The sequence below is a fragment of the Paenibacillus sp. V4I3 genome (genome assembly GCF_030817215.1).
In the GTDB taxonomy this organism is placed as follows: Bacteria; Bacillota; Bacilli; order Paenibacillales; family NBRC-103111; genus Paenibacillus_E.
Window position 1 is genome coordinate 4456338 of the sequence record NZ_JAUSZA010000001.1, and the last position, 112446, is coordinate 4568783.

Annotated in this window: 120 protein-coding genes and 1 pseudogene (2 of these 121 running past the window's edge); 89 read left to right on the forward strand and 32 right to left on the reverse strand. The window is 44.1% G+C overall.

What is annotated here, in order from left to right; all coding sequences use genetic code 11:
- The 3 genes in view from QFZ77_RS20360 to cysT are tightly spaced (at most 14 nt apart) and all read right to left on the reverse strand, a layout consistent with a single transcriptional unit that may run on beyond the window.
- Positions 1 to 830: the 5' portion of an ABC transporter ATP-binding protein gene (locus QFZ77_RS20360; protein WP_307442196.1), read on the reverse strand. Its footprint begins 256 nt before the window's first position; the window shows 830 of its 1086 coding nt (coding positions 1–830); it begins with the start codon at positions 828 to 830; its stop codon lies beyond the left edge, outside the window.
- 14 nt (positions 831 to 844) lie between these two features.
- Complete coding sequence (locus QFZ77_RS20365) at positions 845 to 1651, reverse strand: sulfate ABC transporter permease subunit (protein WP_307442198.1); 807 nt, start codon at positions 1649 to 1651, stop codon at positions 845 to 847.
- Complete coding sequence (gene cysT / locus QFZ77_RS20370; protein ID WP_307442200.1) at positions 1648 to 2454, reverse strand: sulfate ABC transporter permease subunit CysT; 807 nt, start codon at positions 2452 to 2454, stop codon at positions 1648 to 1650. Before cysT ends, QFZ77_RS20365 begins: the two co-directional genes overlap by 4 nt.
- Before the next feature lie 506 nt (positions 2455 to 2960).
- Here cysT and QFZ77_RS20375 point away from each other — a divergent pair.
- The 9 genes from QFZ77_RS20375 to QFZ77_RS20415 all read left to right on the forward strand — a co-directional run bounded on the left by QFZ77_RS20375 (position 2961) and on the right by QFZ77_RS20415 (position 10404).
- The gene (locus tag QFZ77_RS20375; protein ID WP_307442201.1) at positions 2961 to 3752 is read left to right on the forward strand and encodes an ABC transporter permease subunit; all 792 of its coding nucleotides are present in this window, start codon (positions 2961 to 2963) and stop codon (positions 3750 to 3752) included.
- Positions 3753 to 3768: 16 nt separating this feature from the next.
- A complete protein-coding gene (locus QFZ77_RS20380) occupies positions 3769 to 4539 on the forward strand; it encodes an ATP-binding cassette domain-containing protein (protein WP_307442202.1) in 771 nt (256 codons plus the stop codon).
- A gap of 35 nt (positions 4540 to 4574) precedes the next feature.
- Positions 4575 to 6185, forward strand: coding sequence for an FAD-dependent oxidoreductase (locus tag QFZ77_RS20385; RefSeq protein ID WP_307442203.1), 1611 nt, complete (start codon positions 4575 to 4577; stop codon positions 6183 to 6185).
- Entirely contained in the window at positions 6185 to 6523 is a 339-nt protein-coding gene (locus QFZ77_RS20390) for a 4Fe-4S binding protein (RefSeq protein WP_307442205.1), read from the forward strand. Before QFZ77_RS20385 ends, QFZ77_RS20390 begins: the two co-directional genes overlap by 1 nt.
- 47 nt (positions 6524 to 6570) lie before the next feature.
- The gene (locus QFZ77_RS20395; protein WP_307442207.1) at positions 6571 to 7593 is read left to right on the forward strand and encodes an ABC transporter substrate-binding protein; all 1023 of its coding nucleotides are present in this window, start codon (positions 6571 to 6573) and stop codon (positions 7591 to 7593) included.
- A gap of 22 nt (positions 7594 to 7615) precedes the next feature.
- Positions 7616 to 8035 (forward strand): DUF4395 domain-containing protein, encoded by a 420-nt coding sequence (locus QFZ77_RS20400; RefSeq protein ID WP_373462627.1) that lies wholly within the window; start codon positions 7616 to 7618, stop codon positions 8033 to 8035.
- Positions 8036 to 8252: 217 nt separating this feature from the next.
- Positions 8253 to 9083, forward strand: a complete 831-nt coding sequence (locus QFZ77_RS20405; protein WP_307442211.1) for an alpha/beta hydrolase family protein — start codon at positions 8253 to 8255, stop codon at positions 9081 to 9083.
- Between the two features lie 19 nt (positions 9084 to 9102).
- The gene (locus QFZ77_RS20410) at positions 9103 to 9312 is read left to right on the forward strand and encodes a YezD family protein (protein ID WP_057302418.1); all 210 of its coding nucleotides are present in this window, start codon (positions 9103 to 9105) and stop codon (positions 9310 to 9312) included.
- A gap of 141 nt (positions 9313 to 9453) precedes the next feature.
- On the forward strand, positions 9454 to 10404 hold the full coding sequence (locus QFZ77_RS20415) for an alpha/beta fold hydrolase (protein ID WP_307442212.1): 951 nt from the start codon (positions 9454 to 9456) through the stop codon (positions 10402 to 10404).
- A gap of 98 nt (positions 10405 to 10502) precedes the next feature.
- On the opposite strand, the gene QFZ77_RS20420 is transcribed toward QFZ77_RS20415, so the two are convergent.
- The 4 genes from QFZ77_RS20420 to QFZ77_RS20435 all read right to left on the reverse strand — a co-directional run bounded on the left by QFZ77_RS20420 (position 10503) and on the right by QFZ77_RS20435 (position 13574).
- On the reverse strand, positions 10503 to 10925 hold the full coding sequence (locus QFZ77_RS20420) for an ester cyclase (RefSeq protein WP_307442214.1): 423 nt from the start codon (positions 10923 to 10925) through the stop codon (positions 10503 to 10505).
- A 251-nt stretch (positions 10926 to 11176) separates the two neighbouring features.
- Positions 11177 to 12163, reverse strand: a complete 987-nt coding sequence (locus QFZ77_RS20425) for an electron transfer flavoprotein subunit alpha/FixB family protein (protein WP_307442216.1) — start codon at positions 12161 to 12163, stop codon at positions 11177 to 11179.
- Between the two features lie 20 nt (positions 12164 to 12183).
- A complete protein-coding gene (locus tag QFZ77_RS20430) occupies positions 12184 to 12948 on the reverse strand; it encodes an electron transfer flavoprotein subunit beta/FixA family protein (RefSeq protein ID WP_307442218.1) in 765 nt (254 codons plus the stop codon).
- A gap of 38 nt (positions 12949 to 12986) precedes the next feature.
- Positions 12987 to 13574, reverse strand: coding sequence for a fatty acid metabolism transcriptional regulator FadR (locus QFZ77_RS20435; RefSeq protein ID WP_307442220.1), 588 nt, complete (start codon positions 13572 to 13574; stop codon positions 12987 to 12989).
- 840 nt (positions 13575 to 14414) lie between these two features.
- Between QFZ77_RS20435 and QFZ77_RS20440 the strand changes: the two genes are divergently transcribed.
- The 7 genes from QFZ77_RS20440 to QFZ77_RS20470 all read left to right on the forward strand — a co-directional run bounded on the left by QFZ77_RS20440 (position 14415) and on the right by QFZ77_RS20470 (position 26069).
- A complete protein-coding gene (locus QFZ77_RS20440) occupies positions 14415 to 16448 on the forward strand; it encodes a (Fe-S)-binding protein (protein WP_307442221.1) in 2034 nt (677 codons plus the stop codon).
- An 86-nt stretch (positions 16449 to 16534) separates the two neighbouring features.
- The gene (locus QFZ77_RS20445) at positions 16535 to 18928 is read left to right on the forward strand and encodes a 3-hydroxyacyl-CoA dehydrogenase/enoyl-CoA hydratase family protein (protein WP_307442222.1); all 2394 of its coding nucleotides are present in this window, start codon (positions 16535 to 16537) and stop codon (positions 18926 to 18928) included.
- A gap of 73 nt (positions 18929 to 19001) precedes the next feature.
- Positions 19002 to 20186: an acetyl-CoA C-acyltransferase gene (locus tag QFZ77_RS20450; protein WP_307442224.1), complete on the forward strand. Its 1185-nt coding sequence runs from the start codon at positions 19002 to 19004 to the stop codon at positions 20184 to 20186.
- Positions 20187 to 20291: 105 nt separating this feature from the next.
- A complete protein-coding gene (locus tag QFZ77_RS20455; RefSeq protein ID WP_307442225.1) occupies positions 20292 to 22064 on the forward strand; it encodes an acyl-CoA dehydrogenase family protein in 1773 nt (590 codons plus the stop codon).
- Between the two features lie 36 nt (positions 22065 to 22100).
- Entirely contained in the window at positions 22101 to 23771 is a 1671-nt protein-coding gene (locus QFZ77_RS20460; protein WP_307442226.1) for a long-chain-fatty-acid--CoA ligase, read from the forward strand.
- Positions 23772 to 23832: 61 nt separating this feature from the next.
- Positions 23833 to 24249 carry a PaaI family thioesterase gene (locus QFZ77_RS20465; protein WP_307442228.1) on the forward strand — a complete coding sequence of 139 codons (417 nt, stop codon included), beginning with the start codon at positions 23833 to 23835 and terminating at the stop codon, positions 24247 to 24249.
- Positions 24250 to 24470: 221 nt separating this feature from the next.
- Complete coding sequence (locus QFZ77_RS20470) at positions 24471 to 26069, forward strand: PucR family transcriptional regulator (protein WP_307442229.1); 1599 nt, start codon at positions 24471 to 24473, stop codon at positions 26067 to 26069.
- A gap of 30 nt (positions 26070 to 26099) precedes the next feature.
- On the opposite strand, the gene QFZ77_RS20475 is transcribed toward QFZ77_RS20470, so the two are convergent.
- Positions 26100 to 26969 carry a metallophosphoesterase gene (locus tag QFZ77_RS20475; RefSeq protein WP_307442231.1) on the reverse strand — a complete coding sequence of 290 codons (870 nt, stop codon included), beginning with the start codon at positions 26967 to 26969 and terminating at the stop codon, positions 26100 to 26102.
- Positions 26970 to 27110: 141 nt separating this feature from the next.
- Between QFZ77_RS20475 and ytxJ the strand changes: the two genes are divergently transcribed.
- From ytxJ to QFZ77_RS20490, 3 genes are all read left to right on the forward strand, one after another.
- Positions 27111 to 27452, forward strand: coding sequence for a bacillithiol system redox-active protein YtxJ (gene ytxJ / locus QFZ77_RS20480; RefSeq protein WP_029194256.1), 342 nt, complete (start codon positions 27111 to 27113; stop codon positions 27450 to 27452).
- Positions 27453 to 27651: 199 nt separating this feature from the next.
- Positions 27652 to 28533, forward strand: a complete 882-nt coding sequence (locus QFZ77_RS20485; RefSeq protein ID WP_307442232.1) for a DMT family transporter — start codon at positions 27652 to 27654, stop codon at positions 28531 to 28533.
- A 71-nt stretch (positions 28534 to 28604) separates the two neighbouring features.
- Positions 28605 to 29894 carry an MDR family MFS transporter gene (locus QFZ77_RS20490; protein ID WP_307442233.1) on the forward strand — a complete coding sequence of 430 codons (1290 nt, stop codon included), beginning with the start codon at positions 28605 to 28607 and terminating at the stop codon, positions 29892 to 29894.
- Positions 29895 to 29985: 91 nt separating this feature from the next.
- On the opposite strand, the gene QFZ77_RS20495 is transcribed toward QFZ77_RS20490, so the two are convergent.
- Entirely contained in the window at positions 29986 to 31152 is a 1167-nt protein-coding gene (locus QFZ77_RS20495) for a M20 family metallopeptidase (protein WP_307442235.1), read from the reverse strand.
- Positions 31153 to 31319: 167 nt separating this feature from the next.
- Here QFZ77_RS20495 and QFZ77_RS20500 point away from each other — a divergent pair, with 167 nt between their 5' ends.
- Together QFZ77_RS20500 and QFZ77_RS20505 are read left to right on the forward strand one after the other, a co-directional pair.
- On the forward strand, positions 31320 to 31604 hold the full coding sequence (locus QFZ77_RS20500; protein WP_307442237.1) for a hypothetical protein: 285 nt from the start codon (positions 31320 to 31322) through the stop codon (positions 31602 to 31604).
- Between the two features lie 93 nt (positions 31605 to 31697).
- Positions 31698 to 32351: a GDSL-type esterase/lipase family protein gene (locus QFZ77_RS20505; RefSeq protein WP_307442239.1), complete on the forward strand. Its 654-nt coding sequence runs from the start codon at positions 31698 to 31700 to the stop codon at positions 32349 to 32351.
- Here QFZ77_RS20505 and trhA read toward each other — a convergent pair whose 3' ends face one another.
- Entirely contained in the window at positions 32352 to 32984 is a 633-nt protein-coding gene (trhA, locus tag QFZ77_RS20510; RefSeq protein ID WP_307442240.1) for a PAQR family membrane homeostasis protein TrhA, read from the reverse strand.
- A gap of 59 nt (positions 32985 to 33043) precedes the next feature.
- Between trhA and QFZ77_RS20515 the strand changes: the two genes are divergently transcribed.
- From QFZ77_RS20515 to QFZ77_RS20525, 3 genes are all read left to right on the forward strand, one after another.
- A complete protein-coding gene (locus tag QFZ77_RS20515) occupies positions 33044 to 33814 on the forward strand; it encodes an SDR family NAD(P)-dependent oxidoreductase (RefSeq protein ID WP_307442242.1) in 771 nt (256 codons plus the stop codon).
- Between the two features lie 150 nt (positions 33815 to 33964).
- Entirely contained in the window at positions 33965 to 34813 is an 849-nt protein-coding gene (locus tag QFZ77_RS20520; protein WP_307442243.1) for a DegV family protein, read from the forward strand.
- A 16-nt stretch (positions 34814 to 34829) separates the two neighbouring features.
- Entirely contained in the window at positions 34830 to 35672 is an 843-nt protein-coding gene (locus tag QFZ77_RS20525) for a DegV family protein (protein WP_307442244.1), read from the forward strand.
- Between the two features lie 99 nt (positions 35673 to 35771).
- Here QFZ77_RS20525 and QFZ77_RS20530 read toward each other — a convergent pair whose 3' ends face one another.
- Positions 35772 to 37934 (reverse strand): HelD family protein, encoded by a 2163-nt coding sequence (locus QFZ77_RS20530; RefSeq protein WP_307442245.1) that lies wholly within the window; start codon positions 37932 to 37934, stop codon positions 35772 to 35774.
- Positions 37935 to 38110: 176 nt separating this feature from the next.
- On the opposite strand from QFZ77_RS20530, the gene QFZ77_RS20535 reads away from it, so the two are divergent.
- From QFZ77_RS20535 to QFZ77_RS20550, 4 genes are all read left to right on the forward strand, one after another.
- Entirely contained in the window at positions 38111 to 38590 is a 480-nt protein-coding gene (locus QFZ77_RS20535) for a glutathione peroxidase (protein WP_307442246.1), read from the forward strand.
- 258 nt (positions 38591 to 38848) lie between these two features.
- Positions 38849 to 39214, forward strand: a complete 366-nt coding sequence (locus QFZ77_RS20540; RefSeq protein WP_307442247.1) for a His/Gly/Thr/Pro-type tRNA ligase C-terminal domain-containing protein — start codon at positions 38849 to 38851, stop codon at positions 39212 to 39214.
- A gap of 19 nt (positions 39215 to 39233) precedes the next feature.
- Positions 39234 to 39923: a PIG-L deacetylase family protein gene (locus tag QFZ77_RS20545; protein WP_307442249.1), complete on the forward strand. Its 690-nt coding sequence runs from the start codon at positions 39234 to 39236 to the stop codon at positions 39921 to 39923.
- A gap of 44 nt (positions 39924 to 39967) precedes the next feature.
- Positions 39968 to 40504 (forward strand): MOSC domain-containing protein, encoded by a 537-nt coding sequence (locus QFZ77_RS20550; protein WP_307442250.1) that lies wholly within the window; start codon positions 39968 to 39970, stop codon positions 40502 to 40504.
- A gap of 657 nt (positions 40505 to 41161) precedes the next feature.
- Here QFZ77_RS20550 and QFZ77_RS20555 read toward each other — a convergent pair.
- Both QFZ77_RS20555 and QFZ77_RS20560 read right to left on the reverse strand, forming a co-directional pair.
- Complete coding sequence (locus tag QFZ77_RS20555) at positions 41162 to 42874, reverse strand: vWA domain-containing protein (RefSeq protein WP_307442251.1); 1713 nt, start codon at positions 42872 to 42874, stop codon at positions 41162 to 41164.
- Between the two features lie 12 nt (positions 42875 to 42886).
- Positions 42887 to 44188 carry an AAA family ATPase gene (locus tag QFZ77_RS20560; RefSeq protein ID WP_307442252.1) on the reverse strand — a complete coding sequence of 434 codons (1302 nt, stop codon included), beginning with the start codon at positions 44186 to 44188 and terminating at the stop codon, positions 42887 to 42889.
- Positions 44189 to 44349: 161 nt separating this feature from the next.
- Here QFZ77_RS20560 and QFZ77_RS20565 point away from each other — a divergent pair, with 161 nt between their 5' ends.
- Together QFZ77_RS20565 and QFZ77_RS20570 are read left to right on the forward strand one after the other, a co-directional pair.
- Positions 44350 to 44676: a DUF1904 family protein gene (locus tag QFZ77_RS20565; protein WP_307442253.1), complete on the forward strand. Its 327-nt coding sequence runs from the start codon at positions 44350 to 44352 to the stop codon at positions 44674 to 44676.
- 41 nt (positions 44677 to 44717) lie between these two features.
- The gene (locus QFZ77_RS20570) at positions 44718 to 45215 is read left to right on the forward strand and encodes a metallophosphoesterase family protein (protein ID WP_307442254.1); all 498 of its coding nucleotides are present in this window, start codon (positions 44718 to 44720) and stop codon (positions 45213 to 45215) included.
- 24 nt (positions 45216 to 45239) lie between these two features.
- Here the strand turns inward: QFZ77_RS20570 and QFZ77_RS20575 are convergent, their stop codons facing one another.
- The gene (locus tag QFZ77_RS20575) at positions 45240 to 45515 is read right to left on the reverse strand and encodes a MoaD/ThiS family protein (protein ID WP_307442255.1); all 276 of its coding nucleotides are present in this window, start codon (positions 45513 to 45515) and stop codon (positions 45240 to 45242) included.
- A gap of 1 nt (position 45516) precedes the next feature.
- Positions 45517 to 46617 carry a WD40/YVTN/BNR-like repeat-containing protein gene (locus QFZ77_RS20580; RefSeq protein WP_307442257.1) on the reverse strand — a complete coding sequence of 367 codons (1101 nt, stop codon included), beginning with the start codon at positions 46615 to 46617 and terminating at the stop codon, positions 45517 to 45519.
- A gap of 166 nt (positions 46618 to 46783) precedes the next feature.
- On the opposite strand from QFZ77_RS20580, the gene QFZ77_RS20585 reads away from it, so the two are divergent.
- The gene (locus QFZ77_RS20585) at positions 46784 to 47851 is read left to right on the forward strand and encodes a YheC/YheD family endospore coat-associated protein (RefSeq protein WP_307442259.1); all 1068 of its coding nucleotides are present in this window, start codon (positions 46784 to 46786) and stop codon (positions 47849 to 47851) included.
- A 547-nt stretch (positions 47852 to 48398) separates the two neighbouring features.
- Here the strand turns inward: QFZ77_RS20585 and QFZ77_RS20590 are convergent.
- Positions 48399 to 48569 carry an NlpC/P60 family protein gene (locus QFZ77_RS20590; protein WP_307442261.1) on the reverse strand — a complete coding sequence of 57 codons (171 nt, stop codon included), beginning with the start codon at positions 48567 to 48569 and terminating at the stop codon, positions 48399 to 48401.
- A gap of 113 nt (positions 48570 to 48682) precedes the next feature.
- On the opposite strand from QFZ77_RS20590, the gene QFZ77_RS20595 reads away from it, so the two are divergent.
- On the forward strand, positions 48683 to 48808 hold the full coding sequence (locus QFZ77_RS20595) for a hypothetical protein (protein WP_307442262.1): 126 nt from the start codon (positions 48683 to 48685) through the stop codon (positions 48806 to 48808).
- A 21-nt stretch (positions 48809 to 48829) separates the two neighbouring features.
- Positions 48830 to 49144: pseudogene (locus QFZ77_RS20600) on the forward strand (DedA family protein); the annotation flags it as partial.
- 68 nt (positions 49145 to 49212) lie between these two features.
- Here QFZ77_RS20600 and QFZ77_RS20605 read toward each other — a convergent pair.
- Together QFZ77_RS20605 and QFZ77_RS20610 are read right to left on the reverse strand one after the other, a co-directional pair.
- Positions 49213 to 49980, reverse strand: coding sequence for a YheC/YheD family protein (locus QFZ77_RS20605; RefSeq protein WP_307442263.1), 768 nt, complete (start codon positions 49978 to 49980; stop codon positions 49213 to 49215).
- A 10-nt stretch (positions 49981 to 49990) separates the two neighbouring features.
- Positions 49991 to 51100 carry a glycosyltransferase family 4 protein gene (locus QFZ77_RS20610; RefSeq protein ID WP_307442264.1) on the reverse strand — a complete coding sequence of 370 codons (1110 nt, stop codon included), beginning with the start codon at positions 51098 to 51100 and terminating at the stop codon, positions 49991 to 49993.
- 200 nt (positions 51101 to 51300) lie between these two features.
- Here QFZ77_RS20610 and QFZ77_RS20615 point away from each other — a divergent pair, with 200 nt between their 5' ends.
- The 4 genes from QFZ77_RS20615 to QFZ77_RS20630 are packed head-to-tail and all read left to right on the forward strand — an operon-like array spanning position 51301 to position 56309.
- Positions 51301 to 53556, forward strand: coding sequence for a type IA DNA topoisomerase (locus QFZ77_RS20615; protein WP_307442265.1), 2256 nt, complete (start codon positions 51301 to 51303; stop codon positions 53554 to 53556).
- A 15-nt stretch (positions 53557 to 53571) separates the two neighbouring features.
- A complete protein-coding gene (locus QFZ77_RS20620; protein ID WP_307449684.1) occupies positions 53572 to 54264 on the forward strand; it encodes a uracil-DNA glycosylase in 693 nt (230 codons plus the stop codon).
- Positions 54264 to 54569, forward strand: a complete 306-nt coding sequence (locus tag QFZ77_RS20625; protein WP_029194218.1) for a YciI family protein — start codon at positions 54264 to 54266, stop codon at positions 54567 to 54569. Before QFZ77_RS20620 ends, QFZ77_RS20625 begins: the two co-directional genes overlap by 1 nt.
- A gap of 45 nt (positions 54570 to 54614) precedes the next feature.
- Positions 54615 to 56309 (forward strand): M3 family oligoendopeptidase, encoded by a 1695-nt coding sequence (locus tag QFZ77_RS20630; protein ID WP_307442267.1) that lies wholly within the window; start codon positions 54615 to 54617, stop codon positions 56307 to 56309.
- Here QFZ77_RS20630 and QFZ77_RS20635 read toward each other — a convergent pair.
- Positions 56306 to 57238 carry a zinc dependent phospholipase C family protein gene (locus QFZ77_RS20635; RefSeq protein WP_307442269.1) on the reverse strand — a complete coding sequence of 311 codons (933 nt, stop codon included), beginning with the start codon at positions 57236 to 57238 and terminating at the stop codon, positions 56306 to 56308. The genes QFZ77_RS20630 and QFZ77_RS20635 overlap by 4 nt on opposite strands.
- A 203-nt stretch (positions 57239 to 57441) precedes the next feature.
- Here QFZ77_RS20635 and QFZ77_RS20640 point away from each other — a divergent pair, with 203 nt between their 5' ends.
- Complete coding sequence (locus tag QFZ77_RS20640) at positions 57442 to 59640, forward strand: PAS domain S-box protein (RefSeq protein WP_307442270.1); 2199 nt, start codon at positions 57442 to 57444, stop codon at positions 59638 to 59640.
- Positions 59641 to 59697: 57 nt separating this feature from the next.
- Here QFZ77_RS20640 and QFZ77_RS20645 read toward each other — a convergent pair whose 3' ends face one another.
- Entirely contained in the window at positions 59698 to 59928 is a 231-nt protein-coding gene (locus tag QFZ77_RS20645) for a hypothetical protein (protein WP_307442272.1), read from the reverse strand.
- 168 nt (positions 59929 to 60096) lie between these two features.
- Here QFZ77_RS20645 and QFZ77_RS20650 point away from each other — a divergent pair, with 168 nt between their 5' ends.
- From QFZ77_RS20650 to QFZ77_RS20670, 5 genes are all read left to right on the forward strand, one after another.
- A complete protein-coding gene (locus tag QFZ77_RS20650) occupies positions 60097 to 61170 on the forward strand; it encodes a DUF3900 domain-containing protein (RefSeq protein ID WP_307442273.1) in 1074 nt (357 codons plus the stop codon).
- Positions 61171 to 61277: 107 nt separating this feature from the next.
- Positions 61278 to 61934 (forward strand): deoxynucleoside kinase, encoded by a 657-nt coding sequence (locus QFZ77_RS20655; protein WP_307442275.1) that lies wholly within the window; start codon positions 61278 to 61280, stop codon positions 61932 to 61934.
- Positions 61935 to 62407: 473 nt separating this feature from the next.
- Positions 62408 to 63592, forward strand: coding sequence for an FAD-dependent oxidoreductase (locus QFZ77_RS20660; protein WP_307442276.1), 1185 nt, complete (start codon positions 62408 to 62410; stop codon positions 63590 to 63592).
- 49 nt (positions 63593 to 63641) lie between these two features.
- Positions 63642 to 64628, forward strand: coding sequence for an NAD-dependent epimerase/dehydratase family protein (locus tag QFZ77_RS20665; protein WP_307442277.1), 987 nt, complete (start codon positions 63642 to 63644; stop codon positions 64626 to 64628).
- 116 nt (positions 64629 to 64744) lie between these two features.
- A complete protein-coding gene (locus tag QFZ77_RS20670) occupies positions 64745 to 65053 on the forward strand; it encodes a DUF4870 domain-containing protein (RefSeq protein WP_307442278.1) in 309 nt (102 codons plus the stop codon).
- Positions 65054 to 65128: 75 nt separating this feature from the next.
- Here QFZ77_RS20670 and QFZ77_RS20675 read toward each other — a convergent pair whose 3' ends face one another.
- Positions 65129 to 65884, reverse strand: coding sequence for an MBL fold metallo-hydrolase (locus QFZ77_RS20675; protein WP_307442280.1), 756 nt, complete (start codon positions 65882 to 65884; stop codon positions 65129 to 65131).
- A 250-nt stretch (positions 65885 to 66134) separates the two neighbouring features.
- On the opposite strand from QFZ77_RS20675, the gene QFZ77_RS20680 reads away from it, so the two are divergent.
- The 5 genes from QFZ77_RS20680 to cyoD all read left to right on the forward strand — a co-directional run bounded on the left by QFZ77_RS20680 (position 66135) and on the right by cyoD (position 70560).
- The gene (locus tag QFZ77_RS20680; protein ID WP_307442282.1) at positions 66135 to 66395 is read left to right on the forward strand and encodes a hypothetical protein; all 261 of its coding nucleotides are present in this window, start codon (positions 66135 to 66137) and stop codon (positions 66393 to 66395) included.
- Positions 66396 to 66635: 240 nt separating this feature from the next.
- Complete coding sequence (gene cyoA, locus QFZ77_RS20685; RefSeq protein WP_373462628.1) at positions 66636 to 67610, forward strand: ubiquinol oxidase subunit II; 975 nt, start codon at positions 66636 to 66638, stop codon at positions 67608 to 67610.
- A 34-nt stretch (positions 67611 to 67644) separates the two neighbouring features.
- Positions 67645 to 69618, forward strand: a complete 1974-nt coding sequence (locus tag QFZ77_RS20690) for a cbb3-type cytochrome c oxidase subunit I (RefSeq protein ID WP_307442284.1) — start codon at positions 67645 to 67647, stop codon at positions 69616 to 69618.
- Positions 69618 to 70229 carry a cytochrome o ubiquinol oxidase subunit III gene (cyoC, locus tag QFZ77_RS20695; protein ID WP_307442285.1) on the forward strand — a complete coding sequence of 204 codons (612 nt, stop codon included), beginning with the start codon at positions 69618 to 69620 and terminating at the stop codon, positions 70227 to 70229. Before QFZ77_RS20690 ends, cyoC begins: the two co-directional genes overlap by 1 nt.
- A gap of 1 nt (position 70230) precedes the next feature.
- Entirely contained in the window at positions 70231 to 70560 is a 330-nt protein-coding gene (gene cyoD / locus QFZ77_RS20700) for a cytochrome o ubiquinol oxidase subunit IV (protein WP_047677705.1), read from the forward strand.
- 112 nt (positions 70561 to 70672) lie between these two features.
- On the opposite strand, the gene QFZ77_RS20705 is transcribed toward cyoD, so the two are convergent.
- On the reverse strand, positions 70673 to 70804 hold the full coding sequence (locus QFZ77_RS20705; protein ID WP_307442286.1) for a hypothetical protein: 132 nt from the start codon (positions 70802 to 70804) through the stop codon (positions 70673 to 70675).
- Positions 70805 to 70980: 176 nt separating this feature from the next.
- On the opposite strand from QFZ77_RS20705, the gene QFZ77_RS20710 reads away from it, so the two are divergent.
- Positions 70981 to 72459, forward strand: a complete 1479-nt coding sequence (locus tag QFZ77_RS20710; protein ID WP_307442288.1) for a L,D-transpeptidase family protein — start codon at positions 70981 to 70983, stop codon at positions 72457 to 72459.
- 106 nt (positions 72460 to 72565) lie between these two features.
- Here QFZ77_RS20710 and QFZ77_RS20715 read toward each other — a convergent pair whose 3' ends face one another.
- Entirely contained in the window at positions 72566 to 73681 is a 1116-nt protein-coding gene (locus QFZ77_RS20715) for an aminopeptidase (RefSeq protein ID WP_307442290.1), read from the reverse strand.
- 160 nt (positions 73682 to 73841) lie between these two features.
- On the opposite strand from QFZ77_RS20715, the gene QFZ77_RS20720 reads away from it, so the two are divergent.
- From QFZ77_RS20720 to QFZ77_RS20730, 3 genes are read left to right on the forward strand one after another with little or no spacing between them, the layout of a single operon-like run.
- Complete coding sequence (locus tag QFZ77_RS20720; RefSeq protein WP_307442291.1) at positions 73842 to 74384, forward strand: hypothetical protein; 543 nt, start codon at positions 73842 to 73844, stop codon at positions 74382 to 74384.
- Positions 74368 to 75168 carry an MFS transporter gene (locus tag QFZ77_RS20725; protein ID WP_307442293.1) on the forward strand — a complete coding sequence of 267 codons (801 nt, stop codon included), beginning with the start codon at positions 74368 to 74370 and terminating at the stop codon, positions 75166 to 75168. The genes QFZ77_RS20720 and QFZ77_RS20725 overlap by 17 nt, the downstream gene beginning before the upstream one ends.
- Positions 75140 to 75532, forward strand: coding sequence for an MFS transporter (locus QFZ77_RS20730; protein WP_307442294.1), 393 nt, complete (start codon positions 75140 to 75142; stop codon positions 75530 to 75532). Before QFZ77_RS20725 ends, QFZ77_RS20730 begins: the two co-directional genes overlap by 29 nt.
- A gap of 59 nt (positions 75533 to 75591) precedes the next feature.
- On the opposite strand, the gene udk is transcribed toward QFZ77_RS20730, so the two are convergent.
- A complete protein-coding gene (gene udk / locus QFZ77_RS20735) occupies positions 75592 to 76227 on the reverse strand; it encodes a uridine kinase (protein WP_307442296.1) in 636 nt (211 codons plus the stop codon).
- A gap of 112 nt (positions 76228 to 76339) precedes the next feature.
- The gene (locus QFZ77_RS20740) at positions 76340 to 76657 is read right to left on the reverse strand and encodes a hypothetical protein (RefSeq protein ID WP_307442298.1); all 318 of its coding nucleotides are present in this window, start codon (positions 76655 to 76657) and stop codon (positions 76340 to 76342) included.
- 308 nt (positions 76658 to 76965) lie between these two features.
- On the opposite strand from QFZ77_RS20740, the gene QFZ77_RS20745 reads away from it, so the two are divergent.
- The 17 genes from QFZ77_RS20745 to QFZ77_RS20825 all read left to right on the forward strand — a co-directional run bounded on the left by QFZ77_RS20745 (position 76966) and on the right by QFZ77_RS20825 (position 92129).
- A complete protein-coding gene (locus QFZ77_RS20745) occupies positions 76966 to 77349 on the forward strand; it encodes a hypothetical protein (protein ID WP_307442299.1) in 384 nt (127 codons plus the stop codon).
- A 9-nt stretch (positions 77350 to 77358) separates the two neighbouring features.
- Positions 77359 to 78894, forward strand: coding sequence for a sensor histidine kinase (locus tag QFZ77_RS20750; RefSeq protein ID WP_307442301.1), 1536 nt, complete (start codon positions 77359 to 77361; stop codon positions 78892 to 78894).
- Positions 78891 to 80456, forward strand: coding sequence for a DUF3369 domain-containing protein (locus QFZ77_RS20755; protein WP_307442302.1), 1566 nt, complete (start codon positions 78891 to 78893; stop codon positions 80454 to 80456). Before QFZ77_RS20750 ends, QFZ77_RS20755 begins: the two co-directional genes overlap by 4 nt.
- Before the next feature lie 315 nt (positions 80457 to 80771).
- The gene (locus QFZ77_RS20760) at positions 80772 to 81737 is read left to right on the forward strand and encodes a metal ABC transporter solute-binding protein, Zn/Mn family (protein WP_307442304.1); all 966 of its coding nucleotides are present in this window, start codon (positions 80772 to 80774) and stop codon (positions 81735 to 81737) included.
- Positions 81738 to 81788: 51 nt separating this feature from the next.
- Complete coding sequence (locus QFZ77_RS20765) at positions 81789 to 82550, forward strand: metal ABC transporter ATP-binding protein (RefSeq protein ID WP_307442306.1); 762 nt, start codon at positions 81789 to 81791, stop codon at positions 82548 to 82550.
- 13 nt (positions 82551 to 82563) lie between these two features.
- Complete coding sequence (locus QFZ77_RS20770; protein WP_307442308.1) at positions 82564 to 83511, forward strand: metal ABC transporter permease; 948 nt, start codon at positions 82564 to 82566, stop codon at positions 83509 to 83511.
- Positions 83504 to 84397: a metal ABC transporter permease gene (locus QFZ77_RS20775; protein ID WP_307442309.1), complete on the forward strand. Its 894-nt coding sequence runs from the start codon at positions 83504 to 83506 to the stop codon at positions 84395 to 84397. Before QFZ77_RS20770 ends, QFZ77_RS20775 begins: the two co-directional genes overlap by 8 nt.
- A gap of 125 nt (positions 84398 to 84522) precedes the next feature.
- Positions 84523 to 85374 (forward strand): patatin-like phospholipase family protein, encoded by an 852-nt coding sequence (locus tag QFZ77_RS20780; RefSeq protein WP_307449690.1) that lies wholly within the window; start codon positions 84523 to 84525, stop codon positions 85372 to 85374.
- Positions 85375 to 85392: 18 nt separating this feature from the next.
- Entirely contained in the window at positions 85393 to 85803 is a 411-nt protein-coding gene (locus QFZ77_RS20785; protein WP_307442311.1) for a VOC family protein, read from the forward strand.
- A 537-nt stretch (positions 85804 to 86340) separates the two neighbouring features.
- Positions 86341 to 87354 carry an ABC transporter substrate-binding protein gene (locus tag QFZ77_RS20790; protein ID WP_307442312.1) on the forward strand — a complete coding sequence of 338 codons (1014 nt, stop codon included), beginning with the start codon at positions 86341 to 86343 and terminating at the stop codon, positions 87352 to 87354.
- A gap of 27 nt (positions 87355 to 87381) precedes the next feature.
- Positions 87382 to 87672 carry a thiamine-binding protein gene (locus QFZ77_RS20795; protein WP_029194191.1) on the forward strand — a complete coding sequence of 97 codons (291 nt, stop codon included), beginning with the start codon at positions 87382 to 87384 and terminating at the stop codon, positions 87670 to 87672.
- Positions 87672 to 88439, forward strand: a complete 768-nt coding sequence (locus QFZ77_RS20800; protein ID WP_307442317.1) for an ABC transporter permease — start codon at positions 87672 to 87674, stop codon at positions 88437 to 88439. Before QFZ77_RS20795 ends, QFZ77_RS20800 begins: the two co-directional genes overlap by 1 nt.
- Positions 88440 to 88457: 18 nt before the next feature.
- Positions 88458 to 89234 carry an ABC transporter ATP-binding protein gene (locus QFZ77_RS20805; RefSeq protein ID WP_307442318.1) on the forward strand — a complete coding sequence of 259 codons (777 nt, stop codon included), beginning with the start codon at positions 88458 to 88460 and terminating at the stop codon, positions 89232 to 89234.
- On the forward strand, positions 89218 to 90024 hold the full coding sequence (locus QFZ77_RS20810) for a TatD family hydrolase (RefSeq protein WP_307442319.1): 807 nt from the start codon (positions 89218 to 89220) through the stop codon (positions 90022 to 90024). Before QFZ77_RS20805 ends, QFZ77_RS20810 begins: the two co-directional genes overlap by 17 nt.
- 86 nt (positions 90025 to 90110) lie before the next feature.
- Entirely contained in the window at positions 90111 to 90665 is a 555-nt protein-coding gene (locus QFZ77_RS20815) for a DNA-3-methyladenine glycosylase I (RefSeq protein WP_307442320.1), read from the forward strand.
- 181 nt (positions 90666 to 90846) lie between these two features.
- The gene (locus QFZ77_RS20820; protein ID WP_307442322.1) at positions 90847 to 91371 is read left to right on the forward strand and encodes a hypothetical protein; all 525 of its coding nucleotides are present in this window, start codon (positions 90847 to 90849) and stop codon (positions 91369 to 91371) included.
- 77 nt (positions 91372 to 91448) lie between these two features.
- Complete coding sequence (locus QFZ77_RS20825) at positions 91449 to 92129, forward strand: class I SAM-dependent methyltransferase (protein ID WP_307442325.1); 681 nt, start codon at positions 91449 to 91451, stop codon at positions 92127 to 92129.
- Positions 92130 to 92401: 272 nt separating this feature from the next.
- Here QFZ77_RS20825 and QFZ77_RS20830 read toward each other — a convergent pair whose 3' ends face one another.
- The 3 genes from QFZ77_RS20830 to QFZ77_RS20840 all read right to left on the reverse strand — a co-directional run bounded on the left by QFZ77_RS20830 (position 92402) and on the right by QFZ77_RS20840 (position 94137).
- Positions 92402 to 92704 (reverse strand): hypothetical protein, encoded by a 303-nt coding sequence (locus QFZ77_RS20830; protein ID WP_235550974.1) that lies wholly within the window; start codon positions 92702 to 92704, stop codon positions 92402 to 92404.
- 122 nt (positions 92705 to 92826) lie between these two features.
- Positions 92827 to 93816, reverse strand: coding sequence for a YpdA family putative bacillithiol disulfide reductase (locus tag QFZ77_RS20835; RefSeq protein ID WP_307442328.1), 990 nt, complete (start codon positions 93814 to 93816; stop codon positions 92827 to 92829).
- Positions 93817 to 93960: 144 nt separating this feature from the next.
- Complete coding sequence (locus QFZ77_RS20840; protein WP_156389925.1) at positions 93961 to 94137, reverse strand: hypothetical protein; 177 nt, start codon at positions 94135 to 94137, stop codon at positions 93961 to 93963.
- Between the two features lie 142 nt (positions 94138 to 94279).
- On the opposite strand from QFZ77_RS20840, the gene QFZ77_RS20845 reads away from it, so the two are divergent.
- Genes QFZ77_RS20845 through QFZ77_RS20865 form a run of 5 tightly spaced genes read left to right on the forward strand, consistent with a single transcriptional unit; the run spans position 94280 to position 96517 of the window.
- Complete coding sequence (locus QFZ77_RS20845) at positions 94280 to 94546, forward strand: hypothetical protein (protein ID WP_307442330.1); 267 nt, start codon at positions 94280 to 94282, stop codon at positions 94544 to 94546.
- Between the two features lie 59 nt (positions 94547 to 94605).
- On the forward strand, positions 94606 to 95226 hold the full coding sequence (locus QFZ77_RS20850) for a hypothetical protein (protein WP_307442331.1): 621 nt from the start codon (positions 94606 to 94608) through the stop codon (positions 95224 to 95226).
- Positions 95227 to 95264: 38 nt separating this feature from the next.
- The gene (locus tag QFZ77_RS20855; RefSeq protein ID WP_307442333.1) at positions 95265 to 95573 is read left to right on the forward strand and encodes a Dabb family protein; all 309 of its coding nucleotides are present in this window, start codon (positions 95265 to 95267) and stop codon (positions 95571 to 95573) included.
- A 9-nt stretch (positions 95574 to 95582) separates the two neighbouring features.
- Positions 95583 to 95840 (forward strand): DUF2164 domain-containing protein, encoded by a 258-nt coding sequence (locus QFZ77_RS20860; protein WP_307442334.1) that lies wholly within the window; start codon positions 95583 to 95585, stop codon positions 95838 to 95840.
- A gap of 38 nt (positions 95841 to 95878) precedes the next feature.
- Positions 95879 to 96517, forward strand: a complete 639-nt coding sequence (locus QFZ77_RS20865; RefSeq protein ID WP_307442336.1) for an NUDIX hydrolase — start codon at positions 95879 to 95881, stop codon at positions 96515 to 96517.
- Between the two features lie 232 nt (positions 96518 to 96749).
- Here the strand turns inward: QFZ77_RS20865 and QFZ77_RS20870 are convergent, their stop codons facing one another.
- Positions 96750 to 97004 (reverse strand): YpbS family protein, encoded by a 255-nt coding sequence (locus tag QFZ77_RS20870; RefSeq protein WP_307442337.1) that lies wholly within the window; start codon positions 97002 to 97004, stop codon positions 96750 to 96752.
- A 215-nt stretch (positions 97005 to 97219) separates the two neighbouring features.
- On the opposite strand from QFZ77_RS20870, the gene hrpB reads away from it, so the two are divergent.
- Genes hrpB through QFZ77_RS20890 form a run of 4 tightly spaced genes read left to right on the forward strand, consistent with a single transcriptional unit; the run spans position 97220 to position 101411 of the window.
- Complete coding sequence (gene hrpB, locus QFZ77_RS20875) at positions 97220 to 99706, forward strand: ATP-dependent helicase HrpB (protein WP_307442338.1); 2487 nt, start codon at positions 97220 to 97222, stop codon at positions 99704 to 99706.
- Between the two features lie 33 nt (positions 99707 to 99739).
- Positions 99740 to 100459, forward strand: coding sequence for an alpha/beta hydrolase family protein (locus QFZ77_RS20880; RefSeq protein WP_307442340.1), 720 nt, complete (start codon positions 99740 to 99742; stop codon positions 100457 to 100459).
- Entirely contained in the window at positions 100452 to 100715 is a 264-nt protein-coding gene (locus QFZ77_RS20885) for a hypothetical protein (RefSeq protein WP_307442341.1), read from the forward strand. The genes QFZ77_RS20880 and QFZ77_RS20885 overlap by 8 nt, the downstream gene beginning before the upstream one ends.
- A gap of 45 nt (positions 100716 to 100760) precedes the next feature.
- Positions 100761 to 101411, forward strand: a complete 651-nt coding sequence (locus QFZ77_RS20890) for a class I SAM-dependent methyltransferase (RefSeq protein ID WP_307442343.1) — start codon at positions 100761 to 100763, stop codon at positions 101409 to 101411.
- Between the two features lie 128 nt (positions 101412 to 101539).
- Here QFZ77_RS20890 and QFZ77_RS20895 read toward each other — a convergent pair whose 3' ends face one another.
- Positions 101540 to 102577, reverse strand: coding sequence for a stalk domain-containing protein (locus QFZ77_RS20895; RefSeq protein ID WP_307442345.1), 1038 nt, complete (start codon positions 102575 to 102577; stop codon positions 101540 to 101542).
- Between the two features lie 197 nt (positions 102578 to 102774).
- On the opposite strand from QFZ77_RS20895, the gene QFZ77_RS20900 reads away from it, so the two are divergent.
- The 3 genes from QFZ77_RS20900 (at position 102775) to QFZ77_RS20910 (ending at position 105360) form a co-directional block, all read left to right on the forward strand.
- Complete coding sequence (locus QFZ77_RS20900) at positions 102775 to 103902, forward strand: low temperature requirement protein A (RefSeq protein WP_307449693.1); 1128 nt, start codon at positions 102775 to 102777, stop codon at positions 103900 to 103902.
- Between the two features lie 103 nt (positions 103903 to 104005).
- Complete coding sequence (locus QFZ77_RS20905; RefSeq protein WP_307442346.1) at positions 104006 to 104914, forward strand: hypothetical protein; 909 nt, start codon at positions 104006 to 104008, stop codon at positions 104912 to 104914.
- Between the two features lie 116 nt (positions 104915 to 105030).
- Positions 105031 to 105360: a DHCW motif cupin fold protein gene (locus tag QFZ77_RS20910; protein WP_307442347.1), complete on the forward strand. Its 330-nt coding sequence runs from the start codon at positions 105031 to 105033 to the stop codon at positions 105358 to 105360.
- 34 nt (positions 105361 to 105394) lie between these two features.
- Here QFZ77_RS20910 and QFZ77_RS20915 read toward each other — a convergent pair whose 3' ends face one another.
- Entirely contained in the window at positions 105395 to 105814 is a 420-nt protein-coding gene (locus QFZ77_RS20915) for a cupin domain-containing protein (protein ID WP_307442348.1), read from the reverse strand.
- Positions 105815 to 105880: 66 nt separating this feature from the next.
- Here QFZ77_RS20915 and QFZ77_RS20920 point away from each other — a divergent pair, with 66 nt between their 5' ends.
- Positions 105881 to 106456: a histidine phosphatase family protein gene (locus QFZ77_RS20920; RefSeq protein ID WP_307442349.1), complete on the forward strand. Its 576-nt coding sequence runs from the start codon at positions 105881 to 105883 to the stop codon at positions 106454 to 106456.
- Positions 106456 to 106854, forward strand: coding sequence for a DUF1801 domain-containing protein (locus tag QFZ77_RS20925; RefSeq protein ID WP_307442350.1), 399 nt, complete (start codon positions 106456 to 106458; stop codon positions 106852 to 106854). The genes QFZ77_RS20920 and QFZ77_RS20925 overlap by 1 nt, the downstream gene beginning before the upstream one ends.
- 22 nt (positions 106855 to 106876) lie before the next feature.
- Here QFZ77_RS20925 and QFZ77_RS20930 read toward each other — a convergent pair whose 3' ends face one another.
- Positions 106877 to 107548, reverse strand: a complete 672-nt coding sequence (locus tag QFZ77_RS20930; RefSeq protein WP_307442351.1) for an SIMPL domain-containing protein — start codon at positions 107546 to 107548, stop codon at positions 106877 to 106879.
- 351 nt (positions 107549 to 107899) lie between these two features.
- Here QFZ77_RS20930 and QFZ77_RS37865 point away from each other — a divergent pair, with 351 nt between their 5' ends.
- From QFZ77_RS37865 to QFZ77_RS20955, 6 genes are all read left to right on the forward strand, one after another.
- A complete protein-coding gene (locus QFZ77_RS37865) occupies positions 107900 to 108151 on the forward strand; it encodes a molybdopterin-dependent oxidoreductase (protein ID WP_373462755.1) in 252 nt (83 codons plus the stop codon).
- On the forward strand, positions 108081 to 108812 hold the full coding sequence (locus QFZ77_RS20935; protein ID WP_307442353.1) for a molybdopterin-dependent oxidoreductase: 732 nt from the start codon (positions 108081 to 108083) through the stop codon (positions 108810 to 108812). The genes QFZ77_RS37865 and QFZ77_RS20935 overlap by 71 nt, the downstream gene beginning before the upstream one ends.
- Before the next feature lie 98 nt (positions 108813 to 108910).
- The gene (locus tag QFZ77_RS20940; RefSeq protein ID WP_307442354.1) at positions 108911 to 110005 is read left to right on the forward strand and encodes a GntR family transcriptional regulator; all 1095 of its coding nucleotides are present in this window, start codon (positions 108911 to 108913) and stop codon (positions 110003 to 110005) included.
- A 194-nt stretch (positions 110006 to 110199) separates the two neighbouring features.
- Positions 110200 to 111201, forward strand: coding sequence for an aldose 1-epimerase (locus QFZ77_RS20945; protein ID WP_307442356.1), 1002 nt, complete (start codon positions 110200 to 110202; stop codon positions 111199 to 111201).
- Positions 111202 to 111330: 129 nt separating this feature from the next.
- Positions 111331 to 111504, forward strand: a complete 174-nt coding sequence (locus QFZ77_RS20950; RefSeq protein WP_307442358.1) for a hypothetical protein — start codon at positions 111331 to 111333, stop codon at positions 111502 to 111504.
- Between the two features lie 236 nt (positions 111505 to 111740).
- Positions 111741 to 112446, forward strand: partial view of a response regulator gene (locus QFZ77_RS20955; protein ID WP_307442361.1) — the beginning only. Its footprint extends 893 nt past the window's final position; 706 of the gene's 1599 nt are visible here — the first part of the coding sequence; the start codon lies at positions 111741 to 111743; its stop codon lies beyond the right edge, outside the window.

The window sequence follows — 112446 nt, forward strand, 5'->3', positions numbered from 1 at the left end:
TTGCGAACTTCAATGGATTCTGGTCGAATCATCACGTTAACGTCTGGAAGCCATTGACCATCCTTCTGTAACTCTTCTAAGTAAGGAAACCCGATTAGTGGGGTATATTGCGAAATGATGTTGGATTCTCCAATAAACGAGGCCACAAAAGAGGAAGCAGGCTTCGTGTAAATCTCCCAAGGACTTCCTTGCTGCTCAATTTTTCCGCCTTGAACAAGAATGATTTCGTCCGCAACCTCGATGGCTTCATCTTGATCATGAGTGACGAATAGGGTTGTTACTTTAAACTCATCGATGAGGTTTCTGAGCCAAACACGCAGCTCTTTACGAATTTTAGCATCAATGGCTGCAAAAGGTTCATCAAGCAAGAGCAGTTGAGGTTCGGGTGCTAATGCTCTTGCGAAGGCAACCCGTTGGCGTTGACCGCCAGAGAGCTGATGCGGGTACTTACGCTCACTACCGGCAAGCCCCATCAAACCTAGAAGGTAAGTAACCCGATCTTGAATGAAATCCTTTGGCTTTTTCAGAACCTTTAAGCCATAAGCTACATTTTCAAACACGGTCATATGCTTAAAAAGGGCATAGCTTTGAAACACGAAGCCAATTCCTCTTTCTTGAACCGGAAGATGAGTTGCTAGTTTCCCGTCGAAGTAAATATCGCCAGAAGTTGGGCTTTCTAATCCCGACAACATTCGAAGAATGGACGTTTTACCACCTCCGCTTGGTCCGATCAAACCTACCAGATGACCTTTTGTAATGCTGAAATTAACGTCCTTGATGGCATGAAACTGCCCGAAATGTTTATTTAGGTTTTTGACTTCGATATGCATGCTGAGGCTCCTCCTTAATGGCTTCTCAATTTTTCGCTTCTTCTTTTCAACCACTCAAGTGCTAATAATATAGAAATCGATACGAGACCTAGGACGAAAGCAACGCTGTTCGCTGCCACGAGGTGGAATTGTTCGGCATCTTGATAAACAAGGGTTGTAGCTGTTTGCGTTTGATTAATGATATTGCCGGATACGACTAGGATTGATCCAAACTCACCAAGTGCTCTTGCGATCGTTAGGATGAGACCGTATAGCACGCCCCAACGAATACCTGGCCATGTAATTTGAATGAATGTACGCCAGGCGCCAGCCCCTAAAGTAGCAGAAGCTTCTTCTGACTGTGTACCAATCTCTTCAAGTAAAGGCACCACTTCACGTACCATCAAAGGGAACGTAATGAACATCGTTGCTAAGACCATACCGGGTACAGCATAGACAATTTTCATATTATGATCTTCCATGAAGGTGCCAAACGCTGTATTTGGACCAAAAATCAAAATAACCATTAGACCAACAATAATAGGAGATACCGCAAATGGTAGATCAATAAGTGCATTGATAACAGGTTTCAACCAGCGAGAGATCCAAGAACCTCTGACAATTTCTAAGGAAACATAAATGCCGACTATGGCATTAAGAATGGTTACAATCACTACGATAATTAAAGAAATTTTCATGGCATGCAAGGCTTCAGGTCGTACAAGAGCGTCGAAAAAAGCTTGCGGACCTTCTTCAAAAGCACCAAAGGTAATACCAAGAAAAGGTAACATAATAAGTAAGAAAATAACGAGAAACGAAATACTGATCAATACTTTTCTCATGCTAGGCGCCCCTTTCCACGTGTCAGTACATTGATGATCCAGAGAATAAGGACGGACAATGTAAGGAGCACGAGAGAGATAGCTGCTGCGCCTTCAGGATTAAAGTTCTGTGTTTCACCATATATATAGACCGACGCCACCATCGTTTTACCGGGCAAATTGCCTGATATAAGGGAGATGGCTCCAAATTCGGCAAGTGATCGAGAAAAGGCGAGCATGCTGCCGGCAATGATACCTGGGAAGATGGCTGGGAAAACGATTCTACAGAAAGTGTAAAATCTACCCGCGCCAAGCGTAAAGCTGGCTTGTTCTTCGGCTGGATCGATTTGTTCAAGCAAGGGTTGAACCGTTCGAATAACAAAAGGAAAGGTAACAAATACAAGGCCGATCACGATAGCAGTTTGATTATAAAGCAGCTTAATTCCCAAATGGTCGAGCCAGACACCTAGTGGACTTGAAGGTCCTAATAGGGTTAGGAACATTAAACCAGCTACTGAAGTCGGAAGCGAGAAGGGAAGATCAACCATGCTGTTTAAAATGCTTTTGCCGCGGAAGGTATAGCGGACGAGGACATATGCAATGATGGTACCTACAATCGCTTGAATGACGGTTGAGACAACGCTGAGCTTAATAGTTAGCAGAATGGACTTCCAGGCTAAAGGTCCTGTAACCTCTTTCCAAAATGGATCCCATCCTAAGGAAAATCCTTTCAAATAGATGGAACCTATTGGGATGACAAGAAGTACAATCAAATAGCCAATAAGCACAGATCGAACCGTAGCTTTAAACACTTTATTCCCCACATTACACCACCTAATTTTATTAATCATAGTTATTTACTCGGAATAATAAATTGACTATACCAACGATCGTTCTAATTTGTCAATACGCCTAACCTCATTTTTTATGCAAGAAAGATGAAATTTTTTTTAGTTAAATACATTCACAACAGATATTGCTTGATTTGCAAGACTATAATACGACTTTAGCACATGATTTTCCGATGTTAAAAGACTAGCTTATTAATGAAGGAATATTTCAGAATGAATAATCGTTGTCTGAAAGCAACCTATTTCTTAATGGAATAGTCTTTTAGTATGCAGAAAAAGTCATTGACGCAGTCTAAAACTGGTGATAGTATAGTAAACATATTAAAACCAAGTAAACAGGTATGAATTATAAAATTAAATAAAAGAGTCGACCAGATGAGTGGAGACTCCCATTCTTGCTTCGTATTTTGAGGCATGAATCGGGAGTCATTTCCGTTTTCTAACGCCACTTTACTTTATGAGAAGAAAGAGGGATTCGCATGGTAGCTAATCGCACTTCATCATTAACTGAATCTAAGTTTTGGCAGCCTTGGGTCATACCGATCCTCATTTTGTTTCTCTGGCAAGTTCTTGGATTATCCGGGTGGTTATCTGAGCGCATTCTGCCTACGCCTTGGGAGGTTTTAATTGCCTTATACGGTGTAATTAAGGATGGATCTATTTTTGAATACGTAGCAGTGAGCACGAAGCGGGCTTTTCTTGGGTTCCTGATTGGCGGGAGCATTGCATTCGTCATTGGTTTGCTAAATGGGGTATTCCCAATAGCCGAACGATATATTGATTCTTCTGTCCAAATGGTTCGTACCATTCCCCACCTAGCGATGATTCCTCTTGTTATTATGTGGTTTGGTATCGGTGAGACATCAAAGCTGTTCCTCGTTTCATTGGGAGTTGCTTTCCCCATATACCTTAATACGTTTCACGGGATTCGATCCGTCGATCCAGGTTTAGTAGAAATGGGTAAAGTGTACGGCCTTAAAGGATTCGCGTTATTTGCGAAAGTGATTTTACCAGGGGCATTAGCGAACATTTTACTTGGCATCCGATTTTCTTTAGGCATCATGTGGCTTAGTTTAATTGTAGCCGAAACGATTGCTGCGGATTCCGGAATTGGGTATATGGCAACGCATGCCAGAGAGTTTATGCAAATGGATGTTGTCGTGTTATGTGTGATCTTGTACGCCTTATTGGGGAAATTATCTGATTTAATTGCAAAGTATTTTGAAAATCGTTGGCTGAAATGGCATCACAACTACTTGAATAAAGCATAGAGAAGGAGGAAAAGTCATGAGCATTAAAAGCGGAGGCACTCAGCTGCACATCCGGAATGTAAACAAAGCATTTGGTCAAACACATGTGTTATCTGGAATTGATTTATCGATTAAACAGGGAGAATTTGTAGCAATAGTGGGTCGCAGTGGTTGTGGAAAAAGTACATTGCTTCGTTTAATTGCAGGACTCGATGAAGCTTCAAGCGGTGCCATCTTATTAGATGCTCAGGCGATCAATGGTATTCACGAAGATACGAGGGTACTGTTTCAGGAGCACCGTCTGCTGCCGTGGAAAAAGAATATCGATAACGTGCGGATCGGCGTTAAATCCGGCGACAAAGAAGTCGCGTTTAAAGCACTCCAGCAAGTTGGGCTTGAACATAAGCGAGATGATTGGCCTGCTGTTCTCTCCGGTGGTCAAAGGCAGCGAGTTGCTTTGGCAAGAGCGCTGGCCGGTAATCCGCGTCTGCTGCTTTTAGATGAACCGTTAGGTGCTTTGGATGCTTTAACTCGGATTGAAATGCAGCAGCTTATTGAGCAGCTATGGTTGGAGAAGCAATTCACGGTCCTGTTGGTCACGCATGATGTTAGTGAAGCTGTAGCGTTAGCTGACAGGGTCATCATTATCGAAGATGGGAAAATTGGGCTGGATTTAAAGATCTCACTTTCTCGACCTAGAGAACATGATAGTGGATTTGCTTACTATGAGAAGACCATTTTGGATAGGCTTCTTGTGAAGCAATCGTATGAGCAGGTAAGAATTGCGGCAGATGCATTCTCGATTTAACGAAAAGAAGAACGAAATTAAAGGGGGACTTAGGAATGACTCAATTTGATTTGCAGCTTCAAGCGGATGTACTAATTATTGGTGGAGGACCTTCTGGTGCATGGGCGGCCATAACAGCGGCGAAAGAAGGAGCGAAAGTCGTTCTGGTTGATAAAGGATATTGCGGAACAAGCGGTGCTACGGCACCATCTGGCACAGGCTTATGGTACGTGAATCCCAATGCGGATGAGCGTGAAGAAGCCATGAAGAGCAGGGAAGCGCTAGGCGGTTATTTAGCTGATCGCGGTTGGATGAAGAAAGTCCTAGACCAAACGTATACCAATACGAATCAAATTGCTGCATGGGGATATCCATTCCCGCTCGATGAAACTGGAACTTCGCATCGGAAGAGCTTGCAAGGGCCTGAATACATGAAGTTGATGCGCAAGCAAGTGCAGAAAGCAGGAGTCCGCATCCTGGACCACAGCCCGGCGCTAGAACTTCTAGCTGATGAGCATGGTGTAGCAGGGGCAACTGGGGTAAATAACCAAACGAAAGATACATGGCGTGTGGATGCGACCTCAGTCGTGATTGCAACGGGCGGATGTGCTTTCCTTAGTAAGGCTCTAGGGACGAATGTCTTGACAGGTGATGGGTACTTGCTCGCAGCTGAAGCGGGAGCTAACTTATCAGGCATGGAATTCTCCACTGCGTATTCCTTAGCGCCGGCCTTTTCTCCTGTAACGAAGTCTGCCTTCTACACGTGGGCAACATTTTACTATGAAGATGGCAGTGTAATAGAAGGCGCGGGCTCGCAAAAGGGGCGTTCAGTGATTGCTCGAACGCTGCTGACTCAGCAAGTTTTCGCCAGAATCGATAAGGCTGATGATATCATCAAAAAAGCGATGCGTCAGGCGCAGCCTAACTTCTTTCTATCATTCGATCGCCTGGGTATTGACCCGTTCACACAAAAGTTTCCTGTCACCCTGCGGTTTGAAGGGACGGTAAGAGGCACAGGCGGTATCCATATCATTGACGAAACGTGCGCGACGGAAGTGCCTGGTCTTTATGCAGCAGGAGATGCAGCGACAAGAGAGCTAATCTGCGGTGGATTTACCGGCGGTGGAAGTCACAACGCAGCTTGGGCTATGTCCTCAGGGTATTTCTCAGGTGAAGCATCGGCTAAATATGCGCTAAAACTGGGTGCTGGAGCTTCAAATAGGAAGGCTAAAGGATTGTCCGAGGCAACAGGTGTACCCAAACAAGCAACGACAAGATCAGATGCTCCTGATACGCAAGAAATTATCAAAGCAGTTCAAGCCGAAGTATTCCCGTATGACCGCAATTGGTTTCGTACAGGTGAAGGCTTGCAAGATTCGCTGGGACGCTTGAATCATCTCTGGCAAGAGCTGAAGCAAGGCATTCAAGCAAGTGATGGGAATGTTGTTCGAGTCCGTGAAGCAGCTGCTATGACGGCAACAGCCAGATGGATGTACACCAGTGGTTTGGAACGAAAGGAAACGCGTGGTATGCATCGCCGGGAGGATTTCCCTCGAGTTGATCAAGATCAGCAATATCGCATCATCAGCGGTGGTTTGGATACAACATGGGCTAAGCCTTTGATTGATCAATCCGTTTCATGCGTCAAAAAGGAGGCTGTTGTGTAATGATTGAACTGCTCAGTAAGGATCGCTGCATTAGCTGCAATCAGTGTGTATCCGTATGCCCAACGAATGTATTCGAATCCGTAGCGGGAGATATTCCGGTCATCGCCAGACAATCGGACTGCCAAAGCTGCTTCATGTGCGAGCTATACTGCCCAACGGATGCTCTTTACGTATCTCCGGTAGCGGAACAAACGATTGCAGTCGACGAAGGGGAGTTAGTTCAAGAAGGTTTATTAGGAAGCTACAAAGAGAACATAGGCTGGGGGAAAGGCAGAGAATCGACAGCCTCCTCAGACGGTTCATATATCATCTTTCAACGTATGCGGGCATCGCATTAATTCGTTCATTATCCATTTCACATAACTATCAGGGGGTCCAAAGACATATGACACAGAGATCATTGAAAGTGCTCAGTATTGCTCTTATTTTAACTTTATTTACAGTATTCTTAGCGGCTTGCGGTACAAAATCGACGAAAACAACGGCTCCAGCAACCACCACTACGATAGCATCAGATGCAAAAATTACACTGCCTGAAACACTTCGTATCGGTTTTATTTCGGCGAATAATAATAAGACCATCACAGGACCGGAAGGCTGGGCGCAATCCAAAGGTTACTTGGAAAGTGAACTCAAGAAATACGGCGTTAAGGAGTTCAAATATTTCAACTTCCCGAATGGTCCTAACTTGAACGAGGCGATTACCGCGGGAACATTGGATGTTGGGATTTATGGGGATACTCCCGCAATTAATGGGAAAGCTGCAGGTCTGAAGACTCGTTTGATTAACCAAACGCAATTCAAGATGAATGCTTGGCTGGTAGCTAAAGCAGACGGTCCGAAGACGCTCTCTGAGCTCAAAGGTAAAAAGGTAGCTACTTCCCAGGGCTCCTATATGAGCCGATATTTAACTAGCTTGCTTAAGGAGCAAGGGCTTGATAAAGATGTGAAGATCCTGCATTTATTACCTGCTGATGGCGAAGCTGCATTATCCCGCGGTGACATTGCAGCCTATGGCTATCCAACTGGATTCGGGCCTTTACTTCTGAAAAAAGGATATGTTGCCATTGATGAAGCGGCCAACCATCCGGTTCTACAAGGCTCAAGTCTAACCGTAGTTACGGAAGATTATTTGGCTAAGAACCCTCAATTTCCTAAACTCTGGAACGATCTTCGCACGAAAGCAGTAAAGGAAATTCGTGAGAACAGTGAAGAGTTTTTCAAATTCTATGCGGAAGCATCCGGCTATCCAGTGGACGTTGTGAAAGCATCCTTCAAAATCGATCAGTGGCCCGTTGAATCAAGCACACCGGATGGGTTAAAGCTAATAGAAGAAACGAAGAAATTTCTTGTGGAGCAAGGATTAGCGAAGAAAGATTTTGTTATAACGGACTGGTTAGTGAAATAGGATTGACCAAGGGGGGATGAGGGTGAAAGAAGTTCCAATTTCCTATGTAAAGGCTAATCAAACGGGTATTGTTGTCTTTGTCCTACTGGCATTTGCGTTTCAATGGACTTGGCTAGTTGGCTTGCTTTGGGTGATTCAGTTGCTTGGCTTTGTAGGTGGTGGGAAATGGAATCTGTTCGTTGTAGTGTCTAAACAGTTTCTATCTCGAATCGGTACAGAAACACAAGCCGCAGAGTTGACAAGGTTTAACAATGCTTTGGCTGTATTATTCCTTACTTTATCACTTGCTTCTTTAACCATCGGTTGGAGTATGGTGGGGTATATCTTCACTGGCTTTTTACTCTTAGCTGCAGGCGCAGCCTTGTTGGGCTATTGCATCGGATGTACGATTTATTATCAGTATAAGCAATTCATCGTCAGACGGCGAGTGAAGCGCGGTTAATGAAAGCTAAATATGGAAAGACTCTCACTAGAGTAAGGTGGGAGTCTTTTCTATCCACATAATGAAGTCAAAAAATCTAATTAGGGCAAATGATAATTGCCGGAAATATGTAAAAAATAGGATTGACACCTCTATTAGGTGATGCTAATATTGGTTTATACCTAATCCACACTAAACTTATCGGAATTATATGCAAATGCGAAAGGGAGTTAACATCATGGAGCATGCTATCACAATTCAAAGCGACGACGTCGAATTGGCCGCAACGTTGCATTACCCGACAAATCAATCAGGAGCCGCGCAAGTTGATTGTCAACGTTGGCCGCTTATTATCATCTGTCATGGCTTTATTGGCAGCCGGATAGGGGTGGATCGGCTATTTGTGAAAGCAGCTCGTGAGTTTAGCTCGCAAGGATACCTGGTTCTCCGTTTCGATTACGGTGGTTGCGGTGAGAGCACTGGCGACTATGGAGCCGGCGGGCTGGATGTTCTGATTGAACAAACGCGAAGTGTCATTGATTATGCCTCAACGATTGATTGTGTAGATCTTAGTCGTGTGATCTTGGTGGGTCATAGCTTAGGCGGTGCGGCTGCAGTTTTAACGGCTGCGAGAGATAATCGTGTGAAAACACTCGTGCTATGGTCAGCTGTCGCTCATCCACACAATGATATTGTAAGAATTGTAAGCAAATCTGAATACGAGAAACTTCCTATAGGTGGAGCGATCGATCATCATGGCTATGTATTGACAAGTCAATTTTTTGATTCTTTATCCCAGCATCAACCGTTTGAACAACTGCGTAAATTTAACGGCGATGTCCTCGTTATTCACGGTACTGCGGACGATACAATACCAGTCGATTATGCGCCATTATACCAGAAGATGTTCTGGATGCGATCAGAGGGGCAATGCGAACTCGAGCTTGTTTATCAAGCAGATCATACTTATTCAACAACAGGTTCTGCGAAAGAACTTTTTGAGAAAACAGGGAACTGGTTAACCTTTATTCAAAAGCAGAAAAAAGATTGGAACGATTGGACAATTTAATGGAAGCGGAGGCAATAGAATGGCGAAACCACTAGAGTTAGACGATGTTTGGGTGGATAGAATTAAACAAATGTTAAACGGGTTGGAATACGGTTCCGTTCAAATCGTCGTACACGATGGTAAAATTGCTCAAATCGATAAAACAGAGAGAAAACGATTCGACGCGTCATCTCAACCGCAATCCCAACTGCAAGCAGTAAAATCAGTCAAACAAACGAGTAAAGGTTAGCATAAAGCGGTTAAGTATAAAAGTGGTCTACAAGCCCTCTTTCTTCGGAAAGGGGGCTGTTTTCATGTAGCGGAAGCCGTATAATGAGGAAGAACAGGCGTAACATTTTGGAGTTAAATGGAAAGTTAATGGAGGGACCTTATGCAGAAGCAGCATTTTATATGGAAAGACTCTCAGCAGATTAATAACTATGTATATGAATGGCTGCCTGATGAGACCAGTGAAATAAAAGCGGTTGTGCAAATCGCACATGGCATGTCCGAGACGGCCGTTAGGTATGAGAGGCTAGCTGCTTTATTAACGAGCCAAGGTTATGCTGTCTATGCAAACGATCATTTGGGGCATGGACGAACAGCAGGATCACCTGAAGCCGTAGGTAAATTTGGCAAAGACTGCTTTCATGGCATGGTTAAAAATATGGGGCAGATCACTAGTGAGATCCGTAAAAGGTATCCAAGTCATATTCCATTATTTATGATGGGCCATAGTATGGGCTCATTCTTAACGCAGCACTACATGGTATCGTACCTAACAAAGCATCCGGACTACGTTCAAGGAATTATTTTGTCAGGCTCCAATGGCAAACAGGGTACAGCTCTACAAGCAGCAATCGCTATTGCTGCAGCAGAAGCAGCTATTCGTGGAGATCATCACCGGAGTAAGCTTGTTACGTCTCTTTCATTTGGAGCATTTAATAAAAGATTTGCACCGAACCGAACGCCATTCGACTGGTTGAGTAATGATGCAAGTGAAGTTGATAAGTATGTAGACGATCCTTATTGCGGCGTTACGTTTACATCGGGTTATTTCAGAGATTTCTTTAGAGGACTTAAGGAGATTCATCAAGCTAATCATGTGAACCAAATCCGTAAAGATTTGCCTTTATACGTATTCGCAGGTGAAGATGATCCGGTTGGTGGAGGTAAAGGGATACGCAGCTTGCTCAGCATGTACGAGGAACTTGGGCTTAAAAACGTTAGCAGCAAGCTTTATCCCCGCGGCAGACATGAAATGTTGAATGAAGTGAATCGGGATGAAGTCATGGATGACATTGCAGCATGGCTGAATGAGCAGGTTGCGTCTAGGGGTTAAAATAACGAAGTGAATAAAAGATAGAAGGCTGCTCCTACTGTAGAGAAATCTATAAGTGAGGGGCAGCTTTTGCTTTTTAAGTGAATAAGAGGAGTGACTTATGCGTTTCGCTGAAGCTGCAGGCGAATGCCTTCACGATCGATTTGAATCCAGTATTCTACGATACGTTCGTTTTCGATGCGATACACGGCGCTGGCGATCTCAATAATGGTTTGACCAGTTGGCGGAAAGCCGTCGACTTCTCCAATGTGAGTGCCAGTCTGTTTCCAGCGTACGTAAACACGATCTTCCTGTGCAATTAGTTCTTGTACTTCCAGGTGGAAATCACCGTAGGCTGCGATCATTTCCCTAACGTGGTCAGCATAATTGGCTGGTGTTCGGCAAACGGTGGTTTCGTTTTCTGCGGTCATTTGATGAGCAAGCACCTGCTCGGCCATGTAGAGAGTAGCTGTATCCGGCGCAAGACCGGAGCGAACTTTTTCGAAAAATTGGCGTACAATTTCTGATGGTAATGTAGTCATAGGGCACCTCTTCACAAAATTGATTCTACCCATATTGTACATGAAAACGAAACCTCGCTGGTCCATTTCAGAGAGATTTTTGCTTTTTTTATGTCGCTATGGTGCTTGGTATTCTACAATTATTCGGTATCTGGAAACATAAATTTAAGAGCGAGGACCTCTGGAAATGGTGATGCGGAAATTCTAGGATAGAAAAAACAGCCTGGTTGCAGATCTTTTAATGATCTGTAATCAGGCTGTTTTCGTTGCTGTTACTGGAGTAAACGGCGGAATTCCTCGGTCAGCAGCGGCACGACTTCGAACAGATCGCCGACGATGCCGTAGTCGGCGACTTTAAAGATCGGCGCCTCAGCATCTTTGTTAATCGCGATGATGACGCGCGAAGAGCTCATCCCGGCAAGATGCTGGATGGCGCCGCTAATGCCGCACGCGATGTAGATCTCCGGCGTCACGACCTTGCCGGTCTGGCCGATTTGCATCGCGTACTCGCAGTAGCCCGCGTCGCAGGCTCCGCGGGAAGCCCCGACAGCGCCGCCCAAGACGGCAGCCAGCTCTTCGAGCGGTTGGAAGCCATCGGCGCTGCGCACGCCCCGTCCGCCGGAGACAACGATCTTGGCTTCTGCCAAGTCGATGGTGCCGGACGTTTTCTTGACGACCTCCCTAATGATGCTGCGCAGGGAGGGAGCGGGGTAAGCAACATCGATGACCTCAGCTTGACGACTCAAAGTGTCAGGCTCGGAGGCTGCGATGTTGTTCGGTCTTATCGTAACGACCCATGTGCCATCCGGGTCGGTAAACGCTTTCTTTTCGACGGCTTTGCCTGCGTAAAGCGGTCGAGTGAACTGCACGCTATCTCCGCTGCGCGAGATAGCCGTAACGTCAGAGAGCTGGCCTGCTGCGAGCTTCGCCGCGGCCAGCGGTGCGAGATCTCGGCCAACTGCCGTGTGGCCGAAGTAGAGCGCGCCTGGCTGGGCGGTATCCGTGACAGCCAGCAAAGCGCTCAAATAGGCTTCCGAGCTGTAGCTCTCCAGCTGGTTGTCTTCGACGACATAGATGGTGTCTGCGCCATAAGCCGCAAGCTCACCAGCAAGCGCTTTGCTTCCTGCGCCGCCAATCAATACTGCGGCGATAGCATCGCCATCAGCTGCGGAAAGCTGCGCTGCGCGTAATGCTTCAAAAGATACTTGCCGCAGCTTGCCACCGCGTGCTTCTGCAACAACGAGAAATGTTTTGCTCATAAATGTAGCCTCCCCTTTATTTAGATCACTTTGGATTCGCTGCGTAATGCTTGCACGAGTTCAGTAACTTGCTGTGGAAGGTCGCCCTTTAGAATGCGGCCTGCCTTACGCTCAGGTGGCAAGGTCAACTCCGTGCGTTCTGTTTTAGCGACTGCAAAATCAGCGCCCTCAATATCATCAAGCGATAAGTGCTGGAACGGTTTTTTCTTTGCCTTCATAATCCCAGGAAGTGAAGGATAGCGTGGCTCGTTCAAGCCTTGCTGTGCTGTGAACAGAGCAGGGAGAGGCACCTCGATCACTTCGATATCGCCTTCTGCATCGCGGTGAGCAACCGCTTTTCCTCCGGTAATTTCCAGCTTCGTAATAGAGGCAACATGAGGTAAGCCTAGGAGGGAAGAAAGTCGGATAGCGACTTGCCCAGCCCCATTGTCGACGGAGAAATTACCGCCTAATAGTAGATCGACGGACTGTCCACGCAAATAGTTGGCCAAAATTTCAGCCACTTCGAACTCATCTCCCTTAATGCGCTCATCGGAGATAAGAACGGCTTCATCAGCCCCCATCGCCAGAGCAGTACGTAGAGCTTCAGCGGTACGTTCGGGACCAACGGAGAGCAGGGTGACCTTGCCACCCAGCTCATCTCGAATTTGAATCGCTTGTTCAACCGCATATTCATCGTAAGGATTGATGACGAATTTCACGCCTTCCTCTTGAACGGCCCCGTTATGCAGGACGATTTTTTCCTCCGTATCAAACGTTTGCTTCAACAATACAAAAATATCCATAGTCAAGCTCCTTCCTGAATATACATGTTATACAGACCTTAAGACTCGATGCCTTTCATGAAAAAATCAATGGTAGGCCCAACTTGAGCGGTTAAGGAATACTTCTGCCCGGATATGAGCCAAGAAGTAACGACTTCATCCATGCCGCCAAAAATGAGAAGCCTTACAAGCTTCACTTCAAAATCTGGACGGAAACTGCCGTCTTTCTTCCCTTTTTCTAATATATTTTCAATGAGGATAATATATCTCTTTAGTGCAAGGCCAATCTCTTTGCGAAGCTCGAGATCACTCTGTCTGAGTTCGATTTGGGTGAGGTAAGCAAGATGAATATTCCCTTCCAGTACACTGAAATGAATCTCACATACTTTGTGCAGCGCTTCTCTAGCTGTCATTTGGCCATTCAGCCCATTATTGAGCTTCTCTACAAGCTCGCCTAATTTCTCCTGAAACAGGCTGGTCAAAATATCCTCCTTCTTCTTGAAATAAAGATAGATGGTGCCATCGGCCACGCCAGCTTCCTTGGCGATTCGGGATACTTGGGATTTGTGAAAGCCGTGCTCAGCAAATACTTTCAGAGCGCCTTCGAGTATTGCGTAATACTTGTCTGGTTTTTTGCCACTTGTCAAGGAGATCACCTCGGTGTTAGAATACAAATATCAGTGAATGAATACTCATTCATTTTCGTAATTTCATCATAAAATACGCAGTACGCCTTGTCAACGACTTATTCAGCTTATTAAAGCAAGTAGGAAGGTTTGCCGGCTTACACTTCACAATGAAGCAGTTTTCAACTCTGGAAATAGGGTCAAATGGAACTTGCTTTTTTACGATATTTGAATGTAAGCGGTTACTTTATTTGGCATGTGGGGATCCGAGTTCAGTAGAAAGTGGGGCGATGTTATACTCATTATTGTTGGATTCGAGCAGGATCTTGGCTAGCTTGGAATAAATAAGAGTCCATAAAGACTCCTATATCTGTAGAAGGCAATGAAAATGAGGAAATAGCTGTCTCTAGAGGCTCTTATTTATAAGGTTTTTGATCAAAATGGTGTGATTCAAGTGGAATAAGAGTCCCTAGAGACTCCTATATCCTTAGAAGGCGATGAAAATGAGGAAATAGCAGTCTCTAAAGGCTCTTATTTATCTGGATTCAAGCAAGATGGAGTGATTCATGTGGAATAAGAGTCCCCAAAGACTCCTATATCTGTAGAAGTCATAGAAAATGTGGAAATAGCAGTCTCTAAAGGCTCTTATTTACTTGAATTTCGAGCAACAAGGTGTGATTCGCTCGATTCTTATTATCTGGTAATCGCTCAAAACAATCGAGTTTTCGTCGATTTTGAATGGATAAGAAAGGGGACTTACTAAGGGAACTTGCTAAGCCCATTCATACGAAATCTTACGAAAACGCAGAACATGCTTATGAAGAAAGTTTTGCTAAAGCAAAACGCTAGGGAGGGTCCTCAATGACCGGTTCACTCATTCAGTTTCTATTGTTTCTGGCGGTTACGGGGTTTGCAGTGTATTTGTTTGTACGTGTTGTATATCACCGATATTTGTACATTAGGCTTGGCAAGTCTGTGAATTTGAAAAAGGAAGCGAAAGCAAGGTTGAAGGAGTTTGCGATTCAGGTATTTGGCCAGACCAAGCTGTTGAAGGATAAGAAAAGTGGCATTATGCACATTGTCATCTTTTATGGATTCATTATTTTGCAGCTTGGGGCGCTCGATCTCATTCTGAAGGGATTAATTGGCCATGGGTTACCAATACCAGGTTACGATTATTTTACATTGATGCAGGAAGTGACGGTAGCGCTGATTCTTCTGGCCATGGGATATGCGACTTATCGACGTTATGTAGAAAAGCTAAAAAGGCTGAAACGCGGTTGGAAGCCTAGTATCGTTATATTCTTCATTTTTTTCTTGATGTTATCTGTCGTCGTCAGCGGTGGGTTTGAACGGGTAAAGGAAGGGATGGAGACATCCGGATTTGCACCAATTTCATCTCTGTTCGCAGCAGCCTTTAGCGGTATGTCGCATACAGCGGCTACGGTTGGTTTCTATATAAGCTGGTGGATGCATTTGCTGATCCTACTTTCATTTCTAGTTTATGTACCTCAGTCTAAGCATTTTCACATTATTACAGCACCTATCAATATCTTGCTTCGCCGCACAGAGCCTACTGGTAAATTGGCTTCTCTGAATTTGGAGGATGAAGAGGCGGAGTCGTTCGGTGTAGGCAAAATCGAGGATTTCACGCAGAAGCAAATGCTTGATTTCTACTCCTGTGTAGAATGCGGTCGCTGCACGAATGTTTGTCCCGCGAATACAACAGGCAAGATGCTGTCGCCGATGCATTTGATTACGAAGCTTCGTGATCATTTGACGGAAAAAGGCGCCGCCATCACCTCGAAGTCACCATGGGTGCCAGCTTTTGCTTTCGCTAATCCAAATACCCAAAACCCGCTTGAAGTTGAGCTCATTGGCGGCGTTATAACGGAAGAAGAGCTGTGGGCTTGTACAACCTGCCGTAATTGTGAGGATCAATGTCCTGTAGGGAATGAGCATGTGGATAAGATTATCGATCTGCGCCGACATCTTGTACTAACGCAAGGCAGCATGCCTCATGATGGCAGGCGGGCTTTACAAAACATCGAGAGACAAGGAAACCCTTGGGGAATAAGCCGGAATGATCGCGTGAAATGGGTCAAAGAAGTAGATCCGGATGATGAACTCGGTGTGCGTATGGTGAAGGAAAATCCGGAATTCGAGTACTTGTTTTTCTTGGGTTCCATGGGAGCTTACGATAATCGCAGCCGCAAGATCACGCATTCTTTTGTGAAATTGATGAAGGAAGCCGGCGTCTCCTTTGCCATTTTGGGCAATGAGGAGAAGAATTCCGGGGACACACCTCGCCGTATGGGCAATGAATTTCTATTCCAACAGCTGTGTGCGGACAATATTGCGACTTTTCAAAAGTATAAGGTTCAGAAAATCGTAACGACGTGCCCGCATACGTATCATACATTCAAAAATGAATATCCCGAATTTGGCCTTACGGCAGACGTTTTCCATCACACCGAGCTGTTGGATCTGTGGGTGAAAGAGGGGCGTCTTAAGCCGCAACATGAAGTTAAAGAGCGTATTACGTACCACGATTCTTGTTATTTAGGCCGCTACAACGAAGTGTATGAGGAGCCACGCAATGTACTGCGAGCGATTCCAGGGGTTGAGTTGGTTGAGCAAGACCGTTCTCGCGAGAACAGTATGTGCTGCGGTGCCGGAGGCGGCATGATGTGGATGGAAGAAACCGCAGGTACACGCGTTAATGTAGCGCGCACGGAACAGCTTTTAAGTGTGAAGCCCACCGTTATCAGTTCTGCCTGTCCTTATTGCTTAACGATGGTGGAGGATGGAACGAAGCTTAAGGAGGCCTGGGAACAGGTTAAAGCGCGAGATATCGCTGAAATTCTTGCCTTGTCTGTGTTTGGAACGCCTTAGAAACAACTTCTTCGTTCTTAATGGTCGAGAGCGGTTGTCAAGGTTGATGCGAAAATTGAAAAAATCATGTAGGAGGAAATTTCCATATGACAAAGATTCGTACAGCGGCCGTTATCGGCTCCGGTGTGATGGGCTCCGGTATCGCTGCCCATTTGGCAAATGTAGGTATTCCCGTGTTACTGCTCGATATGGTGCCTTCCCAGCTGCAGCCGCAAGAAGAAGCTGCCGGCCTTACGTTAGTTCATCCGAAGGTGCGGAATCGATTTGCTCTTAATGCGATGGATAAGCTCAAGAAGACGAACCCAGCTCCCCTATATAGTGAAGCTTTCGCTGAACGTATTACACCCGGCAATCTTGAGGATGACTTAGCGAAGCTTGGAAGCGTGGATTGGATTATTGAAGTTATTGTGGAAAATTTGCAAGCGAAGAAGCAGCTCATCAGCCGTATTGAAACCGTTTGGAAGTCGGGAACGATTGTTTCCTCGAATACATCGGGCATTTCAATCAATGCCATGGTCCAAAGCGCTAGCCCTGAGTTTAAAAAGCATTTCCTAGGCACTCATTTTTTTAATCCGCCTCGCTATATGAAATTATTGGAAGTGATTCCAAATGAACAGACAGATCCTGCAATTGTTGCTTTTATGACCGATTTTTGTGAGAAAAAGCTTGGAAAAGGTGTTGTTCAAGCGAAAGATACGCCGAATTTTATCGGCAATCGCATTGGTACTTATGGGCTATTGGTTACTTTGCGTGAAATGCTTGCAAATGGATATACCGTCGAAGAAGTGGATGCTGTAACCGGCCCGGCAATGGGCCGCCCTAAGAGCGCGACGTTCCGTACGTTGGACTTGGTGGGTCTGGATACATTCGTCCATGTGGCCAATAACGTGTTTGATCTTGTGACTGACCCTGCGGAGAAGGAAGTTTTCAATACACCGGCTATTTTAAGAACGATGGTAGAAAAAGGTTGGATCGGAGAGAAGCAGGGCCAAGGGTTTTATAAAAAAGTGAAGTCCGAAGCTGGTAAAGAAATTCAATCATTAGATTTAAATACCATGGAATATTCGGCAAGCCGCAAAATCAGTTCAGGCTCTTTGGAAGCTTCGAAGCAGGCCAAAGGTACGATAGGGAAGTTGAAGGCCTTGCTCGGCGCCAAAGATCGCTATTCGGATCTGGCGTGGAACATTTTGAAGCCAGTGCTGCTCTATTCCGCTGAAAAATTAGATGAGATTGCAGATTCCATTGTCGAGATTGATAATGCGCTCAAATGGGGCTTTAACTGGGATCTCGGTCCTTTTGAAACGTGGGATGCCATAGGACTGAAACGTTCTGTGGAACGAATGGAAGCGGAAGGCAGTGAGGTGCCTGATTGGGTAAAAGCTTGGATTGCCGCGGGTCATGACAGCTTTTATGAGAACAGGGAAGGCCAAAGTTTTTACTATCTGAAAAATGAGTTTCGCGGAGTTGAAACAAGGCCAGAGCTCATTTCACTTGCTTCTTTAAAACAGCAAAATAAAGTCATCCGCTCTAATAGCGGCGCGAGCTTGATTGACATTGGAGACGGGGTTGCTTGCTTAGAATTTCACTCGCCGAATAATGCCATTGGGGCCGATATTCTCACGATGATACAGCAAAGCGCGGACGAAGTACGCAGCAACTATCGCGGAATGGTTGTCGCTAACGAAGGTAAAAACTTCTGTGTCGGCGCCAATGTGATGCTGTTGTTAATGGAAGCGCAGGATGGCGAGTGGGATGAAGTAGACGGCATCATTCGTTTATTCCAAAACTCCATGCTGAAGCTCAAAAGGCTGGAAAAGCCAGTAGTTGCTGCGCCGCATAAGATGACGCTTGGTGGCGGAGTTGAGGCTTGTATGCCGGCAGACCAAATCATTTTCTCAGCGGAAACGTATTATGGACTCGTTGAGGTGGGGGTTGGCTTAATTCCTGCCGGTGGCGGATGTAAGGAGTTAGCCCTTCTAGCAAGTCAACAGGTTCGTGACCCGGAAGTTGATCTTCAGCCGTGGATCAATGCAATTTTTGAAACGGTGGCCATGGCAAAGGTGTCGACGAGCGGTCATGATACGAAACGTCTTGGTTATATGCGTGCTGGGGATACGGTTGTTGTGAACCCGGATCATCGTATTTATGAAGCGAAGCAAGCGGTTCTTCGCTTAGAAGCAGCGGGATACACACCTCCTGTGCAAGAGAAAATCCGCGTCGTTGGCGAGAACGGCAAAGCGGTCATGCAGATTGCTGCCTATACGATGCGCCAAGGCGGATATATCAGTGAGCACGATCAATTGATCGCGAATAAGCTTGCGCACGTGCTTGCAGGAGGGAATGTGCCAGCAGGAACGTTAGTCACAGAGCAGTATATGCTCGATCTAGAGCGTGAAGCTTTCCTTAGTCTTTGTGGAGAGCTGAAAACACAGCAGCGTATGCAATACATGCTTTCCAAAGGGAAGGCACTGCGGAACTAAGGGAGAAGAACTTGCCTTTCTAATTAGAAACCCCGAATGGTGTATGCCTATTACTCATAATGAGGTGAAATCGATGAAAGAAGCAGTCATTGTATCGATAACGCGCACGGCAGTCGGTCGCGCGAAGAAAGGCAGTTTCGCTCAAACCAGAGCGGAGGATCTGGGTAAAGCCGTATTAGAAGAAGCGGTGCGGCGTGCTCCTGGACTCGACAAAGGTGATGTCGAGGACATCATCATCGGGTGCGCGATGCCCGAAGGCGAGCAAGGGCTGAACTTCGCCCGCACGATGTCGTTGTATGCGGGCTTCCCTGTGACCGTGCCGGCGATCACGGTCAATCGCTTTTGCTCCTCCGGGCTGCAAGCCATCGCTTATGCGGCGGAGCGCATTATGCTTGGCCACGCGGAGGTGATTGTCGCCGGAGGCGTTGAGAGCATGAGCCACGTCCCGATGACGGGCTTCAAGCTCTCGCCGCATCCGGGGCTGGTTGAGAGCATGCCCGAGGTGTACATGGGCATGGGCCACACGGCCGAAGAAGTCGCGCAGCGCTTCGGCATCTCGCGCGAAGCGCAGGATGGCTTCGCAACGCGGAGCCATCAGAAAGCGGCTGCCGCGATTGCAGCCGGCAAGTTCGTAGACGAGATCGTGAAAGTAGAGACGAGCGTGAAGGGCGTTGACGAACGCGGTAAAGCGTTCGAGCGGAAGTTCGTGTTTGCCATGGATGAGGGCGTTCGCCCCGATACATCCGTGGAAGGGCTTGCCAAGCTGAAGCCTGCGTTCAGCTTAGGCGGATCTGTGACGGCGGGCAACGCGTCACAGACGTCGGACGGCGCAGCGGCGGCCGTGCTGATGAGCCGCGAGCGCGCGGAAGCGCTCGGGCTGAAGCCGCTGGCGACATTCAAGGCTTTCGCGCTTTCCGGCGTGGAGCCGGAAATTATGGGCGTCGGGCCTGTGAAGGCGATTCCGAAGGCTTTGCAGATGGCAGGTATCACGCAAGACCAAGTGAAACTGTTTGAAATCAACGAAGCGTTCGCTTCGCAATGTGTCCATATTATTCGCGAGCTAGGTTTGAATGAAGATTTGGTGAATGTGAACGGTGGCGCCATCGCCCTCGGGCATCCGCTCGGGTGTACTGGCGCGAAGCTGACAACGAGCTTAATTCATGAGCTGCAGCGTCGTGGCGGCGGCTATGGTGTAGTGTCCATGTGTATCGGCGGCGGGATGGGAGCCGCCGGAGTATTTGAAGTGCACCCCGTTTAATTGAAGCAGATAAATGGAAAAAGAACGGATTCATGAGAGTCTATCTAGGTTCTCATGAATCCTAATATTTACCCTTGTACAATTAATTTAGAGGAGAGATGAACCATGGCGGAGAAAGTCGTAGGCGGTAGTTTTGTTATTTCAGATACGGATTTTCATGATATTGTGACACCGGAGGATTTTACCGAAGAACATCGCATGATTGCGGAAACAACGCGTGATTTCGTAACGGGGGAAGTCATGCCGAATGATGAGCATTTGGAAAAGCTCGATTATGATTTAACGGTAAAACTGATGCGCAGCGCGGGTGATCTCGGATTACTTGGCTCTGATGTACCTGAGATTTATGGCGGACTAGGGTTGGATAAAGTAAGTTCCACTGTGATTAGTGAAAATCTCGCCCGTGCTTCATCCTTTGCCTTGTCCATTGGGGCGCATGTCGGGATTGGCACGCTGCCGATTGTATTTTTTGGAACAACTGAACAGAAGAAGAAGTATTTACCCGACCTTGCGACAGGCGCGAAAATCGCGGCCTACTGTTTAACGGAACCAACATCCGGCTCGGATGCTTTGGGGGCAAAAACGACAGCTCGTTTGTCTGACGATGGAAAATACTACCTCTTAAACGGCTCCAAATTGTATATCACAAATGCCGGATTTGCTGATATTTTCATCGTTTATGCGAAAATCAATGGAACTGATTTCACAGCCTTTATCGTGGAGAAAGGTGATCCTGGCTTTACGATGGGACCGGAAGAGAAGAAGATGGGGATCAAAGGCTCGTCGACGCGTCCGCTTTATTTTGAAGATGTCCGTGTGCCGGTCGAGAATTTATTGGGTGAAATCGGTAAAGGGCACTTGATTGCTTTTAACATTCTAAATATTGGCCGTTACAAATTGGCTACCGGTTGTCTGGGTGCTTCCAAGGAGACGATTGAGTTAGCTTCGAAATATGCGAATACCCGCCAACAGTTTAATACGCCTATCTCACGTTTTCCATTGATTGGTAAAAAGCTGGCGGAAATGAATATTCAAACGTATATGCTGGAGAGCATGGTGTATAGAACGACTGGATTGTTCGATACCATTCTCAAAGATATTGACCATACGAGCCCTGATGCCGGTAAACATTCATCGAAAGGGATTTCCGAGTACGCGCTGGAATGCTCCATTAATAAGGTGTTCGCGTCTGAAGTGTTGGATTTTGTAGCGGATGAGGGTTTGCAAATTCATGGCGGTTACGGCTTTATCCAGGAGTACAAAGTGGAGCGTATTTACCGGGATTCACGGATTAACCGAATTTTTGAAGGAACGAATGAAATCAATCGCCTGCTCATTCCAGGTACTTTAGTGAAGAAAGCGATGAAAGGCGAACTGCCTTTGCTGCAAAAAGCTCAAGCGCTGCAAGCGGAACTGCTCTCTATCGTTCCAGGCCAAACGTTCGAAGGAACGCTAGCCGAAGAGGTGCATCTGGTTTCGATGGCGAAGAAGGTATTTCTTATGGTTGGTGGGCTTGCGGTACAGAAGTATGGTATGGCGCTAGAAAAAAATCAGGAGGTTTTAAGTAATTTAGCCGACATCATGATCCAAATTTTCGCTGCTGAAAGCGGTCTTCTTCGTACACAAAAGCTGATTGAAAAAGCAGGGGAAGAAAAGGCGAAGAATGCGATCCAAATCACGACGGTTTTTGTTCATGAAGCATTTGACAAAATTGAGGCATATGCGAAGGAAGCGCTCAGTACGATGGAAGAAGGAGATGTTCTTCGGACTCAATTGTCTATTTTGAAAAAGCTGTCCAGACGCAGCAGTGTGAATACGGTTGGTTTGAAGCGCGACATCGCCGCACGTGTTATTCAGGGTGAGAAATTCATCGTATAGTCATCGATGTCAAGAACCTGAAGGGGATGGTTTTGTATGAATGAGGCAAAGCCTTGGCTGCGCCATTATCCGTCTGAAGTGGCGCCGACTTACGAGTACCCGAAGCATAATCTTGCACGTTTGTTGGTAGATTCCGCACATAAGTTTCCGGACCGACCTGCCTTGTATTTCTTGGGGAAAACGCTGCGTTATCGGGAGGTATTGGAAACGTCCTATCGTTTTGCCAATGCTTTAAAAGAACTGGGTGTCAGCCCGGGGGATCGGGTGTCGATTATGCTGCCGAATTGTCCTTCGGCCATCATTGCCTACTTCGGAACCCTGATGATGGGCGGGATCGTCGTCATGACGAATCCGCTCTACGTGGAGCGAGAGCTGGTCCACCAGCTCTCAGATTCCGGAGCAACCGTTATTGTGACGTTGGATTTGCTGTTTGATCGAGTGCAAAAGGCGAAAGCGAAAACACCGATTCGACATGTTATTGTGACTTCAATTAAGGACTATTTGCCCTTTCCCAAAAATGTCTTATATCCGATTAAAATGAAAAAAGATGGTGCAAACCTTGCTGTCACTTACGGGGAAGGTGTTTATTCTTATAAAAAGCTGCTCCGAGCAGCTTCGCGCGTCCCGATTTGTGTAGATGTGAAAGCTGACGAGGATATTGCTCTTCTTCAATACACCGGAGGAACGACAGGAATATCCAAAGGTGTCATGCTGACGCACACCAATTTGATTGCTAATACGTACCAAACAAGTCATTGGTGCTATCGTATTCGGTTAGGTGAAGAAAGATTCTTGGGGGCTATCCCTTGCTTCCATGTCTTTGGCTTGACAGTCTTGTTGAATCAATCTATGTATCGGGCGGGGATGCTGATCCTCATTCCAAAGTTTGATATCAACTTGATTTTAGACACGATTCATGCGCTGAAGCCAACGATTTTCCCAGGTGCGCCCACCATGTACATTGCCTTAATTAATCATAAACGCGTGAAGGAAGTAGATATTTCTTCTATAAATGTTTGTGTAAGCGGTTCAGCGCCTCTCCCGTTAGAGGTGCAAGAGCGCTTCGAGGCATTGACAGGCGGTAGATTAATCGAAGGCTATGGGTTGACGGAAGCATCCCCTGTTACGCATGCGAATCCCATTTGGGGTTTTCGGAAAATAGGCTCAATTGGTATCCCTTTTCCAGATACAGATACGAAAGTTGTTGATTCGGATTCAGGTCAAGAGCTGCCGATTGGGGAAATTGGCGAAATTATCATTAAAGGGCCTCAAGTGATGAAAGGGTATTGGCAGCGCGAGCACGAAACGGCCAAGACCATTAGAGATGGTTGGTTATATACGGGCGACATGGGGCGTATAGACGAGGATGGTTTCTTCTCAATTGTTGATCGCAAGAAGGATTTAATTATAGCCGGAGGTTACAATATTTATCCGCGTGACATTGAGGAGGTTCTCTTCGAGCACCCGGCAATTCTGGAGGCCGCTGTTGCAGGCGTACCGGATGAATATCGGGGAGAAACGGTGAAAGCATTTGTAGTGCTGAGACCGGGAATGACGCTAACAGAAAAGGAGCTAGAATTGTGGTGCCGTGAGCGCTTGGCTGCCTACAAAGTCCCTCGGAAAGTCGAATTCCGCCAGTCTCTGCCGAAGACGATGATTGGAAAGGTGCTGCGCAGGCAATTACTAGAGGAAGAGAAGAAGGTTTAAGAGCCTCTTCCTGTTTAAAAATTAAGGGGAAGCCCTTTACAAGAAGAGTGGAGGGAATCCTATGGACGATTCTAACGAACGCATGAATAAGAGACTGCAGCAATTAGCAGCATCAGCGGAGCCTACATTTTGGGGCTTTCTTGGCTGTGAATTTGTGAGTATGCAAGACAACATCATCACGATTGCTTTGGAAGCCAAAACGCATCACTTGAACCCGATAGGGATCGTGCATGGCGGTGTACTATCTTCCTTACTGGACAATGCGATGGGGATTGTTGTGATGATGGCTAGGCCGGAGGATAAGGTTGTAACGACAAATTTAAATGTTCATTTCGTAGCTCCGCTTTATGAGGGCCGCTTGTTAGTAACGGCTGAGCTTGTTCATCAATCCCGTAAGATGATAACTACGCAAGGTCGTGTTGTTGACCGTGAAGGCAATTTGGGAACGATTGGAACGGGAACGTTTCGAGTGATTTGAGGGTTGAGTTGTGTAAAAGGAGGGGCATGTGTTAAGCGTGCCTCTTTTTGTCGTGAGTGTTAGATTCCATGTATTATGTCATGTATTCTTACATAAAAATAGAGAAAGTCATAAAAAGTTCATAAAATTTCCTGTAATGTCATATAAGTTAACACGAATTCATTGACTGAAATGGCAAGATCATCCTATAATCATTTAAAAGGCATTAGGGGGGAAGAACGATGCATCTTACTATTCGTGAAGCATTATCCATATATCCTTTAACAGAAGCGAAGTTAGTAGCAGGCAAGCAAGGTGATTCCCGCATCGTTAAATCAGTCAATGTGATGGACGCTCCTGATATTGCGGATTGGACGAAATCAGGTGAGATGCTCTTCACCACTGCTTTCGCGATGAAGGATAGTCCGCAAGAGACGGTTAATTTACTTCGTAAATTAAATGATCGCGGAGCTGCTGGGTTAGGTATCAAGCTGGGGCGTTTTTGGTCGGAGCTGCCGCAGATTGTCGCAGATGAAGCAGATCGGCTGCATTTCCCGATTATCGAGATGCCCTTTCAATTCACGTTTTCTGATCAAATGAATGCCTTGTTTAACGCAGAATACCGCCGCAATACACAGCTGCTGCAATCTGTTCTTGAGAAACAGAAGAAACTGATGCAATTCGGATTGAAACAGGATAATATGCTTTCCATGTTCCAATTAATAAGTGATATTCTTGGTTATCCTATGGCGGTAGTGGGAGCTAGAGGACAAATTTTATATAACACAAGCACATGGAGTCCCGATCAACTATCCCAGAATTGGCCGTGGAAACGGAAATCAGGCTGGGTATACGCAGGTAAGGAACGCGCTTATCGTGTAGGACTGCATCAGCAAGACGATGAGCCTCTTGGACATTTGTTGATTATACCGGATGCGGTTCTGCTCGCAAACGTGGAGGAAGGCTTATTCCAGCAAGCTGCAGATATCCTGACCTTCCATATGTGTTATACGTTCCGATCGCATGTTGAAGCATCCGCACAGCGCGATTTACAAAACAATCTCTTGCGCTACTTGGATAAAGGAACCTCTCTAGAGGAGTTCCTTGAACAGGCGGAAGCTAGAGGGTTATCGATCTTTACCGGAGCTTATCAATGTGTGATTAGCAAAAATAAGCCGGAAAAACTCGAGGATGAGCAGCCCCAAGGTAAGCTCAAAAACCTAAAACAATTTATGGAATCACATCCGAAATCAAGCAGTCTGGCCGGGCACCATTTTGTGTTCAAGGATATGATGTTCTCGATCTATTCAACGAATCAGGTAGACGGGTTTCCAGAGGAAGAGTTGTCACTACTTCTGACCAAGTATGCAGGCGATTCAGGATGTATCGAAGAAGCCGGTGAAATGGCTTTCTATACAAGTTCTATGAAATTAAAGCCAACAGCGTTAAGGGAAGCCTATATGGAATGTTTGGAAACGCAGCGTATGGCGTCTAAGCTTGGATTGCCGGATCGAGTGCTTCATTATGAAACCATTGAATTCGCGCATCTCTTCCAAAATGTGTCTTCCACTATGATGGAAGATTACTGTGCCAAAATTCTACGTCCGTTACTCGAAAAAGATGCCGAGTACTCGCAAGAAATGATTCGCACTTTAGAGGTGTTCATACGTAATGATGGTCAAGTAAGCGAAGCGGCAAAGCAATTATTTATTCATAGGAATACAGTAACGTACCGCTTGGAGAAAATTAGTGATCTCTTACAGGTTGATTTCAAAAAAGTAAACGATCTATTAAAATTGAAGGCGGTCTTCTTGTTCCGCCAATTTTTACACGTTAGATAGTAAACATAAAACCCTGAGACGCTTAAGCGCTCAGGGTTTTCGTTTTTCCAAAGTAATTACGGTAATCTCCGGCCTGCACATCAGGCGAAAGGGGAGTGTCGTTGTTCCAATGCCTCGATTGGTGTAAACAATCATTTTCGAATTAGGCACTTCACTAAGCCCAATTACATAATTTCTACCGCGCGGTGGTGTGATGACAGCTCCAACTCCTGGTAACCGTATCTGACCGCCATGTGTGTGGCCGGATAATTGCAAATCGATGGCGTGTTCAGTTACCTTATCCGCGAAATCAGGGCAGTGAGATAGCAGCAAGGTAAATATTTGGGCATTGGCCCCGCGTAAGGTTTTCGCAATATCCGGTTTACCCGTCAGCATGTCCTCAACGCCTGCGATTTGTATGGTTTGTCCTTTATAGGTGATCGTCTGAAAAGCGTTAACGAGAGATTGAAAGCCTCCGTTATGCAGGATCGGGAGAGTGTAATTGTACCCAATCCACTTATCATGGTTGCCAAGTACAGCCCATTTTCCCAAAGGTGCCTCTAAGCTGCCCAGCAATTGACTGGTTAGATCTGGATCTTCACTTATGTTGGCGTCAAATAAATCGCCGGTAAAACTAAGGATATCCGCTTTTTCTTTCTGAATGAGTTTCACGACACGTTCTAAATCCTGAAGATCAAAGTGATGACCAATATGGATATCGCTGAATTGTAAAAGTTTAATACCATGGAAGGCATTGGGGAGGCGCTCGAAAGGCAGAGTTATTCTCGTAATCTCGACCCACTTGGGTTCCAAGAAACTAGCATAACTGCCAAGTAAACCTCCGGAAGCGATGAAAGAGCCTGCAAGCACAGTGCCTTTCTTGAGAAAAGAGCGTCTTGAGATCGGGGGTGGTGATTGCATATGTTCCTCCTGTTCTTCCCTAGGAATATTTACAATTTTATTATACCAGTAAGATAGAGGGGGTTGCGAGTTGTGTGATTTGCATATGGTTGTGGCTTACTTTATAATCATTATTAACTAGATAGGAAGGGAGATGTTCATATGTCAGCATGGAAAGAATTAACTACAGTTGAAGAGTGGCAGGAAGTACTGAATCGCTCCTCCGAGAAACCCGCTGTCGTTCTTAAGCACAGCACAACATGTCCGGTAAGTGCAAGCGCACTTGATGAATATGAGGAATATCTGTCCGGTAAACCAAATGCGGATGTGGATTATTTCTTAGTGAAAGTTATCGAATCACGTCCAGTGTCGAATCAAATTGCGGAGGATCTAGGAATCAAACACGCATCCCCGCAAATCCTTTATTTTAAAGATAAAGAATCCATCTGGAATACATCTCACTGGTCCGTTACAAACAAACATATCACAGCTGTTTTAGATTAATCCTATAATCCAACTCAAAAGATGCCCTTAGTTACTGCCTATATGAATATAGGTATAGCTAAGGTTTTTTTACGTTTTACTTGTAGTATATGTTTTACAATTAATTGAACAAAGTTTAAAAAAGATTGGCAAGCCGATCTTCCTCCTATATACTTATTTGGCAACTATAAGATATCAACCTCTCAAGGAGTTTCTCATCATGAATGCCATGAATAAAACCAAAGTACCTATCTCCATATTTCTTTTGATCGGCATTATTGCCATTTCCTTCTCAGCGATTTTTGTTCGGTGGTCTGATGCGCCTGCTTCTGTCATCGCGATGTACCGGCTTCTCATGACGAATGCCTTAATGCTGCCTTTTCTGTGGAATTATAGGAAAGAGATTGCTAGAATTCGACTAAGAGATTGGCTGAGAACAGCCATATCTGGTATATCGCTTGGTTTGCATTTCTTATTTTGGATGGATTCCCTTCATTTTACGACAGTAGCGAGTTCGACAGCTATTTTAACGTTAGAGCCCATTTTTGTGCTGCTCGGAGCGTTTCTTCTTTATGGACATCGGACTAGTCGAACGGCCTTGATTGCCATGTGCATTGCTATTGTGGGTGCCATTTGTATCGGATGGGGAGATTTTCAATTTTCCGGTAATGCGCTTAAAGGGGATTTGTTATCTCTAGTCGGAACGATTGCTGTAGCCTTACATATGCTCTTAGGCAAAAGCTTGAGAGAACATATATCAGCTTTTGTTTATAGTTTTTTCGTGTTCTTATTCGCTGGTCTGGTACTTGCTGTCACCAACATTTTCACAGAGGTATCATTTTCCGTTTACCCAGCGAAAGAGTGGGGGATATTCTTGCTTTTGGCGGTTGTTCCTACGGTATTTGGTCATTATGTATTTAATTGGCTGCTTAAATATATGAAGGCTTCTTCCGTGTCAATGACCGTTTTAGGGGAACCGCTCGGTGCAACTTTATTAGCGTACTTCTTGCTCGGAGAAACGATCACAACCATTCAACTGCTAGCCGGTTGTTTGCTGTTAGTTGGCGTGGGCATGTTTTTACGCAGTAATGAAAAGCAGTAATTTTTTTGTTATTTATTGAACAACGGTAAAATAAAACGGTTGTCAAAAGCTTGCATACGCGGAGGTATATCGTGAGATTTCGTGATTTTCATCGTAATGTCAAACTAAGAATCGGGCTTTCCTTCTTATCCGGAACCGCCAATAATATGGTGCTTCCCTTCATGTCGATTTATTTTTCTGGAAAATTAGGAGATACAAGTGCTGGTCTAGTCGTCATTCTTGGCATTCTTGCTGGTGTCATCGCGGGGATAATAGGCGGCTACTATGCAGATCGAATTGGGCGCAAAAAGCTGATGCTCACGGCAGAATTAGGTTGGATGCTCTGTTTCGTTGGAATGGCACTGGCCAATTCGCCTTGGCTTGAATCTCCGGGGATGACCTTTGTTCTGATGATATTTGTTAGTATGTTCTGGGGAATTCATGGTCCTGCCAATGAAGCTATGCTGCTCGATGTAACAGCTCCGGATGTACGGAAATTCATGTACGCCATCATGTACTGGATGAATAATTTATCTTTTGCAATTGCAGGACTTGCAGGCGCTTTCTTATTCAAATCATACTTGTTCGAGCTGTTCATTGGCTTGTCCGTCATTGGCTTGGTCACTCTGCTCGTGACTTATTTCTTTATTGATGAAGTCTATCAACCGCAAGCTGCTAGAGAGAGTAGAGGCAGTCGAAGTCCGTCGATGTGGGCCAATTATCGGATGGTACTGCGAGATAAAACTTTCCTGATTTTCACACTGGCATCGCTCCTGCTTGTATCTGTTGAGTTTCATCTTGGTAATTACGTGGGTGTAAGGCTGGAAAAAGAGATGGTGAATATGCCATTCTTCCCATGGAATGAACAATCTTGGCGTATTGATGGGTTGAAAATGTTAGGCTTTATACGGACTGAAAATACGGTGCTTGTCGTTGTACTCTCCGTCCTCATGGGGGTTATGATGCGAAGATTCTCCGATAGCAAAGTACTGTTCATTGGATACACTTGCTACATATTGGGGTACAGCTATCTGGCTTATAGCAATCAACCATGGCTGCTGCTCGTCTCGATGTTCATTGCAACGGTTGGAGAGCTTATGTATGTACCGATTAAACAAGCCTATCTTGGTAACATTGCACCTGATCATGCAAGAAGCTCTTATATGGCATTATTCGGAATGGTGTATAAAGGAGCCATGCTTTTAGGAGGTTTCGGTGTCATGCTTGGCGGATTGATATCTTCGTGGTTGATGGCATCTCTTATCGCGTTTAGCGGCTTCGTTGGCATGATCATGTTCTATACGATTCTAGCGCAATTAGAAGAGCGTAAAGTGAAGGCGGAGGTTAGTCACCAGGCTTCTTCTGCAAGCGTTTCGGCATAAACAAAGGAATCAAATAAGCCACAATTGAAACAGCCGCATCAACGGAGCAGGAGCTCTGTTTCATGCGGCTGATCTTTCGTATGGGGAGGAGTTATTTCTTCGCTGCGGCGAATTCCGCTTTGATTTTACCTAACAGCTCTGGGCTGGCAAGTACTTCATATGCCGTGAAAGCCAGCAGCTTTGCCGCAAAAATCATGGCATTAAGAGCGGGTTCCTGCAGCGCGAGATCACGGAACTCCTTGGTATGCAGCATGTGTCTCTCATCTACAACTTTGACAAAAGGGTGAATCGTCGGGCATTGGGTAGACACGTTGCCTAAGTCAAGAGAACCGTGATCCTTGCCAATTTCGATCTCTTTCGGATCAATTCCCATTGCTAATAACTGATCAGAGAAGACGGCCGATAGTGTCTCATTGGTCCGAAGCTCGTCATACGAATACTCGTAAAAGGAAGTCTTCAACGTACATCCGGTTTGCAGGGCAGCACCCTCAGCGCAGTGAAGTACTTTCTGGACGAGCTCGTTCGTATACGTGCGGGATGCTGAGCGGACATAGAACTGAGCGACAGCATAGTCAGGGATAATATTTGGAGCTTTGCCGCCTTCGCTAATAATGCCATGAATACGCGCATCAGACTTGGTTTGTTGGCGCAGTGCATTTATGGAATTGAACAGCTGAAGCACAGCATCAAGCGCATTGACGCCTTCATAAGGTTGTGCTGCTGCATGAGCGGAACGACCAAAGAATTCGTACTGGATAGCGTCCATAGCTAGTGATTCGCCTGACTTCTCATACGTATAGTACGGGTGAGCCATCAGAGCAATATCCACATCTTTGAATAGTCCAGCCGCGGCCATAGGCACTTTGGCGCCCTTGGTTTCCTCGGCAGGTGTTCCATATACACGGATACTGCCACCTGTCTCATCGATGACCGATTTAAGGCCAATGGCTGCGCCAATGCTCATCATGCAGATGAGATGGTGACCGCAAGCGTGACCTAGGTCGGGCAATGCGTCATATTCAGCTAAGAAGGCCACGACTGGGCCAGCTTTACCAGAATCATAGGTAGCTATAAAAGAGGTTGCAATATCTAATACACCGCGTTCAACATGGAAGCCGTGATAGGCCAATTCTTCAGTTAAGCGATCGGAAGCTTGAAATTCTTCATGCCCAAGCTCCGGGTTTGCCCCAATAAAGTTGGATATGGCTTTGAATCTGTCCGCATGGTTATCAATGGTTTGCGTAATGGTTTTTTTCATAATATGGAAGGCTCCTTTGTTGAATGGTTCTTAGCTCCATTGTAGTATAAAGGAAGGCGAACTACCACTTTACAGCCCACTGGGTTACAATTAATGAACACAAAAGAGTTGAAAACCGTAATCTTACGAAACAAGATTTTTTGCGAAATATTTAGGGGGACTCACACATGATGAAATATGGAGCCGAACACGAAGAACACCGTTTTACATTATCTTTCACGGAATCAGAGACAAGAGGGCAATGGAGAGACATTTTCTTAGGTATTCATAAAGAGGTTGGCGAGGAGTTTCCGGAGGATTTAATCGATCCCTCTATACTCGTTATTTGTAATCTAGATGGAGAAATTGTTCAAATTGTCCTTCACGACGAGGGATGTGATTGTGAATTCCAATTTACATACTCGGAAAAGGCACAAATCGAAAGTTATGTTAAGCAGCATGTAAACGTATAAAAAAACGACGAAAGAACTGGTGAGAGTGTCCCTTCCCAAACTGGGCGCTGGCGCATATAGTATTATACGTCAGGCTTTAGGGAGAGGATAGCAATGGAAAAGACGATCAATTATTTGGCATTTGGAGATTCATTAACGGTTGGTTTCGGAGCTCCGGATGGTCACGGATTCGTATCTATCTATCGGCAAAAGTTGGAGCAATTGCTGAAGGTTCCTATTCACTTAAAGCCTGCAGGCAAGAATGGTGCTACGACTAGTCAATTGCTTCACACACTTGAGTCCGATCCGCAGATCCAAAGGGATATAAGAGAAGCGAATCTCATCACGATCACAGCTGGCGGCAATGACTTAATCCAAGCGGCAATTCCTTTCTTTTATCAGGGAGATCCTGCTTATTTAAAATCTGCTCTTCAAACGTATGAATCCAACTATAAGAAATTGATCGGAGAAATAGAGGCGCTGCGGCAAGGGGTTGGGGAGCCTTTCTTAATCGTTTTAGTCGGTCTTTACAATCCTCTGCCGCAGGTACCGGATGCCGCTTATTGGGTACAGCGTTTTAATTTATTTCTGCGCAAATTAGAACAGCCACATATTCTTGTAGTTCAAGTGTATGATGCTTTCGTAGGGCAAGATAGCCGTTATTTATCTGAAGATGCTATCCACCCAAATGAAATTGGTTATGAAGAACTGGCGCGTCAAGTGGAGAATGCGGTTTCACTCCAACACCTCCAGCAATTGATTGTATAATTAAGCCGATATAACATACCCGAATATAGAGAAGAAATGACAGGCGCTACCAGCGAGCACGAAAACGTGCCATATGGCATGGTGATAAGGGATGCGCCGCCATACATAAAAGATGGAACCGAACGTATAAAACAGTCCGCCTACGACGAGCCATACGATACCTCCTAACGGAAGGTTCATGTACAGTGGCTTAAAGGCAAAAACAATCAGCCAACCCATGAGTATATAACAAAGGGTTGAAACCAAGATGAATCGTTTCACGAAGAAGATTTTCAAGACGATCCCGGCAAGCGCTAAGCCCCAAATCACTCCCAAGAAGGTCCAACCAAATGGCCCTATCAATGTGACGAGTAAATAAGGTGTATAGCTGCCTGCAATTAACAAATAAATGGCGGAATGATCGAGAAGCTCAAAAACATCCTTCAATCGCGGATGGCTCACACTGTGAAGCAGCGTGGAACAAGTATAAAGTATGACTAATGCTGCACCAAAAATGCTGAAGCTAACAATGTGCCAAACAGTGCCATGTAAGGAAGCTTGCACAATGAGAAGGACAAGCGCTGTGATACTTAATAACACGCCGATGCCGTGACTGATGGCGTTGGCTTTCTCTTCTCGAATGGAATAGTCCATAGATAACCCTTCTTTCGCTCTTAAATATCCTACTACCTTATAGATTGGACGATGAAAAGATGTTTTTACCTTCATTTCAATTACATAATAAAATTGCCTTAGTCACAGGAGCAGGAAGAGGCATTGGCAGAGCACTTGCGATAGGCCTTGCTGAGGCGGGGGCTGACGTAGCTCTTTTCGCACGTACAGCAAGTGATATTGAGGAAGTAGCCCATGAAATTCGTGCCTTGGGACGAAAGGCATATCCATTTACGGTTGATGTCACGAATAGAGAACAGATCGAGGAAGCTGTCCAACAAATCATTGAACAGTCGGGTCGTCTGGATATTCTAGTGAACAATGCGGGCATGAATATTCGCAGTCAAGCGCTGGCTGTTACGGATGAAGAATGGGACACGATCATGCAGACGAATCTTAAATCTGCTTTCTTGTGCTCACAAATTGTAGGTCGTCATATGCAGCAAAAGGAATATGGAAGAATTATCAATATCGCTTCTGTTGCTGGACAGGTTGCCCTTCGAACAGGTGTTGTATACGCAGCTACCAAAGCTGCGATGATCCAAATGACGAAGGTGTTAGCACTTGAATGGGGTAAATATGGGATCAATGTGAATAGTATCGGACCGTGGTATTTCAAAACGCCTTTGACAGAGAAAATCCTTGCTAATCCAGAGTACCTTGCAGAGATTATTGCGCGTACACCTCTAGGGCGTGTGGGTGAGCTTGAGGAGTTAGTTGGACCCGCTGTATTTCTTGCTTCGGATGCGGCGAATTATGTGACAGGTCAGACCCTGTTCGTTGATGGTGGTATGACCATTTACGGCTTCTAATTGGAACTGCTTAATTTTGTAGGATTGAGCTTTCCGATTAGTTCAATTATACTTTACACAATCATTTGATAGATTTGTTGTGGGTTCAAGTTAGGTAGATAGATAATTAGATAAATAGACAGACAGCATAGATAAGGTGGTATGACCGTAATGTCTCGGGTTCGTATATTTACAGATAGCACAAGTGACTTAAGCGAAGAGCTTTATCGAAGCTTTCAAATAGAAGTTGTGCCTCTTTATGTTATTTTTGAGGACAATTCCTACAAGGATGGCATTACGATAAAACCTGATCGACTCTATGAATTAGTAGACCAAACAGGCAAGCTGCCTAAGACAGCGGCTCCATCTCCTATTGATTTCGAACGAGCGTTTGAACCCATTATTCAAAGAGGAGAAGACATTGTCTTTATTGGTCTTTCCTCTGAGCTCTCATCTACGATTCAGAATGCGAACATTGCCGCTGCGAGCTTTCCGGAAGGTAGAGTAACGGTTATTGATTCAAGAAATCTATCAACAGGGATAGGTTTACTAGTTTTAAAAGCTGCGCAAGCGGCAGAGGATGGTCGGAGCAGCGCTGAAATAAAATCATTGATTGAACCTTTAATCACCCGAATGGAAGTTGAATTCATCATTGACACATTGGAATATTTGCATAAAGGCGGAAGGTGCTCAAGTGTACAGCATTTTATTGGGAGTCTGTTGAGAATAAGACCGATCGTTAAAGTCATTGACGGGGCTATGATATCGACGGATAAGGTAAGAGGTAAACGGGAAAAAGCACTCCAGCAGCTTCTTGATAATGCTTTAGCGAAAAAGGATGACATGGATGCGGAATTTTTATTCATCACTCACTCTTCGGCAGCAGAAGAAGCCGCTTACATCAAACAACAAATTGAACAACAAACGAATGTGAAACATGTTTATATAACTGAAACGGGCTGCGTTGTTACCAGCCACTGCGGACCGCATACAGTAGGTATTGTTTTCGCCAAAAAATAAGAAATGGGTGGACACCATGACGACAATCAAGATTATCACAGATAGCAGTTGCGACCTTCCCGAAATGATCGTAGATGAGATAGGGATTGCGATTGTTCCATTATCCGTACATTTTGGAGAGGAATGCATGCCACCTGACATGGAGCTAGCTGATTTTTATGCGAGAATGAAAAAGGAGAGCGCCCTGCCGAAGACGTCAAGTCCGGCCCCGCAGCTATTCCTCGCTGAGTATCAGAAGACCCAAGTAGATCAAGATATTCTTGTGATCAGTCTTTCATCGGCGCTTAGCAGTACCTACCATCATGCAGTCATGGCGAAGGAGATGCTCCTCGAAGAAGGTTATGCAGGTCGTATCGAGGTTATTGATTCGAAAACAACTTCACTTGGACTTGGCGTACTCGTCTATAAGGCAGCCAAATTGGCGGAAGCGAATGTGCCATTTGAACAAATTGTAGAAGTGATAGGTCAATCCGTAACGACTTCAGGCACTTATTTCTTTTTGGATACGTTAGAAAATGTAATCAAAGGTGGCAGGCTCGACCGAGTACGGGGAGCAGTTGCATCTGTTTTGAATATTAAGCTCCTAATGAAAGCCAGTGAAGAAGGTGCCGTGGAAGTAATAGAGAAAATCCGCGGCACCCAACAAGCCTTGAAACGATTAATCACCAAAGTGGGGGAAACTCACCACGATTTCGATAGAGATGTGATTGCCATCGCACATAGTAATTGTGAGGATAGAGCGCGTGAAGTCTTGAACCAACTACTGGATAAATATCCGTTCCGCAATGTGCTGTTCTCTAACATGGGCACGGTTATTGGTACTTATGCTGGTGAAGGCGGCGTACTGATCGCTTACTAAAAATGTAAGAAAAGACACCTATTTACTCGATCCTTATGATCGGTGAACAGGCGTCTTTATTCATTGTAGGAAACTATGGATTTACTTTACTGCTTGAAACTATTCAGGATAATGAGTTTCAACAATCTCTTTATCTTCCGTCGAGACTAGAGGGGACAGCACGCCTGGAGCCATTAGCCATAATTCATGAAGGGCGCGTGTACAGCCTACATACAGCAGTTTGGCATCCATAAAAGTGGCTTCGTAATGCCCGGCAGTAACATCCATGAGTAGAACGGCATCAAATTCAAGTCCCTTGGTCAAAAAGACGGGAAGGACCGAGATGCCACCGCGGTATACCCGCTGCTTGGAAGTTATCAGATTCGTTTCGATGCCAGCATCTGTCAACGCATCATGCAGCTCCTGTGCTTGCTTCTCCGTACGGGCAACAACAGCGATTGTGCTCGAGCTTCCTTGTTTCAAGGTCGTGATGGCACGCTGCAGTAGAGGCAATCGGCCTTTGATGTCCGTCTGTAGTACACGGACTTTGTTGCCGCTTCGGAACACAGGAACAGCTAGGAGGGGATTCTCTACGCCTCGTTTCAGGACCTGATTGGCAAACAGGATGATTTCCATGGTGGAGCGATAACTGCGTTCAAGTTCGAAATAACCAGTTTCGTCTACCTCAAACAGACTGGAAAATTCCTTCCAATCCGTAATGCCTTGATAAGCGTGGATTCCCTGTGATAAATCGCCTAGTATCGTGAACGAACTATTCCTTGTGTAAGAATCAAGGACAGCCACCTGGAAAGGTGAAAAGTCCTGCGCCTCATCGATCACGACATGGTCGAATAACCGTTCTGAGGGAATGCCGAATAGGCGTGTATGAATATAAAGAAGAGGAGCAAGATCCTCGAGCTGCACTTCTTTTTTCTTGAAAAGCTTCAGCGAAGCGGTGACAATAGGTTCTGGTATTTGGTTGAGTAAGTCAACGGGCAAGCTGTCCGAACGGCCTTTGTCTGAGAAAAGCATTTTGTAGAAGCTGAATGCCGAATGATCGGGCCATCCTGTCAGATATGTACGCAGGCGCTGAGAAGCTTTCTTTTTCAGCTCTTTCTTCCGACTTTGCTCCCAAATCTTGTCGAGCTGAATTTCCATCCAGCGTTTGATCCGAGCTATAACACGCTCACGCCTTTTGACAAGCGGATAATGCTTGTTCTCTACGAAGAACCATTCACGAATGGAAGCAATCGGAAGCTTGATACCCTCCCACGGGGTGAAATCTGAAGTAGGTACATAAGACTCCTCGAACCTTGTGAGACAGTGATCTAAGTATTGTTTAAAAGCAATGGCCCCTTTAAATCGTCCCGGCGCTTGATCATCTACCGGAGGTCTTTTGCTGCCAAGCGAGAACCAAGTTTGAAGAACGAGTGCCTGATCCGCTAGCTTAACTTCTTGGTCGAGCACGTCAATTGCCCAATCTGTGAAAGTGCTTTGCTGGATATTTCCGACTCCAAGTTCAGGCAGTACGCCGGAAATGTAGTCGAGGAACATGGAGTTGGGTGCAAAAATAATCATCCGTTCTGCACGAACCTGTTCACGGTATTGATAGAGTAAGAAAGCAAGTCGATGAAGGGCGACAGTTGTTTTACCGCTTCCTGCGACCCCTTGGATAATCAGTGCTGTATTCTTCGCTGCGCGGATAATGCGGTCTTGCTCAGCTTGGATTGTAGATACAATGTCGCGCAGTTTATTGTCTTTATTTTCGCCAAGTCGATAGAGTAAGAACTCATCGCCGACAGCCAGAGAGTCTTCATTGCGGTCATACGTATCAACGACACGCTGGAGAATTTGTTTCCGGACAACGAGGTTGCGCTTTAGATAAACGAGGCCATCAATGAGGCCGTCTGGTGAGTCATAGGAAGCAGGGTCCAGTCCGCCGGTGAATGAATAGAAAAGGCTAGCGACTGGTGCCCGCCAGTCAATGACAAGCAATTGCCCTGTTCGTTCGTCCTCGACACCTGATTTACCGATATAAAGGGGCAGAGTGGAAGCCGTTCCAGTCTCTTGGAAGTCAAGGCGGCCGAAATACGGTTCATCGACGGCTTTAGCTAAATTGTGTCTGCCATTCTCGCGAGCTGCCTCCAACGCTTGCTCCGTTAAATCCGGACCGTAATAAACAGGAGTCGACCTAAGCCGCTCAAGCTGTTTGTCAATTTCCGCATTCGTTTGTTCAAGTTGTTGTAATTCTTCTTGATAGGCACTTTGAGTCTTTGTGTCCAAGATCAGTTACCTCCTAAGATCAGATGTTGTCTATTTGATGAAATAAACAGGTAAACAATATATCACACCTGTCAGTATATGGGAAGCTAAACTGTCAAGCTTGTGATTTGGGCTCACCTAAGAAAGAATGTTATAATGGACGGGAACTTATTATAAATTTGAAGGAGTGCGGAGCTATGTCCATCTATCATATTGAGGTTCAAACGATTTCAGGCGAAACGAAGTCACTTTCCGAATATAAAGGAAAAGTACTGATCATTGTAAATACAGCAAGTGCATGTGGGCTCACACCACATTATAAAGGGCTCCAAAGCTTATATGAGCAGTATCAAGATAAAGGATTAGTTGTTCTGGGATTCCCTTGTAATCAATTTGGCGGTCAAGAACCTGGTACAAATGAAGAAATCCAAAGCTTCTGCGAACTCAACTACAAAGTGACATTCCCGTTATTTGATAAAATCGATGTGAAGGGCGAAAATGCTCATCCCTTATATACTTACTTGTTAAACCATACACCTGAACCGTATCGTACAGGAGAAATCGAATGGAATTTCGTGAAATTCCTGGTTGATGCAAGCGGTATTATTATTAAGCAGTACAGCGCTAGTACGGATCCAGCGACTATCGCTCCGGATATTGAAGCAATTTTAACATAGGATAAATAAAAAAGCTGTTGCATCTACGACAGCGGCTCGCTATAATCATAATAATCATTAAGTTGAAGGAGACGAATCATATGAAAAATACAGCTTGGTTCGTACAAATTCATTATTTTTATAGGCGTTAGCACACACCTGTACATATCAGGGTGGGCTAACGCATTTCGCGTTGGCCTCCCTGCGGGATAGCAATTCGCGCAGGACCATAGGTCCGGCGCGTTTTTTTATCTCGTAAGAATGGGAAGGGTGGATGGTATGCGAAAAGTGGAAGGAACAAATGTAGGTTGGAGTTCAGATGATTCGTATGGAAAGCAGCTAGAAGAACAAGCTATGGTAATCCTTCTTGATCCTAAAGCTTCTGAAGCTGCATGTCGGATGACAAATGAGCTAAAACTAGCTGGTATAGGCTTAAAGATGGTTGATGAGAAGTTGGGTGTGAGTGAGCAGCTAACTACTGCAACTAAGCTTGGGATTCGCTTTATCATCTGTATTGGCTTGGATGAAAGCTCGACTGACCAAGTGAAGTTAATGGATATGCTAGATCTGCATGAAAAAGTGATGCCGATGGATCAAGCCATTTATTGCATCGAAAAGATTTATCCGCCAGCAGCTTTTACATAATATAGAGTGGAGTGAAGAAATGAAGCACCGATATGGATTTATATATGCACATCCGGATGATGAGACGTTTCTCAGTGCGTGCATAATTCGTAAACTTGCCGATCAAGGGGAAAATCCTGCTTTGTTGTTGGCAACACGAGGTGATGCGGGAAGACAAGGGTTAGAGCGGGCAACAAATAGATTAGAACTAGCTAAATTGAGAGAGAAAGAGATGGATGAAGCCGCCAAGGTGTTGGGCTTGTCTCACGTGGAGCATTTGGGCTGGCCGGATGGTCAGCTTGCAGAGATTGATTTCAATGCTCTAGTTGAAGGTGTCATCGCTTTTATTCAGCGGCATGAGGTCGAGGTTCTATTCACATTTCCGGAGGATGGGGGCAATGGTCACCCCGATCATATCACCATCTCCAAGGCGACAACGGCGGCTGTATTGAGCGGGAAGTGTCCCAGTGTACGCAAGTTATATTATGCAGCAGCGGCTTCATTACGAGCTAAAGGTCACAAGCCTTCGATAGTAGTAGATACAGAGGCTGGTTGGCCGATAAAGGCAGCAGCCTTGCGGGCTCATGCCACCCAACATGTAGCTATTGCCAAATACTTTGGTGACCTTGATGTTTTTCCGGAAAATCGTCGATGGGAAGCTTTTGTGCTTGGTTGGCAGGATGGAACGTTGTGGCCAGAGCAGGACCTAACGAAGGTACTGGAAGAATAGGGGCAGTAAGTGGTATAATATGGGACAGGCAGGTGAACGACTTCATGGCAATTATGGCTAAAATTGAAGCTGTTCTTATCGCGGATGACGCTTCAACGTTTGTAACGAGAGAAATCGACGGTGTCGAACTAAGTTTTGGGGGCATTGAAGGCGATCGTCACTTCGGGTTATTCGCTAAGGCGGACTCTCGGCAGCCCATGTACAAGAGAGGCGAAGAGATTATGAATCGTCGTCAACTCAGTATTGTATCCGTTGAGGAACTGCAAGGTATTGCTCAGCGTCTGGGTGTGGAAACAATTAAACCTGAGTGGTTGGGTGCAAATATTGTAGTGAGCGGTGCTCCTGAATTAACCAAGCTTCCTATGGGAATCCGAATGATTCTGCCAAATGGCGGCGGACTTGTCTGCGAAGGTGAGAACGAGCCGTGTGCAGGTCCTGGTAAGCAGATTGCCAATTATTACGGAGATAGAAGCCTAACTCAACAATTTATCAAACATGCACAACAAAGCAGAGGGATTGTCGCTTACGTGGAACGCCCAGGTGAAATAAAACCAGGTGACTTGGTCGAGATTCAAAATTAATTACATTTATTTTATAAGGTACCCCCAGAAGTGTGCGCCTCTTCTCGAATACTTTATTAGAGAGATTTGGATCAGGAAGGTGTGGAGAAATGTCACTTTGCAACTGTGAAACATGCGGACAAGTTTATATTTCGAAATTTGAAAAGCATTGTAAATCTTGCTCCCAGCTTCATTTGAAAGAGTTGCACAAAGTGAAAGATTTCGTTCTGGCCCATCCGCGTGCCTCACTTATTGAGGTCTACCACCAAACGGGTGTATCTTTAAAAACGATTAAAGAACTTATGAGAGCTTGAATACATAGAAAACGACAAAAACCATGAGGGTCTTCATTGAAGATTTCATGGTTTTTTATTTGGAAGTCTATCAATTGACTGCGCCTATAAAGACTAGGAACTAGTTAAAGGAACTAGGAAGCGTTATTTGTCCAAATATCCGCCTTTATTAAACGCATCGACGTTCCCTTTCATGTAGCTTCAGGATGGTCAAATATGAAAACGATGGCCAATCGTGTTATATGAACATGAACCAATTTAAAACAACCGTACCCAAATCCTCACGGCGCACATTTATTGGTTCGACACGAAGTACCTGAGGCAAATAAGTAAAAAGCCTTCATTCCCAAGTGGGATTGAAGGCTTTCACGCTATTTTGGAGCTGTCACAATCGCTTAGCAAACACATCCAGCAGAAGTTCATCCTTCACAGGATCTTGAACATCCCAGGCTGTAGCGAATCTAACTTGGTGAGAAACGCCGACAATTTCATATTTCTGTACGAGATGTTGGCGTGCAGAGCCAATAATGAGCGAATGCAGCCGCAGCTGCTTCTTCTGACCAAGAGCGCCAAGCTTCTGCAGCGTTGCTTTGGAGATTTGGCCGACACCATCGGTGACCATTACGAAGTCGGCATCGTGAAACTGCCGCTCGTGCTGTACGATGTCCATGCCTCTACTCAGCGGCGCGTCGAAGTTCGTGCCACCACCGAAAGCGAGCTGAGCCAGACCATAGAAGCGGTCCCAATCCGGCCGCTTATAAGACAGAACATGCTCGATGAGCTCGCCCTTCGCCCCGAACAGGAGCAGGACGAAGTCCCGCCGCTCAAAGAGGGAGAAGGAGGCGAAGGTCGCCGTAAACAGCTGCGCAAGCCGCAGCTTGCTGCCGCGCATGGAGTGGGAGGTATCGAGCATGCAGATAACAGGACCTTTCTGCGGCTCTTCAACAGAGCCGGTGTAGTTGTAGGTCATGAGCTTATTTTCCATCCATTTGACGAGAAAATAAGGCTCAAAGTCTTCGTCAGCGAGCAAGCTGGCCTCGCTCGGAAGCAGATGCGCGATGTCGCCAGACTGGCGTAAATCATCGTAAGCTTCCGGGACATAAGGCGAGCGCAGCTTCTTACGCTGCACCCGAAGGTGATGGATGTTCCGTCCTACCTCCTGGAGGAAAGACACCAGATCCTTGCTGCGCTTCAGTTTCTCAATCCACTGCACATAGTGCTCGAACGTTTGCCGCCGCAATTTCCCCAGCTCGCTGCCCCAGCGCCGGTTCGCGAGCCGCTGACTTGCTTGCACGAGCTCGTGCACATTAAAGCTGTCCACCTCTTCGAGGGACAACGTATCCTTTAATGCTTGACCTAGCCAGTAGCCCAGCTCGGCCTCAATCTCCTTCATGGCCGCGAGGTCACGCGCGCTCATGCGGTCCAGCTGCCGCTCGCGGCGCTCGAGTTCCTCTTCCGCCTTGCGCAGCTTCGCTTTCAGCTTATCGCGCTTCATGAATTCAGTGCGCATCTCGCTTTGCAGCTCCGCGATGCGCTGTTTCAGCGCTCGGATCTCCTCCGCAATGAGCGGCCGCGAATCGACAGCTTCCTGCTTGTCTTCGACGGCACGTTTACCTTGCTGCAGCGTGTAGCCAACGAGTCTCAGTTTCTCGATTTGCTTCTCGGTGAGTCGCTCGCTGACGCTCTTTTCCTCTTGTCCGCTCGTTTGCTGCTTCTTCTCGAAGCCGAAACCGCTCATTTGCTGTTCCTTTTGTCTGCGTTTGACTTCTTTCTCATAGGACTCGGTTAGCCACATTAGCGCCTTAAGCGCAGTTTTGAATGAAGCATTCACTTGTCCGATCGTACGAGGATGAATGGACACATAGAAGTACTGCTTGCGCAGCGTTAAGACCATCCAGCGGTGGAAGGGGGTCTCCTCTACAGTGCCGTCCACTTCAGGCTTTGTTAAATAGAAGCACATAAAGAAATCAGCAAAAAGCTCAAGTGTAAACCAAGGGGCTTGCCTTACGGCCTCGCGCATCCATTCTTGTGCGACGCGCGATGAGTGTACGTAGCCCTCGAACACATACCTGTCAACCCGAGTGCAGCGTATGATCATATAGGTAACCTCTTATAACGTATAGTCGTATATGATTCCCGGGATTTCCCGGTCAAACAGAGTGCGATATAAGCCTTGGATGGATTGTAATATGCGCTCACCCTGAATGCGCAGGTGTGTGAATTTAACGGCATACTGCTCAGGGTGCTGCAGAAAGATAGATTGGGATGCAATCCATTCCGGCAGTTTCTTTTCTTTCTCCTGCCAGGAGACAAGTCTGCCGCGTAGGCTTCTAGCTGTTTCTTCCAGTTCCGTTCGGCAATCTTCCAAAGTCGCTTTCAATTGCTCGGCAGCATCCTTGTTTAAAGCGCCGCCGATTTCTTTTTTAAATTGGAAGGCATGTAATTCATCTTCTTTCTCCAACCATTTCTTAACCGTTAAGTTATATTGAAGCAGCGGGAGCTCTTGTTCCATTTCTCGTTTGAGCATGTCCTGAAATAAGGTGTCGAAGATGGCTTTGAGCTCTGCCAAATCTTCGGGGAAATCCCATAGCATATGAGGGGTTAGTACGGTATCCCACACATTGACAGCGCTGCGCCCATGGATAGCCGCTGATATTTTCCATGTATGGCCAATCTTGTGGTAGCGGCGATCTGAAAGCACATATTCTTTCTCTTCTAGCGCTGTCTTCAATTGAAAAAGCATGTAAATCAGCGCATCCTGTAATTGAACCTCAGCTGCTTGTGATTTCAACTGCTTCACCAATTCCGTTGACAAGAGGGTAGGGAGAGGTGCGGTTGGTGCCTGAAACATGAGCTCAAAGCTGGATATTTGCTTAACATATTCAACTTCAAATCGGAACAGGAAACGGTCATACAGCGCTGCTAATTGTTCGTTATCTTCGGGTAATTCATTCGATGCTGCCATTAAGAATAGAAGGGGAGATTGCTGCTTATGCCGTCCATTGAAGAAGACACGTTCATTCAAAACAGAAAGGAGCGCATTAAGTATGGCGCTGTTCGCTTTGAATATTTCATCGAGGAAGGCGAAGCGAGCGCTTGGTAAGTAGCCGTCTGTGAGCCTTACATACTCATCATTTTTAAGTTTTTGTAAGGAGACAGGCCCGAATAATTCGTCCGGTGTTGTGAATCGGGTCAATAAATAATCGTAATAAGGTTCGTTACCGAATAGTTCGGCAGCGGCTCTTGCTAATTGAGATTTGGCTGAACCGGGAGGTCCAACCAATAAGACATGTTCGCCGCTCATGATAGCGAGCAGTAAGACACGGATGAGCTCTTCCCGTTCCATGAACCGTTTTTCGAGATGACCCATAGCTTCTCTTAATTTGTTCTGTATGACGATGGGTTCTTTCACATTGTTGTCCCCCTTGGCGTATCAAAGCTCGTATGTTTATATTGTATCAAACTGCCCGGTAAACATCGAATATGCTACAATAAGACCTGTAGTATCTACACTACTTTTAACGCTGCGCCTGCAGCTTCAGTCTTCCAAGAAAATACAAAGGAGCGTTACCCATGCCCCAAATGATCGTTAGAGGAATTAGTGTTCCTCAAATTCAATCTATTAGTACGGCGTTAATTGAAGAACTAGCTCAAGTATGCTCGTGCGGAACGGACAATTTTATGCTAGAATGTCTCTCCACAGTCTCTATATTTGAAGGGAAGCAAGTGAATACCTATCCTTTTATTGAAGTAGGTTGGTTCGAGAGAGGGCAAGAAACACGTGACGAGTATGCTAGCGTACTGACCAAACACGTTCTTTCGCTTGGCATTCCTGAGGTGGAGATAGCTTTTCGGGTATACCGGGAGGACAGCTACTATTGGAATGGGAAGTTAATTTGAACGAATTCATGGCTAACAGATTTTACGAAGGAGTGGTCCATATGCGGATTGGTGTGATTTCGGATACTCATTTATCACCTCGGGTTCAAAAATTACCTGATGCGTTACTTGCAGGTTTACAAGGTGTAGATATTATTATTCATGCCGGAGACTGGGTGAGTGAGCACGTTGTTGAATTGGTTGAGCGAATCGCACCCTGTGAATCTGTGGCCGGTAACAATGACGGATCTGACATCATTGAACGATTCGGCTTGAGGAAAATACTGACACTCGGCGGCTACCGAATTGGTCTTATCCATGGAGACGGCTTTCGCAAAACGACAGAGGAAAGAGCCCGAGAAGCGTTCCAGGCCGAGCGGCCGGATATCGTCATCTTCGGACATTCCCATGTTCCATACCAGCAAACGATTAACGGAATTCTCATGTTTAACCCAGGCTCGCCTACGGATAAAAGAAGGCAGCCGCAGTACTCCTACGGCATCATCGAGCTAGGCGATAGCATTCATGCAGAGCTTTTCTTTTATGACAGCAAGGTTTAGTATCCGACAATGAGTAAACATGCTTTACCCGCCGGAGACAGCTTGGAAAACGATAAGCTGATCACCTTGCTGCAGCATTATATTTAAGTCATCCAGCCAAGCGATATTCGTGTCATTATAATAGAGCAGGACATGCTTGCGGACTTGCCCGGTTTCGGTCCAAAGATGAACACGCAGCAGGGGATAGCTTGATATAAGTTGATTTAGTGCTTCCTGTAACGTAAGCGCATCCAATTGAAATTTGACGTTTCCCCCTGTACAATCACGCAGCAAGGAGGGGACGCTGACGGTAATAAGCATGCTAGTCCTCCAAAATAATTGGCTTCACAGTTAGGATTCGTGATAATTGTCCAGGCAGACGTTCCCAGCTTTCTCCACGATCCAGTGAACAGTAAATTTCACCTGAGGTTGTTCCAAAATAAAGACCATAAGGCTCAAGAGCATCCACAGCCATCGCATCTCGCAGTACGCTGACATGTCGTTCTTCTTCTGGGAGAACATCCCCAATAGGCTTCCAGGTATTTTCACCGCGTGCCATTCTGTAAACAATTAACTTGCCGTCACGCATCGAGCGTTGTTCACTGCTTTCCAGCGGGATAAGAAATAAATCACCTGTTGGTGAAATACTAATCGGGAAACCAAACGGGGCATCGCCGTCACGTAATGTAAGGCCTTCCTCGATAGGATGCCAGCTGTCGCCGCCGTCGATGGATTTGAACACCCCGCTATGCTCCTGCATATAGAGGACATCGGAGTTTTCCGGGTCGAGCACCATCTTGTGCACACAGTATCCGACACGTTCATCAGGTTGACCTGTTGGTATTCGGTTTAGTCCGTTGTTACAGGGCTTCCAGCTAATCCCACCGTCAAGTGTACGGAAGACGCCAACAGCGGATATTCCGATCCACATACGCTGCGAATTCCTTGGATCAATAAGAATGGTATGCAAGCACATACCGCCGGCTCCGGGAAACCACTCCGGACGAGTGGGATGCTTCGTTAAACCATCTAACTCTTGCCACGTCTGACCGCTATCGCGGCTAACGAATAATCCCGCTTCTTCGACACCAGCAAAAAGAGTTTCGGGCTGAGACGCAAGACCAGGCACCAACTGCCAAATACGGTTTAGTGAAAACCCGCTCTCCTCGGAGTACCTTGGACTATCCGCAATCTGTTCCCACGTTTCACCGCCATTGCTGGACATTCGTATGGTCGCACCATAAGCGGCATGAGAGGTTCCGGCATACAACGTACTTGCTGAACGTGTATCTCCAAGAACACTATAAGCTTCCCATCCTGGTAAAAAAGGTCCTTGCATGGACCAGTTCCGTCTTTCAGTCGTTGAGGAATAAATGAAAATGCCTTTATTGGTGCCGACCAGCAGTTGAACGCGCTTTGACATACGTGCCCTCCTTTAATCATACTCCTAAGATAATTTCGACAGATGGCAAATAATTCCTTCTTCTTTAATGCGTCATTTCCTTAGTTTGCTTAGGTGTTCACCGTGTTAGCAAGAGTAAGAGGGACATACACTGTCATAGTTCTATTATTCGAATGGCGGTGATTCGATGCGTACTACAGTAGGTGTCCTATTGGACTTGGAAACTTATTTGGGTATTGCGAGAGGAAGAACAGGAAATGAACGCTTAGCCCTGTATAACAAAGCAGGGAAGATGCATGGATTAAGGCCTTTTTATATGTGTTTACAGCATGTAAAAGGTAAATCTGCTTTGGGTTATTACTATGAAAATAATACGTATAGGCTCGTTAGACGTTCAATTCCTCGTGTGACACATAACCGAGCCATTAGCTTATCTCCCTATTTAAGAAAAAAGTTAAAAGAGCTTTCCCAATCGAGCATCATTTTCAACAGGCAAAATCGTTACGACAAACATCGCATACATCAGCTCTTATACGCCAATCATTCGCTTCGTAAGTATCTTCCTGATTCTTTTAAATATTCGCGGGAAAAATTAGAAGACTCCATGAAGAAGTACTCCTCGCTGTTCATCAAGCCGACAAACAGCAGCATAGGTGATGGGATTATTAAAATATCCAAGCAGGAAGACGGGGGTTGGAATCTGTATTGGATGAAAGGGAAACCAAAGCTTGTATCCAAGAAGCAAGTTATTTCTTTCATTGCGAAGAAAGTGGGTAAACAAAACTACATGATTCAGGAAGCGATTCAGTTAGCAACTTATAAGGAAAGGCCTTATGATCTACGTGTATCGGTGCAGCGTGGAGGCAGCGGACAGTGGCAAGTTACCGGAATGATTGGGAAAGTCGCAGCTTCTGGCCGTCATGTGACTAATGTGGCAAAGGGAGGGAAAGTTAAACGGTGCGAGAAGCTGTTTGAGTCCAGTCGTTTTGATTCCACCCAAATGAAGCAAGATTTACAGCAAGTATCTTTGGCAATTGCCCAATATATTGGCGTAAAATTGCCTCATATGGCTGACATCGGATTAGATGTGGGCGTTGATCAGGATGGCGAGATTAAATTGATCGAAGTAAACGGCAGAGATCAACGCTACACCTTTAAAAAAGCAGGTCTAGATACGACTTTTTATCGCACATATGAAACACCTATGCGATATGCAAAGTTTCTCTTGAACCAATCAAATTCACTGCATGATTAATTTGCCCCAGATTTCTGGGGCTTTTGAATAAGAAAATATCCTGTTCTTCAAACTAGGTAGTGACAGATTACAGGGGAAATTCTCATTATTTTCTAATCTGCTTAACTTATGCTTAGAGGAATAATGAGACAAGGGAGTTATCGATGAAACGGATGGTACATTTCTCATTTTGTTCTCATCTTCATCAAGTAAAGTCAATCTAAATGCTTAAGTTAGAGCATTCAGTATAAATAAAGGATGATGAAGATGAGCTTTACTCAGCGTGATTATCATTGGTTTCAACTCATTAATCAATTAGGGAATAGTCTACCCGCTCTAAACCCAAATATGCGTTTGTTAGCTTCATATGCGGAGTACGTGTTTTATCTCGGGATTGTCATCATTTGCGATTAGGGCTAATCTTTGCTGTTTTATTTTTGATTCATGCATTCCTTTGATAAGCGGGGAATGACGGGAGGACATCAACTAAAAAAATCACTAAGTGAATATCCGTCTTAGTTAATCATGCGGCGCGCTGTTTTGTAATTTTTGCTCCACCAACCGGAATTCATATCTGAAATCGTGATTGCTGCTTGGATGAACGGGGCAAATTGATTCCATTCTTCTCATGTACATATTGTGTAAAAGACGTGCAGTCAAATGAACTTGTACTGCTATTCTGTGCTCCAAACTTGTAGCTCGCGCCAAGGTACTGTTTACTGTAGCGATAACATGACATATAGATTTCCAACGATAGGGGAATACTAGGTCAAATCAGGCTTGACTGGGGTTTATTAGAAAACCATTTCTCACATTCCTATGGTACGATCATTACGAGGCAGGTGAACAAAAATGAATCATCATTCTATGATCAATTTAATCACCCATTATGGCTATCCGGGTATATTTTTGTTACTCTTCATTGGCATCGTTGGCATACCGCTTCCGATTGAGATTATTCTGCTTGGAGCAGGTTAGCTTTCTGAGAACAGATTAGAAAAGTGGGCTGAACATTTTAAAAAGCATGGTGCAATTCTACTTTTAGTTGGCTATTATGTAGCTGGGTTAAGACATGCCGCTCCTTTCATTGCTGGGGCTACGAAAATACGATTCACCAAATTCATGAGTATCTCATACATTGGCGCATTGGCTTGGATTTTGGTCATTGTTCTTCTTGGTCAAAAGCTTGGTAAAGCGTGGCACCACATCTATACACAAATCCATCATCCAATATGGATTGTTGTCGCGGTTGTTATTATAGGTCTCGGCTTATTAACTAAGATGATGGTTCGCCAGCGTCGATTAACCTCATAAAGCATAAAAACCTCCAGTCCCATTTCAAGTGGGATTGGAGGTTTTTGCTAACCTTTAGGAACCTCGAATTACTTACGTTTTACAGGTAAGAATCGGCCGTTCGCTCTCGAATAACGCAGTACTTTGAAGAACATTTTTTTATCTTTTAATTGATTAAATATAAAGGGGTCAGGTGCTGTGTTTACTTCTAGGACCCATGGTTTTAACTTTTTATCGATACCGATATCAACACCAATTTCTTTAAATCCCGGATAAACCTTCTGGTAATGCGTTGCGATTTGATATCCTAGATGTCGCAAGCTTTTGATATAATCATCTTTTCTCTGATTCTTTAAGTAAGGAGCAAGTAATAATTCTAATGGGAGCGGTTTGCCGCTATTATGAAAGTTCGTTACTATTTTGTGTGGATGAGCAACTCGGCCAATATAACCAGTAGCTTCCCAAGTTTTCTTAGGGCTTTTTTGTACCATTATACGTGTATCGAAAATTCTCTTTTGATGGGTTAAGAGATGAATGCCTTGCTGAACCAAATAGGATCTGTTTAACTTGGCTCTGTTTAGAGCACCGAATAAACCTAAAAAAGTTCGAAAGGATTTAGCTGCTTTACCGGACTGAAATCGATAAGTCTCATTTTTCTCTACACGAATAATGCCCTGTCCAGAAGTGCCATTGATGGGTTTGACATAAACCATCTTATGTTTATTTAGCATGGCAAGCAGGTTCTTTTGACTGTAGATTCTTGTTTCCGGAACAAATTTGCGAAGTTCTTTATTTAATAAGAGAACTTTCGTCTTGACCCATTTGCTGCCTACTGTACGACCTCGATTCATTGACATAACAGCACCTCTACGTGGAAATTTTCGTCGCATAAATCTTTTCTAATTTGCTTGCAGTGGCTCGCCAACTAAATTTTCTCGTTACATCTAGTCGGGCTTGCTTGGCTAGTCTTTTGGCCTTAGAAGGGTCGTTGGCTAGTTTAAGTATTTGTTTGGCAAAAGCTTTAGGACTTCGATAATTCGCTACTAAAAGTCCGTTATGCTTGTGTCGTATAATCTCAGGAATTCCGCCATTTCTGGAGGCAATCGCTGGAATGCCGGATGCCATGGCTTCCACATTCACTAGGCCAAACGCTTCATGACCTTGAGAAGGACAGACGAAACAATCCCCGGATTGATAGAATCGAGGCATTTGACTTCGTGAAACGTAACCCTTAAAGGATACTGGGATTCGAAGGGATGAAGCTAGGTGTTTCAAGTATTTCTTGTAGCTTGGCTTTCCGGTCCCGCCGGCAATGTGAAGCCTTACTGAAGGGATGGATTTCATAACGATCTTTGTAGCTTTCATCAGTACGGGGATTCCTTTCTTAGGAATTAACCTGCCTGCAAATAGAATGACAAATGGGCGGCGACCGTCAGTTGAATGTTCTTTCCCTCTACGAGGACGGAATTGAGTGAGATCAACGCCTAGATGAACGTAACGAACCTTATGGCTGATTTTTGGAAAAGTTCGTTTCAGGTGATTTTGAAGCGAAAGGCTGTTGCCAATAATGCGATTAGCACCACTGAGATCACTTGCTGCTTGTTTCTTGGATGTCATCGGCGGGGATATAAATGTCTTTGAATGCAAAAAAACAGAGATAGGTGTATGTGGGAATACTTTTCTCACGGCATGCACAAATCTAGGGCGATTATCGATTTGAATCCTATCGTAACGATGACCTTTAACAGTCTTAATTACATTAGATAAGTAAGCTTGCTTATTGGCACCAGGTACGCGAAGAATCGTGATATGACCTAATTTGCTTTTCTTCGGGTAGTTGGCGCGCAGTCGACTTATAATGGTCACTGTATGCTTGGGGGATATTTTTTTAGCAATTTGGTAAATACAATGTTCCACAGAGCCTCCGACGGGAGGAGGGACGGGGATTTGTTCAGGAGCAATAATCAGAATATGCATATTAAGAACCTTCACCTCTTGGCTTCATTTGATGTTTCCAGTTATTATATTCAAAGGAAGTGAAGGGACTTGGAGTAAAGTCTACTAGGTTAATTTTAATTTTTCGATAGTTACCATATTGCAGGCATTTATAAAGTGGGATACACTGAGGCGACAGATTCTGATCTACTTAGAAAGTTCAATTAAGGAGCGATACTCTCTTGAAGACATTAATTATTGCGGAAAAACCCGATATGGGACGTAATATAGCCGCCGCAATAGAGCCCAAAGCCAAAAATCTCAGGTCCCATCTAGAGGGTGAGCAGTACATCATCACCTGGGCGATTGGACACTTAATTGAGTTGGCTGAACCTGATCAATACGATGATAAATATAAAAAGTGGAATATTAACCACCTACCGATTATTCCTGATGAATTTAAGCTGATTCCAAACCCACGAACGTATGAACAGCTTAAGGTGATTGCAGAGCTAGCTAAGAAGTGTGACCAGCTCGTTAATGCCTGTGATGCTGGGAGGGAAGGGCAGCACATCTTCTCGCTTATTCAGCGCCATCTTGGACTGAAACAGCCTGTTAAGCGACTCTGGATTTCCGATTTAACCTCGGAGACGATTCGAAATGGCTTCGCTACATTAAAGGACGGCGCTGAATACGAGAATTTAACGCGCGCCGCGCGCTCACGCAGTGAAGCGGATTGGCTAATCGGCATGAATGGCTCTCGCGCATTCACAACGAAGCATAACGTATTGCTTTCCGTTGGCCGGGTTCAGACGCCTGTGCTAGCGCTCATTTATGACCGACAGAAGCAGATTGAAGCCTTCTCATCGCTCAAATTTTATGAGCTGGAGGGCCATTTTACACAAGGCGAGACAACTTATAGAGGCATGTGGCAGGGAGAGCGCTTGACGGACGGACCGAAGGTTGAGGCGCTTGCTGCCAAGGTCAAAGGGAAACCAGCACGGATTATTTCCTATGAAGTGAAAGAGACGAAGGAATACCCGTTCAAATTGTATGATTTGACGCTGCTGCAGCGTGAGGCGAATGGGAAATACGCCTTCTCAGCGAAGAAGACGCTGGATACGGCTCAAGCACTCTACGAAAAGCATAAGGTCATTTCTTATCCTAGAACGAATTCCAACTATGTGACTGAGCAAAATATTCCGGAAATGCACAAGTCCTTATCCGCTTTACAAGGAACGGCTTACCATGAGCTTGTGCAAGGGGCAAACCGAAATCTGGTGCACAAAAATAACAAGTTTATTTGCAATCCGAGCAAAGTTGAGGATCACCATGCGATCCTTCCGACGAATCGCAAAGCATCGGGACTGAGTCCGGATGAACAGAAATTGTACGATTTGATTGTAAGGCGTTTCTTATCCCAGTTCTATCCACCAGCTGAGTATAAGGTTCATACGGTTATGACCGAGGTTGAACAAGAAATGTTTAAGACCACGGTTAAAGAACTGCTTCAATTAGGCTGGAAGGTCATCTATGCCGATCAGAAAAAAGAAAAGGCGAAGAGCACGAAGGGCAAGGAGAAGGATGAGGAAGAAGACGAAGAGGTTGAAGTAAATGAGCCTTTCTCAATTGATCCACAAGGTAATGTCCTTTGCCATGATGCGATCGTAAAGGAAAAAGATACGCAGCCGCCTAAGCATTTTAACGAAGGAACACTGCTCAAAGCCATGGAAAGCGCCGGCAAGCAGATTGAGGATGAGGAGCTCCGCGATGCGATGAAAGATTCGGGACTCGGCACGCCGGCTACTCGTGCAGCGACCATCGAGCGTCTCAAGAAGGTTGGTTACATCGACATGCAGGGCAAAAAAATTGTCCTGACCCAGAAGGGGCGAACGGTTGTTGAATTAATTCGCGGCGCGGGCATTGAGCTGCTGACTTCACCTGAGATGACTGGGCAATGGGAGCGCAGGCTGAATGAAATCTCCCGAGGAACAGCTTCGGACGAGCAGTTCATGCATAACGTCAAAAGATTCGCAACCCTTATCGTTGATAAGGTTCGCGTGCAGGCTAGAGCTTCCAAAACAGCTTTCGAAGGCGAAACGCCTCCTGCCAGTGCACCCAAACGCGGTTCTGCCCGATCGAGTGCGGCATCAACTGCAGGTGGGACCAAAACAGCAGCTGCAGCTAAGAAGGCAGCTCCTGCTAAACAAACAGATGGAGCTAGTACGTTCCTAGCGACATGTCCAAGACCAGGGTGCGGAGGCTCCCTTTTCATGGGACGTAAAGGTTACGGCTGCTCGCACTACAAGGAAGGCTGCAAATTCGTCATCTGGAAAGAAAGCTTTGGCCGGAATTTAACGGACGCTCAAGTTCAGGCGCTCGTTAATAAAGGGAAAACGACGAAGCTGAAGCTCGTACTTGCTGATGGTACTGCGGCAGATGGACGAATCGTGTTGAGAAACATCGACACGGGAGAGCTCGGTACGGAGACGGAGTGATAGGAGGGGTGAATGATGAGCCATTTAACGAATGACTGGGCTTCTTTGTTGGAGTCAGAATTTCAAGAGCCTTATTTCCATGCTTTGCAAAAATTTCTCAATGTTGAATATACGACACAAACCATTTTTCCAGAACAAAGTGAGATTTATAGTGCACTTCATTTAACATCTTATGCGAATACCAAAGTAGTTATTTTGGGACAAGATCCCTATCACGGTAGTGGCCAAGCCCATGGCCTCAGTTTTTCCGTTAAACCGGGTATACCGACACCGCCATCTTTGCAAAATATGTATAAAGAATTACAGTCTGATCTTGGCTGCTGTTTCCCTGATAACGGCTACCTGAAGGCTTGGGCCGAACAAGGCGTGCTGCTGTTGAACACGGTTCTAACGGTAAGAGCTGACACGCCGAATTCGCATAAGGGAAAAGGCTGGGAACGTTTTACAGACAAAATCATAACGACGTTAAGTGATCGGGAGAAGCCGATCATTTTTGTACTGTGGGGAAGTCATGCACAGGCCAAGCAGCGTCTCATTGATACAACGAAGCATGTTATCATAAAATCAGTTCATCCTAGTCCGCTTTCTTCGTATCGCGGATTTTTTGGCAGTAAACCTTTTTCGCAAGCGAATGCCTATCTTAGAGATCTTGGGAGTTCAGAAATTGATTGGCAAATACCAAATTTATTTGTGAAGGAGCGGGAGTAATGAGCGACAATAAAGAATTTATTTATGTCTTACGATTAAAACCTGCTTTTCTAGACCGCAGTATTTGGACCGAAAAAGAAGATAAAATTGTTGAAGAGCACTTTCAATACCTTTTACAGTTGAAAGAGGAGGGGGAGCTCATTTTAGCAGGAAGAACACAAACTTTTGATGAAAAAACATTTGGCATTGTTATCCTGAGGGTGGATAATGAGTTAGAAGCTACACTGATCATGGAACAAGACCCTGCTGTTGCTAATCAACTTATGACCAGTGAATTGTTTCCCTACAGTATTGCAGTTATGTAATTAGGCTGCCAGTTTGTCTGGCGAAAAATCAAAGGAGTGAATCCAATGAAATTTCAAGAATTTAAGTACGAAAGACCCGACTTTAGCGCTTTTGAAATTAAATTTAAGGAGCTTTTAGAAGTATTTAAACTAGCAGCTTCATTTGGTGATCAGGACCAAGCGATGGAAGCGATCGTTAGCCTGCGAAGTGAGTTGGAATCTATGGAATCTATTGCGCGGATTCGTCACAGTGTGGATACAAACGATGAATTTTACAAAGCTGAGCAAGAGTATTTCGATGAAATTGAGCCTTTATATCAAGGGCTGATTACCGAGTTTTATAAATCACTCATCGAATCCTCCTATCGATCAGAGTTGGAAGTTAAATGGGGGAAGCAGCTGTTTACGATTGCCTCCTTATCGTTGAAAACGTTTTCGCCGGAAATTGTTGAAGATCTCGTACATGAAAACAAACTGGCCAGTGAATATTCGAAGCTGCTCGCTTCTGCGAAGCTAATTTATGCAGGGGAAGAACGAAATTTATCCCAACTCGTGCCTTTTCAATTATCAACAGACCGAAAAGTCCGTAAAGAAGCGAATGATGTGAAATATAGCTTTTTTATAGAGAATGAAGCGAAATTGGATGAACTGTATGACCAATTAGTCAAGATTCGTGCGCTCATCGCTAAGAAGCTCGGATACAACAATTTTGTTGAACTCGCGTATGCTCGTTTGAACCGTTCTGACTATAATGCCAAAGACGTGGAAGTATTTAGGAATCAAGTTCTTGAACACATTGTACCGGTGGCAACCAAACTGAAGGAACGGCAGAAAGCCAGAATTGGCGTAGACTCCCTGCACTATTATGACGACAAGTTTGGTTTCGCCTCAGGGAATGCGACGCCGAAAGGCGATGCGGATTGGATCGTGGAACAAGCTCGTAAGATGTATGCAGAGCTATCCCAGGAAACGGATGAGTTCTTTACCTTTATGATCGATAACGGTTTGATGGATCTAGTGGCTAAGAAGGGAAAACGCGTAGGTGGTTATTGCTCTTATATTAGTACATACAAAGCACCGTACATTTTCTCTAACTTTAACGGAACTTCAGGTGACATTGATGTCTTAACGCACGAAGTAGGTCATGCCTTCCAGGGCTATAGCAGCCGAGAGTTTCAAGTACCTGAATACATATTCCCAACCTTGGAAGCCTGTGAGATTCATTCCATGAGCATGGAGTTTCTCGCTTGGCCTTGGATGTCATTGTTCTTCGGGGAAGAGACAGATAAGTATAAATTCAAGCATCTTAGTGAGTCGCTCTTATTCATTCCATATGGTGTTGCGGTAGATGAGTTTCAACATCGGATCTATGAGCAGCCGGAACTGACACCTGTAGAGCGTAAGCTAGTTTGGCGCGAGATTGAGCGCAAATATTTGCCGCATCGTGTCTACGAGGATAACGACTATTTGGAAAGAGGGGGCTTCTGGCAGCAGCAGGCCCACATTTACAAAAGCCCGTTTTACTACATTGATTACACCCTTGCGCAAGTGTGTGCGTTTCAATTCTGGAAACGAGCTAATGAAAATCCGGAGTTAGCTTGGGATGATTACTTAAGACTTTGTCAACAAGGCGGAAGTCTGAATTTCACAGAGCTTGTCCAAGTCGCGAAGCTAATTTCACCTTTCAAAGATGGTTGTGTTGCTTCGGTAATTGGTCATATCGATGCATGGCTTGATCAGGTTGATGATGGTAAACTTTAAATCATAGGCTGGACATGAGTGATTTGCAGTCCGCTGTCACAGTCCTTACCTGTTTCATAGGAGAGATTGCCGAGAACTTCTACTAAGGCTTGGTAATCAGCGGAAGAGCCTCGTTGTAAGGCTTGTATGGCTGCTTCGAGGACGATTTGTCCATCTTCCATCGCGATATCCCATAAGTCCCAAATGCTGTATGTGTATGTTTCATTTAATGATGTAGGACAATTCCAAACCGTCTTGGCTTCGTTTAAATAATCAAGCGGAGCCGGATGCTTGGTATATACCAACGGTGAGATTTGACCGAAGGTAAATAATCGTTTGATTCCTTTCGGATCGTGGAACAAGCGTTGAGCTCGAATCATGTCGATATAAGCATCGTTCCAATCCTTGTCAGTAACCTGCGATGCATGGTCAGGATAGTGAATGGCAGCAGCGTGGGCAAGTGCAGGAACAATGCCGAGGGGCAGAGCTTCTCCAACATATATTTCTTTCCATACGGGCGTATTCCATGTCTGTAAACCAAGCTTGCGACGAACAATGAGTGTGTCCATAATAATCTCAAACCGTTGGTGATCCCATTTCTTGAAGCCTGATTTATAAAAAACGTAGGGATGCATGTTGCGGTCGAGAATATGGTGTGTAAGGAATCCAAGTGCATAAACAACAGCGGGATTATACAAGCCTCTGCCTTGCATATGGGAAAGTAGATCCTGCAGGAACGGACCGCATGCTTTTGTATGCATGAGACTTCCCAATTGATTGAGTTTCTTGTCTTTTTTCCAAGGTAAGAAGTTATGATAGAACAAGAAATCGGGTCCTTGGCAGCCAAGTGAGAAAACATGTCGCAGCTGCTTATCACTAAGCATATTGGCATGCCCCAATTGGTTCATTAATTCTTGACCGAAAATCAGATGTGTCCAGATGTTAGGCAATTGTGCCCCTCCTTATTTATAATGCACGAAGATCATACATAGAGAACCATTATATTTTATCATAATGAGGAATTTCAAGGGCACATTTCATGAACTATTTGATCAGCCAAGAGCTACTATGGAAGGAATAATCTTCAAATCGTCGAATTCAAACACTTGGTGATGGAAACCATCCATGTATTTTTAAGATGGAGGATAAATGAATGGATATGCTTTCGAGAACGGAACCGTCATTTGCCACGGTATTTGAGTTCACAACAATGGGCATGGCGATTATTTCGCTAAATGGACAATGGATGAAGATGAATAACAGCCTAAGTGCGATTACAGGATACTCGGAAGAAGAATTATTATATACGGATATAACTACGATCTTTTTGCCCGAAGAGACCGACAAACTGATTGGACTTTTAGATCAATTGTTGTCTGGGGATTTGCGCTCTGTTCAGATCGAACAAAGCATGAAGTCAAAAGAGGGAACAATTATAAGGGTGGAATGCGGAATTTCGCTAATTAGAAACTCTGACAATGAACCTCTTTATTATATGGCTCAGATGAAAGATCTCTCGAGAAAGTCCGAGATGGAACGTAAACTTGCGGAGAGTGAGCAGCGGTATAATTCATTAATTGAGCATAATCCCGCGGGGATCTTAACAAGTGATTTGAACGGTTTGATCAAAAGTGTGAATCCAGCTATGGAACGGATTCTGGGTTATACGAAAGCGGATATGGTGGGACGTTCAATACATCATTTCTGGGAACAAGAGGAACTTGAGGATCAAGCAGGTTACCCGACCGATAGTGTGCTCTTGCAAACGGATAATTATATGCTGCGGGTTACACATAAGAGCGGCGAAAAGATCGAATTAGGCTTAAAAAATGTGCCAATTATTGTGAATGGGATAACGGAAGGCGTATATATTATCGCTAGAGATATCACCCAGCATAATAAAGACCGGGAGTCATTGAGAGTTGCGCAGCAGGACCTGCATGACACTGTTCGCAGACAGCAAGGAATGACCATGAAGTTCAGACAAATGCAAGGGAAATTCATACATACCTTATGTGATGGTGAACTTCTGTATAGGCTCGGCTATAAGCCATCGCATATCCTTGGCAACGGCTTATACGAGATATGGCCATTCTATATGGCTACCATTATCGACAAGTATTACCGCAGGGCATGGACCGGGGAAGAAAATGTCATGTATGAAGCCACATTCCGGGGGATTACGTATTTGACATCTTTACGTCCCATTTTTGAAAATGGCCGCGTGATTGAAGTAATAGGCTCATGTGTGGACATTACGGAACGTAAACAAATGGAAACGGAGCTTAGAGAAACGAAGGAGCTGCTGGAATCTTTTATAAATAATACAACAGATGCCATCTGCGTACTTGATCAACAGTTTAAGGTTATTTCTGTCAATTCCGCGTATGAGAAAGTATTTGGTTGGAATCAGGATGAGCTACTAAACCAACCATTGCCGATATATCCAGATTTCTTGGAAGAGCATCGCAAAGAAATTCATGACTTGCTGAAATCAGGTAATCAAATTTCTGGGTTAGAGACAGTTCGAGTTCGTAAAGATGGAGAGCTCATTCACGTAAGTGTGACCAAAACGCCGATCAAGAATGAGAAGCATGAAATTATCGGGTTCGCTGGTATTACGCGAGATATTACAGAACGGAAACGAACGGAGGAATTGTTGAGAAAATCCGATAAACTCTCCGTCGCAGGCCAACTAGCCGCAGGACTTGCTCATGAAATCAGGAATCCGCTCACGTCACTCCGAGGCTTCTTGCAGCTGCTGCAGAACGATATGAAGGGAAAACAGCACTATTTTGACATCATGCTGTCCGAACTGGATCGGATTAATTTCATCGTTAGCGAATTCCTCGTCATTGCGAAACCGGAAGCTATTCAATATAAAAGAAGTGATTTGATAAATATATTACAAACCGTGATTGCCTTACTTGATACACAGGCTAATCTCTGCAATGTACAGCTTTTGCTCGAGTTTGAGTCTGATATTCCGGAGTTCATTTGTTCCGAAATGCATCTTAAGCAATTGTTTATTAATTTGGTGAAAAATGCGATTGAAGCCATTACGAAGGATGGACAAATTAAAATTACCGTTTCCATGCAGGGAAGCGGGATGATTCGAGTGAGGACTCAGGACAATGGATGCGGCATCCCAGAAGAGCGGGTAAAGCAATTAGGTGAACCTTTCTATACAACGAAGGAAAAGGGTACAGGGCTTGGTCTAATGATGTGTTTCAAGATCGTTGAAGCGCATAAAGGCACAATGTCGATTCAGAGTCAAATTGGTGAAGGAACCATTATTGATGTGTTTTTGCCGACGCAGACTATTGGTAATGACATGAGTGAATTCGAATAGCATGAATGTAAAAACCGCCAGACCTGTTAAGTACAGGAACGGGCGGTTTATTCATTTCTAAAAACGGATACTAAATTCATTCGACTCTCTTGAATGCCATTTAGTCATAGTGGAGTCCTGTTCACAATGAATTTGTACTTCATCAGGTGTATATTTTACGATAAAACCCGAATTCACCTGATAATAAACGCCTAATGAATCTAACGACCAAACATAAACAGGTGTTTTTGTAAGAGCGGCAATGAAAATTTCTGTATCTGTTTCCAGTAGTTTGGTTCCGTAAATCATCTTCACACCTCTGTCTTATTATTTTGAAAAAGCAGCGCTTATTACTAGTGACAGCATGAACTTACAAACAATCACAAACTGTTTCCTATTTTTTTGTGGCGTTTCGGTTTTATACCAAGTACAATCAAAGTTGTGCAATTTTGAATACGATTGACAGGGAGAAGCAGCATGAAATTCGCAGTTCAATATATATCATTTTTTGTGATCCAAGGGGAAGGTGCCGACGCGGCATCGGCTAAAAATTATCGACATTATCAGACTTTGGATGAGACCGATTATGAAGACAGTGCTTTACAACAATTCTTAGACGGTGAGTTCGCGCGAATTGCTAAACGCAAAGTAGAACGAAACCCGAGAGCTGAGCAGGTGCCAACGAAGATAGGTCGTTTCATTACCGAGCCAGGCTTCGAATTAGAAAGCAATCCGAACTATAATGTATTCGCGCGTCTGCGCTTCGCAGAGAACAAACAGGACTTTCTTAATGTCGGTGACGAACTCTTGAATGCTTATCTAAATACAAGCGCAGTCAGGGGCGGAGCTTTTCTTGTCGCAAGTGCGAAGCTCAATCAATATTTCGACGATCCTTTTGTATTTATTCTAAAATGTGATTTTGAACCGAAAATTGCACGGATTACCGACGAAAAGAGCTTATTGAATCAAGTGGAAATGGCGATTAATGCGAAAAATATGAAATCGATCCTATATCCGTTTATGCCAGAGGAAGGCATGTTAGAACCAGCGGAGCTCAAAATTCACCAAGCTTCACATGCTCGTTACTTTGAGGATTTCCTAAAATATGTAGAATATGAGCAGTCCATGCCGGAAATATTGCATCATCAAGTACTTGGGCTCGTTCAGCAGCAGCTGGAGAGGGATTATGAGCATAAACCTGAGGAACGTGAGCAAGAAGAAAAGGATTTGGAAATCTGGGCAGCCAGTGAAAAGCGAGAGCTGCAGGAGAAGTGGACACCAACTCAGGTCATGGATGCCGCCAATTATTTGGTTGAACAGAAGCCGGATCTGGAAATGCGCATCAAGCTTGATCATATTAGTGTGAAGGCGCAGCTTGCCGATTATGGGCGCAAAGTTCACATTGCCAGACAAGGTGAACGGTACGTCATCCTGATTGAAGGCGAGTATTTACACTTTGAAAAAGGCGTATCACCGGTTGAATTGCTAAGACCAGATGATCTCCATGCTGTCATTGAGCGGATTACAAGAGAAGAAGAAAACGATAGATAAGGGTAAAAAATAGGGTTCCCACCACTATGAATTCCTTGTATAATAGGGAAGCTTTGCAAGAATTGACAGACGGTAAATTAGGACGGGTTAGAAGGAGAAAGGGGTCAATGGCTGTGATCGTGGTTGGGGGAATGATTGGGCTAGGTAAAACTTCTGTATCGACTTTACTTGGACAAGAATTAAATTCAAATGTTTATTATGAAAGTGTCGATGATAATCCGATACTTCCGCTGTTTTACACGGCAACTCCGGAAGAAATTGAGAAGAAACGATATCCGTTTTTACTTCAATTGCACTTTTTGAATACAAGATTTAAGGCAATTAAACAAGCGTTAGTACATAATCGAAATGTACTGGATAGAAGTATCTATGAGGATTGGTACTTTGCCAAAGTGAATCGGGAGTTAGGCCGTATTTCACAGCTGGAATTTGATGTTTATGAGGGGCTTGCGGACAATATGATGTCTGAGCTTGCCGAGCTTCCTAAGAAAGCGCCGGACCTCATGGTTTATCTAAAAGCTTCATTCGAAACGGTTATGTACCGCATCGGACTGCGGGGACGCAGCTTCGAGCAAGATCAATCTTTGGTTGATTATTATCGGCAGCTTTGGTCAGGTTATGATGACTGGGTGATGAATCATTATCATGCCTCTGAAGTGTTGATTGTAGATATGGATCGTGTTGATGTTGTGAATCGTTCAGAAGATGCGATTGAATTAGTTGAGCAGGTACGTTCCAAGCTTTCCGAATTAGTCATCGTTTAAAAATATCGAAGGGCCCCCTCATTCCGAGGGGGTCTTTCGAATTATGTAGGAGTTTATTGGTTATAAAGTCCTGTGAAATTACATATACTATCGAAATATGACGGTATTTATCTCTATTTGTTGTATCTCGAGTAAAATTATTGTATGATACGTTATGTATCAATTAAAGAAGTGAATTCTTCAATGGAAGAGTAGGTGATGAGTTTGTTATTTATCGTATGTTACAGAGGAAAGCCTATGTGCCCGCCACTTTCTAAATTGGCAGCAAATGAGAAAATGATGAAGTTAAGCCGATTTTTCTCGAATCTTGAGATCGTTGAGGTTAAACAACAATTAGTTGCAACATAACAGAATATAAACTTCATACTCTCATAATAACGCACCTCCTTTAACCCTTGGTTTTAGGAGGTTTTTGTCTTGACTGGATTATGTTACAGTAGATGGAAATGGTTTGTTAGTAATGGAGGGAAAACATGACTAATATCTTACCTTCTACTAAGAAAGCAATTATCCTAGGAGCTGGAATTGGTGGATTAACGACAGCGCTTTACTTGCAAAAGCAAGGTTGGGAAGTTGTCATCTACGAGAAAAAGAAAGAGCTATCCGAATTCGGTGCAGGAATTGTGTTAGCTGCGAATGCCATGCATGTATTAACGGAGCTTGGTTTGGCTGAACAGGTGAGGGCAACCGGCGCTAAAGTTGGCATGGCTGAAATTCACTCTTGGGATGGAAAACCGATTACTTCAGTTCCTGTCGCAAAGCAAGCCGCTAAATATGGAACTTACAGCTACCTTATTCATCGCGCGAAGCTTCAAACGATTTTATTTCAACAACTAAATGAACGAACAACCGTTTATATGAATAAAAAGCTAATAACTTTTGAACAGGAACCACATCAGGTTATTGTGCATTTTGATGATGGAACAGAAGATACCGGACATATCTTAATCGGTGCAGATGGCATTCATTCACAAGTGGCTCATCTACTATTTGGCTTAGAACAGCTGCGATATTCAGGTTTTAGGGCTTTCCGAGGTATTACTTCGTTCTTGGATAAGCGATATATTCCTGAGATCGGTGGTGGATTTGAGGCATGGGGAAGAGGACGGAGGTTCGGTTTTTCCCAGATTGGCGAGGGACAAGTTTTTTGGTTCGCTGCAATCAACGCAGCTTTAGGGACAGGTATGGATCGTAAGAAGGACTACGTTCTCCGGCAATTTGAGGGCTGGCATAATCCGATTGAGCGGGCTATCGAGTCAACAGATGAGGGGTCAATTTTAATGCATGACATTCATGATCGTAAACCACTTGAAAGATGGAGCCGAGGGAGAGTAACACTGCTTGGTGATGCGGCTCATCCTATGCTGCCTAATCTCGGGCAAGGAGGCGCTCAGGCAATGGAGGATGCTCTTGTATTAGCTAGATGTCTAGAGGAAATTTCAATGCTTTCATTAAGCAGCGTTACAGCCGCATTTCATTCCTATGAAAGTAATCGAAAATCCAGAGCCAATCAAGTTGTGCGTCAATCCAGACGAATGGCACGCATTGTGCAAATGAGCAATCCGGCTGCTATTATGCTGCGTAATCAAGTGCTTAGACTTCTTCCTGATAATGTTCAAATGAAGCAGTTGGATTGGCTTCTGGGATATCGCGTGTAAATGCTTGCCACGCATGCAGCTTGTTAAATTTGATGTTTGGAGGTAGTCCGTGAATATACTAATTCTAGGCGGTACGAAGTTCCTAGGAAGAGCGCTTACAGAAGCTGCATTAGCAATGGGACATGAAGTAACTTTATTTCACCGGGGATTACACGATGCTACTGCCTTTCCACAGGTCCGGCATATCCTTGGAGATCGGAACGTTGATTTACACTTACTGGAAGGACACGAATGGGATGCGGTAATCGATACGAGTGGATATCAGCCAGAGGTTGTAGATGCAGCTGCAAAGCTGTTGAAGGATCATGTGAAGCACTTTACCTTCATTTCTACTGTTTCCGTCTATGACGATCTTCGGATAGTAAATTTGAATGAGTCGGCACCAGTGGCTGAATTGGAATCGATAGAAACAATTGATCCAGGGCGGCGTTACGGTGCGCTAAAAGCCCTTTGTGAGCAAGCGGTGAACCAATCATTTCCTGACCGTACACTAGTTATACGTCCAGGTCTCATCGTTGGTCCATATGACGCATCAGATCGATTTACCTATTGGCCATCTCGTTTTCATCGGGGAGGTGACGTGCTAGTTCCTTTACCGAAAGAACGGAAGCTCCAATTTATTGATGTAAGAGATTTGTCAGGCTGGATTATTCGGTTAGTTGAACAAGACATAACAGGCACCATTCATGCTAGCGGCAGCGAATATACAATGGAAGAAGTCGTTGAAGCATGTAAAAGTGTATGTGTAATTGAAACATCTTGTTCATGGGTATCGGAACCGTTCTTAGTGGCACACGAAGTGGGGGAGTGGATGGAGCTTCCACTTTGGATAAAGAGCGATAGTTTAGCCGGGATGTTAATGTTAGACAATGCCAAAGCCTTCGAATCGGGTCTAACAACTAGGCCGTTAATCGAGACGGTCCAGGACACATTGGCTTGGGATTTAGGACGATCAGCAGATACAGAGCGACTTGCAGGTATGAGCCCTTCGCGCGAACAAGAACTGCTTCGACTATGGCGTGATTTAAGCAATTGATGGAGATTTTCGTCTGGAAAATAATTTTTCGAAATGTGCGAAATTCAATAGAATAGATTGAAAACACCGAATATAATGGAATAGTATACTTTGAGAAAAAGAAAGAGGTGCTGTCCATGTACGATTCTTCGGATATTCAAAGTAATAAGGGAATGGCCATCATTGCATACATCTTGTTTTTTATCCCGCTTATCGCAGCAAAGGACTCCAAATTTGCAGGGTACCACGCTAACCAAGGCCTTACATTACTATTGGCCGCTGTCATCTTGAATTTTGTTTTGCCATTCATCCCAATTATTGGTTGGATTCTGCTGCCTTTAGCGAATTTAGGCGTGTTTGCTTTAGCTATTCTAGGCATTGTAGCCGCCGCTCAAGGTCAAGTAAAACCACTTCCGTTTATCGGGGGCTACACGTTATTGAAGTAGCAGGACGTACATATGAGAAGCAGGTTGCCATTTGTGCAAGCCTGCTTTTTCGATTTTAAACGAAACGATGATGATTCAGATAGATGAAGCTGCCAATTCAGCAATACGTTGATTTACATTGTCAGTGTACAACCCGCCGTGATAACAAATAACAGCTTCAATGTCGTATTCGATGAACTTCTTAATTGATTGCATCGCTAACTCATAGTTAACGGAGTACTCCGGTATGGGTCCGAGAAGTTGACCATCTGAAACAACCAAGGCATCAGCCGCAATCAATGTCTTGCTCTGTTTGTGGTATAGACTGACATGTCCCGGTGTATGACCTGGAGTAGGTATGACGATAATCCCACCACAGTTGGCAAGTTCGAGTCCATCTTCAAGAATGCCATTGACCGGTCCTTTGGGCGGATTCTCCAAAGCTGAACGAAAAGCTTTTCGCCATTCCGGTGAAATATCCGCAGGTAAGCTAGCGACCGCTTGTTCGATCGATTCTGGCGTGATTTTGATCAACATCTTCTCACCTTGAATATAAGGTTTCTCTATTTCACTGGCCAGAATATCAAGTTTATGCGGAGATTTGCTTATGAAATCAGGTAAACTCCCTATATGATCTATATCTTGATGGCTAATAATAATCGTTTTCAAATGACGGAATGGAACGTTATGTTCCTCCATGGCATTCTGAATAAGCGGCAATAAACCGGGATATCCAGTGTCCACCAAAATGGCGCCTCCATCATCGGAAATAAGGGTTGGGTGTATGACATCGATACGCCCCATGACAGGAACTGACAGTTCAAGCATGTAAATACCATTCGCAATCTGCATTCGAATCCCTCCAAAGAGAAATGATAGTGAAAGAACAGTGCTATCATACCCAGAAGGGGTTGTTGTTGTCAAACAAACATTTAATCATACCATAATAATAACCAAAAGTCAATATAAATTAATTTGTGAATCCGACGTACTTAATTTTGTCCAAATTTTGATCAACGTGTGAATAAAATATGAACAAATTTTGGATTTGTGATATACTATGTTTATAAAGCACTTACATTGAAGGTTTGGAGTGATAATTATGGCAAATAGAGCCGTTTTGATCAGTAGTAATGAGCGCAGTGAGCGCGATGTGATGCCATTAGTCAAGATGATGACAATAGCGGCATGGGCGTTGCTTGGCATAGGATTACTATTAAGTTTGTTGAATATTGATCATTTTAGTGATCGTAATGCCTCTTTGATGGTTGGTATTGGCTTCATGGTAGGTAGTGTGCACATTTATGTCATCCGGACGGCTATTCACTTGGTGCATTCGCGTGCAGCTTCAAAGACGGAATGAACAATAACACATTATAAGTAGTAAAAAAGCCTTTCAAGTTACAACTTGAAGGGCTTTTTCGTTTTCATACGTTTTTCATACATTTTTATAATAGTCAACAAACGTTCTGTGACATTTGTTTTACAGTAAAACGTCGATCCTTTGACGTATTTGTTAAGTTATGTTTGCGACTGTGTACTTTTATCAGCGAGATGATATCTTGATATTAGATAAGATTTGTTGATAGGGAGGTTAAGTAGGATGAAGAAGAGAACACTCGTACAAGCTATGTTGCCCTTTATGATGGTCGCCATCATTGTTTTATTGGCAGGCTGCAGTAATCAAGCTATGGTACTGAATCCCAAAGGACCTGTGGGTGCAGAACAGAAAGATTTGATTGTGATTTCCACTATTCTATGCACGGTAATCCTCGTTCCGGTTCTTGCGCTTACTGCATGGATCGTATGGCGGTATCGTGATAAAGAAGGCAATAAAACATCTTATAAGCCGAATTGGGCGCACAGCACGACCTTAGAAATCGTTTGGTGGTCAGTTCCCATCATTATTATTGCAGCCTTAGCTGTCATAACTATTCGTTATACGCACTCATTAGAGCCTTCTAAGCCGTTGAAATCCAATAAACCACCTGTCACCATTCAAGTGACATCACTGGATTGGAAATGGTTGTTTACGTATCCAGAGCAGGGCATAGCAACAGTCAACTATTTGCAAATTCCAGAGGATACACCGATTAAGTTTGAGCTGACCTCAGATGCTCCGATGAACTCGTTCTGGGTCCCGCAGTTGGGTGGGCAGATCTATACGATGTCAGGTATGGCGATGACCCTGTATTTGCAAGCCGATGAGATCGGGCATTACTTCGGAACAGGAGCGAATTTCAGCGGTGCACATTTCGCGGATATGACGTTCGATGTGAATGCGACATCTCAGAGCGATTTCGATGCTTTCGTAAACAAAACGAAAAAGGTTCAGACAAAACTTACGATGGAAAGCTATGAAACATTAGCAAAGCCTGGTAAGTCGGGTGTTCAATACTTCTCCTCGGTGCCAGATGGACTTTTCGAAAAGATTGTAACGAAATATACGAATGGTCAATCCATTCACAGTGGTCATGGCGGTACAGAATCCGTGAAAGAGACGAGTAAGCCTCAAGCAACGGACAAAAATGCCCCTATGAACCATAATGATCACAGTCAAATGAAAATGACAAAATGATCGATCAAAGCTTTTGAGAAAGGGAGATCTGCTCATGTTGGATAAAATAAAGCAATTCGCATCTGAGTTTTTCGTAACGGGCGATCCACTCATCCTGGGCGCTCAGGTAAGTATCGGACTCTCGATGATCGCTATGATATTCGTACTGTCTTATTTCAGAAAGTGGGGCTGGCTCTGGCGTGAATGGTTAACAAGTGTTGACCATAAACGAATCGGGATCATGTACATCATTTGTTCGATCATGATGCTGTTCCGCGGCGGTGTGGATGCGCTTCTAATGCGTCTACAGCTAGCGATGCCAAACAGCGAGTTTCTACAAGCAGAGCACTATAATCAAATCTTCACAACGCATGGTGTGATCATGATTTTATTCATGGCTATGCCTCTGATGTTCGGTCTATTTAATATTGTAGTCCCACTTCAAATCGGAGCTCGAGATGTCGCTTATCCGTTCTTGAACTCACTTAGCTTCTGGATGTTCTTCTGGGGAGCTATGCTTTTCAACGTATCGTTCGTTATCGGTGGATCACCGGATGCAGGGTGGCTTAGCTATCCGCCGCTTTCGGAAATGTCTCACAGTCCTGGTGTCGGACAGAACTTCTATATTTGGGGGATTCAAATATCCGGTATCGGTAGTTTGGCAACAGGGATTAACTTTATCGTGACCATTTTGAAAATGCGTGCGCCTGGCATGAAGTTGATGAAGATGCCGATGTTTACATGGTCCGTATTCTCAAGTTGTATTATGATTATCTTTGCTTTCCCGATCCTTACAGTGACGTTAGCCTTATTATTCCTTGACCGTTTCCTTGGCGCCCATTTCTTCACGTTAGATGGCGGCGGGAATCCGATGATGTACATCAATTTGATCTGGATGTGGGGTCACCCTGAGGTCTACATTGTTGTCGTTCCTGCTTTCGGGATTTTCTCGGAAATTGTTTCTACCTTCTCCAAAAAGAAATTGTTTGGTTACAAATCAATGGTTTTCGCTATGCTGATTATTAGTTTATTGTCCTTCTTTACTTGGGCGCATCACTTCTTTACGATGGGGTCCGGCGCAAATGTTAACGCCTTTTTCGCTATTAGTACGATGTTGATTGCAATACCGACCGGAGCTAAAGTATTTAACTGGTTATTCACGATGTTCCGCGGTAAGATTCGTTTTACGACACCTATGATGTGGACGATTGCCTTCATCCCATGTTTCGTTGTTGGGGGTATGACAGGGGTATTGTTATCTGTTGCGCCAGCTGATTTTCAATTTCATAATAGCTACTTCCTGATTGCGCATTTCCATCAAGTCTTAATTGGTGGCGTAGCTTTCGGTTACTTCGCTGGACTTTACTACTGGTGGCCGAAAATGTTCGGCTTTAAGCTGAACGAACACTTAGGTAAATGGGCATTCTGGCTGTGGAACATTGGCTTCTATGTTTGTTTCATGCCGCAATATTTCTTAGGCTTAGATGGTATGACTCGTCGTACGTACACGTACGATTTCGATATGGGCTGGGGACCGTTAAATCTAGTTTCAACAGTTGGTGGTTTTCTTATGGGTGTCGGGTTCATTTTCCAAGTTTGGCAAATTGCTCACTCGATTAAATTCAGAGAACCGGATGTATCCGGGGATCCATGGGATGGCCGAACATTAGAGTGGTCGATTCCTTCGCCAGCTCCAATTTATAACTTTGCTGTATTGCCAGAAGTAAGCGAGGCAGATGCATGGTGGGAACAAAAGCAGAAGTTAAGCTTATCTACCAAGCAACCAGCCAAGATTGTATATGAACCGATTCACATGCCTAAGAATTCTTCCATTCCATTCCTAATGTCTGCTCTATGGTTTTTCGCTGGATTTGGTTTTGTATTTGATTGGATGTGGCTGACGATTCCAGCCTTAATTGGTGTCGCGATCACTATGATTGCACGTTCGTTCAGCTATGATACGGATTATTATATTCCTGCTGATGAAGTGAAACGTACGGAAGCCGCATTGAAAGGGGCGAAAGTATAATGGCACATGCAGCCGCGCAAGGTGAGCATCATGCTCACGATCATGAACATGATCACGAGTCGCTCAAAACGTTCGGATTCTGGATATTTCTAATCACGGACTGTATCTTATTTGGATCTTTATTTGCTACTTACATGGTTCTTCATCAAAATACGAACGGGGGACCAACCCCGGAAGAATTGTTCAAGATGCCGGGTATCATTGCGGAAACCTTTATCTTGCTTACTAGCAGCTTCACGAGCGGTTTAGCCGTGCTTGGCATGCACAAAGGGAACATGAAGCAGTTAATCGGCTGGCTCGCCGTAACTGTGCTTCTGGGAGCGTCATTCGTTGGACTCGAGTTATATGAATTCATTAACATGGTTAATCATGAAGGTGCAACAATTAGTACGAGCGCATTTTTATCAGCTTTCTTTGCATTAGTAGGTACACACGGTTTGCACGTTTCTGTTGGTTTGATCTGGATGGTCGGGTTGATGCTGCAATTGAAACGCCGAGGCATCACAGCAGTAACCAAACGCAAAGTGGCTGTCATTTCCTTGTACTGGCATTTCCTTGACGTAGTTTGGATCTTCGTATTTACAGTCGTCTATTTGATGGGGGTGATGTAGGATGAGTCAACCGCATACAGGTTCACATGAAAACCATGACGCACATGGTTCATTGAAATCTTATATCATTGGCTTTGCGCTCTCGATCATTCTGACCATTATTCCACTCGTTGCCGTCATGAACCATATGTTGAGCAAAACAGGCACAATTGTCTTGATCCTCATCATGGCTGTACTGCAATTCGGTGTTCAATTGTTCTTCTTCATGCATGTGAAAGAGGGCGAGAACGCACGCTGGAATATCATGGCGCTGATCTTTGGACTTGTCATCTTATTGACGATCGTGGCCGGTTCGATTTGGATTATGACATATAATCAAGTGGCGCATTAAGTTTGATAATAGGAAAGACGTTTTCACCACGTTTGGCGTGGTGGGAACGTCTTTTTTGCGTCTTTTCACATAAATTGGTTATGGCAGCTGAGACGATGAATTTCATCTAAGTCTAGCACGTAGGTTTGTTACGTTCCTTAGCTTCTCGTTTCTCTTGTTGTACCGCTTTTTCTCCGAATTGATCTAAGCGAGAAGGGCTGCTTGCAGGTCCAGTGTTCTTAGGCTTATTATTTCTTCCACTCATGATTTATCACCTCCGTTGATTCAGCTTTTGCTAAATGATTATCGTTCATTCAGTAAGGTAAAAGGTAATAAATAGTTGTCTTTCTATCTCTCGCGTGATACATTATGTATCAGAGATACTAATTGTATCATACACCTAGAATGGACAAGCTATTCTATTGAATGGAGAGGAGCCGAATGATTCGCAGAAGCCAACGATTTCGTAACCATCTCGACGATAATCTGATTCATCTGCATAAGAACTTGTTCATTAGCCCTTCTGATCCACAATATTATGAGAAAGTGATCCGATATATTGATGCTAATTCTCCGGAAGCTCATTATAAGATCGGGCAAAAGTTCCAATTAAAAGGGAATTTAAAAAGAGCGATTTTTCATTACAAAGAGGTTCTTCGAACGTATCCATCGCCATTCTATTCGGCTGCTAATCGAGCCATTCATGAATTGGATCAACAACAAGCGGAACATGCAGCAAGTATGCAAAAGGCTTTCCCAGAGGCAGAAAAGCGGCTGTTACCTCCATTTATGAAAACAATGCTTATCGTGCTCTTTGTACTTAATTTGATGTTAGTCTTCTTGTTTGTTGGAGATGCCCCGATCTATAAAGCGATTTCGAAAATGAAAGTCTGGGGCGTTGGAAGTGACGTTACTTATGAGACGATGGATGTCCCATTTATCATGTACCTTGATCCTGACACCAAAAATGAAGATATTGAAACAGCGCTGCATAAGCAGGCTTTGGAATTAGCTAAGGAGATGCCGAATGCCAGCATTCTTATTTATGGCATCGTCTCACAAGATAACGTGAACAAAGGGAAAACGATGCTTCTCACGAATGATGAGTTGACGAAGAGCGCCATTGTTATCGCTCAATATCATCCCGCGACGGATCGTACAGTGAGAATTCGTTTTCTGAATTCCGAATTTGAAAAGCACCAACCGCTTAGTGCGATTGGTGCTAATTTAGTTCGTACAGCTTTGGAATCGTACCGCAAAGATTATGGAATAGCTCCGGCAAATCTGAATGCTCTCCTGCAAGATTATCCAAATAATTATTTGAGCTTCATTCCATTAGAAGTGGTCACAAGTTCCAATGACATTTCCACGGAGTTTAACGGGCGAGGCGGATGGGTATATAATTTCGACGCGGCTGATGTCGAGCAGATGTTTTATGCGAACGCAGCAGGCGTTGGTCGAGTACCCTATGAGCCTGTGCATATTGAAATCAATAAGGCAGAACATCAATTGAAACTGGTTAGCGGCAGCTACTTATTGTGGGTAAAAGATATTGGTCTTGGCGCCAACGGGAGCACACCCCAAGGAGATTTTCGAGTGATGGATCGCGTGCAGCAGCCCAAAGGGAAACATGCACAGGTTTATGGGGAGGCCGGTTTGGGACTTGGAGCGATCGCGCTTCATGGAACATTCGATGAGAGCTCAATCGGTACGGATCAATCGCTTGGATGTATACGACTAACGAATCCGGATGTGCAGCAATTATTTCATTTTGTTCCTAAGGGCACAGTGGTTCAAATAAATCCTACCAAATGGGCTGCGGTCCATAATGACCAAGTAAAGGATACGTTATTGCTGATTCCAAATAAGCTGCCATCTTTGGATGAATCGCCTGAACAGCTATTTCATTGGCTTGGTTAATCACCTTTTGTTAATGGCATTACCTATTATTTTTTGTGAACCTCACAAAAAGCAGCCAAGGCTTACCGAAGATTAATCGGAAGCAGTAGCTGCTTTTTTAAATTAACTACATTAAGTTTTCTGGGTTAAGTTTTTCCAGTTCAGGGATAACGAAGCGTCCGTCTTTGCGAATGAGAACATCATCAAAGTAGATTTCACCGCCACCATATTCGGGACGCTGGATAAGCACCATATCCCAGTGAACGGAGGAGCGGTTCGTATTATCCGCTGTCTCATAAGCTTGGCCAGGGGTGAAGTGAATGCTGCCATCAATTTTCTCATCGAATAAAATATCTTTCATTGGATGTTGGATGTACGGGTTTACGCCTATTGCGAATTCGCCGATATATCGAGCCCCATCATCGGTATCCAAGATATCATTCAATTTCTTAGTATCATTGCTTGTAGCTTCAATAATACGACCATTTTCGAATCGTAATACAATGTTTTCAAAAGAAGTGCCGGAATATATCGTAGGTGTGTTATAGCTGATTACACCATTAACAGAGTCCTTCACAGGCGCGGTGTACACTTCACCATCAGGAATATTTCTTAGACCAGAGCAAGGGACGGCGCCAATATTTTTGATGGAGAAGCTAATATCAGTCCCTTTGGCAACAAGGCGAACACGGTCTGTTCGGTTCATCAGGTCGACAAGCGATTCCATAGCGACAGCCATTTTGCTGTAATCGAGATTACAAACATTGAAGTAGAAATCTTCGAAAGCCTCGGTGCTTTTGCCGGCCAGTTGAGCCATAGAGGGATTCGGATAACGCATAACACACCATTTGGTATTGTTAATGCGTTCATCGAAGAGAGGACGCTGGAAGTATTTCAGGTAGAGCCTCATTTGATCATCGGGTACATCGGAAGATTCGGTAATATTATCACCACTACGGACGGCTACATAAGCATCCATCTGCTTCATCCGCGCAAGCTCAAATTCGGACCATTGGCTAAATAATTCTTGCGTACCGGTCATCTGTAAGCTTCTCATGATGGCTGGATCACGCAGCTCGATAAAAGGTTTACCACCTACGGCATACACTTCTTCAATGAAACATTTGGCGAGTTCGGGGTCTTTGACTCCAATCATTTCAATCAGGATGTTCTCACCAGGCCCCAGACTAACTGAATAATTAATTATATTTCGGGCAAAAGTTTGAAGTCTTGGATCTCTCATTCTATAGGTCTCCCTTAAGTGAATATATGTACTTACAAATTATATCGCAACAGGCGTTCTTAAGCCAATAAGGACGAATGATTTCGTGGAACTTAGTGGGGTATGCTACAATATATCAAGGATGACAGACAACAGAAAATTACAACTAGAGGAGGACGCAATGGCAAGAGATCAGATTAAAGTACCATTCGGGTACGAACCTCCGGCGGAGACTCATAAAGGAACAGTCTTATTATTTGAAACATTTGAAGACTGGACGGAGACGGAACTGCACGCTTTTACCAGATGGGCGGAGGAAAGAAAGTTCGTTCGAGCGATCTTTTATCCCCAGCATGAGGAAACGCTTCGGAGAATGGACATACCTTGTCAGCAGCCCTATTATGCCCGTGTTAAGCATTTGGAAAACCTCCTGGAACAAGTGGATACCACCCTTCAATTGGACTTGGATAAGTGGGAAGGGAAGCGTAAAAAATACACACCGATCGATACATCATTGAAATTTTTGACGGATAAAACGCCAAGCCCCCATTTCGTGTGCATGAGTGATCGCTATGCGAATCTTTTCGTTACGTATCCTTCCTTCAAAGAATGGATAAAAAAAGTAAGACTCGTTATCATCAGCCAATTCCATGTCCCTCTCCATGGTAAGTTGAATGAATACGCGGAGAGATGGGAAACTGTGGATTTTGGAAACGGCTATTAAACAACGGATCTCGAACAACAAATTAATCATATTAATTATGGTCGTTATCGTGGCAGGGATGAGTCAAGGTATGCTCCTGCCTCTGCTAACGATCCTTTTGGATCGTTCGGGTGTCTCAACGGAAGCCAATGGTCTGAATGCGGCAGCGCTTTATATTGGTATTTTCTCCACGATGTTCTTCATAGAAAGGCCTGTGCGAAGATACGGATATAAGCCAGTCATCATGGTCGGGATGGGACTGGTCATCATGGCAACTTGTTTGTTCCCGTTATGGCAGCAGATTGGTTTCTGGTTTGTACTTCGTTTGCTTGTAGGGATAGGGGATAGCGCCCTGCATTATGCGACGCAGTTATGGATCGTTACATCAAGCCCTAAAGAACGTAGAGGACGCAATATCTCTTTATATGGCATGGCTTATGGCGTTGGTTTTAGCTTGGGACCTATAGGAATTACTTTGCTCAAAGCAGGTAGTTGGGTTCCCTTTTTGACCACCAGTTGTTTCTTCATAATCGTTCTGACGCTCGTACTTCAGTTGTCCAATGAAAAGCCAGAGCAGCTGGACAAGGTGGAGGCGGTACATAAGCGTGCTTCAAAAGTGTTGGCAATTGCTTGGTTCCCGCTCATAACCTCTTTACTCTATGGCTATATGGAAGCCTCGATGAACAGCAACTTTCCGATTTATGGACTGCGTGCAGGTCTCTCGGAATCTAATATTGGTTGTTCTGCTGCCCATTATGGGGGTTGGGGGTCTCATTATGCAGCTGCCGCTAGGGATTTGGAGTGATCGTGTAGGGCGGAGAAGTATCCTTATTGTGAGTGGTCTCATTGGCTCCATTGCATTTCTATGTATTCCGTTCGCGGGCTCGAATCTTTGGTTGATTGGACTCTGTTTCGGCGTTGCCGGGGGCATGGTGGGCTCGTTTTTCTCACTAGGTTTGGCCTATGCGGCAGACATACTGCCCAGACATTTAGTACCTACTGCGAATGTACTTGCTTCAATCCAGTATAGCTTAGGAAGTATAGCCGGCCCTTTAATGGGAGGACTAGCTATACGCTATATAAGCACGGCGAGTATTTTTTACTTGATAAGCCTTATCTATGTCTTATTTGCCCTATCTGGGTTTACTTTTCGACGTCAGTCAGTATGAAAAAAGGGACACTAAACCTAAAAACAAGGTTTGGTGTCCTTTTCAATTGCAAACCATTATTAGCCTATTTCATAGCTCGCAGCTTGATCCGTCATATACCGCTCTGTCAAAATAGTCAACATAGAAATGCCAATTTGATTTTCTCCGCCCTCAGGAATAATAATGTCAGCATATTTCTTGGACGGCTCGATAAATGCGTCATGCATCGGCTTAACGGTCGTCAAATATTGATCAAAGACAGATTGCAGTGTACGTCCACGTTCATTGATATCTCGGGATAGTCGGCGGAGAATACGAACATCCGGGTCTGTATCAACGAATACCTTGATGTTCAAAGCACCGCGCAGCTCTTCGTCTGTTAAGACATGAATGCCTTCAAGCAGCACAATCGGCTTTACCTCGATACGGATCGTTTCTTCTGAGCGAGCATGCTGTGAGAAATCGTACACCGGAATGTCCACCGCATTACCGCTTTTCAATTCTTTTAAATGCTGTAGAAGCAAGGCGTTCTCGAAGGCACGCGGATGATCATAGTTAATACGTTCCCGTTCTTCTAAAGTAAGACCACTATGATGAAGATAATAATTATCTTGTGAAATTAATGTCACGTTCGTGGATCCCAGCTTGGTAATGATGGATCGAGCTACTGTAGTTTTTCCTGAACCGGTACCACCGGCAATTCCGATAACGAGCATGAAATGTAGTGCCTCCCCAAATAACTTGAAACTTCCTTCGTAGTTTAACATAATGTTCGTATAAAAAGAAAAAGCGATCGAATTTCGATCACCTTTTGCCTAGATAATAGCCTTATCTAATTTGCTTCGGAGTATGGAACTTCTCTTGATTGGCCTCGATATCTTGTGAAGCTTGCATCAATTGTTCCATGGTTTGCTTTAACTGCTGCCCATATTCATCGTTATTAAAAGCTTGAAGCTGCTCATGTGCTTCGTGTACTTGCTGCTTAGCCTCTGTAAGCGCTGCTTGTGCAGATTGTATAGATCGAGGGTTGGCTTGTGAAATGGCTACTTGCAGTTGATGCTCAGCGTCTTGAGCTTGGAGTATAGCATGATCTGCTGCGTCAATGGCGTGCTGAAGCGGCTGTTGATGCTGACGGGTTTCTGTCATTGGGGAGTGCCTCCTAAGGATAATGGTTGTTGGTTAAAAAAGAACAGTGACTTTACTAAATTGCTCCAAAGCTGGGGAAATCATTCTTCGTTTGGGAAATGAAATTATTTCCTGGGGAAGCGCAAAATGTGAGCGCACTTATGATATTTCGACATGAAAAGTCAGAAAATTTCGAATACAAAATCAATTATTGAAAAAGGCTATTGTTTCCAAAATAAAAGTAGACAAACTGTTTGAATATTCATAAGCTAGAGAAGATAGCTTTTTTTTGACATGATTAGACAATTAGGGTCTAAATAGGGGATGAAATGATGAGAACATGGAAAGGTTTTTGTATAATTGCAGCTGTTACATTAAGTATTTCCGGGTGTGGGTCTTCCAAAACCACTACAGCGCCGGCAAATTCGTACATACCTACCTTAGAGGCAAGTACTATTGTTAATGGAGATGCAGCAACTCTTCGAATTACAACGGACCTTAAGCTTTCCAAAGAGCATTATGATCAACAGCGCAAGCAAGGGGAAGGGCACGTTCATGTTTCCTTGGACAAAGCAGAAAAAGAAATCATGACGACCACTGAAAAAAATTATGAGCATTTAAGTAAAGGTACTCACGAGTTAAAAATTTCCTTACATAATAACGATCATACGCCTTACGATGTAAGCAAGACGATCACGTTTGAAGTGAAGTAGGAGTATCCCATGCCATTTTTACCAAAGAGATTGAGCTTACAGAAAAGAATTGTTTTCCTGGTTACTGCCGTTACGGTTAGTATGCTCTCAACCATGATGGTCTTCGATACTATAAGTTTAAATCAATCCATTCGAGAAGCTTATGTGAGTCAAATAAGCGGCATGACGATTGCCATCAATGGACGCTATGAAGAATCTCGTTCCATTACAGATGTACAGCAAATATTTGATTATATTCAATACAAAAATACGCGTGTTCTCGAAATGAAGTTATACGATAAACAAGGCGTTATTCTCGCAGCTTCCAATCGTTCTGAAGTAAGTAATCATATGCCTATCTCTAGGGTAGTCATTCCTAAGCAAGATCAAACAATTGTCGATCGTGTGCCTATGGCGCAAACGGATAAACCGGTTGTTCGTCTAACGGCGCCTCTTCAGGAGGATGGCCTTGTTGTTGGTGCGGTTGAAGTTATTTTTGATTCCTCCGAGGAAGCTGCGCTACTGACGAAGCGAACGAATCTTATTCTGATTGTAGGCGTTAGTGTTGCTATTGTTATGTCAACATTGCTATGGCTTATTTTACGAAGAATTGTTATTCGTCCATTAAGTCGGCTTCGTGAAGCCGCGCTTATTGTGAAGCAAGGAGGGGACCTTCCAACGCTGCAGTTTAAAGCTTCCCCTGAAATTGCTGAAGTGTCTGAAGCTTTTAATGACATGGTCAAAAATTTGGATGAGCGCTACCATGAGCTTCAACAGGTACTAAAAACGCTGCAGGTGACACAGGACCATCTTGTCCAATCAGAGAAAATGGGGGCTTTGGGTAATCTGGTTGCCGGCGTCTCACACGAAATCAATACACCAATCGGGATCGGTGTAACAGCAGTTAGTTATTTGGATCAGAAGACGAAGGAATTTAAGAGCCTGTATGAGACGGGGAAAATGAAAAAGTCTGACCTTGAACAGTTCCTATCCATTACTCAAGAGACGAATGCCATGGTACAGTCCAATTTGGAACGCGCTTCTTCCTTGGTACGCAGTTTTAAACAAATTTCTGTTGATCAAAGCGTTGAAGTTAAGCGCACCTTTCATTTGAAGGAGTATTTAGAGGGGATCATCTCAAGCTTGAAACCTACGATCAAGAAAACAAGACTCCGAGTAGATGTTTATTGCGATAATGAACTGATTCTCTATACATATCCAGGCGCTTTATCACAAATTATTACGAATTTAGTTATGAATTCTTTGAACCATGCCTATGCGATAGAGGAAGAAGGCAGTTTAACCATCCGTGTTGAAAATCATCAAGACTATATTATCCTTGCCTATACAGATGACGGTAAAGGGATGACGCAAGAAGTTCTAGATCAAATTTTTGATCCTTTCTTCACGACGAGCCGCGGCAAAGGGGGAACAGGGTTAGGGATGAATATTGTCTATAATCTCGTTACACAATCACTGAATGGAACCATCGAGGGTTCCAGTACCTTGGGACAAGGAAGTTTATTTACCATTACAATTCCGAAAGAGGAGGAAGCCGTGCAATGACAGGACAAGATGGGTTAATGGACCAGGATGAGCTTCTTTTTGCTGAGGAAGAAGAGACCGTTTCAGCTAAGGAAGTTACGATCGAACAAGACCCTTGGGTCGTACTCATAGTTGATGATGAGAAACAAATCCATCAAGTGACGAAAATGGTTCTACAAGATTTCGAATTTGATGGTAAGAAGTTGGAATTCCATAGTGCTTATTCGGCTTTAGAAGCCAAACAGCTATTAAAACAACAGCCGAATGCCTCATTAATTCTTTTAGATGTTGTCATGGAGCAAGATGATGCGGGGCTTCAAATTGTTAAGTACATACGCGAAGAATTAAATAATCAGGCGATACGTATTATTTTGCGTACAGGTCAACCAGGTCAAGCACCTGAACGCACGGTCATAATGGATTACGACATTAATGATTATAAAGAAAAGACAGAACTCACAACACAGAAGCTGTTCACCACTGTGGTTACGGCGCTGCGTTCCTATCGTGATATTAAAACAATTGAGAAAAGCAGATCAGGCTTGGAGGAGATTATTAAGTCATCTGCTTCGCTATTCGAGCTGCAATCTATGAAGAAATTTGCATCCGGTGTTTTATCACAAATGACCTCCATCGTTAACTTACATAAAAATGCGCTACATTGCAGCTTTGCTGTTACCAAAGGTGTCGAAGATATTTATATCCTAGCAGCGAGCGGGGATTATGCATCCAATCAAGATGAACGTGCCAGGGATGTTGTTCCTACTGATGTGCTCGAAGAGATTGAACATGCCTTCCATTCCAAAAAAAGCAGCTTTGCATCAGATCGCTTTGTGATTTATTTTCAAAGTAAGATGGGGATGGAAAATGTCATCTATATGAATGGATTCAAAGCACTCAGCGAATGGGAGCATTATTTAGTTGATATTTATTGTGCGAATGTTTCTGTGGCTTTTGAAAATATTTATTTAAATGAAGAGCTAGAAAGCACACAGCAAGAAATTATTTATACGATGGGCGAAATCACGGAGACCAGATCCAAGGAAACGGGACACCATGTGAAAAGAGTTGCCGAATACTCCCGTTTACTTGCCATCAAATATGGATTATCTGAGCAGGAAGCTGAAGTCATCCGCTTGGCTTCTCCGATGCATGATGTTGGTAAAGTTGGCATACCAGATGCGATTTTAAATAAGCCTGGATCGCTGACAAGTGAAGAATTCGATATTATGAAAACTCATTCGAATCTCGGTTATGAAATGCTCAAGCATTCGAACAAGCAAGTCTTAAATGCCGCAGCTATCATCGCGCAGCAGCATCATGAGCGTTACGATGGAACAGGGTATCCCCAAGGACTTCGCGGCGACGAGATACATCTCTATGGTCGTATAACCGCATTAGCTGATGTATTTGACGCTCTATGCAGTGATCGTGTTTATAAGAAAGCTTGGGAACTTGATCGCGTGATGGATTTACTTAAAACGGAACGCGGACGTCATTTCGATCCTGCGATCGTAGATCTCTTCATTAAGCATTTGGATGAGTTCCTGGTAATCAAAGAGTTCTACAAGGAACAGCGTTAACGGCATTAATTACCTGAATAGCATAATATGCGAATAGCCTTCTACTAGCAAAACCAGACCCTAATTGATCGCGGAGCCCTTGTCCTTGGACAGGGGCTTTTTGTTTTGCGTAGAAAGATTGATAAACGACAGCTTGTGAAAAGGTGGGTTCGGATAAAAAAAATGTATCGAGGAAAATGTGTTTCCCTATTGCAACATTTGTGAGTTTGGGTAATAATGTACTAGAGAGAGTTGCCTTTGGTCAACAAATGTGAGCTTGTACAAATTAATGATAATAACGAGTAAAGATGAACGAATCGGGGAGGACATATTTATATGAACGTGACGACTGTAAGAAGGTTTTGGAAAAAGAGTGCTGCTGTTGTATTACTAGGCGTTATGATGACCGTGTCAGCGTGTGCGAATAATGAAAAAACACCTGCATCAACCTCAACTTCAACGGAGAAAGAAATTAAAGTCACAACAACTGTCGGAATGATTACAGATATTGTTGAAAATGTTGGTTCCACTCATGTGAAAGTAACTGGACTTATGAATGCTGGGGTGGATCCTCATTTATATAAAGCTTCACAAGGTGATATTAAAAAGTTAGATGATGCTCAAATCATTTTCTATAATGGACTGCACTTAGAAGGAAAAATGGTTGAGATTTTGGAAAAGATGGGTAAGCAAAAACCAACCGTAGCCGTGTCGGATAAAATCGATCGCAAAGCATTGCGGTCCGGGGCCGAAATGGAAACGGAGTACGATCCGCACATCTGGTTTAATGTGAAGCATTGGATGAAGGCAACTGAGCAAGTACGAGATTCCCTAAGTGAGTTGGATCCAGCACATAAAGAAGATTACAAGAACAACGCAGCAGCATACCTTGTAAAACTTCAAGAATTAGACCGCTATGCGACTGAACAAATCGCCTTAATTCCAGAGGCGTCCCGAGTTCTAGTAACTGCGCATGATGCTTTCGGTTACTTCGGAGATGCGTATCACATTCAAGTTAAGGGACTTCAAGGGATCAGTACAGCATCGGAGTATGGTTCGAAGGATGTAAGTCAGCTTAGAGATTTCCTAGTTGAGAAAAAGGTGAAAGCGGTATTCGTTGAATCCAGTGTTCCCAAAAAATCGATTGAAGCGGTCATACAAGGAGCGAAGGAAAAGGGGCACCAAATTCAAATTGGCGGAGAATTGTTCTCTGATGCCATGGGTAAAACAGGAACCCCAGAAGGCACTTATGTAGGCATGGTTCGTCACAATGTAGATACCATTGTCAACGCTCTGAAATAGCAGCCGCTGCTAAGAATGTATTGCATACAGAATGGCTTAGGAGGCTTGAATATGAAAAAGACGAACGCGCCGCTATCGATACAAAATATGACCGTTGCTTATCATAAAAAACCCGTTCTGGAGCAAGTGTCATTAACCATTCCGGAAGGTAAATTGATTGGAATTGTCGGTCCCAATGGAGCAGGGAAGTCCACATTAATTAAAGCAGCACTGGGCTTGATTCCAAGTCTATCCGGTGAAGTGAAGATATATGGAAAGCCCTATAAAGAACAGCGTCATCTTGTTGGTTATGTGCCTCAACGTGAATCAGTTGATTGGGATTTCCCAACCAATGCTCTCGATGTTGTAACGATGGGGCGGTATGGTCATTTGGGTTGGTTCCGCAGACCAGGGAATAAAGAAAAACAAATCGCTATGTCTTGTTTAGAGAAAGTTGGGATGGCTGACTTCGCAGATAGACAAATTAGTCAACTTTCTGGTGGTCAGCAGCAGCGTATTTTCTTAGCGAGAGCACTCGCGCAAGATGCTAGCTTATATTTTATGGATGAACCTTTCGTGGGTGTAGATGCTGCTACGGAAAAAGCGATTATTACGCTGCTCGGAGAACTCAAGAAACAAGGGAAGACGGTATTGGTGGTCCACCATGATTTATCCACCGTTAAAGAGTATTTCGATTGGGTTATCTTGCTTAATGTAGGCCTTGTGGACATAGGACCTACGAATGAAGTGTTTACGAAGGAGAAATTACAGCAAACGTATGGCGGTAAACTTGCGATCTGGGATCGGGAAGATGCCGGGATGCAAATAGGATAGCGAGGTGAACAACATGTTAGATTCATTACTTCACTTATGGTTAGATCCGAATGCGCGATGGATATTACTCGGATGCTCATTATTAGGACTAAGCAGCGGTGTGTTAGGAAGCTTTGCTTATTTACGCAAACAATCGTTGATGGGAGACGCTTTGTCCCATGCGGCCCTTCCGGGTGTCTGTGTCGCTTTCATGATTACGGGCTCCAAATCGATCCTATTCTTCTTAATTGGCGCAGCTGCGGCAGGCTTACTTGCTACACTGAGTATCGGATGGATCACACGGTATTCCAAAATCAAGCAGGATTCGGCTTTAGGTATCGTGTTATCCGTGTTTTTTGGGGTAGGTATTGTATTGTTGACACAAATTCAGCATAGTACAAGTGGCAATCAAAGCGGCTTAGATAAGTTCCTATTCGGTCAAGCGGCATCTATGGTTAACTCCGATGTCATTACAATGGCTATCATATCCTTCTTATTAGTAGGTATTTGTACGTTGTTTTTTAAAGAATTTAAATTATTGAGCTTTGATCCTGGATATGCGCGAGGTTTAGGTTTTCCGGTGGCGATTCTGGATCACTTCATGATGTTTCTTATTGTCGTTGCCGTTGTTGTGGGGATTCAAGCGGTGGGCGTTGTTTTGATGGCTGCCCTGTTGATTACACCTGCTGTTGCGGCTAGATATTGGACGGAGAGGTTGGGCCTAATGGTCATCTTGTCTGGACTATTTGGGGCTTTTAGCGGATTCGTAGGGACATATCTGAGTACGATGGGAAGTAATTTGCCAACCGGTCCACTGAGTGTGCTCGCGGCGACGGTCTTATTCGTAATTTCCCTCTTTTTCGCTCCGAAACGGGGACTTATTATTAAACTTATCAGGCAGTCTTCCATGAAACAAAAAATTCAAAAAGATTCAGAATCTGAGCACTACGTCAAGGCAAAAGGGGTGAGCCAGATTGAATGATCTGTGGATTATTTTAACTGCTGCTCTTGTCGCTGCTGCTTGCTCTTTGGTTGGCTGCTTCCTCGTTTTGCGTAAAATGGCCATGATCGGCGATGCGATCAGTCATTCGGTGCTTCCGGGGATCGTCATTGCTTTCCTGATAAGCGGTTCTAGAGGTTCTATCTTTATGCTTATCGGTGCCGCGGTTATCGGTCTCATAACTGTATTTTTAATTCAGCTTTTTCAACAAAGCGGTGTACAGTCTGATGCTTCAATAGGTGTCGTATTCACAGCTATGTTCTCTATAGGCGTTGTACTTGTCAGTTTGTATACAAGACAAATCGATTTGGATTTGGATTGTGTACTATATGGAGAAATCGCTTATGTGCCATGGAATACCATTGAAGTTGGCGGTGTGAGTATCGGACCAAAAGCCGTATGGGCAGTAGGTTTTGCTCTTCTTCTTAGCAGTATTGTGATTGGGCTCTTTTATAAACAGTTTAAACTCTGTTCATTCGACCCAGCACTTGCTGCGGCAGTGGGCATTCCAGTCTTGTTATTTCATTATCTGTTAATGGGTTTAGTATCCATCACGACAGTTGCTTCATTCGAAAGTGTGGGTGCGATTCTCGTTGTCGGTATGTTGATTGTACCTGCGGCTACAGCCTATCTTTTAACTGAAAAACTTAGTGTTATGATCGTATTGAGTGTGACTGTAGGGGTTATCAGTTCAATAGCTGGCTACTTCGTAGCTTACTTACTCGACGCTTCCATTGCAGGTTGTATGATTAGTGTGGCAGGGGTCATGTTCGTTATTGCTTTCCTATTGTCGCCAACCAATGGACTGATCATCCGTAAAATTCGTCAAAAACGTGGATTATCAGGGGTAATTCCTGAATCCGTCTAATAAAGTGGTATGAAATCTGCTTCTTTATCTCTTTTACGGAGATGGAGGAGCATTTCTTTTAATTGACATTTCCTGTATGCTAGAAAGGGGCTAGAGACAGAGAGAAGGAGAAAGAAGGTGTGACCATGGAAGGAATTGGACTCGTACTGGAAGGCGGAGGTATGCGAGGCGTATACACCGCAGGAGTCTTGGAATACTTTATGGAACAGGATTTATATTTTCCTTATGTGGTTGGTGTATCTGCAGGGGCATGCAATGCAGTTTCGTATATTTCCAAACAACCCGGGCGTAATAAAAAAGTAACGATTGGTTATATTAGGGATCACCGATATTTAAGCTATCGCAATTTATTCCGTCATAAAAGCATTTTTGGGATGGATTTCATTTTTAATGAGCTGCCAAATAAGTTGGTGCCGTTTGATTACGATGCTTTCTATAACTCGCCACAGCAGTTCGCCATCGGTACAACCGATGCGCATACGGGCGAACCCATTTATTATACGAAGCATCAACTCATGCAGCAAACCATGCCGATTATTCAAGCATCAAGTTCATTGCCATTTGTAGCCACTCCCATTCATTATGAAGGTCGGATCTTGTTTGACGGCGGCTTAGTAGATCCGATTCCTGTGAAAAAGTCTCTTGCTGATGGGAACAAAAAGCATATCATCGTGTTGACCAAAGAACAGGGGTATCGCAAGAGTCCCTTTAAGCAGCGGTGGCTAGCTAAAAGCTTCTATCCGGCTTATAACGGCCTTGTAAATGTACTCGTTAATCGAAGTGAAATCTATAATGGAACCTTAGAAACCATTGAACGAATGGAAGCGGATGGAAGTTCATTCATTATACGACCTTCGTCCAAAGTAGTAGTAGGCCGTATGGAAAAGGATCCTAAGAAACTAGAAGCGCTGCACGAGCTTGGGTATCAGGATGCGAAACGAATGGGATCACAGATGAAAGAATGGTTACTTAGTTGACCGTAAGGAGCTGTATACGTGGAAAAATCGAATCAAAAAATTACTGCGTTTTTAATGTTTACCGGTCAAGCTGAGGAAGCCATGAATTTGTATACCTCTTTATTTGACCATTCCGAGATATTAACCATAAAGCGCTATGGAGCGGGTGAAGCTGGCGTCGAGGGAAGTGTTCTGCACGCCACATTTTCACTTCATGGACAGGTATTTATGTGCATAGATAGCTATGTGAAGCATGATTTCACTTTTACACCTGCGATTTCATTGTATGTCACATGTGATAGTGAAGAGGAAATTGATCGCGTGTATGAGAAGTTAGCGCAAGACGGCACCGTGTTCATGCCATTAGCTGCCTACCCATTTAGCGAAAAGTTTGGTTGGGTTGGTGATCGTTTTGGCGTTACTTGGCAATTGACGCTTGCGAAAAACTAGATATATTAATAAAGGCCACTGTCTACAGGTCATTTTTGCGTAAATGGGTTAAAAATATTGCACAAACTTACAAAATAGCCTTTGGGAGTGGAAAATGTTCAGAAAATACAACATCAGTAACCAGGGATGCCCACTTACATGTACATAGCCTTTTTGCTTACGAAAGGCTGTTGGGTCTGCTGAAGAAGTTAATGAGAGTTATCAACAAGCATCAAAAGTGTATAACAACAGAAGCCATATTTGCGGGATGCAGCAGGAATGTAACTATCATTTCTGTTTGCAATAAACACGAACATGAGGTATGGTATTATCAAACCAATAAGAACCCACGGGAGCTTGAGAAGTCAGGCTGAGATTGTGACCGTCATTGTCACTCACCGTTAATCTGATCTGGGTAATGCCAGCGTAGAGACTCACATAAATGCACGTTCATTCGATCTGTTTCGAATGGGTTTATCATTTTCTACTCATGGCGCTCCCGGATAACGGGGGCTTTTTCTTGTGGTTAAATAGAGATGTGGAGAGGGGAAACAAAGAATGAAATGGAAGAAAATTGCACCACTTATGCTAGTTAGCTTAACAGTCGCCTTGGCAGGTTGCGGTAATAAGATGGCAGAACAGCCGGCAAAACAAACGGCAAAGCCGTTAACGAACGTAAAGGTCGTTCTGGACTGGACGCCAAATACGAACCATACGGGGTTATACGTCGCGAAGGATCAAGGTTTTTTTGAAAAAGAGGGACTGAATGTAGAAATTATTGCTCCTGGTGAAGGCGGAGCCGATGCAATGGTTGCTTCAGGAGCTGCGGAGTTCGGTGTCAGCTATCAAGAAAGCATTACACAAGGACGAATTCAAGGTGTTCCGTTGGTTTCCATTGCAGCGGTGATTCAGCATAATACATCCGGTTTTGCTTCGCCGGTAGCAAAGAATATCAAGTCGCCCAAAGATTTCGAGGGGAAAACGTATGGCGGTTGGGGTGCTCCGGTAGAAAGCTCAATGATTGACTCGCTTATGCAGTCCGAAAAAGCGGATCCGAGCAAAGTGAAGATCGTGAACATCGGTGATGCCGATTATTTCACAGCCGTGAAACGGGATATTGATTTCGCTTGGATTTACTATGCTTGGACAGGTGTAGATGCCGAGCTGCGTGGCGAGCCGCTGAACATGATTTATTTGAACAAATATTCGGATAAACTGGATTACTATACACCGGTTCTTGCGACGAATGAGAAAATGATCAAAGAGAAGCCTGAGCTCGTTAAAGCCTTCATGGCTGCTGCATCGAAAGGGTATCAATTTGCTATCAGCAAGCCTGAGGACGCTGCTAATATTTTGATCAAAGCGGTTCCTGATCTAGATAAAAAACTTGTGCTTGCCAGTCAAAAATGGCTCAGCCCACGTTATCAAGATGATGCTGCTCGTTGGGGCGAACAAAAAAAATCCGTCTGGGAAAATTATGCGAACTGGATGCTAGATCATAAGCTGCTCGAGAAAAATATCGATGCAGATGCTGCATTCACGAACAAATTTTTACCGGAAAGCTCTAAATAACACGAATTGTTGGAGGAGGCACTTATAGTGGCTAACGCACTTGTTAGTATTCAAATCATTCCGAAAACGAAAAACAATGAAGATGTCATCCCCTATGTAGACCGTGCGATTGAAGTTATTGCCAAGTCTGGCGTGAAGTATTTCGTATCTCCGCTGGAGACGACGATGGAAGGGGAGCTCGACCAACTTCTGGCTATCATTCAAGACATGAATGCCGCGATGATTGAGATGGGCAGCCCTAACGTTATTTCGCAGGTGAAAATATACTTCAACCCGTCGGGTGCTTCTATGGACAAGCTGACGGAGAAATACAGATAATGAAACAGCATCGCTGGTTCAAAGCGGGGTGGCCACCAATTGTTGTGGTCATCCTTCTGCTGCTTTTATGGCAGCTTGCCGTGACTTGGGGAGGTACAGCAAGCTGGCTGCTGCCTAGTCCGCTCAAAATATGGAAAGACGGCACTACGGATATGCCCAGAGTATGGATGCACACATTTGCCACACTGCGTTTGATGTTGATTGGGTTTAGTGTTGGTGTAACAGGCGGCGTGATTGTTGCTAGCTGCTTACATCGTGTGCCTGCGTTAAAGGCTGGTTTTTACCCGCTCCTTATTTTATCTCAAAATGTCCCGACCATTGCACTGGGGCCGCTGCTTATCATTTTATTTGGTTTTGGCATTTTACCTAAAATCTTATTAATTTCACTTGTTTGTTTCTTTCCTGTGACGATGTCTACCTTGGACGGCTTTATGCAAACGGATCGCAGTATGTACAACTATATGCAGATGATCGGCGCCAGCAAACGGCAAATCTTTTATAAATTAGAGCTGCCGCATGCTTTGCCATTTCTCTTCACGGGACTCAAAATATCGGCTACATACAGTGTGATGGGGGCCGTGATTGCCGAATGGCTTGGTGGAGGCGTTGGATTGGGCTATTATATGATTTTGCAAAAGTCAGCGTTCCGCGCTGATCGCGAATTTGTCGCTATTCTGATGATTGTCACGCTCAGCTTACTCTTTTTCTGGCTCATCGCAGGGCTTGAGAAGCTCGTCATTCGATGGAACGCGAAACGGTCGTCTTAAGAAAGGGGAGATGAGTTCATGAGTAAATTAGAACTTAGAGGCATTCATCAAACGTTCCCTGGTAAAAAACAGCGCGTATCCGTGCTTGCGGATATTTCTTTACATGTTAAAGAGGGGGAGTTCGTTTCACTTATCGGCCCATCAGGTAGCGGAAAGAGCACCCTTTTTCACATTATTGGCGGGCTAGTAAAACCTTCTTCAGGAGAGGTATGGCTGGATGGCATTAATGTGACCGGCTCTAAAGGCCTAATCTCTTACATGCCGCAGCAGCCTGCCTTGTTTCCTTGGCGTTCTATTGAGTCCAACGTAGCACTTGCTCAGGAAGTTGCAGGAGAAACGCGAACAGACGCGCTAGCCAAAGCAAGGGAATGGCTGCCCAAGGTTGGACTAGGTGGCTATGAGCAAGAGCTTCCGCATGTACTTTCAGGAGGGATGCAGCAGCGTGTTTCTTTTCTGCGAGCATTGCTTAGTCCACAGGAACTTATGTGTCTGGATGAGCCGTTCGGCTCCTTAGACGCACTTACTCGGCAAGACATGCAGGCATGGCTGCTTAATATATGGGAACAGAATAAGCGCTCCATTCTATTTGTGACGCATAGCATTGAAGAAGCGCTGTTTCTATCCGATCGTATCTATGTACTCTCTAACAAACCTGCGAAGATCATAGAAGAGCTGGCTATTCCGTTTGCAAGGCCGCGTCAGGAGTCCGTTATGCTTGAACCGAAATTTCAAGAGCTTCGTCAGTTTATTCAAGGGCTCTTGCGTCAGGAGATTACGTATGATAAAAGCCATTGATGCTCATATTCATCTCGATATGTACACGGAAACTGCTGCAAGAACTCTGTTAGCGGAATTAGCTGAGTGCCACGTTGAGGCACTTATAGCAGTGTCGAGGCACCTGGACTCCTGTAAGGCAACAGAGCGGCTGTTAATGCAAGCCCCAGAGCAAGTTTTTGCCGCCTATGGTTATCATCCTGAACAAGAGCTGCCTACGGAAAATCAGTTGAATGATTTAATCGAATGGATTCGGGAGCATTCGTCTAGCATGGTCGCTGTAGGTGAAATTGGTTTGCCTTATTATATGAGGCTGGAAGCTGAATCTGCGGGGCTTGTCTTTGAACTAGCTCCTTATATTGCATTGATTGAGAGCTTCTTGAAGCTAGCTGCGGATTTGGATAAACCGGTTGTTTTGCACGCTGTGTACGAAGATGCTGACGTTGTGTGCGACTTACTTGAGAAGCATGGTATTAAAAAGGCGCATTTTCACTGGTTCAAAGGGTCACATTCAACGGTGAAGCGAATGATTCAAGCAGGCTACTACATTTCCATAACACCGGATGTTGTCTATGAAGAAGAAATACGCACACTTGTTCGCGTGTATCCGATTACGCAGCTAATGGTCGAAACGGATGGCCCATGGCCTTTCGAAGGCCCCTTTGAAGGGCAGCAGACGCATCCGCGTATGATCCATGCTGTCATTGAACAGATAGCTCTTCTAAAAGGACTATCAGTGGAAGAAGCAGCACATTCGCTTTTGTCTAATACCAAACAATTCTACGGTATTCCTTCACTTCGCTTATTCTAATTAAATCTAACTGGACATCTATTCGTATAGGTTTTATAATAATGCAGAACACATGTTCGATTTTCGAGATAAGGTGAGTGTTTAAAATGACTATTAGATGCGGTTGGGTTAATGAAGATCCGTTATATATCGATTACCATGATCATGAATGGGGGGTTCCTGTCCATGATGATCGCCATTTGTTCGAGATGCTTAATCTGGAAGGCGCACAAGCGGGACTTAGCTGGTATACGATTCTGAAGAAGAGAGAGGGCTACCGTGAAGCGTTCGATGGGTTTGATCCGCTGCTTATTGTGAATTATGACGATAAGAAGCTGAACGAACTTCTTGAGAATTCAGGGATCGTACGCAATCGCTTGAAAATAGCGTCTGTTGTTCAGAATGCGAAAGCCTTTCTAAAGGTACAAGAAGAGTTTAGCACGTTTGATTCCTATATTTGGGGGTTCGTTGGCGGGAAGCCAATCAACAATAACTGGACGGATATGAGTCAGGTGCCTGCCACGACGGAAATCTCGGATGCTATGAGCAAAGATTTAAAAAAACGCGGATTTAAGTTCGTAGGTTCGACGATTTGTTATGCTTATATGCAAGCGGTTGGCATGGTGAATGATCACAACCAAACTTGTTTTCGATATAAATAGCTGTTCATGACACAAAAGTTCCTTAGTACCAAAAGCATTGGGAGGGTACAAAGTCTTCAAAGACTTTGTAATCCTCCCTTTTTTAATTTCCAATATTTTGAATGGATGCTACAATGGAAGGTGCGATGCGATGGAAAAGTTAATTGAAATACCAATTTAAGCTTTAACTGGGGGCAGATGAATGATAATAACTTATTCACTGAATCAAGAAGATTTTTGGGAATATTTGCTTTCAATGAAAAAAATCAGATTTAAGAAATCAATTAAAAAGATGACTATATACACTATTGTTTTATCCATTATCACCACAGTCCTTTTTTATAGAGAAGAATATCCTTTGATTTTTATTGAAATTATGATTTTTGCGATTTATATTCCAATATTTTTTTACAATAGAAGTATATTAAAAAAACGCGTTATGAATAGATTCCAAGAGGGAGATGGCATACTTGGTGAGCATACAATTGAAATATTAGAGGATGGATTCAGGGAAAGTACATTAATAAATGACTCTTTTCATAGGTGGATAGGGGTTGAAACCATTGACTCAAATGTGGATTTTATAGTGATTATGTTAAAGAATAGTACATTTTTATTAATCCCAAAGAAGAGTGCATTTAGTTCAATAGAGGACGCTATAAATTTTGAACAATGTATTAAGAACCTTTTTAATAAGAACATCAATACAAATAAGAATAATAAATAAATGTTTAGAAGTCTCGAAGAGGCATTAACGCTGCAAAAATATTAAAGACTAAAACACCTATTATGGGAGGTTAATTCATGGGAGTCGAATGGTATGACATGATCGCTAGAAGAAATGGTGGCTATAAAAACAATGCCGTATATACTATTGAGGGAATTTCAGCGGAGCAGATATTTGAAGAAAGACTAATGAATATGATAACTAATTTCAATTCAGTCTTAGATGCTGGGTGCGGTCATGGAGATTTTACACTAAAGGTGTCGAGACATGCTAAATCGATAATAGGATTTGACAACTCAGTTGAAATGATAAAGATAGCTGAGTCAATTTTAGAAGAAAGTAAAGTGAAAAATGTAAGATTTGTATGCGCTACGACTAAGACAGACTTACCTTTTAGTGATGGACAATTTGATTTAATTTATGACAGAAGAGGACCAACATCTATATTAAATCATAGTAGAATACTTTTTTCTGGAGGTACAGTATTCGGAATTCACTCAGGAGCATTGGAAACTGTTAAAGACAGATTAAATAGTAATGGATTTATAAACATTGAAATTGAAGAATTTAATAGTGCGATTATCTTTTTCCCAAGTGAGATTGAATTTGCTAAATTTATTTCAGGAATACCTGGAAATCCCGATTATACGACTCCAGAGTTAAAAAAGGAATTAGAATTAAGGATTCAAGAGAATATTATAAACGGAAAACTTGGATTGAAAGAATATAAATACATATGGAAAGCTAAAAAACCTTAATTTTGTTAGTAAAATCGAAAAAGGCACCACATCCTCTAACAACGGTGTTCCCGCTGAGGGGCAAAACGCGCATTGGTCTGCAATAGGGATTTCGAGAAAGATAATTCTGCAGACAACCCTGCATTGGCGAAGTCCGTAGGACCCGGTAGCAAGCTGCCTTAATTCACGAATGCACATGACATCACATAACACCGTAGAGACCAGTAGCAATAAAGAGAAAAGGCCATCTGATAGGACGATCGTCCAAATCAGATGGCCTTTTTGTGCTTCAATCAGGCGTATTGGAGTTGCTTCTCCATTAGGTTGGTTTTAATTAAATAAATACGCTTACGAATATAGAAGTCATATACGGCTCCAGTTAGCTCGCGAGGCTTAATGCGGTTATTTGTGTCGTTATCTATGATTGTCACCGAACCATCGTCATAAAACTTGAACGTATAATCGGCGTAGTGGGTGTGTGCTTCGTCAAGCATGGCGTCAATCTGTCCGGGAAGAAGATGGTCAGTGTCACACAATGCCTTGTGGTACCAATAGTCTCTCTCAATAAAACGAAAATTGTGACTGGTGTTCATCATGTTAACAACCTCCTCATCTAATTGGAACGTTTGTTCTTGTTTTCATTATAGCAAACAAATGTTCGTAATGGAAGAGGAATCTATGAAAAATGGGAAATATTTTCATATGAAAAAACCTCCAATCAATTGGATTGGAGGCTCGTTCTGGAAACGATATGCTTCGTGATTGCCAGACCATGCATACGACCTGTTTCAATGAAAATTTCGTTCGCATCATATTTAGATGAAGCGACAACACCAGCTACATATAAACCTGGGATGTTCGTTTCCATCGTGTCTGGTTGAACAAGAGGAGCGTTGGTTTCTTCGTGAAATTGTACACCGATGGAAGTCAGAAGTCCACGATCCGGTCGAAATCCGGTTAGGGCAAGTACGAAGTCATTGTCTAAAGTGACGTGTTCGGTTGCTTTTCGCACAATAATGGTATGCTCATCAATGCGTTCAACTTGGGAATCGAACCACATGTGAATACGGCCTTTATTTACCATACTTTCAAATATCGGACGAACCCACGGTTTAATGTTGGCTGAGAAGTCCTTGCCGCGGTAAACCACCGTAACTTCAGCACCAACTCTAAGCAAATCCATAGCGGCATCGACCGCGGAGTTGTTTCCGCCAATAACGGCTACTTTTGCCCCTGCATAAGGATGGGCTTCTTTATAATAATGCGTTGTCTTTGGCAGTTCTTCACCGGGAATACCGAGCAAATTAGGATGATCAAAGTAGCCCGTAGCTACGATGACATTGCGCGTGTTATATGCGGCTTTCTTTCCGAATTGATCCTCCGTATGTACAGTAAATCCCGTCTCTAATCGTTCGATAGAAACAACTTCCTCATAGGATTGAATTCGCAGCTGTTCTCTACGCGCAACCTCTCTGTAGTAGACTAAAGCTTCTTGGCGATATGGCTTTTCATGAGGTGTTGTGAATGGATAACCGCCAATTTCTAACAGCTCTGGCGTGCTGAAAAACTGTAAATAGGTTGGATATAAATAAATGGCATTTACGATGCAGCTTTTTTCTATAAGTAAAGGTGAAAGGCCTTCGCGCTGTAAGGCGATAGCGGCTGACAATCCGCAAGGACCCGCACCAATAACGATGACATGTTCCAATGTGACAACCTCCCCAAAGACTAAATACTCATTCCATAGTATCGCAAAGCTGAGGGAGATGCCAAGTTGCGCAAAGCAAAAAAGAGCAGACAACTACCCCATTGATGTAGGAAATAGTAGGCTGCTCTGAATCTAAGAAGACCTTTACTTCTGATTCAATTGTTGTTCTTCGTTACCTTCGCTAATGTCGTCCTTGGCAATGTTGATAGGTGTCGTGTCAGGTGCATTTTCTAATGTGTCGTTAACGAAAGCCATATCTTGATTTTTCGCATTCATATTCGTTGTGCCTTTGTATTTGCCTCTATGCTTCTCGTTTTCCATGTCGTTCTTCCTTTCAAGGGCAGTTTAACGTTCAGCTTTAACGTGTACAGTTGTGGTTGTTTTTATTCTCCATAAATAGGAAAGTTAATGAAAGCAATGAAAGCTGGGCGTCGTCTAGTAGAGTAGATGAATTGTGTAAGGGATGGTGGAATATGATTCAAGAGCTTATGAAAAGATTGGCAGCAGCCAAAGAAAATGGCCGCTTGCAAGCAGTTTGGTCGGCCCGGTTAGCGGATTTAGAACAGAATGGAGTAAATCAAAAGATCATATTGTCATTTGGGAAGAACAGCTCATCAAAGAAAAAAGAGATGTAGAAAAATTGAAAACTCACAGCTTTACCAGCTTTCTGTATGATTTAATGAACAAGAAAGCAGAGAAACTGTTGAGGAACAAGAACTGCTGGAATTGAAATTTAGATATAATGAAGCTGTTCGTCGAAGGGATAATCTTTTGCAAGAGATACAAGAGATGCGGAATAAGCTCCATTCCGTGCGATTTTGGGACATAGAAGTGGTAGATCTGACTCTCCGAATTGAATCTTATATTCATGCTAATGACTCTGGGAAGAGCAGGCAGCTGCGGGAGCTCTCTGAACGGATAGCTCAGTTTCAATTACAAACCAAAGAGCTTAAAGAGGCGTTAAGTGTAGGGGAATCGGTCGTGGAACATTTGCAATTAGCAGCTGAATCACTTCGTTCTGCACGCAATTGGGGTGCTTATGATATGCTCGGCGGCGGTATGCTGTCTACGCATATCAAACACGGCAAAATTGATGAAGCCATAGATCATGTGCGCACTGCACAGAGTAGTCTAAGCCGTTTTGAAAAGGAGCTTAAGGATGTTGGTGTGACTTTATTCATAGCTAGCCATATTAGCGGATTTCTCAAATTCTCAGATTACTTCTTTGACGGATTATTAACCGACTGGTTGGTTCAAGGTAAGATTCACGAAACTTCCAAACAAGTTGAAGATAAATCAATGGAAGTGAATCGACTGTGTAATGAGTTAGAGCAAGCTTTAAGCAAGGCGGAGTCGGGTATGGAAGAAGTAAAGAGGTTGTATAGTTCGTTGATACAAAATCCGCTATAATGGATAGAAAGATGGAGAAAAAAGGAGAAGAGAGACCTATGATTCAGGCAAGTATCAAACATATGGTTGTATTTAATTTACACGCAGGAAAAGATACGCTGGAAGCAGAACAATTTCTAAAAAGCAGTGCTCAAGAACTTGCGGCAATACCTGGGGTTGAGCAATTTGAAGTGTTTCGTCAAGTTAGCACAAAGACAGATTATGATTATGGGTTTTCAATGGTATTTGCAGATAGAGCGGCATATGAAGCTTACAATGTTCATCCGGTACATACTCATTATGTTGCGGAACGTTGGGTAAAAGAAGTAAGTCGGTTTCAAGAAATCGATTTGACTATTTTTGAGTGAGGTACTCTTATGAAACCATTGAAATTAGCGAAAGAAGAGAAGGAATTGTTGATTGAGGATTTGCAAGGCCATCTGGAGTTGGACCATAATATTGAATTAGGACGGTTGGCCTCAGAACAATTAATCGATTATATGCTTCAACAATTGGCTGCGCCTATTTATAACCAGGCTATAGAAGATGCTGGCAAGACATTGATGGAAAGAATGAGTTCATTGGAAGAAGACCTCTATGCCATGAAAATGACGAAAAAAACAACACGAAGGTAGCAGTACATAGAAGGTTCTGAGGGGAGAACACAAATAATTTGAACAAGTCCGAAGAGCTATTTGATATCTATGATGAAAAGATGAATAGGCTTGGGGTGGCTCCGCGCTCAGAAGTGCATGCGAAAGGGCTGTGGCATCGCACTTTTCAGTGTTGGATCGTTAGCCTAGAAGGGAAGGAACCTAATCTCCTGCTCCAGTTAAGACATCCAGAGAAGGATCTGTTTCCGAACTTGCTGGACATTTCTTGCGCCGGGCATCTCGCAGCTGGAGAAACCACAGAAGACGGTGTGAGAGAGCTAGAGGAAGAGCTTGGGCTAAAGGTCGATTACAGTGATTTAATCCCTTGCGGGGTGTTTGCAGAAGAAGATCTGATTTCGGACAAACTCATTGATCGTGAGTTTTGTCATTTGTTTATATATCGCTGCGACCAACCACTGAATCGTTATATGCTGCAGCCAGATGAGGTAAGCGGTCTGTTTGCAGTAAGTGTCGTAGATCTTGAGCGTTTAATTCATCAAGAAACAAAAGAAATAATGGCAAGTGGTTATAAAATGGGGATCGAAGGCGAATTAGATCAAACAAATCTACTTCTGTCCCTAGATCATTTGGTGCCGCATCCAGTCGCTTATTTTGATCTTGTGTTTCGTACATTACGGGAAAATGGATGGTCTGAATGAAAAAGAACCGTATCGGGTGACCCAATCGGTTCTCATTGCGTACATATCATTTTTTAGACGAAATACTTGTTCGCTATGTAAGCATATGCGATATAACAGACAATGGAAAGTCCGATACAGACAATACCAAGAGCTGTTTTCCGCTTAAACAAAAGCAAGAATCCGGCACTAAATGCTGATCCTATAATTAGCAATGAAATAAAAGTTAGAACACCCATCGATACTTATCTCCTTAACCTTTGTTTACGTAATCACGCACCATGTCTTCAGATACATAAGAACGGAGCGGAGAAATACCTTCTTTGGCATGGGCGATGATTTGGGCTGTTATGGCGTTGATCGCATCAACGTTAAAAGGCAGCCCGCTTCTGCACAGATCTACAGCAGCGTCAATTGCTTGCTCACGCTGCGCATCTAGCTCTGCGAACCTAACGAGATGTAGGTGCTGAGCATTCGAATGTTTGGTTATCGCTTCATGTACATTCATCTTCAAGTTCTCCTTTAGTGACCAGATTCTAATCTAGTATACACGATTGAATAGGTGAGGAACAGTTTTTGCAAGAGGAAATCCGAACAATAATCGACATTATAAACTTCACCTCACTAATAATTAATGGCATTAATTAAATGGGGGGTCCAGATTTGAAATCCTATCATGGAGCAAGCGATAACAAGACTGATAGAAGCCTCGGAGTGAAACTAATGAACTCTTTACCGATTGAATCCATACTTCCTCAATTGAAAGATGTTTTGCGAACAAATCCATGCGCAATATTGGTCGCTCAGCCTGGTGCAGGCAAAACAACGCAAGTACCGCTTGCTATTCTGCAAGAGTCATGGCTGCAAAATCAAAAGATACTCATGCTTGAGCCTAGAAGATTGGCAGCTCGTGCGGCTGCTCGCTATATGTCTAAACTTCGTAGTGAAGAAGTTGGGCAGACCATTGGTTATCGGGTGAAAAATGACACGAGGGTTGGACCGAACACACGAATTGAAGTGATAACGGAAGGTGTTCTTACGCGCATGCTTCAAACAGATCCTGCCCTGGAAGGGGTGGGGGCTGTTATTTTTGATGAATTTCATGAGCGCAGCTTACATGCAGATTTGGGGTTGGCGCTTAGCAGGCAATCACAAACCTTGCTTCGTGAAGATCTGCGAATTCTTATTATGTCGGCTACGATTGAGGCCAACACGGTTTCGGCCTTGCTTGATGATGCACCGATTATTCAAAGTGAAGGGCGAACTTATCCTGTTGTAACTCATTATCTGGATGCGAAAATTACGAGCAAAATAGAACAGGCGGTAGTAACAAGCATCCAACGCGCCTTGCAAATGAATGAAGGCAGTTTGCTCGTTTTTCTCCCGGGAGCAGCTGAAATTCATCGTGTTACTAATAGCCTTGCTGCGCTTAAATTAGGAAAAGAGATAGAGATCGCACCTCTTTATGGTAATCTCTCCCAAGAGGCGCAGGACCAAGCGCTGGCTTTAAGTTCGCCAGGGCACCGGAAGATTGTGCTGGCCACTTCGATTGCCGAGACAAGCTTGACCGTCGAAGGCGTCACTGTCGTTATCGACAGCGGGCTTATGCGCGTGCCCCGCTTCTCACCACGCACCGGTATGACCCGTCTTATGACGGTGCCTGTGTCTGTCGCCTCTGCGGATCAGCGCAGAGGCCGCGCGGGTCGGCTCGGTCCAGGCGTGTGTTACCGCCTGTGGACCGAGACCGAGCAGCGGCAGCTCCCGCTGAGCAGCACGCCAGAGATCCGCGAAGCGGATCTGGCGCCGCTCGCGCTGGAGCTGGCCGCCTGGGGCGTGCCAGACCCAGCTTCGCTGGTCTGGCTAGACCCGCCGCCTGCTGCTGCGTATCAGCAGGCGCGGGAACTGCTCGTGCAGCTGGGAGCGCTGCACGATGAGGGAGGCCTAACGCCGCACGGCAAGCGTCTAGCGTCGTTAGGCCTGCACCCGCGTCTTGCGCACATGGTGCTGCAAGCCATAGCGCTTGAGCTCGGCGCGTTGGCGTGCGAGCTCGCCGTAATGCTGAGCGAGCGCGATTTCATGCGCGCTTCTGAGGGCCGAGATGCGGATATTCGCACCCGCATCGAAGTGCTCTGGCGCGCTGCGCAGGGCGAGCAGCGCGCAGACGTTGACTTTGGCTTATGCCGGCGCATCGCGGCGGAAGCCAAAGTGCTCATGCAGCAGCTCGGCATCCGGCCGAGCGGGAATAAAGCGAATGCGAGCGGATTGCTGCTCGCATTCGCTTATCCCGACCGCGTCGCGCAGCGGCGGTCGACGGGGCGGTTCCTGCTCAGCAGCGGGCGCGGTGCTGTGCTGCCCGAGCTGCAGCCGCTCTCGAACGAGCGTTATCTCGTCGCCGCCGAGCTGGACGATAACGGAGCGGAGAGCCGTATTTATTTGGCAGCACCGATTCAGGAAGACGAGCTGTTTGAAGCCTTTGAAGGCAGCTTGCTCAAAGAGCAAGAAGTGGTATGGGAACAGGCAACGGCTTCCGTTAAAGCAAGACAGCGTCTTCGGTTAGGTGCCATTATCCTCAAAGAAAACCCGTTGCAGGATCCAAACCCAGACTTGGTGCTGCAAGCTTTGATATCCGGTATTCAAACAGAATCCTTGGAGCTGCTGCCTTGGACTCGGAGTGCGAGGCAGCTTCAACAGCGTGTTATGTTTTTGCATCGATTTGATGTAGAATGGCCAGATATGGGGGATGCGAATTTGCTTGCTTCCTTAGAGGATTGGCTAGGGCCCCATCTTTACGGTTTGAAAAGCATGGGGGCTTTAGGGCGTCTTAACTTGACAAGCATATTAGAAGAAATGCTAACATGGGAGCAGCGTCGATGGTTAGATGAATGGGCGCCAACGCACATTCAGGTACCAAGCGGTTCCCGAATTCCCGTTGATTATAGCGTCAGTGAGTCGCCTGCTTTATCGGTTCGTTTGCAAGAGATGTTTGGTTTAGCCGATACCCCGCGGATCGCAAAGGGAAGAGTGCCGGTTACGTTGCACTTGTTATCGCCTGCTCAGCGTCCTGTGCAGGTGACGAAAGATTTGGCGAGCTTTTGGCGGGATGCTTATTTCGAAGTCAAAAAAGATCTCAAAGGCCGATACCCCAAGCATTACTGGCCGGACGATCCGATGGCGGCGATGCCTACAAATCGAGCTAAACCGCGTTCCTAACCTAATTTGCACGAGAAGGGAACTGAGCAAGCCATGACAATCCACTCCGAACCGGAGGATTTCGTCATTTATGTATCTGCTGGTTTTGCCACAGCGCCTTATTTCCTAGATGCTTTCGCCGCGGTACTGGCTGCTCGTTTTGAACAAGCAGGTTCACGTGTCCAAGTCGTTATCCATTATCCATATGGCGATTGGACGCGGCGAAAGCAAGTGCAGCTCCGAGAAATTACCAGTGATCTATGGAACAATGCACATCGGAAAAGGTCTCACTATGGTGGCAAAAGCTTGTTGAAGTTGATCAACGACAACCTGGTCCCTAGACAGCAACTGCTGCTAATTGGGCATAGTGCAGGGGCTGTGGCTTCTATTCTGGCGGCTGATGCCCTTATGAAAGAGGGGGTTTCGATCCTCGGTGTGGTCCAAATTGGATCGCCGAAATGTGCAATTCCTCCATCGTTAAAGAGCCGTGTTCTTTATCTAAATGCTGCTAATCAGTTGGATAAATCCAATGATCCCGTACCGAGACTGGGCACATGGGGTGGCTGGATGAGAACGCGCTGGGGATTGCGCCGTTGGAATGGCATGAAACATGCTCCTTCTCATCGACAAACTTTACCGTTAATAGGTGGACATGCCGATTATTTCAGAGATCACAATCCCTATATATGGAATGAAGCAACGAACCTGCAAACCACGATGAACACGATTTGGACTTGGTTACAACGAAAAGAAAAGGATGATGAACATGATTGAAATTTTAAAAGCGAGCATGGAACACAGCAAAGAAGAAGGCTACCTCGGGCAAGTTCAATTCAAGGTGGAAGGCCACGAGCACCCGTACGAAATTACCCTGCAAAGCAAACGGGGTAAAGATGACTGGAGCTACGCACTTCACTTTTTACAGGAATCAGGAAAAGAAGAGGATATTGAAGCTGTTGAAGACTTGCTGGAAGACGACGAATGGTTTGATATGCTCGTGGACGCAGCTCAAAAAACCATAGTGAAGTAAGACATGCAGCTTACATAACGATCGTTTCGATAGGAGAAAACGCCGATGGATCCTGAGGTAAAGGCAACGCTCAAGATGAGCTATGATCAACATGCTCGATTGCGGGATGGGGATACAGTTCAATCGTGGAAAGTAGATGAGATGGATCGTTTTTTGGCAAGGCTGCAGGCAGCTGACAGGGGTAGTGAACTACGGATTTTAGATCTTGGAAGCGGTCCTGGCCATCAGGCGATTTATTTGAAAAATCATGGATACCATGTCACTTGCGTTGATTTATCCGAAGAAATGGTGAACATTTGCCTTGAAAAAGGGCTTGAAGCTTTCGCCATGGATTTCTACACTTTGGACTTAGAGCCAGAGTCGTTTGACGCGATATGGACGATGAATGCCCTGCTACATGTGCCAAAAGATAGTCTTCTGCAAGTTCTGGTCAATTTGGAGAGAGTGCTGAAGCAGGACGGTTTCTTGTACATGGGCCTTTATGGCGGGTATGAAAGCGAAGGGATTTGGAAGGATGACGCGTACAGACCTCAACGCTTTTTCGCCTTCTACGAAGATGAGCACATTCAGAGAAAAGTAACAGAAGTATTTGACATCGAACACTTTTCTGTTCTACCGATAGAGGGCATGAAAGTCGATTACCAATCGGTTTTAGCCAGAAAAAAGAAACCGAACCCTCTCCTAGCACCGAAATAGCACATCACCAGACGGTTTTGGGAAAAGTTAAGCCTAATTAGTTCTGAACTAGCTGAACTAATTAGGCTTATTTTCGTTGTTTGTTCATCGGAATGATTTGATTAACTCACACAAGGGATCACCTTCATTTAGAATAATCTCCTGGCCGTAACAAAACGTTTTTTCCATTTTTCATCGAAGTCTGCGATGTGAACGCCGAGCTCTTTCGAATAAGTATGAAGGATTTTCCCGTCTCCCGCATAGATGCCTACGTGGCCGATATCGAGCCCGCGAGCGCTGAAGAACAGTAGATCGCCTTTGCGTATTTTGTCGATTCCGATTTCTTTCCCTTTCTGGGCTTGGTCGTAGGAGACTCGCGGCAGATCGATGGACAGCACTTCGTTAAAAACATATCGGACGAAAGAAGAGCAATCGAACGTATTGGTTTGGCCGGAAGTTGCACCGAATTCGTAAGGTGTTCCCAGGAATTTGGACCCGAAAGCGAGCAACTCATCCGCTTTCTTTTCGGCGAATGCCGGGCTCGTGTAATCGGTATACATTGGTGTAGCCGAGATGAAACCAATTGTATCGTCTTTGGTCTGCACCTCCAGCCAATTTGCATCGATTTCTCGGATCACGTGGATTCTCTCGTTTTTCGGAAGTACACGGAGGACGCGGGTATCCGTATCTTTTGCTGGAGAGTCACGCAGGTTGACGCCGTATTCGATAGTGGTTTCATAGTCATGAGCGGATGAAATGGTAATCGAACGGGAATATTCATGCCATTTCACGAGATTGCCTAGCGCTTCGCTAATAAATCGCACCGGAACCATGGTAAACCCGTCGATAATTTTGCCTGACACGGGCATCTCCAGCCGTTCTTGGTTTTTATAAGCGGCTGTTTCTCCGACTCGGTATGTAAGGACGACGCCTTCTTTAATGGCAGTAACCGTTTGTGTGCTCTCATCCCAAGAAACTTTTGCACCTTCAGCCTCAAAAATAGGACGCATCGGAACGAGGCCATAGCCGTTTTCGATCACGGGAGGAGTCTGAAAGGACAGTTGATGCCCATCCAGAAGTACAGAAGGCGGCTGATTAACCTCGGCATGTACCGACGTTGCATTGATTAGCATCATGGTCAGCATGGAAAATGTGACCCCGTAAAGTAAGCTGTTTCTAATTTTCATGTTCATACACCCTTACTAAGTTTTCTTTGATATTATATAGACGCAGCTGCAAGAGTGTTTGTTACTTTCCAATTTGTGGGAATCATAATAGCGCGAAATACATTGAAACACCAGAAAGTTTAATCATTTGATAAGCCTATATGCTAAAATGTGGATAGCATTTTATTAAATCACATCCAAACCAAAGGAGCAGAATGATGAATCAACACACATCGGGATCACAACAAATCACAGCATTTGCTGAGAAGAAAGTTACCTGGCTGGAACTTTTCTATGATCTGCTTTTTGTAGCGGCAGTTTCAAAAGCGAGTCATGTCTTGTTACATGTCGAAAATGGATCCATTCCAGTTGAATACTTAGCCAAATTCGTCCTCATATTTATTCCGATTTGGTGGGCTTGGGTTGGGCAATCCCTCTTTGTAAACCGGTTTGGAAGAGATATCTTATCACACCGAATATTTCTGATTTTGCAATTATTTTTTGTGCTCATAATGACGGCCAGTCTATCGGTTAATTTTGACCAATACTATGTTCCATTCTTAATAGGCTATATTGGTTTAAGAGCGATGACAGCCATCCAATATCTTTCGGTACATAAAAAAGAAGAAGCACATAGAAAGATCACTGCCCGTTATTTAGGAAGCCGCTTTTGGATTGGATTGGTGATTTCTTCTTGCTCACTTTTTTTCGACTCATGGATTCGCTATGCAGTTTTGTATGCGGGAATAACAGTAGACATTTTTCTCCCATTAATCGGTCGGCACTACTTGGTGAAAAGCCCCATAAATACGCATCATCTATTAGAGCGCTTCTCGTTGTTTACACTCATTCTTCTTGGTGAATCCGTAATCAGTATACTTGCAGTCTTGCAGTCTAGCGACTGGACGTGGCAATCTATTGTATTTGCGTCAATGACTTTTTTATTAATTATTGCTATATGGTGGCAATATTTTGACAATGTTGAAAAGAAAGTGAATAAGACATTAGAAACTGCGGGGCAAACTATCATTTATGGCCATTTATTCATTTATTTATCCATGTGTATGATTGCAGCATCGATCCAATTGTTATTTTTGAAACAATTAAATTATTCATTTATGTTAAGCTTTATTTTTGGATCTGTACTGCTCTACTTTTTCTCAACCACGTTGGTTTTCCATAAATATCGACACGCACATCAAAGACTAGGTATATATCATTTAGTGTTATTAGTAGGATTACTTGGGATTTTTTTCGCGGTGGATTTGTTTTTTCTTTTACCAAATTACATGATTATTGGAGAAGTGACGCTGTTTTTTGGCGTATATGCTAAATTAACGACTTGAACTTTTAGATGAATGAACCAAGACAAACATCGTGCCAAGTCATATCGCCTTCCTCATATAATGTGGGTAGCTTGTTATACCTAGAAGGATATGAGAAAGGAAGATGGCATTGGTCAGAAGACGAACGTTATCAAGTGTAGATAATGATATACAAGCTCTGAAGAGAGATGTTAAGAAGCTTGAACAACCCATAACATCAGACAGATTAGCAAGGAGGGCGGTAACGAGCAGGGAACTTGCTCAAAGATCTGTTGGTGGAGCTAAGATAGCAAGGAGGGCCATCACACTAGACAAACTTGCTCCCAGCGTCGTCAATAATATCACTTCAAACGTTGTGCAATTAATTAGTGCTAGTGCATTAGGCGTCGCAGCAGCTGCAAACCAAGCGGTTGACGTTGCCGGACCGCAGGGACCGATTGGGCACCAAGGGGGAGCGGGAGTTCAAGGTCCGCAAGGCCTTCAGGGTTTACAAGGTCCACAAGGAGAGGAAGGCCCTACGGGGGCTGCTGGAGTACCAGGACCAACAGGTGCCCAAGGACTCCAAGGAACGCAAGGTCCCGAGGGGCCGACTGGGTTGACGGGACCTTCTGGGATTGTCGATGTTCGATTCGCAGGAAGCAACACGCCTATCCCATTTATCATTATCCAAGGATCGGGAGGCTCTATGGCAGAGTTAATTTTACCTTCAATTACATTGCTGGCTAATCAGGTGGTCAAATTAGATGCATTTGCGAATATTAATTTTATCATTGTTCAAAATTATTCGGTGGATAGCGCTATATCCAGAAATCAAGGGGAAATAGTAACAACGGATAATGCTGTAATGATCCAAAATCAGGATCAGCCCTTTTTTCCGCAAGCAGCTGTAACGACTACTCTAACTTGGGTGGATAATCCGGGTCCAGGAACCTATACTTACTCGTTCGCAATCACAGGTTCAGCTAACGGAATAACAGACGCTTCTATCAATAGCAGGGGATTAACCGCTATGATTATTACCGTAACACAGTAAGTGATTAATAAGGTTATTGGAAAAAATGGAAATAAGGCTGGACACATATCGTGTTCAACCTTATTTTTAATATATGGAAACATATGAAAACCAAATTATGTAGGGGGGACCATTTTATGAAAATAACGGATGTTCCATTTAGTACAATTGACTGGAGTGAAATAAGTGTTACTCAACATCCTGGAATTGAAGGAAGTGCTTATTGGCGTACATTTGAAATGGGAAACATAAGGGTGCGAATGGTAGAATATACGCCTGGTTATATAGCTGACCATTGGTGTAACAGAGGCCACGTTTTGTTAGTTCTAGAAGGAGAATTGTATACTGAACTTTCAGATGGAAGAGAATTTAAACTCAAGCCAGGAGTCAGTTATCAAGTGGCTGATGATGCAAATCCACATAGATCTTATACGAAAACTGGAGCGAAATTATTTATTGTAGACTAACAACTGATTTGCAACCTCTATTCCGTTAATCTGCTTACAACTGTTTCTTTTGCCAAACAGCATCGAGCCCGGGAAGGACTAGGACGCTCTCCTGTTCATTTGGATCCGTACGGGCAATCAGAGCCGTGCAGGACTCAGTTTCACTCGGATTATAGGGGAGATGGGGCATCCCCGCTGGGATGTAAAGAAAGTCCCCCGCATCTAATTCCATATGCTGTTCAATCTTCTCACCATACCACATTGCAGATTTTCCTTGAAGCATATAAATGGCTGTCTCATGATCTTGATGAAGGTGAGCCTTTGCTCTTTTTCCTGGCGGTATAGACAATAAATGCATACAGATCCCTTGAGCACCAACGCTTTCCTTTGATATGGCTTCGGCATAATCAAGCCCTTGTTTTCCATGATAAGTTCGAGATGGACGGATAAGTCGACAAGTACTCTTTTTATCCACTTTAGTAACGCACCTCCTTATGATTCAAAAAATTAAATACATAAAAGTAAAGTGAAAGGAGAAATAATGAAAACCTATATTTATTTTGTTCGGCATGGGATAGCCCCATTTTCAATTGAACATGAACGAACTGGTGGCACTAGTCTTTCTGAACAAGGGAAGTTAGACGCTAAGAGAGTGGCAGAGATATTGAGTAACGAAGAAATTGATGTAATTGTTTCTAGTTCATATTTTCGAGCATTAGAAACAGTTAGTCCATTGGCAGAGCTATTAAAGAAAGAAATTATTCCATACATAGAGCTAATCGAAAGACCAATCGCTAGCTTGAATTACGCAGTATCCGAAGAGGAATTATTAATTGGCATTAAACAATCTTTTATCGATATTGATTTTTGTATGCCTGAAGGAGAAACAACAAGACAGGCGCAGGATCGGGCTATACCATTAATTATGAAATTACTATCTGACTTTAAAGGCAAGAAAATCGCTGTAGGTACACACGGAAATATAATGACGATCATATTAAATTATTTTGATGCTAATTACGGATTCGAATTTTGGAAACAGACCACTAAACCTGATATTTATAGACTAGAGTTTGAAGAAAAGGAATTAAATCTTGTTGAGAGGTTGTGGAATTAATGAAACCATCCGGTCATCAAAAAGCAGTTGATTTTTTGAACAATCTTGAACATCCCCTGAAGAAGGAAATAGAAGAAGTTCGAAAAATCATTTTAAGCGCTAATGAACACATTACGGAACATATTAAATGGAATGCACCTAGTTTCTGTTTTAATAATGAAGATCGGGTGACCTTTAATTTGCAAGGGAAAGGATTTTTTATGCTTGTGTTTCATTGTGGAGTCAAGGTAAAAGATCATGCAGGGAATGGATCACTTTTTGACGACACAACAGGCTTATTAGATTGGGTTGCCGATGATAGAGCTATTGTCAAATTAACCGATATGAGCGATGTGGAGGATAAGAAAGAGAAGCTTGCAGAAGTTGTAGCGAGATGGATTGAAGTGACAAGTTCCTAGTTAGAGATTCAGTAAGATTCAATTATCGGTCGGCGAACAGATACCACACACGTACTTTAGCATAAATCGTTAATTGTCCTGGTTGGATCGGGGTAACTGTACTTTTGGAAAGCATGGTGGTTGCATAGGGGATGGGTTCGGAGGTTCCGGTCATTTCTTGAATTTGGCTGGGGACTGTGACAAGAGTAACTCCCAGTGTATTTGCTATGGTCACTGCCTTTTGACGGGCGTTTCGAATGGCAAGCGATAAGGCCTGATTCTCGTAAAATTCTGGCTGTGAAGTCGTAAACTTAATGTCGGTGATGTTATTGGCACCACTGGAAACGGCGGTATCAACGAGAATTCCTGTCAGTTCTACTCTATCGTTGGTGATTTGCAAGAGATGGGTTACTTTATAGCCTCGAAAAATTTGCTTACCATCTTGATAATCGTACTGGATTTCAATTCCAAAATCATACGTCTGTATCTTTTCCCGGGGGATGTTTAGTTTTAATAAGGATTGAATGATAGTGGTTACTATTTTTGCGTTTTCGGTTTGGACAGCAGGTAAGACTGGACCTTCGGTTATGGCTCCTATCACCACTATCGCCCTGTCGGGAGCTGCAGCCGCTGTTCCTATACCTAGGACTTCTATTGTAGGTGGGCATTTATATTGAGAAAATGAGGCCGACTTATTAACTGGATAATTGCACATAGAAGGACTCCTTTCAAGTAAAGGGCATAATCTAATGTATGGAAATGTGTGGACTAAAATTCTTATATAAAAAGGGACTGTCAATCGACAGCCCCTTTTACTTTTTAAATAGCGATCGTGTCTGAATAGGGTGGAAGGTGAAACATGAGTCTCAATTCAACATGTGGTCCATATCTTTTAGTAAGATCTTGTTCTTACGAAAGGATGATTTAATTGTTGTATTCGCCTCATTTGATTACACGAAGAATCATGCCGGAAAATCAAGAATTCCCAATGCTGTCACTATCCAGTCGTATTACGCCAGAACATCTGTTTTATATCCGAAACCATTTTCCATATCCGAATGTGGACATGCGCACTTGGGTGCTTACTATCGAAGGATGTATAAACAAACCAATCTATTTTCGCTATCATGATCTCTTGAATATGCCTCAAGTTACACTCCCGGTTACGCTCGAATGTGTTGGAGATAAGAGATCGTTTTTTCATCCGAAAACCCGCGGCGAGCAGTGGGGACTAGGGGCAATTAGTCATGCTGTTTGGACAGGGGTTCGGCTTCAAGATTTATTGCATGCAGCCGACGTTCCAAAGGGATGCACGTGAAGTGACGTTCGAGGGCATGGATAAGGGAGTTCGAACGGATATGCCTGGCATGTTTTCCTATACAAGAAGTTTATCTCTCGAACACGCTCTGCATCCCGATACCATTGTAGCCCTTTACATGAGTGGTAAACCGCTGCCCTACCGTCACGGTTATCCAGCTAGATTAATTGTTCCAGGTTGGTATGGAATGGCTTCAGTCAAATGGCTTCACCGTATCGTCGTGATAGAGGAACATTTTCAAGGACCTTTCCAAGTCGTAGATTATGTATATGATCGAAAACCATTAACTCTATCCTCTTCCGAACCGGTTACTACTATTCGCCTCAATTCGACCATTGCCCGACCAACAGACCAAGAGGTATTGGCAAAAGGGGAGAATTGGGTATGGGGTACAGCAATATCTGGTAGTGTTCCAGTAGTACTGGTAGAGATAAGTACTGACAATGGAAACACTTGGCTGGCAGCATCTTGGTTGGATCAACAAGAAGCTTATTCTTGGAGGCGTTGGTGTTGGAAATGGACGGTAACTGAATCCGGATCTTACGACATTAAAGTCAGAGCTAAGGATGCAACAGGTAACATTCAAAGCGAAATGGCAGATTGGAATGTAAAAGGTTATGGCTATAATGCGATACAGCATATACGAGTGTTCATAGATTGATTGTATTGTACACCTCCAAACCCTTCTTCTACCGTATATGTACATACAAGTTGAGCAAATGATATAATACGGTCAGAATCAATAACCTGAGGTGAATCATGAAAGAAAAGCAAATGCCGAAATACTTACAGTTGAAACAGGAAATCCTATCGTGGCTTCATACCGGGAAGCTGAAACCGAATGATCAAATGCCATCGGAAAATGAAATAGCCGAGCAATTTCAGATGAGCCGTCAAACGGTTCGTCAGACGTTCGGGGAGTTAGAGCAAGAAGGTTGGTTGTACCGGATGCAAGGAAAAGGGACATTCGTTTCCACGCCCCAAACGCAAAAAAGTCGAGATGTGCAAACCATTGGCATTCTGACAACCTATATATCGGATTATATTTTTCCTCATATCGTAAGAGGAGCGGAGTCTGCCTTACGTGCGAGAGGATACAGACTGCTCTTGTCATCCACAGACAATGATAAGGAAAAAGAGAAGGAAAGCCTCGACATGATGATGAGTCAGCCCTTAAGCGGCCTTATTATTGAACCGACCAAAAGCGCGGAAGGCAATCCGAATTTAAGCTATTACCTTTCCTTAGACTATCAACATATTCCTTATTTGATGATTAATGAGCGGTATCCGGAGATGAATTGTCCTTCTTTGGTCGTGGATGATGAAGAGGGCGGATTCAAGGCTGCTCAGCACTTAATTGAGCTTGGGCATCGCCGCATTGTTGGGTTCTTCAAGACCGATGACTTGCAAGGGGTTAATAGGTTGAATGGGTTTATTCGTGCTCATCATCATTATCAAATTCCGTTGTTACCGGAATTCGTCATTCACTATACGACGGAGGAGAAGAGACACAAACCCTATGAAAGCGCAAAAGCGATGCTAGGTCAGGTAGATGAGCGGCCAACGGCTTTCATTTGCTACAATGATGAGATAGCTATTCATCTGCTTGATGCTGTACGTACAACAGGTCTTCAAGTGCCACAGGATATCTCGCTGGTCGGTTTTGATGACTCTTCTTTAGCAACCGCAACAGAGGTCAAGCTGACGACACTTTCGCATCCCAAAACGGAAATGGGCGCGGATGCAGCAGAGATATTGATTGATATGATACAGAATAAACGAGCAAATGGAAGTAAAACAGGGAAAGTCTACAAACCAGAATTAATCGTCAGAGAGTCAACCATCCGAGTTTAACAGTCATAAAAATTTGTCTAGCCAACTTGTACGTACAAGTAATATACAGTCTTATTCGTACTTTTCCGAAAGTCACATTTATCATTGTTTGCGTTATTTTCATCCATTGACTTCCTTGATTCACATGCTTTAGAGTAAATTCATATAAGCCTGTCCAAAATTAAAGGCACAGCTATGTAGGAGGTTAACGCGAAATGACGACGAAAGCGTTTGAAGGAACATACCAAGGAGAGAAAGCCATTTGGTTACAAGCTGGACGTTATGAAGCAGCTGTTTTACCGGAAGTTGGCGCTAATCTAATTGCTTTTAGAGATACCGAAAAAGAGTACCGCTTTTTGCGTGAGCCTGCAATGGAAGAGATGGAAGATTTTAAAGCACGTCCAATCGTCCACGGGATACCGGTATTATTTCCACCCAATCGGTATGAGGACGGGAAGTTTCCTTGGAAAGGCAAAGTCTATGAATTTCCGATCAATGAACCGAAAACGGGAAATCACCTACACGGTTTTGTACACAATATTCCATGGGCTGTTGAGAAATTCCGTGCAGATGAAACTGAGAGTTCAGTTACCTTAGCTTTGCGCGTAAGAGAAGGGCATTCGGTTTATGCGTATTTACCGCATGAGTTTACGATAAGCTTGACTTACACATTGAATGCATTCGGTTTGCATCAGCATGTATCCGTACATAATGAAGGCAAAGAGGCTATGCCTTGCTTGTTGGCGTATCATACGACGATCAATGCACCTTTTGCGCCGAACAGTCAGGCGTCTGATTATGGATTCAAAATGACGATCGGCAATCGCTGGGAAATGAGTGAGAGAATGCTGCCAACCGGTGAGTATCAGCCATTGTCAGCTGACGAAGAGAAGATGAAAGTAGGCGGCTTGTCGCCGTTCTTTGAATCCATGGATAATCATTACACAACCTCGCCGCAAAATGGCCGCAACTATATGGAGTTGACAGATTCACGTGCAGGCATCAAACTGGTTTATGATGTAGGGACATCCTACAAGCAATGGATGATCTGGAATAATGGCGCTTCTGAAGGGTTTTTCTGCCCGGAGCCGCAAATGAATCTGGTAAATGCACCGAACGTAGATCTCCCGGCTGATCAAATTGGACTGGTTTCCTTGGAGCCAGGCGAAATTTGGGAAGAAACAGGACGTCTTTATACGATTGAATTGAACAACTAAAAGGTGAGACTTTGATCTCCGACCAAAGATCCCTATATAAGTCCCTTTGACGCATGGAGAGAATCCAAGGTGATGATCTGCTAGCGGCGAGGGGGTATTTTTATCCGGAAGGAAGGGGCGGGATACATAGTGGAAAATAATGACGGCTCAGAAAAGGAACAGCTTCTAGATCAGATCAAAAAATTGACATTAGAAACCGAGAGATTGAAACAAGAAATCGCGAAACTACGTGGAGTTAAGCGTCCGTCTTCGGGCTCCATGGATAGCATGTCTACGAAATTGAAAGAAGCGTTGAGAGAGTAATCATTAAGCTTATCTGGGATCACAATAAGAAGAAGTCTCTTGGTGAGGGTTTAAATCGCCAGGAGATTTTTTTTTTATGTCAAAATACCAAAGAAAGTAACCACTGTCCCCTATCAAGTCTGCCACAGATATGATAATTTCTATACCAACACTCAAAGAAGAGACAAGGCAGGAAAATACCGTGTCATGAGCGAAGGTGTTCTGAATACATCTTATCCATCAAGGAGATTCCGACTATGAATTTATTAATTGTGGAAGATGAAGTCCGCCTCAGAAACGCACTAGCCAACAACATCCCCTGGGACAAGCACGGAATAGAAGTCGTCGGCCAGGCTGGAAACGGAATGGAAGCGCTGCGGCTGATCGACCGCAAAAAGCCTGAGATCATCTTGCTGGACCTGCAGATGCCGGAGATGGACGGGCTGACTTTAGCTAGACAACTTCGCCAAACCGAACCTTTGTTGAAAATCATTGTTCTCAGTGGACATGATGATTTCGCATACGCTCAAGAGGCATTGGGGCTTGGTGTTATGAAATATTTGTTAAAACCGGCAGGGGACGAGGAGATATTGGAGTCGGTGCTCGAAGCGGCCGATCGGTTGAAGAGTGAGCTTGAGCAGCGCCATAATGAGGATGAGCTAAAGCTAAAATGGAAGCTGCATCTTCCACACCTAATCAATGAATTCTTCCAGGGGTGGCTGAACGGAAAGTATGAACCTTGGGAGCTTGAACAGAAAAGCAAGTTTCTTCAACTGGATTTACAAAAAGATGCCGAATATGCTGTTGCCGTAGTCGATATGGACCCGCTGTTGGAGGATGAAACCAGATTCAGCAAGAAAGATATTTCGCTGCTCCAATTTTCGCTGAGCAGTATCGTGAAGGAAACATTGCTGGCAACACCTTGTTGGGTGTCTACCGATTATGCGGGCTGCACGGTTGTCG

What these genes read in the sequence shown, in the direction of transcription:
- QFZ77_RS20845 (WP_307442330.1), top strand. Translation starts at nt 94,280, where the DNA reads ATGGTGGAATATGATTCAAGAGCTTATGAAAAGATTGGCAGCAGCCAA.
- QFZ77_RS20555 (WP_307442251.1), bottom strand. Translation starts at nt 42,874, where the DNA reads ATGATCATACGCTGCACTCGGGTTGACAGGTATGTGTTCGAGGGCTAC.
- QFZ77_RS20525 (WP_307442244.1), top strand. Translation starts at nt 34,830, where the DNA reads ATGACGACAATCAAGATTATCACAGATAGCAGTTGCGACCTTCCCGAA.
- QFZ77_RS20520 (WP_307442243.1), top strand. Translation starts at nt 33,965, where the DNA reads ATGTCTCGGGTTCGTATATTTACAGATAGCACAAGTGACTTAAGCGAA.
- QFZ77_RS20945 (WP_307442356.1), top strand. Translation starts at nt 110,200, where the DNA reads ATGACGACGAAAGCGTTTGAAGGAACATACCAAGGAGAGAAAGCCATT.
- QFZ77_RS20380 (WP_307442202.1), top strand. Translation starts at nt 3,769, where the DNA reads ATGAGCATTAAAAGCGGAGGCACTCAGCTGCACATCCGGAATGTAAAC.
- QFZ77_RS20605 (WP_307442263.1), bottom strand. Translation starts at nt 49,980, where the DNA reads ATGTCAATGAATCGAGGTCGTACAGTAGGCAGCAAATGGGTCAAGACG.
- QFZ77_RS20940 (WP_307442354.1), top strand. Translation starts at nt 108,911, where the DNA reads ATGAAAGAAAAGCAAATGCCGAAATACTTACAGTTGAAACAGGAAATC.
- QFZ77_RS20365 (WP_307442198.1), bottom strand. Translation starts at nt 1,651, where the DNA reads ATGAGAAAAGTATTGATCAGTATTTCGTTTCTCGTTATTTTCTTACTT.
- cyoA (WP_373462628.1), top strand. Translation starts at nt 66,636, where the DNA reads ATGAAGAAGAGAACACTCGTACAAGCTATGTTGCCCTTTATGATGGTC.
- QFZ77_RS20465 (WP_307442228.1), top strand. Translation starts at nt 23,833, where the DNA reads ATGGACGATTCTAACGAACGCATGAATAAGAGACTGCAGCAATTAGCA.
- QFZ77_RS20495 (WP_307442235.1), bottom strand. Translation starts at nt 31,152, where the DNA reads ATGAAAAAAACCATTACGCAAACCATTGATAACCATGCGGACAGATTC.
- QFZ77_RS20890 (WP_307442343.1), top strand. Translation starts at nt 100,761, where the DNA reads ATGGATCCTGAGGTAAAGGCAACGCTCAAGATGAGCTATGATCAACAT.
- QFZ77_RS20765 (WP_307442306.1), top strand. Translation starts at nt 81,789, where the DNA reads ATGAAAAAGACGAACGCGCCGCTATCGATACAAAATATGACCGTTGCT.
- QFZ77_RS20690 (WP_307442284.1), top strand. Translation starts at nt 67,645, where the DNA reads ATGTTGGATAAAATAAAGCAATTCGCATCTGAGTTTTTCGTAACGGGC.
- QFZ77_RS20675 (WP_307442280.1), bottom strand. Translation starts at nt 65,884, where the DNA reads ATGCAGATTGCGAATGGTATTTACATGCTTGAACTGTCAGTTCCTGTC.
- QFZ77_RS20595 (WP_307442262.1), top strand. Translation starts at nt 48,683, where the DNA reads ATGAATCATCATTCTATGATCAATTTAATCACCCATTATGGCTATCCG.
- QFZ77_RS20590 (WP_307442261.1), bottom strand. Translation starts at nt 48,569, where the DNA reads ATGTCATGTTATCGCTACAGTAAACAGTACCTTGGCGCGAGCTACAAG.
- QFZ77_RS20680 (WP_307442282.1), top strand. Translation starts at nt 66,135, where the DNA reads ATGGCAAATAGAGCCGTTTTGATCAGTAGTAATGAGCGCAGTGAGCGC.
- QFZ77_RS20580 (WP_307442257.1), bottom strand. Translation starts at nt 46,617, where the DNA reads ATGTCAAAGCGCGTTCAACTGCTGGTCGGCACCAATAAAGGCATTTTC.
- QFZ77_RS20610 (WP_307442264.1), bottom strand. Translation starts at nt 51,100, where the DNA reads ATGCATATTCTGATTATTGCTCCTGAACAAATCCCCGTCCCTCCTCCC.
- QFZ77_RS20755 (WP_307442302.1), top strand. Translation starts at nt 78,891, where the DNA reads ATGACAGGACAAGATGGGTTAATGGACCAGGATGAGCTTCTTTTTGCT.
- QFZ77_RS20475 (WP_307442231.1), bottom strand. Translation starts at nt 26,969, where the DNA reads ATGCAATCACCACCCCCGATCTCAAGACGCTCTTTTCTCAAGAAAGGC.
- QFZ77_RS20800 (WP_307442317.1), top strand. Translation starts at nt 87,672, where the DNA reads ATGAAACAGCATCGCTGGTTCAAAGCGGGGTGGCCACCAATTGTTGTG.
- QFZ77_RS20790 (WP_307442312.1), top strand. Translation starts at nt 86,341, where the DNA reads ATGAAATGGAAGAAAATTGCACCACTTATGCTAGTTAGCTTAACAGTC.
- QFZ77_RS20460 (WP_307442226.1), top strand. Translation starts at nt 22,101, where the DNA reads ATGAATGAGGCAAAGCCTTGGCTGCGCCATTATCCGTCTGAAGTGGCG.
- QFZ77_RS20420 (WP_307442214.1), bottom strand. Translation starts at nt 10,925, where the DNA reads ATGACTACATTACCATCAGAAATTGTACGCCAATTTTTCGAAAAAGTT.
- QFZ77_RS20855 (WP_307442333.1), top strand. Translation starts at nt 95,265, where the DNA reads ATGATTCAGGCAAGTATCAAACATATGGTTGTATTTAATTTACACGCA.
- QFZ77_RS20825 (WP_307442325.1), top strand. Translation starts at nt 91,449, where the DNA reads ATGGGAGTCGAATGGTATGACATGATCGCTAGAAGAAATGGTGGCTAT.
- QFZ77_RS20415 (WP_307442212.1), top strand. Translation starts at nt 9,454, where the DNA reads ATGCAGAAGCAGCATTTTATATGGAAAGACTCTCAGCAGATTAATAAC.
- QFZ77_RS20575 (WP_307442255.1), bottom strand. Translation starts at nt 45,515, where the DNA reads ATGCTTATTACCGTCAGCGTCCCCTCCTTGCTGCGTGATTGTACAGGG.
- QFZ77_RS20850 (WP_307442331.1), top strand. Translation starts at nt 94,606, where the DNA reads ATGCGGAATAAGCTCCATTCCGTGCGATTTTGGGACATAGAAGTGGTA.
- trhA (WP_307442240.1), bottom strand. Translation starts at nt 32,984, where the DNA reads ATGGACTATTCCATTCGAGAAGAGAAAGCCAACGCCATCAGTCACGGC.
- QFZ77_RS20650 (WP_307442273.1), top strand. Translation starts at nt 60,097, where the DNA reads ATGAAATTCGCAGTTCAATATATATCATTTTTTGTGATCCAAGGGGAA.
- QFZ77_RS20730 (WP_307442294.1), top strand. Translation starts at nt 75,140, where the DNA reads ATGCAGCTGCCGCTAGGGATTTGGAGTGATCGTGTAGGGCGGAGAAGT.
- QFZ77_RS20900 (WP_307449693.1), top strand. Translation starts at nt 102,775, where the DNA reads ATGAATCAACACACATCGGGATCACAACAAATCACAGCATTTGCTGAG.
- QFZ77_RS20455 (WP_307442225.1), top strand. Translation starts at nt 20,292, where the DNA reads ATGGCGGAGAAAGTCGTAGGCGGTAGTTTTGTTATTTCAGATACGGAT.
- hrpB (WP_307442338.1), top strand. Translation starts at nt 97,220, where the DNA reads ATGAACTCTTTACCGATTGAATCCATACTTCCTCAATTGAAAGATGTT.
- QFZ77_RS20910 (WP_307442347.1), top strand. Translation starts at nt 105,031, where the DNA reads ATGAAAATAACGGATGTTCCATTTAGTACAATTGACTGGAGTGAAATA.
- QFZ77_RS20820 (WP_307442322.1), top strand. Translation starts at nt 90,847, where the DNA reads ATGATAATAACTTATTCACTGAATCAAGAAGATTTTTGGGAATATTTG.
- QFZ77_RS20385 (WP_307442203.1), top strand. Translation starts at nt 4,575, where the DNA reads ATGACTCAATTTGATTTGCAGCTTCAAGCGGATGTACTAATTATTGGT.
- QFZ77_RS20540 (WP_307442247.1), top strand. Translation starts at nt 38,849, where the DNA reads ATGCGAAAAGTGGAAGGAACAAATGTAGGTTGGAGTTCAGATGATTCG.
- QFZ77_RS20395 (WP_307442207.1), top strand. Translation starts at nt 6,571, where the DNA reads ATGACACAGAGATCATTGAAAGTGCTCAGTATTGCTCTTATTTTAACT.
- QFZ77_RS20515 (WP_307442242.1), top strand. Translation starts at nt 33,044, where the DNA reads ATGTTTTTACCTTCATTTCAATTACATAATAAAATTGCCTTAGTCACA.
- QFZ77_RS20720 (WP_307442291.1), top strand. Translation starts at nt 73,842, where the DNA reads ATGGCAAGAGATCAGATTAAAGTACCATTCGGGTACGAACCTCCGGCG.
- QFZ77_RS20895 (WP_307442345.1), bottom strand. Translation starts at nt 102,577, where the DNA reads ATGAAAATTAGAAACAGCTTACTTTACGGGGTCACATTTTCCATGCTG.
- cyoC (WP_307442285.1), top strand. Translation starts at nt 69,618, where the DNA reads ATGGCACATGCAGCCGCGCAAGGTGAGCATCATGCTCACGATCATGAA.
- ytxJ (WP_029194256.1), top strand. Translation starts at nt 27,111, where the DNA reads ATGTCAGCATGGAAAGAATTAACTACAGTTGAAGAGTGGCAGGAAGTA.
- QFZ77_RS20655 (WP_307442275.1), top strand. Translation starts at nt 61,278, where the DNA reads ATGGCTGTGATCGTGGTTGGGGGAATGATTGGGCTAGGTAAAACTTCT.
- QFZ77_RS20710 (WP_307442288.1), top strand. Translation starts at nt 70,981, where the DNA reads ATGATTCGCAGAAGCCAACGATTTCGTAACCATCTCGACGATAATCTG.
- QFZ77_RS20630 (WP_307442267.1), top strand. Translation starts at nt 54,615, where the DNA reads ATGAAATTTCAAGAATTTAAGTACGAAAGACCCGACTTTAGCGCTTTT.
- QFZ77_RS20905 (WP_307442346.1), top strand. Translation starts at nt 104,006, where the DNA reads ATGGCATTGGTCAGAAGACGAACGTTATCAAGTGTAGATAATGATATA.
- QFZ77_RS20505 (WP_307442239.1), top strand. Translation starts at nt 31,698, where the DNA reads ATGGAAAAGACGATCAATTATTTGGCATTTGGAGATTCATTAACGGTT.
- QFZ77_RS20770 (WP_307442308.1), top strand. Translation starts at nt 82,564, where the DNA reads ATGTTAGATTCATTACTTCACTTATGGTTAGATCCGAATGCGCGATGG.
- QFZ77_RS20585 (WP_307442259.1), top strand. Translation starts at nt 46,784, where the DNA reads ATGCGTACTACAGTAGGTGTCCTATTGGACTTGGAAACTTATTTGGGT.
- QFZ77_RS20925 (WP_307442350.1), top strand. Translation starts at nt 106,456, where the DNA reads ATGAAACCATCCGGTCATCAAAAAGCAGTTGATTTTTTGAACAATCTT.
- QFZ77_RS20445 (WP_307442222.1), top strand. Translation starts at nt 16,535, where the DNA reads ATGACAAAGATTCGTACAGCGGCCGTTATCGGCTCCGGTGTGATGGGC.
- QFZ77_RS20740 (WP_307442298.1), bottom strand. Translation starts at nt 76,657, where the DNA reads ATGACAGAAACCCGTCAGCATCAACAGCCGCTTCAGCACGCCATTGAC.
- QFZ77_RS20545 (WP_307442249.1), top strand. Translation starts at nt 39,234, where the DNA reads ATGAAGCACCGATATGGATTTATATATGCACATCCGGATGATGAGACG.
- QFZ77_RS20440 (WP_307442221.1), top strand. Translation starts at nt 14,415, where the DNA reads ATGACCGGTTCACTCATTCAGTTTCTATTGTTTCTGGCGGTTACGGGG.
- QFZ77_RS20450 (WP_307442224.1), top strand. Translation starts at nt 19,002, where the DNA reads ATGAAAGAAGCAGTCATTGTATCGATAACGCGCACGGCAGTCGGTCGC.
- QFZ77_RS20535 (WP_307442246.1), top strand. Translation starts at nt 38,111, where the DNA reads ATGTCCATCTATCATATTGAGGTTCAAACGATTTCAGGCGAAACGAAG.
- QFZ77_RS20390 (WP_307442205.1), top strand. Translation starts at nt 6,185, where the DNA reads ATGATTGAACTGCTCAGTAAGGATCGCTGCATTAGCTGCAATCAGTGT.
- cyoD (WP_047677705.1), top strand. Translation starts at nt 70,231, where the DNA reads ATGAGTCAACCGCATACAGGTTCACATGAAAACCATGACGCACATGGT.
- QFZ77_RS20620 (WP_307449684.1), top strand. Translation starts at nt 53,572, where the DNA reads ATGAGCCATTTAACGAATGACTGGGCTTCTTTGTTGGAGTCAGAATTT.
- QFZ77_RS20750 (WP_307442301.1), top strand. Translation starts at nt 77,359, where the DNA reads ATGCCATTTTTACCAAAGAGATTGAGCTTACAGAAAAGAATTGTTTTC.
- QFZ77_RS20640 (WP_307442270.1), top strand. Translation starts at nt 57,442, where the DNA reads ATGGATATGCTTTCGAGAACGGAACCGTCATTTGCCACGGTATTTGAG.
- QFZ77_RS20670 (WP_307442278.1), top strand. Translation starts at nt 64,745, where the DNA reads ATGTACGATTCTTCGGATATTCAAAGTAATAAGGGAATGGCCATCATT.
- QFZ77_RS20645 (WP_307442272.1), bottom strand. Translation starts at nt 59,928, where the DNA reads ATGATTTACGGAACCAAACTACTGGAAACAGATACAGAAATTTTCATT.
- QFZ77_RS20430 (WP_307442218.1), bottom strand. Translation starts at nt 12,948, where the DNA reads ATGGATATTTTTGTATTGTTGAAGCAAACGTTTGATACGGAGGAAAAA.
- QFZ77_RS20830 (WP_235550974.1), bottom strand. Translation starts at nt 92,704, where the DNA reads ATGATGAACACCAGTCACAATTTTCGTTTTATTGAGAGAGACTATTGG.
- QFZ77_RS20920 (WP_307442349.1), top strand. Translation starts at nt 105,881, where the DNA reads ATGAAAACCTATATTTATTTTGTTCGGCATGGGATAGCCCCATTTTCA.
- QFZ77_RS20815 (WP_307442320.1), top strand. Translation starts at nt 90,111, where the DNA reads ATGACTATTAGATGCGGTTGGGTTAATGAAGATCCGTTATATATCGAT.
- QFZ77_RS20375 (WP_307442201.1), top strand. Translation starts at nt 2,961, where the DNA reads ATGGTAGCTAATCGCACTTCATCATTAACTGAATCTAAGTTTTGGCAG.
- QFZ77_RS37865 (WP_373462755.1), top strand. Translation starts at nt 107,900, where the DNA reads ATGCGCACTTGGGTGCTTACTATCGAAGGATGTATAAACAAACCAATC.
- QFZ77_RS20500 (WP_307442237.1), top strand. Translation starts at nt 31,320, where the DNA reads ATGATGAAATATGGAGCCGAACACGAAGAACACCGTTTTACATTATCT.
- QFZ77_RS20880 (WP_307442340.1), top strand. Translation starts at nt 99,740, where the DNA reads ATGACAATCCACTCCGAACCGGAGGATTTCGTCATTTATGTATCTGCT.
- QFZ77_RS20805 (WP_307442318.1), top strand. Translation starts at nt 88,458, where the DNA reads ATGAGTAAATTAGAACTTAGAGGCATTCATCAAACGTTCCCTGGTAAA.
- QFZ77_RS20410 (WP_057302418.1), top strand. Translation starts at nt 9,103, where the DNA reads ATGGCGAAACCACTAGAGTTAGACGATGTTTGGGTGGATAGAATTAAA.
- udk (WP_307442296.1), bottom strand. Translation starts at nt 76,227, where the DNA reads ATGCTCGTTATCGGAATTGCCGGTGGTACCGGTTCAGGAAAAACTACA.
- QFZ77_RS20565 (WP_307442253.1), top strand. Translation starts at nt 44,350, where the DNA reads ATGCCCCAAATGATCGTTAGAGGAATTAGTGTTCCTCAAATTCAATCT.
- QFZ77_RS20745 (WP_307442299.1), top strand. Translation starts at nt 76,966, where the DNA reads ATGATGAGAACATGGAAAGGTTTTTGTATAATTGCAGCTGTTACATTA.
- QFZ77_RS20625 (WP_029194218.1), top strand. Translation starts at nt 54,264, where the DNA reads ATGAGCGACAATAAAGAATTTATTTATGTCTTACGATTAAAACCTGCT.
- QFZ77_RS20930 (WP_307442351.1), bottom strand. Translation starts at nt 107,548, where the DNA reads ATGTGCAATTATCCAGTTAATAAGTCGGCCTCATTTTCTCAATATAAA.
- QFZ77_RS20870 (WP_307442337.1), bottom strand. Translation starts at nt 97,004, where the DNA reads ATGAATGTACATGAAGCGATAACCAAACATTCGAATGCTCAGCACCTA.
- QFZ77_RS20425 (WP_307442216.1), bottom strand. Translation starts at nt 12,163, where the DNA reads ATGAGCAAAACATTTCTCGTTGTTGCAGAAGCACGCGGTGGCAAGCTG.
- QFZ77_RS20860 (WP_307442334.1), top strand. Translation starts at nt 95,583, where the DNA reads ATGAAACCATTGAAATTAGCGAAAGAAGAGAAGGAATTGTTGATTGAG.
- QFZ77_RS20760 (WP_307442304.1), top strand. Translation starts at nt 80,772, where the DNA reads ATGAACGTGACGACTGTAAGAAGGTTTTGGAAAAAGAGTGCTGCTGTT.
- QFZ77_RS20485 (WP_307442232.1), top strand. Translation starts at nt 27,652, where the DNA reads ATGAATGCCATGAATAAAACCAAAGTACCTATCTCCATATTTCTTTTG.
- QFZ77_RS20885 (WP_307442341.1), top strand. Translation starts at nt 100,452, where the DNA reads ATGATTGAAATTTTAAAAGCGAGCATGGAACACAGCAAAGAAGAAGGC.
- QFZ77_RS20780 (WP_307449690.1), top strand. Translation starts at nt 84,523, where the DNA reads ATGGAAGGAATTGGACTCGTACTGGAAGGCGGAGGTATGCGAGGCGTA.
- QFZ77_RS20470 (WP_307442229.1), top strand. Translation starts at nt 24,471, where the DNA reads ATGCATCTTACTATTCGTGAAGCATTATCCATATATCCTTTAACAGAA.
- QFZ77_RS20840 (WP_156389925.1), bottom strand. Translation starts at nt 94,137, where the DNA reads ATGGAAAACGAGAAGCATAGAGGCAAATACAAAGGCACAACGAATATG.
- QFZ77_RS20935 (WP_307442353.1), top strand. Translation starts at nt 108,081, where the DNA reads ATGCTGTTTGGACAGGGGTTCGGCTTCAAGATTTATTGCATGCAGCCG.
- QFZ77_RS20660 (WP_307442276.1), top strand. Translation starts at nt 62,408, where the DNA reads ATGACTAATATCTTACCTTCTACTAAGAAAGCAATTATCCTAGGAGCT.
- QFZ77_RS20715 (WP_307442290.1), bottom strand. Translation starts at nt 73,681, where the DNA reads ATGAGAGATCCAAGACTTCAAACTTTTGCCCGAAATATAATTAATTAT.
- QFZ77_RS20810 (WP_307442319.1), top strand. Translation starts at nt 89,218, where the DNA reads ATGATAAAAGCCATTGATGCTCATATTCATCTCGATATGTACACGGAA.
- QFZ77_RS20405 (WP_307442211.1), top strand. Translation starts at nt 8,253, where the DNA reads ATGGAGCATGCTATCACAATTCAAAGCGACGACGTCGAATTGGCCGCA.
- QFZ77_RS20570 (WP_307442254.1), top strand. Translation starts at nt 44,718, where the DNA reads ATGCGGATTGGTGTGATTTCGGATACTCATTTATCACCTCGGGTTCAA.
- QFZ77_RS20550 (WP_307442250.1), top strand. Translation starts at nt 39,968, where the DNA reads ATGGCAATTATGGCTAAAATTGAAGCTGTTCTTATCGCGGATGACGCT.
- QFZ77_RS20705 (WP_307442286.1), bottom strand. Translation starts at nt 70,804, where the DNA reads ATGAGTGGAAGAAATAATAAGCCTAAGAACACTGGACCTGCAAGCAGC.